This window comes from Desulfobulbus elongatus DSM 2908, assembly GCF_000621145.1.
Classification (GTDB): domain Bacteria; phylum Desulfobacterota; class Desulfobulbia; order Desulfobulbales; family Desulfobulbaceae; genus Desulfobulbus; species Desulfobulbus elongatus.
In genome coordinates this window covers 1-113,819 of sequence record NZ_JHZB01000006.1, presented here as the reverse complement: position 1 = coordinate 113,819, position 113,819 = coordinate 1, and the positions used below count along the sequence as shown (strand labels likewise).

The following is a 113,819-nucleotide window of genomic DNA, read 5'->3' as shown; positions in this document are numbered from 1 at the left end:
GTCATGGGACGCATTCTTCTTGTCACCGGCGGGGCCAGGAGCGGCAAGAGCCGTTTTGCCGAGCAACTGGTTGCCGATCTTGGCAAGGATATCGCCTATATCGCCACTGCCAGGGCCCTGGACGACGAGATGGCCGACAGGATTGCCAGACACAGGCAACAGCGGCCCGCTGCCTGGCGGACCCATGAAGCGCCGGAGCGACCCTCCGCGGTTATCGCCGACGAGGGGCGGCGATGCGATGGCCTGCTGCTCGACTGCCTCACCGTGCTCACCACCAACCGGATCCTCGCCCAACCCGTTGATTGGGAACGCCCGGCCATGGTCCGATTGAACGAGGTCGAGGCCAAAGTGATGACCGAAATCGAGGCGATCGTGACCGCCGTCGCCGGGAGTCGGGCCGACCTGGTCGCGGTGACCAACGAGGTGGGCTACGGCATCGTGCCGGGCTCGGCCATGGCCCGTTTCTTCCGCGACTGCGCCGGGCGGGTCAACCAGCGGATGGCCGCCGCCGCTGCCGAAGTCTATCTGGTTGTTTCCGGTATTCCGGTGCGGATCAAGGGGTAGCAGATCGAGGCATGCAGGCGCTCATTCTCATGATCCAGTTCATGACCCGCTACCCGATCCCGGTGGCGATCGACTTCACCGCCGAGCGCTTTGTCCAGGGCATGAAATGGATGCCCCTGGTCGGACTGCTGGTGGCCTTGCCCGCGGCCGGAGGGTTTGTGCTGGCTGATTGGCTGCTCGGCCGGGAACTGGCGGCCCTAATCGCGGTGATCCTGCTGATCGGCGTCACCGGCGGCCTGCACGTCGACGGCCTGGCCGACACCGCCGACGGCCTGTTCAGCTACCGCTCGCGCGAGCGGATGCTCGAAATCATGCGGGACTCGACCCTGGGCGTCAACGGGGTGATCGCCGTGGTGCTGGCCATTTTGCTGAAATATCTCCTGCTACGCGCCATCCCGGCGGACGGCGCTGTTCCGGCCCTCCTGGCCGCGCCGGTGCTGGGCCGGATGGCCCTGGTCTGGCATTCGGCGGTGGCCCGTTATGCCCGCCAGGAGCGCGGCATCGGCGATTATGTCAATCAGACCGGATTGGTGCAGGCGGTCTTTGCCACCCTGTTTTCCCTGATTCTGGTCGGCGGCATGCTGTTTTTCTGGGGCGTGCGCGCAAACGTGATTCCCTGGCTGACCCTGATCCTCCATCTGCCGCCGGTCGGGCTGGCTGTGGGCTTTGCCGCCTATGTCAAATGGCGATTGGGCGGTATTACCGGCGACACCATCGGCGCCTCCATCGAACTCGCCGAACTGCTCAGCCTTTTTGTCGCTCTTCTTGTCTGGAAATACTGGCTGTCATGAACACGACCAAACTCTATCTCATCCGTCACGGCGAAACCGAACAGAACAAAAGCGGCGTCCTCATGGGCAGCACCGACACCCCCTTGAACGACCACGGCCGTCTCCAGGCCCAAACGCTACGGGAACGGATCAACGCCCTTGAGGTCGATTCCATTTTCTCCAGCCCCCTGTCGCGGGCGGTGGAGACCGCCGCCTTGGTGTTCGGCGACCAGGCGCGGATCGTCACCGATTCCAGCCTGCAGGAATTCCATTTCGGCGAGTGGGAGGGCATGCATTTCTCAACGATCGCCAAAGAGTATCCGGAGATCTGGCAGATGTGGCTCACCGACTGGGAAAAAACCCGCATCCCCGGTGCCGAGGCCTTTGCCGCCTTCAAGTACCGGGTGATCAGCGTGGTCGAGGAGATTGTCCGCACCCATCCCGGCAAGCGGGTGGCAGTGGTCTCGCACGGCGGCTGCATCCGCTCGCTGCTCGCCCATTTCTTCTGCGAATCGGTGGCCAAGGGCTACTGGAAGTTCAAGGTCGACAACGCCACCTTGAGCGAGGTCGAATTCATGGGCGAACTGCCCATCCTCATCCGTTTCAACTACAGATAAACAGATAAATACGCATGCAACTGCTGACCCAAACCCTGGAAGCCATCCGACCCATCGACCGGGCGGCCATGGCCGCCGCCCAGCGCGAGATCGACTACTGCCTCAAACCGCCGGGCAGCCTCGGCAAGCTGGAGGACATCGCCCGCCAGATCGCCGGTATCACCGGCCAGGTGCACAACGAGATCAAACGCAAGGCGATCGTGGTGATGATGGCCGACAACGGCGTCTATGCCGAGGGCATCGCCATGTATCCCCAGGACATCACCCGCATCGGCGCCGATTTCGTCACCTCCGGCCGCATGGGGGTCAATTTCCTCGCCCGGTACGCCAAGGCCGATATCATCGCCGTGGACATCGGCATCCAGGTCGATGTCGATCTGCCCAAGGTGATCAACCGCAAGATCCGCTACGGCACCGCCAATTTCCTCAAGGGACCCGCCATGAGCCGCGAGGAGGCGATCCGGGCGATCGAGGTAGGGATCGAGGTCACCAATGCGGCCATCGACCAGGGCTACGATCTGATCGGCACCGGCGAGATCGGCATCGGCAACACCACGGCCAGCAGCGCCGTGCTCTACGCCTTCACCGGCGCGCCCATCGAGCGGGTGGTCGGCCGGGGCGCCGGCCTGACCGACGAGGCCTTCGAGCGGAAAAAAGCGGTGGTCAAGCAGGCGGTGCAGCACAACCGGCCCGATCCGGACGACCCCCTCGATGTGCTGGCCAAGGTGGGCGGCCTCGACATCGCCGGCCTGACCGGCACCTATCTGGCCTGCGCCGCCCGGCGGGTGCCGGTGGTCACCGACGGCCTGATCTCCAACGTCGCCGCGCTCACGGCCATGCGCCTCAAGCCCGAGGCGGTGGAATACATGATTCCCTCGCACCTCTCCTTTGAACCCGGAGCCATGCTGCTGCGGGAGATCACCGGCCTGGAGCCGATGCTCAACATGGACATGCGGCTGGGCGAGGGCACCGGCTGCGCCCTGATGTTTTCGATCATCGAGGCCTCGCTCCGCATGATCGAGGAAATGGGTACCTTTGCCATTCTCGGGAAATCGCGCGATGAAATTGGGGACCACATCATGGCTTACCGGGGAAAATTTCCTCGATAACGCCCGCCTGGTGGAAGGCCGGGTCGATTTCGTCGAACTCCTGGTCTACACCTGGGACAAGCCGATGCGGACCAAGGTGGCCTCCTGGCTCGACGGCCTGGCCGCATTGGACCTGGAATACACCCTCCACCTGCCCACCGACCGGACGGAACACGCCCTGGCCGCCGCCCAATTTTTCGCGGCCAGCGGCTTTCCCCTGCTCAACATGACCCTCCATCCCCTGCCCGGATGGCAAGAGCAGGACTGGCCCGATCTGGTCGCCCTGGAAAACCTGATCGACCTGGTCGAGTTCCACCCCCGTTTCACCTTCGACCTCACCCACAGCCTCTTGGGCAGACCGCTGCCCGCCCATTATCATCCCCACATCGTCGAGCTGCACCTCTCCGGCACCGACGGCCGCATCGACCACCTCCCCCTGGACGAAGCCACTCTCCAGGCGGCCCGTCCCCATCTGCGCGAGGAACTCTTGGTCTGCTTCGAAATCTTCGATCCGGACGATGCCCTGGCCGCGGTTGACCGGGTGCGGATGCTGCGCCCCTGATCGGGAAACCGCGACTCAGACGGCGAGATGTTCGCGCAGGAAGGCGGTTGCCAGGCGATCGATCAGGCAGCCGGTCCGCCAGGGGAAACGCCCGTCGATGAATCCGACATGGCCGCCGTGCTCCTGGATGGCCAGGCGAATTCCCGGACCCACCTGGTCGGCGCGGGGCACGTTGTGCGGGTACATGAAGGGGTCGTCGGTGCTGTGGAGGATCAGGGTCGGGGTGGTGATGGCGGGCAGGTAGCCCATGGAGCTGCACCGGGCATAGTAGTCGTCGGCCCCGGCAAAACCGTTGAGCGGCGCGGTGATGCGCTCGTCGTACTCCCGGAGGGTGCGGATCCGGTCGAGATCAACCCGCAAGGGCGAGGCAACGGCCTGGCATTTCCACCTGTAGGATCGTTTCATCCGGTCGAGCAGGTACTGCTGATAAAGGCGGGAGCTGCCCTGTTCCAGGCGCCGGGCCGCATCGGCCAGGACAAAGGGCACGGAGACGGCCATTGCCGCCCGCAGTTGGGATGCATCCCCGGCCACGCCCAGATAGCGGAGCAGGAGATTGCCACCCAGGGAAAAGCCGATGGCCGCCGCCGCCGGCCGGCCGCTGGCCCGCAGCAGCGCCAGCACTTCGGCCAGATCCTCGATTGCGCCGCTGTGGTAGGTACGGGGCAGCCGGTTGGGCTCGCCGCTGCACCCGCGCAGATGCATGAACACCGGCTGCAGGCCGGCATGGAGCAACACGGCCATCACCGGCAGGGCATAGTGCGAGCGGAGATCGCCTTCCAGGCCGTGAAGCATCAGCACCACCGGACCGCCCGCCGGCGCGGTCCAGGCCAGATCGATGAAGTCGGCATCCGCCAGTTCCAGGCGCTCCCGGCGCAGGGACAGGACTGGCCGGCGGCGGAACAGTTTGGGCCACAGGGTTTGCAGGTGGGGATTGCGCAACCACGAGGGCGGCTGGAACGTGTCGGTCGGCATGGGCAGCTCCGAAGGTCGGGTGCAGGAAAAAACCGGGGTGGAACATTGAACAGAGATCAAAAGATATCAGATAGAGAGACAACAGAAGCCTGTCTCCTCCCGTTCACCATCGAAATCCGGCGCAGCCAGGACGGCCTTTGATCGATCAAAGACGACCATCGTCGGTTCTTCCGGCCGCATGCGGCGCACATTGTCGTTCATGGTCCAGGCCGCCTTTTTCATTTCGATGGCCTGGACGAATTCATCGACCGCGGGACGGGGCGTCCCTCCTTACGGCCGCAATGTATCGTGTTCGGCAAGGAATTTGAACCCGGAAACCGATCCGGATGCGGGAGGCGCTCCCCGGTGTGAGCGCGGGCAAGCCCGCCGAAGCCGTGCAGGGATGCATCTGCCATCGATAAAGGGTGGTTGGAAGGCGGTTCCGGTCACTTTCTTTTCTTTTGCGGCCAAATTAATGACGGCAATGAGTTTTTCTGATTTGTCAACAAAGCGTCGCTCAAGTATTATTGCGTATTTTATCGAAAGCCACCTGACCCAACAGCGTACCCGCCTTCCGGCATCGACCGGCTTGTCAATGAAAGTGAAGCAGAGCCGACCGGCGACGGAACAATCATCTATCATCGTGAATCTGCGTGCAGCCCTTGTCTGGGTTGCCATACAGGTTCCATTCTCAGGGAATGCCCATGGATACCCAATACAACGCAACCCTTGAAACCTTGGAACGATTGCGGGCGGAGTCCATTGACGCCGGCGGGGAGGAGAAAAAGCTCGATCAGCACCGCAAGGGCAAGCTGACGGCGCGCGAGCGGCTCGATCTGTTGCTGGACGGCGGCTCCTTCGAGGAGTTCGACGTGCTCAAGCTGGGCCGGGGCGGCAGCCTGGGCGAGGAGAAGAGCTATCTCGGCGACGGCGTCATCACCGGCCATGGTTCCATCGACGGTCGCGAGGTCTTCGTGTTCAGCCAGGATTTCACCGTACTCGGCGGCTCGCTGGGCGAGGCCCACGCCCAGAAGATCTGCAAGGTCATGGACCTGGCGGTCAAGGTGGGCGCACCGATCATCGGCCTCAACGATTCCGGCGGCGCTCGCATCCAGGAGGGCGTCGACGCCCTCGCCGCCTACGGCGAGATCTTTCACCGCAACGTCCGGGCCAGCGGGGTGGTGCCGCAGATCTCCTGCATCATGGGTCCCTGCGCCGGCGGCGCGGTTTACAGCCCCTCGATCACCGATTTCGTCTTCATGGTCGAGGATTCCTCCTACATGTTCGTCACCGGGCCGAGCGTGGTCAAGACCGTCACCCACCAGGACATCACCTCCGAGGCCCTGGGCGGCGCCAAGGTGCATGCCGGCAAGAGCGGCGTGGCCCATTTCACCGTGCCCAACGACGTGCTCGCCCTGCGCGAGGTGCGGCGGCTGATCAGCTACCTGCCCTCCAACAACCGCCTGCGCGCGCCGATTCTCGACCTCAGCGACGCCGCCGACCGGACCGATCCGGCCCTGGACTTCCTCATCCCGAGCAACTCCAACCAGACCTACGACATGAACGTGCTGATCCACTCAATCCTGGACGGCGCGGAGTTCATGGAGGTCCACGCCGGATTCGCCCGCAACATCATCTGCGGCTTCGGCCGGCTCGGCGGCCAGACCGTGGGCCTGGTGGCCAACCAGCCGGCAGTGCTGGCCGGCGTCCTCGACAACGACGCCTCGTTCAAGGCCGGCCGTTTCGTCCGTTTCTGCGACGCCTTCAACATCCCGCTGATCTCCCTGGTCGACGTGCCCGGCTTCATGCCCGGCCCGGACCAGGAACACGGCGGCATCATCCGCCACGGCGCCAAGCTGCTCTACGCCTTCACCGAGGCCACGGTGCCGCGCATCTCGGTGATCATCCGCAAGGCCTACGGCGGCGCCTATCTGGTGATGAACTCCAAGCACATCCACTGCGACGTCAACTATGCCTGGCCGACCGCCGAAATCGCGGTCATGGGGCCCAAGGGCGCGGCCGAGGTCATCCACCGCAAGGAGATCTATTCGGCCGGAGACCCGGAGGCCGTGCTCAACGAAAAGATGGAGGAATACCGCCGCACCTTCGCCAACCCCTTCCTTGCCGCGCAGCGGGGCTACATCGACGACGTCATCTTCCCGCGCGACACCCGCTCGCATCTCATCCGCACTCTGCAGATGCTCGACAGCAAGGACACCAAGGGACCGAATCGCAAACACGGAAACATCCCCCTGTGAGGCACGCCATGTTCGATAAAATTCTGATCGCCAACCGCGGCGAGATCGCCGTCCGCATCATCCGCACCTGCAACCGCCTGGGCATCAACACCGTGGCGGTCTACTCCGACGCCGACAGCCGCAGCCTGCACCGGCACCTAGCGGACGAGGCGGTGCACATCGGCGAGTCGCCGTCGCAGAAATCCTACCTCGACATCGACAAGATCATCAAGGCGGCCCAGGCCACCGGCGCCCGGGCCATCCACCCCGGCTACGGCTTTCTTTCCGAGAAGGCCGACTTCGCCAGGGCGGTCCAGGAGGCCGGACTGGTGCTCATCGGCCCACCGGTCGAGGCCATCGACCTCATGGGCGACAAGATCACCTCCAAGGAACTGGCCAAGAACGCCGGCGTGCCGGTCATCCCCGGCACCATCGAGGCGATCAGGGACGAGGAGGAAGCCATCGCCATCGCGGACGAAATCGGCTATCCGGTGCTGCTCAAACCGGCGGCCGGCGGCGGCGGCAAGGGCATGCGCATCGTCCGCAGAGCCGGGGACATGAAGGAGGCCCTGGCGGCCAGCCGCAAGGAAACCCTCAAGGCCTTCAACGACACCCGGGTGTTCGTCGAGCGCTACATCGAGCAGCCCCGCCACATCGAGATCCAGGTCCTGGCCGACAGCCAGGGCCATGTGGTCCATCTGGGCGAACGCGAATGCTCCATCCAGCGGCGCTACCAGAAGGTGATCGAGGAGTCGCCCTCGCCGGCCGTTTCCGCCGACCTGCGCGAGCGCATGGGCCGCGCCGCCTGCGACCTGGCCCGCCAGGCCAAATACGTCAATGCCGGCACGGTCGAGTTCGTCATGGACGCCCAGCACAATTTCTATTTCCTGGAGATGAACACCCGCCTCCAGGTGGAGCACCCGGTCACCGAAATGGTCACCGGCCTCGACCTGGTGGAACTGCAACTGCGCATCGCCGCCGGCGAGCCGCTGCCCTTCGACCAGAGCGGCGTCGCCTTCAACGGCTGGGCCATCGAGGCCCGCATCTGCGCCGAAGACCCGACCCGCGGCTTCATCCCCTCCACCGGCATGATCACCCGCTACGCCTCCCCGCGCGGCAAGGGCATCCGGGTGGATTCCGGCGTCAACATCGGCGGCAAAATCGACGTCTACTACGACTCCATGCTGGGCAAGCTGATCTGCCACGGCAAGACCAGGGAAGATGCCCGCCGCATGCTCATCGAGGCCCTGAACGGCTACCACATCGAGGGTGTGTTCACCAATATCGACTTCGTCACCAGCGTGCTCTGCCTGCCCGAGTTCGCCGAAGGCGCCCTGAGCACCGGCTTCATCGACCAGCACTTCGACGGCGGCATCTCGAAACGGTCCCCCTCGCTCCAGTATCTGCAACTGGCGGCCCTCGCGGCGACGCTGATCTACCACACCCGCACGGTGGCGGTCCGCGAATCCCTGCTCCACATGGTTTCCGACATCGGCGGCAAACGCGACCTGGGCCGCATGCATCAGTACAAGGTCCGCTGCCAGGACGATCTGTTCGAGGTGGCCCTGGAAGGCACGCCGATCAGCGGCGAGACCTGCACCATCCGGGTGGACGGCACCACCCACCGGGTCGAGATCCCCACCTTCGAATTCTTCCGCCGCCGCCTGAAGCTGAACATCAACGGCCAGCCCTACCGGTTCCGCATCCGCTTCGAGGAATCGTTCGTCTTCATGAGCTTCAACGGCATCTCCCGGCTGTTCGAGGTCTATACCCCGCAAGAATGGGAGATGATGAAGTTCATGCCCGAAAAGGCCGACGCCTCGCTCAACAACATCCTCCTCTGCCCGATGCCCGGCCTGGTGGTGGATGTGCTGGCCCAGAAGGGCGAGCGCGTCTTCCGCGGCCAGAACCTGGTGATCCTGGAGTCGATGAAGATGGAGAGCGGCGTCGCCTCGCCAGTGGACGGCGTCATTGCCGAGGTCCTGGTGAACAAGGGGCAGGCGGTGGAGTCCGACCAGACCTTGATCACCTTCGAGGTGGAGGAAAAAGTCGCTTAGCGCCGGGTGGCGTCAGGGCGACAGGTGCGGCACCTTCCGTTTCCGGGAAAGCCGGCCTCATACACCAGGCCGGCCGTTTCGCCGACGATCGTGGATCGCGGCGGCACGGCCGGCGGATTTCCGTTGCCGGCGTCACCGTGCGTTGGCCTGCTTGTTCCCTCCCGCCATGATTAAACTGACCAGGCTCAACAATTCGGCATTCTATCTCAACCCCGACCTGATCAAGAGTATCGAGGAAACGCCGGATACGATCATCGAACTGATCAACGCCGATCATATCCTTGTCCGGGAAAAGGCCGAGGACGTCATCGACAGAATCGTTGCCTACCGCGTTCGGATCATCCGCCTGTCGCGCCAGGACCCCGGTGCCGACGCGACCGCTGCCGGGACGCCGGCATGATCGCCGCCCTGATCGGGACAGACCGGCATATCCGCATCCCCGCCGTCGTGCCGGCGGGAGAGACGAACCCGCCGGCTTTCCCCCTTGTTCGTTTTTTTCTTTTGAATCCCCGTTCCTTCCCATACAATAATATGTCATAGTCTTTCCGAGGCATTCGGGCCGAAACGGACGTCCGCCCCTTCAATCAGCAGCAGAAACACTATGGATATCGCAACCATCATCGGATTAGTCATGGGCTTTGGCGCCATCGTCGGTGGCGCCGCCCTGGAGGGACTGCACCTCACCGCCCTCCTGCAACCCACCGCCGCCCTGATCGTGCTGGGCGGCACCTTTGGCGCGGCCTTCGTCAGTTTCCCCCTTGAAGTCGCCATCGGCGCCGTCAAGGATGTCAAGAAGCTGCTCAGCACCTCTCCGAAAAATGACGATCTCATCACCGAGATCTGCGGCTATGCGGCCAAGGCGAGAAAAAACGGCATCATCGCCCTGGAGCAGGACGCCCAGACGCACAAGGACCGGTTCATGAAAAAGGCCATTTCGCTGTCGGTCGACGGGGTCGAGCCCAAGGATATCAGGGAGCTGATGGAAATCGACCTGGCCGCGTCCGAGGAACACGCCAAGATGAGCGCCGAATTTTTCGAGGCGGCCGGCGGCTATGCGCCGACCATCGGCATCATCGGCGCGGTGCTCGGCCTGATCCACGTCATGAGCAACCTGGAGGACACCTCCAAGCTGGGCGCCGGTATCGCGGTCGCCTTCGTGGCCACCATTTACGGCCTGGTCACCGCCAATATCATCTGCCTGCCCGCGGCCACCAAGATCAAGCTCCGGATCAAGGACGACTCGGTGCGCAAGGAAATCATCATCGCCGGCATCGTCGCCATCCAGAACGGCGAGAATCCCCGGTTCATCGAGGAGCGCCTGAAGTCGTATCTGGGCGGTCATGGCGGCAAGGGCTCCGCCGCCGACGAGGAAGGAGGCAAGAGATAAGATGGCACGGAAAAAAGAGCCGGAAAAGGCGCCCAACCACGAGCGGTGGCTGGTTTCCTACGGTGACTTCATCACCCTGCTGTTCGCGGTGTTCGTCACCCTCTACGCCATGTCCCAGACCGACCGGAAGAAGGTGGAGCAGGTGGCCGCTTCCTACCGGACCGCGTTCGGCGTCACCACCGGCACCACCTCGGGCAAGCCGCAGATAATGAACAAGACCGACATAATGCCCATTCCGTCGATGCGGGCGCAACCGAAGAACGTCGAGAAGCCGAAGTCCAAGAGCGACGGACCGAACAAGGTGCAGGCGACCAAGAAGGATTTCAAGGAGATCCTGGTCGCCCTGGAAAAATTCCTGATCGAGAAGCAGGCGCAGGACAAGGTGCATATCGAGATCACCAAGCGAGGGTTGGTGATCAGCATGAAGGAAGCCGGATTTTTCGACTCGGGCAGCGCCACCATCAACCCGGCATCCTACGAATTGCTGGCCAAGATGGCCGAGACCCTGCTGCCCTACGGCAACGAGATCAGCTTCGAAGGGCACACCGACACCATCCCGATCCGGTCGCCGGCATTCCAGTCAAACTGGGAATTGTCGACCGCCCGGGCCACCAGCCTCGCCCGGTTTTTCATGGACCGGCACGGCTTGAGCCCGGAAAAGATATCGGTCACCGGCTACGGCGAATACCGTCCGGTCGCCGATAACAGCACCGAGGAGGGGCGGAAGCAGAACCGGCGGGTGGATCTCGTCCTGCTCGGCGCCACCACCGGCGAGATCGAGGAGCAGGAACCAGCCCCGCCGCCGCCCCGGGTCCTCAAGGTGCCCTTCTGACCGGTCCGGTGCAGCGGCGAACCGGGCACCGGACCGGAGGCCAATTCCCTGTGGGGTTGGCCTTCTTTTTTTCCGGCCAGCCGACCCTTCTCCGCTTCCTGCGGAAAAATAGGGCGAAAAAACGCTCTACTCCTTCGGCACCCGGCTGCTCCGGCATTGATAACGGAATCATGAAATAATGGAGCACTATGAGCACATCGCTGCACGAGATCTACAACAGATTCGCCGACACCTACGAATCCAACAGAGGCGCCTTCGATATTTCGTCGATTCTACGCATGTTTTACGATGCCTTGGGTAAGAACGAAGGAGAACTGCTCGATTTGGGCTGCGGCGCGGGCGAACCGGTCGCCCGTTATTTCATCGGCAAGGGATGGCGGGTGACCGGCGTCGACTTTTCCGGGCGGATGCTCGAACTGGCCGCGAAATATGCACCGGAAATGAACACCACCGAAAGCGACATGCGGGAAATTCGATTCGCTCCCAACCAGTTCGACGCCATCACGGCCACGTACAGCATTTTCCACATTCCCGTTGTAGATCACTTCGATCTGTTCCGCAACATCCACCGGTGGCTCAAGCCCGAAGGCCGGGTCCTGTTCACCTACGCGACCAAGGAATACACCGGCAGCGACAGGTTCAGCGGCTACAAGCGGTTTATCGACACCGATCTCTTCTACAGCCATGCCACGCCGGACGAACTGTTCCGCGACCTGGAGGCAATCGGTTTCGCCATCGACTCCAGGGACTATCACACCATCGGCGGCGAGACCTTTCTCTGGGTAACGACGAAGAAATTGACGGACTGAGGCAAACTTGGTGACAATCTGAGCTTCTTGCAAAATGACAATTACACCGTGTATTCTGATCGTTTCTCGTGAAGATGAGGTAATGTATATCGTCATTTTGAACAATAGCGAGAAATCCCGGTCTGTATGACGATGAGATCCAACCTATTAGAAAATTTAACTGCACCAGGCATTCATTGGGTATTTTATATCCATTTTTACATTCCGAACCTATTATCCCCTCGACCAATCTTCAATCCAAGGGATGGGTATCTGCATCTCGAACCTCGCTAAAAGGTTTTCACCCGTAGTGCCCGCCCATCCTTGAGGGTCAGACAGACGCCTGTATCCAAAGCTGCAAAGTTCACCTTGCCCTTAAACATATTTTGAATAACTGCCGTCGCGACGGCGTTGGTTTTGAAGCAAATAGGTAATCCGATATTTTCCAAGTAATCGTCTCCAGCGCCCTTATAGTCATCCGGAGACTGAGAGGCCAGTAGTACCACCAGACCCTTGGAGCGATGGAGGCGAATGTTGTCTGAAAGCCCCTGATGTCGAGATGCGAGCAGGTTCTTCGCTTCATCCACAGCCAGAATCAGGCGAATGGCACGGTGACCTTCGCTATCACGGGAGGCCTCTTGCAGATTTTTCAAAAAGACATTTAAGGCATCCAGCAACAGGTAGGCTGCCAGATTTTTCACTGTATCGCGAGCCTGACCGAAGGTGATGATCCACGAACGGGAGAAAAAATCCGCTGGTGCGATTTCTGGGCGGAATATGGTGCGCTCGGTCAGGTCGTTGATAGCGGAGATCACCGAATCGATATTAATTTCATTTTCTTCGTAATAGTTTTTGAGGCAGTCGCGCACGCCTTCCATAGAAATCCGTACATTACGGGAAAACAGCGGTTTAAGCGCCTCCCGGATATGGTCGAGCTGTTTGCCTCCTGGACGACTTTGCATCACTTTAGTCAGGGAATCGCGAAAACCCAGCACCGTATCCGAAGCGATATCTTCCGAAGCGCAGGAGCCGTGAAACATGTCCAGCCCGATGGGGTTTTGCGGTACTCGCAGCACTTCCGCCCCTAACTCCCGCGCCAATTCAGCATTATCGGCAAGTTCTCCCTTGCCAAGATCAAGTAACAGTACCGGCGCTTGAGTCTGTCGGTGCATCTGGAGAATAGCCTCCAACATGGTGCGAGTCTTACCAGAACCAACTTGTCCCATAATAGCGATATGTGGTGAATAGCCGACCCCGTTGACTGTCCAAGCAAAAGGTTCGCCATTTCCCTCTTCTTTACCAATCTTGATGTTGACCGCTCCAGAGGAAACGGTTTCTGCTATCGGAGTGGCGTTACCTCCCAAGCGATCTGGAAGCACTGCTCGACGGGTAATGAGCATCTCGACAAATTTTTTGTAGCCCCCTTCCGCTTCGTTCCAATCGTCCATGAGTAGACTTATGCCACGATGCCAATGACAAGCAACAAGAGCTTGAACATTGGCCGAGGTCACATCCTTTTGAGGAAAACAGGTTCGCAAATTGGTAACCAGCAGAGCCATCCACAGTGGAAATTCATCTACACCAAACAGGGTATCACCCTTAATCCCTTTTCCTCTTGTGTCCGGTGGTTTGGGAGGAGGGGCTGTTTCACCAAGCGAACGACCAATGGACATACGAGCGATGGGTGCTCTTGCTGAAAATCCAAGAAACTTACGAAGTTCTTCGGTCTGCTTATATGCCTCTCCAGATGTGGCGTAACTAGCTAACAAAGCTGTCTCGATTGTCAATCCATCCATTATTTACCTTTCTCGATTGTAAAATATCGGTCTTCTTTCGCTACGGTTTTGCCTATACCACGACCTAATTCGCTGTGTTCGAGCAACCAAGTCTTGCAAACAGAATCGCGAAAAGTCGAAAACATCTCGGCATCGATTTCCTCGTCTTGGGAAAGCAGAATGACCTGACGATCTTTCCGTCCAATCCAAAATTTGAGGATATTATGGCGATGAGCACTATCTAAACGGGCAAGAGGTGTATCGACAACCAGAGGCGCGCCCTGTCCCGATACTTCGGCGAGTCCGGCCAAAAGCGCGGTGGCAAACAACTGATTCTCTCCGGCGGAACGATCAAGCCTGATTTCTTCGCCGTCACCGGCAAGCAGGTGACTAGCCCCGCTATCGTCGATTTCGATACGGGCAATCTGGGTCTTGTGGGCAAGGCTTTTATAGGCTCTGGTCATTGCCTCTCCGAGTTGCCGCGTTTTGAGACTGTACAGACAAGGAACCAGTTCCTCGATAAGCTTATGCACGCGCTCTGCCTTTACAATATTAGATTTTGCAGGACTAGCCTTGATAATCAATTCGCGCATGTGATTATAAGTGGCTCTGTCCTGATCAATGCTCGCCTGGAGCGCCCTGATTTGCCGTTCAAGATCACCTCGACTCCGTTCCTGCTGATCGATTGTGGCATTAAGCGCTATCAAGTCTTTGTTGAGTTCGGCAAGAGTACCATCGCGATCAATGCCTTCGATTTTCGTTAGACGCTTGTTGAGTTCATTCAACTGATGTTCAAGAGATTCCTTCCGTGCGATAAGAGTACGAATATCTTCTGATCCAATTATCAGATCGGCCATCATTTGCAAAAGAGTCTCACGCTTTTCATCGGCCAAGTAATCATGCAGAATTATAGAGGCACAGTCCGGAGGCATAGGATAAAAAAGACTTTCCCAGGCTGCATCGATACGTGTCCGTACCGCACCTTCCTGAGCATTTTCCAGGGGTGGATTGATAGGTGGCTCTATCGTATTAAAAAAGGCGATTACAAAACGTTCTTTATCCGGGGCCATGCTTTCCTTGCGAGCATCCCAGCGTCGTCGTGCAATCTCTTGATTGAGTTGTTTTTTAAGGCTAATGGTAAAGTTCTTGTGAACAAGATGGAAAGGCAATTTATCTGCCAAAACCTCTTCCATCCCTTTTTCGCACTCGCCAATTTCAACTTTCAATCTCCCTTGTTCCTCAATGATCTCTTTGGCGCTGGCAATGTCACCACCACCGCCGCCAAGAGCCAAAATGCGACCGGTCAGGTCTTGGCGGCGGGTTTTATCGCCCTCAAGGTCATGGTCAAGATCTTCTTTTTTGGCTTTCAATCCACTCAACTCACGCTCATCTCGTTCCAGCTTCCTGGCAAGTTCCTGGTATTTTTGCTCATCAACACCGATCACTTGGTTCCGCTGGCGAATACTATTTTGATACCGCTCCAGCCGTTTTTGAACCCCGCGCAGCAAAACAACACCCAGCAACCCTTCCATGCCCATTTTGATCTGTTCAATTCGGTTTTGGTCAGCGAGTTTTTTAACCTCCTCGCCATCAAAGAAAAAGAAGGGGGCGATATGGGCGGGGACAAAATGGTTATCAAGGATTTCAGGAAGTCTCTCTTCACCCATCGTTTGCCCGTAACTGCCGGGGCTGATTCTTATCAAGCGAGTGTCTTCCTCTCCATTCCAGTTGCCTTGTTTGTCAAAAAACCATCGGCGGCTAATCGAAAATCCTTCTTTAGAGCCCGAAAGAATTCCCACCTTAACGCTCATGTTGTCGCGACGCATTTCAAGGGCGCGGCCATTGAGCGCCCGTTCGAGAAAACTGGGATACCCTCTACCTTTTTTGGTGAAATCAAGACCAGCGCGTGCCAGATGTGGCATGGCGTCCTTACCATACAGGCAAAGATACAAAGCTTCCAGCAAGGTAGTTTTGCCATACCCATTCATCCCACCGATCAAAATTAGGTTTTTTCCTTCTGTCGGTTTGGGAAAAGTGAATTTCTGAGAAATGTAGCTTTTGAAATTGGTCAATTCGATTTCCGCTATCCACATGGCTGTTATTCCATCCGGTCAAGAATCTCGCTTATCGCCTCATTCACCCCATGTGCCCGTTCTTGGTGCTGTCGGTCACGCTGCAAGGTTACAAGGTCTTCCAAAACATCCACGGGCATATTATTTTTTGCACACAGTTCTTCCAAAATTTTCCTCGCCTCTGTGTCTTTCCAAAGAGGTAGATCACCTAAAAAATCATCCATGTCTGTTTCCTTTTCTTAAGAGTTCATCAGCCCATAAGCGCTTGATAAGATCAACTTCCCGCTTTGAAATCAGTTCTACGCCAAAGGCTTCCTGAGTTTGGAGAAGTCTCGCTAAAATCTTATGCCTAGCCTCGATGGTAAAGGGACCGGGAATATGTTTGCCCGTGAGACTGTATTGAATCTTGCCATTACGCCGCTCCACACTACGCCATTGAGGATCGTTGCGGATCTCTTTCAGCCAATCACGAAATTCGATTAAGGGGCTATATCGCTGTTCTCCTGCATCGACAACATTTTGCAAACTCTTGTCTTTTGTTACGACCGTACAGGCCCAGCAACCAAAACGGCTGGAAGTGGTGCCGCAGCCCGGTGCATCCTCAGGACTGGTGACAAAGGGGCATTCACCACCTTGGGAATCCTTGTACAATTTAATCAATCCCTCGTGCGAACCGCCCCAAGGCGGCGGGAAGCACCAGATAATCTCCCAAATCTGGTCAGTGGTCAGATGAACAATAGGTCGGTAAATGAACGCACCCGGCAAATTAGTGTGAGGGGTGAGATTTGATTGTACGAGGTTTTCATGTTTGAGGATACTGGCCCGACGGCTGTTCGATTCATCCAACCGAACGCCGAGAATCACAATGGCCGCGCCATCTTTGTTGACGCAAGCACGAATATATTGACTGGTCGGCGCGATTTTCAGCCGATCAGTACACCAGCGCATTTTCTGGTTTGGGCTAGGATAGCCCCTGCCTATCAGCAAAACCCAAAAGGTCTGTTCAGGGGCTGGTGTGGTGGTGACAACTGTGACGGGAAGCCGCCAATTGGTAGCAGCCTCGCGGATTGCAGCTTGTGAACGCACAAGGTGGGCAACGACCAATGGACTTTCCACCAAAGTATCGTTGGAAACGATATGGATGGCGCGGGTGCGGCGTGAAGGAGCGATGGAGAGCAATGCCTCAAATACTGCCTGAGCCAGCACCGTGGAATCCTTGCCACCAGAAAAACCGATGATCCAGGGATAGGATTGCGTCTCGGAAAGATATTCCTCCCGAATACTCTCAACAACACTTTCCCACAGCGAACCAATATCTCCGCCGGCAGGGGCTATCGCTTCTTTCATGGCCACCACCTTTGCCGCACATGCTGATCTAGCTCTACGAGAAAGTACAAAAAAATCCCCACATTCCAAAGGAGAAGCGAGGTAAACAGGGCTGGAGGCAAAGATTGGTCAGCGGTAGGGAAAATCTCCCGCCAACAAACAATGTTCCTCTGACCATCAAGAAAAAATGTGAGTAAATTCAAACTTCGTTCCATATTTATGAGCAGCAATACCGTCGTATTCTTGGACGGCATCCTTGGAAGCATCTCCCGTCGATTCAAATGCAATTGGGCCGAGTGTCCAAATCCTGGCGGCAAGCCTTGAAAAGGTTGCCTGATTCCGTCATCGGACCGAGCAAGCCACACTTGTGTTTTATGGCGTTTTGATTACCCTCCAATGGGAATCGCCGCAAGCATGGCTCAAGATAATGCCGAAGGCATTTTATCATCAAAGCGTAATTCCCCTCTCTCGGCAAGAAGAAGATGTCGCAATACAGCGAAGCCACCGTATCCGGTTTTGTCTGAAACGATATTGTTCTGAGGATTGGGGGAGCCGCGCCTCGCTTCCTGAATGGTTAAGCGTTTAACGCGGCAATCCGCCAAAAGAGACGGTTACATATCAAAGGAAACTGAAATGATCGATCCGTGTATTGCCGGCAGGGTTGTGATGATCACCGGGGCCAATCACGGCATCGGCGCAGCGACGGCCAGGGCCTTTGCCGCCCAGGGTGCGAAGGTGTATCTAAGCTGTTTTCGGGAGCCCTGCGAGTACAGCGCGGCCCAGCTCAGGGCCGCGCAGGAGGCCGGGGAGGGCGGCGCTCTCCTCTATCGGGCCAGCCAGCAACAGAGGGCGGACGCCATTGTCGCGGAAATCCGGGAAGCTGGCGGCACGACAGCGGCATGCGAACTCGATCTCGGAATTGCGGCGAACATTCCCGTCCTCTTCGACCGGTGCGAAGCCGAACTCGGCCCGGTCGACATCCTGGTCAACAACCATTGCTACTGCGCTCCCGACACCTTCGATCCGGCCGCAATGACCAGCGAAGGGTTCGGCGTCGAGGCGGTGTCGGCGCGGGACATCGACAGGAACAGCGCCGTCAACACCCGCTCCTACGCCCTGACCATAGCCGAATACATCCGCCGCTTCGTGCAGCGAAAGGCCCGCTGGGGCCGGATCGTCAATGTCAGCACCGATGCGGCCCATGCCCACGAGGCCAACGTCAGCTATGCGGCCAGCAAACACGCCATCGAATCCTACAGCCGCTCGGCCGCCCTGGAAGTGGACCAATATGGCATTACCGTGAATATCGTCGCGCCCGGTCCCACGCAGATCGGGTATCTGACACCGGAGGAGGAACGCGCCATCACGGCGCAACTCCCCCTGCGGCGGATCGGCAGGCCCGAAGACGCGGCCGAGGTGATCCTTTTTCTCGCCTCCGAGCAGGCCCGCTGGCTGACCGGCCAACTGCTCTATGCCGGCGGCGGCTGGCGGATGCATCAATAAGCACGCCCTGGCCCGCGCCGCTGGCGACTCACTCCTGGGTCGGCGGCGGCGCCAGGGCCTCTTCGGCCGAGGCGGCGCGATCGCGCCGGTGATCCTTGGCCACCAGCATGTAAATCGACGGAATCACGAACAGGGTGAACAGCGAGCCAATGGCCATACCACCCACCAGCACCAGACCGATCGAGTTGCGGGCCGCGGCGCCCGCACCGGTGACTAGGGTCAAGGGAAAATGGCCGGCAATGGTGGCGCCTGTGGTCATCAGGATCGGCCGCAGGCGGGTCATGGCCGCCTCCAGCACCGCCGCGTGCTTGCTCAAGCCCTGCTCCTGGAGCTTGTTGGCGAACTCGACGATCAAAATGCCGTTCTTCGACACCAGCCCCACCAGGGTCACCAGGCCCACCTGGGAATAGATGTTGAGCGAGGTGGTCCAACCCCTGGTCCAGAACGGGACGTTGGGATCGGGCATCTTGAGGAAGGTGAAGATCAGGGCGCCGAACATGGCCAGGGGCACGGAGCCGGCCAGGATGACGAAGGGATCGCGGAAGCTGTTGAACTGGGCGGCGAGCACCAGGAAAATCAGGACGATGGCCAGGCCGAAGGCCAGGACAAAGGTATTGCCCTCCACCCGCAGCTGGCGGGACTCGCCGGTGTAGTCGAGCGAGTAGCCCTGGGGCAGGATCTTGGCCGCCTCGTCCTCGAGAAAGCGGAGCGCCTCGTCCAGGGGCCGCATCGGATAGGCGCTGATGGTGACCGCGTTCAGCTGCTGAAAGCGGTTCAGGGACCGGGCCTCGGTGGTATCCTTGATGGTGGCCACGGTGGCGAGCGGCACCAGCGTCCCATCCGGGCCGGTCACATGGATGTTGCCCAACTGATCTGGATTGAGCCGGTCGGTCCGCATGATCTGGGGCACCACCTTGTAGCTGCGGCCGGCGATATTGAAGCGGTTGACGTAATTGCCGCCCATCATGGTGCCGAGATCGGCGCCCATCTGCTGGAGGTTGAGGCCGAGCGCCGCCACCTTGTCGCGGTCGATGACGATCTCCGACTGGGGCTGATCGATCTTGACGTCGAGCAGCGGCGGGAAGGCGAACATCCTGCTCTCGGTGGCCGCCACCTGGATCTTCTTGGCGAATTCGAGGATCTGGTCGAGTTCGGCGGTGGAGGCGATGACGAATTCCACCGGGAACTGGCCGCCGCCGGGCAGGGCCGGGGGCGTCACCGGCAGGACGCGGATGCCGCTGATGCCGTGCAGCTTCTGCGCCACCTCGGGCATGATCTCGAAAATGGTCCGCTCGCGGTCCTGCCAGGGCTTGGTCACCATGCCCGCGAAACCGGAGCTGGGCTCGGTGATCTGAAAGACGAAATCGGTTTCGGCAACGCTCTGGAAGACGCCATTGACCGCCTTCGTATACTGTTGATTCTGGTCCAGGGTGGAGTTGGCCGCCGATTCGATAATGCCGAAGATGACGCCCTGATCCTCGGTCGGCGCCAGTTCCTTGGCCGACATCTGAAACATCGGCACCGACAGCAGGCCGAGGACGATCCAAACCAGATACACCGCCGGCCGGTGCCGGAGCGTGAGGCCGAGCCAGCGGCCGTAGGCGGCGCGGAGCCGCTTGAAATCGCGTTCGATCTTGCCGGCCAGGCCATGTTCGGTCATGCCGGCCCTGAGCAGCTTGGAGGACATCATCGGCGACAGGGTCAGGGCCACCACCCCTGAGATGACCACCGCCCCGGCGAGGGTGAAGGCGAATTCGCGGAAGAGCGCGCCGGTCAGGCCGCCCTGGAGGCCGATGGGCGCGTACACCGCGGCCAGGGTGACGGTCATCGAAATCAGCGGGCTGACCAGTTCGCGGCCGCTGAGCAGGGCCGCATCCATCGGCGTCTTGCCCTCGCCGAGATGGCGTTCGACGTTTTCGACCACCACGATGGCGTCGTCGACCACCAGACCCACGGACAGCACGATGGCCAGCAGGGTCAGCAGGTTGATGGTGAACCCGAAGACCTGCATGAGAAACATCGCCCCGATCAGGGACAAGGGGATGGTGACCACCGGAATGATGGCCGCGCGCAGCGAGCCCAGGAAGAGGAAGATGATGACGATGACGATCAACAGCGTCTCGCTCAGGGTCTCGACCACTTCCCGGATGGCGTTCTCGATGTAGTCGGTGCCGTCGTAGGCGATGCGGGCGGAAAGGCCGTTGGGCAGTTGCCGGTCGATCTCGCCCATCTCGGCGCGCACCCGCTTGATCACGTCGAGCGAGTTGGCGTTGGGCAGCGGCCAGATGCCCATGAACACGGCGGCCTGCCCGGAAAACCGCACCTCGGTGTCGTAATCCTCGGCGCCGAGCACCACCTGGCCGATATCCTCGATGCGGACAATGGCTCCCTGATCCTCGCGGATCACCAGCCGCTTGAAATCCTCCACGGTGCGCATGTCGGTGTTGGTGGTCAGGTTGACCTGCACCAGCGAGCCTTTGGTCGTGCCCACCGCGGCCAGGAAGTTGTTGTTGGCCAGGGCCTGGCGCACCTGCACCGGGCTGACGTTGAAGGCCGCCATCCGGGCCGGGTCGAGCCAGATCCGCATGGCAAAGGTCCGCGCCCCCAGGATATCGGCCCGCTGCACGCCGGCCAGCGCCGAGAGCCGGGGCTGGACCACCCGCATCAGATAATCGGTGATCTCGTTCTGCTGGAGCACCTCCGAAGTGAAGCTCAGATAGGCCGAGGCGAACTGGGAATCCGCCGAGGTGACGTCGATGATCGGGATTTCGGCCTCCGGCGGCAGATCGCGGCGGACCTGATCGACCTTGGAGCCGATCTCGGACAGGGCCTTGATCGGGTCGTAGTTGAGCCGCAGGCGGGCGTTGATGACCGATTTCCCCTGGCTGGACTGGGATTGAAGATAGTCGATGCCGTCGGCCCCGGCGATGGCCCGTTCCAGCGGCGTGGTGATGAAGCCGCGCACCAGATCGGCGTTGGCGCCGGTGTAGATGGTGGTCACCGTGACCACGGCATTGTCGCTGCGCGGGTACTGGCGGACGTTGAGCGAGCCGATGGCCTGCAGGCCGGCGATGATGATCAGCAGGCTGGTGACGATCGCCAGGACCGGCCGCCGGACGAAAAGATCGGTGAAGTTCATGGGTCAATCGTCCTTGGGCCGCGGCGCCAGCTTGAATTCCGGCAGCAGGCTGTTGTCGACCGCCACGGCTTGGCCGTTGCGCAGCTTGAACACCCCGGTGGCCACCACGGTCTGCTCCGGGGTAAGCCCCGAGGTCACGGCCACGAAATCGCCGCGCTTCTCACCGAGGCGGACGAACTGCTGCCGCGCCACCAAGCCGTTCGCGCCGCCTTCGTCGGCCTTGGCCGGCTCGACCACGAACACCGAATCCGAGTAGGGCGCGTAGAGCACGGCCGTGGCCGGAATGGCCAGGACCGGGCTGGACTGGGGCTGGATCACGGCGACGTTGACGAACATGCCTGGCCTGAGGAGCTCCCCCTGATTGGCCACCGTGGCCTGGACCCGGAGATTGCGGCTGGCGGTGTCGACCTCGGGATTGACCGCGGTGATCGCCCCGGTGACCACCTGGCCCGCCGGCAGGCCGTCGGAGGTGATCCGCACCGGATAGCCGGGCTGTACCTGCGCCAGTTGCTGCTGGGGCACGAGAAAATTGACGAAGATCGGATCGAGTGATTGCAGGGAAACGATCGGCGTCCCCTCCTTGATGATCTCGCCGAGATGGACCTGGCGGATGCCCAGCCTGCCGTCGAAGGCGGCGCGGATGGTCTTTTTGGCGATGGTCGCCCGGATGGTGTCGGCCTGGGCCAGGGCCTGCTTGAGCTGGGCCTCGGCATTGTCGTAATTGGCCTCGGCCACCACCTTGGTTTCCAGCATCTTCTTCGCCCGCTCGAAGGTCACCTTGGCCAGGGCGATGGCCGCCTCCGCCGCCCGCAACTGGGCGGTTTCGGCGGAAATGTCCTGCTGGACCAAGAGATCGCCCGCCTTGACCAGGGAACCCGGCTCAAAGGCGATGGCCACCACCTTGCCGGTCAACTCGGCCGCGACGGTCACACCCTGGACCGCCTCCAGGGAGCCGACCGCCGTCACCAGCGACTCCCAGGTCTGCGGCCGGGCCTGGACCGTGGCCACCACCTCGGGCGGAATCCTGGCCGCCTTGCTCGTCTTGATGAGGGTGCCGATCTGCAGGACCTTGGCGCCGGCCAGCACGCCGACCAGCACCACGACTCCGCCGATGCCGAGCAGCAGGGATTTGATCTTCATCGCCGTCTCTCCACAAAAGAAAGGCGGTTCGGAAAACAACCGGAACCGCCATCATACGCTGGATTACGATACCATCCCGGCCCAAGCCGGTCAACAGGTTGTGCCACCGGCGCCCGGCTTGGGCCGGAGGCCGGGGCGGCGGAAAAAGACAGGTGCTACTCGACGACACTAAAGCCCTTGGCGGCAATAGCCTGGCGCACCGCCTCGCCATCGAGCGCGCCCTCGTAGCGGGCCTCGCCCTTGGCAAGGTCGACGACCACGCCGGTGGCGCCCAGATCTTCCAGTGTCTTTTTGGCGGCGGCAACGCAATGCTGGCACTTCATGCCCTGAATTCGGAGAGTTGTCATTGTTGGTCCTCTTTGGTTGTGGTTCACGGATGATTGTCGCAACGGTCAGGATGCGGATCTGATCCGGTCGATCAGTTCGGTGGTCGAGCGGTCGTGTTCGAAGGGAATCCGCACCACCCGGCCGCCGGCGGCCTTGACCTCGGCGGCGCCGACGATCTCTTCCTCCCGGTAATCCGCACCCTTGACCAGAACGTCGGGCGAAAGCGCGGTGATCAGCCGCAGCGGGGTGGGCTCGGCAAAGGGCACGACAAAATCGACGCAGCCCAAGGCCGCCAGGACCCGGGCCCGGTCGGCCTCGCTGTTCACCGGCCGGCACGGCCCCTTCAGCCCACGCACCGAGTCGTCGGTGTTCAGCCCCACCACCAGGCAGTCGGCGGTGCGGCGCGCGGCCTCCAGGTAGCTGACATGACCGGCGTGCAGGATGTCGAAGCAGCCGTTGGTGAAGGCGATGCGGCTGTTTTGACATCCTGCACGCCGGATCAGGGCCAGGACGGGGTGCAACTCCTCCAGGGTGCGGATCTTGTCCCGGTCGGCGGTGCCCCAGGACCGGTCGCCGGCCGGATAGAAACGGCGCCGCTGTTCGTCGACCAAAGCGTCGTCGAGCGGACAACCGATCACCGTCGCTTCGACGCCGGCCGCCCGCACCACCGTGCCGTCCGGGGCCACGATCATCGAGTGGCCCGCCATTGCCATGGCGCCGGTCAGGCCGCAGCCGTTGGCCGCAGCCACATAGACCTGATTCTCGATGGCCCGGGCCCGCACCAGGGTCTGCCAGTGATCGAGCCGGCTCGCCGGCCACTGGGCCGACACCGCCAGCAGGCGGCCGCCGGCGAAGATCTGTTGCCGGGCGACCTCGGGAAAGCGGAGATCGTAGCACACCAGTCCGGCCAGCGGGCCGTTCGGGGTTCGGATCAGGGAGGACGCCGCCCCGCCCCGGTAATAGTCGTCCTCGTGCCAGTGAGTGAACAGGTGCTGCTTGGCCAGTCGGCCAAGCACGCCTTGCGGCCCGACCACGAACAGGGTGTTGGTCGGCAGGCCGCCATCGGCGGGCAGGTCGGTCAGGGTGCCGGCCAGCACGGCCCGATGCCGGGCGGCGATCCGCTGCATGGCCTCCAGAATCTCCGGGGTTCGCCGTCCGAGTTCCGTCGTCCGGTCGTAGTCGAAGCCGGTGGCCCACATCTCGGGCAGCACGAGCAGGGTGTCCGGGGCCGGAGCGAACTCATCGATCAGGCGCTCCGCCTCATCGATGTTGCGTTCCACCGCACCAATGGCGATGGTGAACTGCACGCAGGCAACGGCCGGAAACAGGGTCGACTCGCTCATTCGCTCATCTGCTCCAGGGCTGATTGCGCCAGGGCGCCGACCGTGGTTGCCCGGAACTGGCCGTCCCAGTACAGGGTCAGCGGGGCCGGATCGTCCACCCTTGCCCGGAGCGCCGCTTCGGTGGCGTTCAGATGGAGGTTGCCCGCCGCCAGGGCGGCCAGGCCGCGGACGGTCGCGTCCTTGGCGTGCAGGTAGGGCGGGATGTCGGCCCCGGCGCCCTTGTCGATCAGGAGGCGGGGCCGGCAGCCGCTCAAGCGGGCCACGCCCCAGAGCAGCCCGCGCTGCAGCAGGGGATGCTCGATGTAGTTGCCGTCCTGGCAGATCTCCGGACCGTCCTCGCGCATGTAGGACAGCAGCATGTGGATGTATTCCCCGGCCAAGCCGTCATGGCGGCACATGGCCTCGGCCATGGACTCCGGCGCCCCCCAGCCGATGCCGCCGGACTCGTCGTTGAGGCTCCAGAGAAAGCGACGCATCACGACCCGCGCCTCCTCCATAGCCTCCGCCGCCAGCCGGGCCACGGCATCGCCCATGCAACTGACCGCGTACCACCGCAGGTGCGGCTCCTCCCGGCAGATCGCCGAAAACAGGACATTGACCGCAGCCTTGGCCGGATAGCGCCGCATCGACGCCATGACGGCGGCGAGGTCCGGGCCCCGCAGTAGCGCCAGGACCTCGTGCTTGATGGTACGGCCGCTCACGTCGCCGGGCTCTCCTTACTCGGCCGCGGGTGCCGGCATGGTGAAGACGCGGGTGCCCAGTTCGGCGTCGATCATGAACAGACCCGAGGTATTGTCCTTGATCAGCTTGAGCTTTTCGATGATCTCGCTGGCGCTGGCCTCCTCTTCCACCTGCTCGGAGACGAACCACTGGAGGAAATTGTTGCTGGCATGGTCTTTTTCGCTGATGGCCAGGTCGACCAGGTCGTTGATCAGGCCGGTGACGTGCTCCTCGTGCTTGAGCACCGCCTCGAAGACGGCCAGCGGCGTGTTCCAGGCGGTTTCCGGTTTGGCGATGGCCTCCAGGGTCACCTTGCCGCCGCGCTCGATGACGAAATCATAGAATTTCATGGCGTGCATCAGTTCTTCCTGCGCCTGCGTCCGCATCCAGTTGGCGCAGCCCTTGAGGCTGATCGATTGAAAATAGGCCTCCATGGCCAGGTACAGGTAGGAGGAATACATTTCCGCATTGATCTGGTCGTTGAACGCCTTGAGCATCTTCTTTTTCAGCATGGTGGCCTCCCTTGGCTGCCGGTTGGACGAATGATGGACGGTGTTCCCCAGGGGAACGATGCTTCCAACTATAAGCACAACCATGAGGCATTCCAGACTTTTCTGGAAAGATGTTGTTTTTTGCAGGCAAACCTGTTTCCCTATGCCTTCCGAATAAATTGCAAAAAATGGAGTACAGCATGCAGAAAACCGTTTGTATCACCGGCGCCACCTCCGGTTTCGGCAGGGCCTGCGCCGAACGTTTCGCCGCCGAGGGCTGGCGGCTCGTGGTCACCGGCCGGCGGGCGGACCGACTCAAGGAACTGCGCGATCATTGCAGCGCCACCCCGATCCATACCGTGGAACTCGACGTCCGCGACCTGGACGCGGTCAAGGCCATGGTCCGCGACCTGCCCGAGGGGTTTGGCGACATCGACGTCCTGGTCAACAACGCCGGCCTGGCGCTCGGCCTGGAAGGCGCCCACGAGGCCAATCTGGACGACTGGGAAACCATGATCGACACCAACATCAAAGGGCTGTGCTTCCTCACCCGCTGCCTACTGCCGGGCATGGTGGCCCGCAACCGGGGCCACATCATCAACATGGGCTCCATCGCCGGCACCTACCCCTATCCGGGCGGCAACGTCTACGGCGCCACCAAGGCGTTCGTCAAGCAGTTCTCCCGCAACCTGCTCACCGACCTGATCCACACCAAGATCCGCGTGACCAACATTGAGCCGGGTCTTTCGGAGAGCGAGTTTTCCATCGTCCGCTTCCACGGCGACAAAAGCAAGGCCGACGCGGTCTATAAGGGCACCCAGCCGTTGCGGCCGGTGGACATCGCCGACATCGTCCACTGGGTGACCACCGTGCCGCCGCACGTCAACATCTGCACGGTCGAGGTCATGCCGGTCTGCCAGAGCTGCGGTCCCCTGGCCATCCACCGGGAACCCTGAGCGCGGAGAACGGCATGCGACGAGTTGTGATCACCGGCATGGGCATTGTCTCGCCCTTGGGCGACTCCACCGCCGAGGTCCTGGCCTCGCTGCGGGAGGGCCGTTCGGGCATCCGCTTTCATTCGCCTTACCGTGACATGGGGCTGCGCGCCCAGATCGGCGGCTTCACCCGGGTGGACCTGAAGGAACAGATCGACAAGAAAAACCTGCGCTTCATGGGCAATGCCGCCGCCTACGCCTCCATCGCCCTGCAGCAGGCGATCGCCGATGCCGGCCTGGCCGATGAGGAGGTTTCCCATCCCCGCACCGGCCTGATCATCGGCTCCGGCGGCACCTCGGCCGAAAACGTGGTCGCCACCGCCGACATCATGCGGGAGAAGGGATTGAAGCGGCTCTCCCCCTTCATGGTGCCGCGCACCATGAGCAGCACGGTCTCCGCCTGCCTGACCAGCACCCACCGCATCAAGGGGTTGTGCTACTCGATCTCCTCGGCCTGCGCCACCGGCTCGCACTGCATCGGCGCGGCCATGGAGCAAATTCAACTGGGCAAGCAGGATGTGGTCTTTGCCGGCGGCGCCGACGAGGAACATTGGACCCAGACCGCCATGTTCGACGCCATGGGCGCCCTGTCCACCCGGTTCAACGACGCGCCGGAGCGGGCCTCTCGGCCCTACGACCGCGACCGCGACGGCTTCGTCGTCGCCAACGGCGCCGGTCTGGTGGTGGTGGAAGAATACGAGCGGGCGAAAAAACGGGGGGCGACCATCTACGCCGAGGTGATCGGCTACGGCGCCACCGCCGACGGCTCGGAAATGGTGCAGCCCTCGGGCGAGGGCGCGGTGCGCTGCATCCGCCTGGCCCTGGCCGCGACTGCCGGCCCCATCGACTACATCAACGCCCACGGCACCTCCACCCCCATCGGCGACCTGGTGGAACTGCGGGCCATCCGCGAGGTGTTCGGCGCGGATAACCCGCCGATCAGTTCGACCAAGTCCCTCTCCGGCCACAGCCTGGGCGCGGCCGGGGTGCACGAGACCATCTACAGCCTGCTGATGCTGAACCACGGCTTCATCTGCGGCTCGGCCAATATCGACACCATGGACCCGGAGGCAGCGGGGCACAATATCGTCGAGGCCAACCGCGACGCCCGCCTCACCACGGTGATGAGCAACAGCTACGGCTTCGGCGGCACCAACGCCTGTCTGATTTTCAGGAAGGTGTGACCGGAGGCTGAACAACCGACGCGGCCTTGGGGGGATGTCGAACCCGGGGCCGCGGCCGTCCCTCTCGCGCTTCAGCCTGGCCAAATTCTCCCTGACTCACATGCGCGATTCAACCAGCATCTCCACCGATCCCTGCCAGGTGCAGGCCCCGCAGGAGATGTCATGCAGATCGATCGGCACCGCATCCGCCGGTTGCTGTTCCGGACGGACAACAACCGGCTGCCGTTCGGCATTCACCTGAAAGACGATCCGGGCGCCCGACCTGGTCGACACGAACAACTCCGAGCCGCATTGGGGACAGGCCAACAGTTCCATGGGCTGATCTCCTCCTTCCGAGTCGCACTGATTTTCCAGACAACAAAAAGGGCAACGGAATCCCGTTGCCCTTTTCATCGAGCTTTACTGCAAAAACGCCACTTCCCCGTCAGGCGTCCTTCTGCTGGCGCTGGGCGTTGTCGTAGAGGGCGATGAAGTTGATCGGCTCCATCAAAAACGGCATGAAGCCGCCGTCCACCGCGACCTGGCAAACGATCTGGCGGGTAAAGGGGAAGAGCATCAGGGGACAGTCAACCGCCAGCACCCGCTCGTGGTGCTCCTCGGGAATGTTCTTCATCAGGAAGACGGCGGCGTGCTCGATCTCGACGATAAACATCACCGCATCTTCGTTGTTCTTGTCCAGGACCTTGGCGGTGATGGCGATGGAGACCTCGGTATGGTCGTCGTCGAGCTTCTGGTTCTTCAGCTGGAGGTTGAAATCCACCTTGGGGTCCTGATTGCGCACCAGAAATACCTTGGGGGCATTGGGGCTCTCGAAGGAAAAATCCTTGATGTACATCTTCTGCATGCGGAAAATCGGGATTTCCTGCTGTTCGGGGGTCTGCTCTGCCATGGTCGGTCCTTGTGGTGGAAGTCATGAAAAACCGGTGATTCAAGACACCGGCAGTTTGTGCAATCGGCGGGCATCCTACCAGGGGATGGTCCGGAAAGACAATGAAAAAACCGTTCAATCACCGTTAAGAAACTGCTTCAAAAACATGCCGGTGTAGGAGCCGGAGGTGCGGGCGATGGTCTCGGGGCTGCCGGTGGCGATCACCCGGCCGCCGCCGCTGCCGCCCTCGGGGCCGATGTCGATCACGTAGTCGGCGGTCTTGATCACGTCGAGGTTGTGCTCGATCACCACCACGGTGTTACCGCCGTCGACCAGCCGCCCCAGGACCCGGAGCAGGTGCTGGATGTCGGCCGGATGGAGACCGGTGGTGGGCTCGTCGAGGATGTAGAGGGTCTGGCCGGTGGAGCGGCGGCTCAGTTCCTTGGCCAGCTTGACCCGCTGGGCCTCGCCGCCGGAGAGCGTCACCGAGCTTTGCCCCAGGGAGAGGTAACCCAGGCCGACATCGACGATGGTCTGCAGGCGGCCGGCGATCGGCGGCACGTTCTGGAAAAAGGCCAGGGCCTCCTCCACGGTCATTTGCAGGATCTCGGCGATGTTTTTCCCCTTATAGCTAATGTCCAGGGTCTCCTGGTTGTAGCGCCTGCCCTGGCAGCGCTCGCAGGTGACGTAGATGTCGGGCAGAAAATGCATGGCGATACGGATGAGGCCGTCGCCCTCGCAGGTCTCGCAGCGGCCGCCCTTGATGTTGAAGCTGAATCGGCCCGGCTGGTAGCCGCGGGCGCGCGATTCCGGCAGGCGGGCGAGCAGTTCGCGGATGGGCGTCATCACCCCGGTGTAGGTGGCCGGGTTGGAGCGCGGCGTGCGGCCGATGGGGCTCTGGTCGATGTCGATCACCTTGTCGAGTTGCTCCATGCCGTGGAGCAGGTGCGGCCCGCGCAGATAGCCCCGTTTGTCAGTGAAATACCGTTCGGCCTCGCGGAACAGGGTCTCGATCACCAGCGAACTCTTGCCTGAGCCGGAAACGCCGGTGACGCAGGTCATCACCCCCAGGGGAAAGCGGACCGACAGATTCTGCAGATTGTTGACGACCGCGCCCCGCACCTCGACGGCCCGGTCGGTGACGGGCCGGCGCTGGTCCGGCACCTCGATTCTGAGCCGGCCGGAGAGATAGCCGCCGGTCTGGGAGGCCTCGCAGTCGAGCAGGCCGGGCACCGGCCCGGAATAGAGGATCTCGCCACCGTGCACGCCCGCGCCCGGCCCGATGTCGAGCACATGGTCGGCGTTGGCGATGGTGTCCGAATCGTGTTCGACCACGATCACGGTGTTGCCCAGGTCGCGGAGGTTGATCAGGGTCTTGATCAGCTTGTTGTTGTCGCGCTGGTGCAGGCCGATGCTCGGTTCGTCGAGAATGTACAGCACCCCGGCCAGGCCGGAGCCGATCTGCGAGGCCAGGCGGATGCGCTGGGCCTCGCCGCCGGAGAGCGTGCCCGCCTTGCGGTCGAGCGACAGGTAGCCGAGCCCCACGCCCTGGAGGAAGAAAAGCCGCTCGCGGATCTCCTTGAGGATGGGTTTGGCGATGATCGCCTGGCGCGACTCGAAATCGAGCGTTTCCAGTTCCTGGATCAACTGCTCGATGGCCATCCGGCACAAGTCGATGATCGACCAGCGGCCGACCCGCACCGCCAGGGCCTCGGGCTTGAGCCGGGCCCCCTGGCAGGCCGGGCAGCCCTGCTCGTTCATGAACCCCTCCACCTCCTCGCGCAGGCGGGCCGAGGTGGTTTCGCGGAACAGCCGGTTGAGGCGGGGCACGATGCCCTCGAAGACGAGTTGCGACACCAGGGTGCGGCGGCCGCGGCTGTGCACGAATTCGAGCTTTTCCCGGCCGGTGCCGTGCAGGAGCCCTTTTCTGGCCTTGTCCGGCAGGTCGGCAAAGGGCGTGTTCGGGTCGAACTGATAGTGGCGGGCAAAGGCCTCGATCCACTGGTCGGCCTGGGTGGACAGCCGCCGTCGGGTCCAGGGCACGATGGCGCCGTCCGGGAGCGAGAGCGATTCGTCGGGCACGATCAGGCGCTCGTCGATGAACTGGTTGACGCCCAAGCCGCTGCACACCGGGCAGGCGCCCTGGGGATTGTTGAAGGAAAACAACTGGGTGGAGAGTTCGGGCACCGAGATGCCGCACTGGTGGCAGGCGGCCGATTCACTGAACAGCACCTCCTCGCCGGTGTCGGGAAAGTGGGCCAGCATGGCGCCGCCGCCCAGGGCCACGGCGGTGCTCACCGATTCGTCCAGCCGCCGCCGGATCGAGGCCTTGATCACCAACCGGTCGACCACCGCCTCAATGGTGTGGCGCTTGTTCTTGTCGAGGACGATCTCCTCGCCGAGCTGGCGCACCTCGCCGTTCACCCGCACCCGGACAAAGCCCTCCTTGCGCAGCCGCTGGAAGACCTGTTCGTGCTGACCCTTTTTCCGCGTCACCAGCGGCGCCAGCAGGAGCACCTTCTCGCCTTCCTGGCGGGCCAGCAGGGATTCGAGCATGTCGTGCACCGACTGGGAGCGGATCGCCTGGCCGCACTGGGGGCAGTGCGGCTGCCCGGCCCGGGCGAAGAGCAGGCGGAGGTGATCGTAGATCTCGGTGACCGTGCCCACGGTGGAGCGCGGATTTTTGCTGGTGGTCTTCTGTTCGATGGAAACCGCCGGCGACAGGCCCTCGAGCAGGTCGACATCGGGCTTGTCCATCTGTCCGAGAAACTGGCGGGCGTAGGTGGAAAGCGATTCGACGTAGCGGCGCTGGCCCTCGGCATAGAGCGTGTCGAAGGCCAGGGTCGACTTGCCGCTGCCGGACAGGCCGGTGAAGACGATCAACTTGTTGCGCGGCAGATCGACGGAGATGTTTTTCAGGTTGTGCATCCGCGCGCCGCGGATGCGGAGAAATTGGGGTTCCATTGCGCACTGCTCTTGCTCGGGGACAAGGCCGCTGCGGGCCCCGGAGGCCGGGGCGGCGGCCGACAATTTCGTTTACCGTGGCCCTGTCCTGTGGTAGATTGCCGCATACTTGTAGCCACGATCCCGCAACAATCAATACTGGAAAGATTCTGCCATGTACTTTCAGGACATCATCGCCACCTTGAACAGCTACTGGGCATCCGCGGGCTGTGTCGTCATGCAGCCCTACGACATGGAAGTGGGAGCCGGCACCTTCCATCCCGCCACCCTGCTCCGCGCCCTGGGACCCGAGCCGTGGAAGGCGGCCTATGTCCAGCCGTCGCGGCGCCCGACCGACGGCCGCTACGGCGAGAATCCGAACCGGTTGCAGCACTATTACCAGTATCAGGTGGTGATCAAGCCCTCGCCCGCGGACGTGCAGGCCATGTACCTGGAAAGTCTGAAGCGATTCGGCCTCAACCTGCTGGAACACGACATCCGCTTCGTCGAGGACGACTGGGAGTCACCCACCCTGGGGGCCTGGGGACTCGGCTGGGAGGTGTGGCTGGACGGCATGGAAATCACCCAATTCACCTACTTCCAACAGGCCGGCTCCATCGATCTCAAGCCGGTGACCGCCGAGATCACCTACGGCCTGGAGCGAATCGCCATGTATCTGCAGAAGGTGGATTCGGTTTACGACATCGCCTGGAACGAAGAGGTAACCTACGGCGAGATCTTCCACCAGGCCGAGCGGGAATTCTCCGCCTTCAACTTCGAGGAGGCCAACGTCGCCGAGCTGTTCCACGCCTTCGACACCTACGAGCGCGAAGCCCTGAAGCTGGTGGAGAAGAACCTGATCCTGCCCGGTTACGACTACTGCCTCAAGTGCTCGCACACCTTCAACCTGCTCGATGCCCGCAAGGCCATCAGCGTGGCCGAGCGCACCCGGTACATCGGCCGGATCCGGCACATCGCCCGCCAAGTGGCCCAACGCTACGTCGAACAGCGGCAAGCCATGGGCTTTCCCCTCCTCAAGCAAATGGCGACAATCTGATTTGCTCCGCGCAGACCAACAGGCGGAAAAACCGGGACAAACAAAAAAACATCTGGCATTTCAAGGGAGTTTACGGTAGATAACCCTCGAAATGCTCATACGTGCAATGCATTCTATTCCTCGTCCAGGCAGAACAGTTCGAATACCTGTGGCCCATCGCATTCATCTCCCGTCCTTGTCGGTTCCACCTCCTGTCGAACATCCTCTTTTTGCCTGCTGCACCGATACTTCCCTGCAATTCTCCACTGAATGAACATCATTTTCATCTGTCTTCCCGTGCCCGATGCCCCAAAGCGGCCGCCCTTGCCGGCCTGTCGCGCGTCGCGTTGCCGGTGCCAGAGGGAAGGCAGTGAGGATACACACGAACGGAAACCGATGGTGGAGGGGAACAATACGATTTTCCAAGGGTTGCACCGTACGGATACTTTGCAGGACGCTCTTTCGGCGGCACTTCAACTATCTGTCGTATGAACCCGCTTTTCAAAGATGACCTGCACCCAGGTCAGAGTAAGGTCGTTGACACAAGGAGGAACGGCAATGGCAGAGGGAACGGTAAAATGGTTCAATGATTCCAAGGGATTCGGTTTTATCCAGCAGGATGGCGGCAAGGATGTCTTTGTCCACTATTCCGCGATCCAGGGCCAAGGGTTCAAATCCCTGAAGGAGGGAGACCGGGTCAAATTCGAGGTCGTCAGCGGCGCCAAGGGCCCGGCGGCCGAAAACGTGGTCAAGCTGTAGTCAACACCTGCTATCGTCCACGCACGAGCCCCGCTTCGCGGTCGTGCGTGGCACGCTCATCCTTCGGCCGGGACCTCCCACTTTCTTTCGTCCCTTCCCGGGGCGGCTGTTCCTGTTCGCCCGCCTGCACGAACCGCAGGTAGGCGGTAAACACCTCGGGCGCCAAGTTCTGCAACTCCCTCCGTGCGGCCATCATGGCCGCGTGGTCCCGGCGACGCCGGGCCCGTTCCGACCGGCGCAGAAGTCCGTAGATCCGGACCGCCTCGGTCGCGGATGATTCTTCCAACTCCACCAAGGGCAGGATGCCCTCCAGAAACCCGTGGACAGGGGCCATGGCCGCGCCGTAGGCGGCGATGACCGCCGCCAGCCGGGCATTGCAGGGAACGTGGGCAGACAAGCGCTCGGGATCGCGCAGCAGGCCAATGGTATAGACGCCGTTGGCGATCTCCCGCCGGCCCTGACGCCAGAGGGCATCGCCGAGATACCCGTACAGCAGGCCCTCGCCGGGAACGGTTTCGATCAGAGTGCGCAACTGGCTTTCGGCGGCGATGGCGTCGCCCAGTTGCAGCGAGAGATAGCCCAGGCACAGATCCGGCGGCAGGTAGTCGATCCCTTCCTCCGCCATCATCTGCTGCAGCCGCGCCAGCAGACTGGCCCGCAGCTCCCGGTCGACCTCGCCGCTCCCGAAGGAGAAGGCCTGCAACCGCTTCCAGAACAGGGCGACCGCGCGTTCCCCTTGCAGTGCTGCCACCGCCCGGAAGGCCTGCTCCCAGTACCGGACCGCCTGCAAGCCGGCCGTAGCGGCCGGATGGGCCGGCCGCGCCTCCAGGACCCGGGCGAAGCGTGACCGCGCCTCCGCAAGGTCCAGTTGGGCCAGGCAGGCGTACCCCTTGCCGGTTTCAAGCAGATCCCACTGGAACAGGTCGAGTTGCATGGGCTTCATCAAGGAAGACGGAGACCGGCCAGCCGGTCCCCGTCGGGAATCGTGCGCCGCGGCGTGGGCCGGCGCCGGACCGCTCAGATGTCGAGCAGCCGGACCGCGCCCCGGTCGGCGGAGGCGGCGAAACGGGCGTACACCTGTAGGGCCTTGGAGACCGTGCGGTCGCGCCTGGGCGTGAAGGCCAGGGCGCCGCGCGTCTCTTCCTCGCGGCGGCGGGCGGCCAGTTCCTCGTCGGTGATCAGCAGCGAAATCGTCCGCTTCGGGATGTCGATGTCGATGCGGTCGCCTTCGCGCACCAGCCCGATGGCGCCGCCGCTGGCCGCCTCGGGGGAAACGTGGCCGATGGACAGCCCGGAGGTGCCGCCGGAAAAGCGGCCGTCGGTCACCAGGGCGCAGGCCGCGCCCAGATGCCGCGATTTGAGATAGGAGGTGGGATAGAGCATCTCCTGCATCCCCGGCCCGCCCTTGGGCCCCTCGTAGAGGATGAAGACCACGTCGCCGGCCTGGACCGTACCGTCGAGGATGGCGTCGCAGGCCTCTTCCTGGGAATGGTAGACCCTGGCCGTGCCGGTGAAATGGAGGATCGAGGCATCGACCCCGGCGGTCTTGACGATGCAGCCCTGCTCGGCGATGTTGCCGTACAGAACCGCCAGGCCGCCGTCCCTGGAGTAGGCGTGGGCGATGTCGCGGATGCAGCCCGCGGTCCGGTCGGTATCCAGTTTGGGAAAAAGCGTCTGCTGCGAGCCCATGACCAGATTGCGCACGCCTGCCGGCGCGCTGCGATACAGGGTCCGCGCCGCCTCGGTTGCTTCCGGCCGCATGATGTCGAACTGCGCCAGGGCCTGGCCCAGGGTGAGGCCGTCCACCCGGTGGACGGAGGTGTCCAGCAGCCCGCCGCGCTCCAGTTCGGCGAGGATGCCGAGGATACCGCCGGCCCGGTTGACATCCTCCACATGGTAGGGGGAGCTGGGTGCCACCTTGCACAGGTTGGGCACCCGCCGCGAGAGGGCGTCGATGTCGCGCATGGTGAAATCGACCTCGGCCTCGTGAGCGATGGCCAGGATGTGGAGCACGGTGTTGGTCGAACCGCCCATGGCGATGTCGAGGGCCATGGCGTTGTCGAAGGCGGCCCGGGTGGCGATGGACCGGGGCAGGACCGAGGCGTCGCCCCGGCCGTACCAGGCCTCGCACATGGCGACGATGCGCGCCGCCGCCCGGTCGAACAGGGCCAGGCGCGCCGCATGGGTGGCGACCACCGTGCCGTTGCCCGGCAGGGCCAGCCCCAGGGCCTCGTTGAGGCAGTTCATCGAGTTGGCGGTGAACATGCCCGAGCAGGAGCCGCAGGTGGGGCAGGCGGAACGCTCGACCTCGGCCACCTCGGCGTCGCTCACCGCCTGATCGCCAGCCATGATCATGGCGTCGATCAGGTCCAGCGCCCTGTTGCCCGCCCGGCCGGCCTCCATCGGCCCGCCGGAGACGAAGATCGCCGGAATGTTGAGCCGCATCGCCGCCATCAGCATGCCGGGGGTGATCTTGTCGCAGTTGGAGATGCAGACCATGGCGTCGGCCTTGTGGGCGTTGCACATGTACTCCACCGAATCGGCGATCAGCTCGCGGGAGGGCAGCGAATAGAGCATGCCGTCGTGGCCCATGGCGATGCCGTCGTCGATGGCGATGGTGTTGAACTCGGCGGCGAAGCAGCCCAACTCCTCGATCCCGGCCTTGACCCGCTGGCCGATCTCGTGCAGGTGGACGTGGCCGGGCACGAACTGGGTGAACGAGTTGACCACCGCGATCACCGGCCGGCCGATCTGTTCCTCCCGCATGCCGTTGGCCCGCCAGAGGGCACGGGCCCCCGCCATTCTTCTTCCTTCCGTTGTCACCGCGCTCCGCAGGGAGTTGGTCATGTCGCACCTCGATGCACTCAAAATTTTTTCTTGTCTTTTCTCGCCCGGAAGCGATAGAACCTTAAAAGATACCTCCGCCAATACTATCTCGGGACGCCGCATGAAACAACAGGAGATTAACTATTGGATCACCGCCATGCTCCACAGGCACGAGCGGGTTTCCGATCTCAACATCACCGTGGGCAAGAACCTGCAGGTGGAGAGCGACGGCGTGCTGGTGCCGGTCGAGGTCAGCCCGCCGGTCACCGAACTGACCCCCTTCCAGGCCGAGGTCTTCGCCCTCAACCTGATTGGCGGCAACCGCCGCCTGCTGCGCGACCTGGTCACCAAGGGCTCCTGCGACCTCTCCTATTCCCTCGACGACAAACATCGTTTCCGGGTCAACATCTTCTCCCAGAAGGGCTACTATTCGACCGTCCTGCGGAAACTGGAGACCAAGATCCCCTCGATCCAGGGGTACCATTTCCCCGACGCCTTCGGCAAGATGGCCCGCGAGGTCAACGGCCTGATCCTGTTCACCGGCGCCACCGGCACCGGCAAGACCACCTCCATGGCCGCGATCCTCAACAGGATCAACGAGGAACGCCCGGTGCACATCGTCACCCTGGAGGACCCGATCGAATACGTCCATCCCCACAAGAAGGCCACCTTCAACCAGCGGGAGATGGGCGACGACTTCGACACCTTTGCCAACGGTCTCCGGGCCGCCCTCCGCCAGGCGCCCAAGGTCATCCTGGTCGGCGAGATCCGCGACCGGGAGACCCTGGAAATCGCCCTGACCGCCGCCGAAACCGGCCACGTGGTCTTCTCCACCCTGCACACCATCGACACCGGCCAGACCATCAACCGCATCCTCGGCATGTTCGAGCAGGACGAACAGCCCCAGATCCGCAACCGCCTGGCCGACACCATCCGCTGGGTCGTCAGCCAGCGCCTGCTGCCCCGGATCGGCGGCGGCCGCATCGCCGCCCTGGAGATCCTCTGCACCAGTTTGCGGGTCCGCGACCTGATCATCAACGGCGAAACCGAGGAAAAGACCTTCTACAACGTGGTCCGCGACGGCTCGGCGCGCGACATGCGGACCTTCGACCAGCACCTGCTCGAACTCTACGAAGCCGGCCTGATCACCGAGGAATCGGCGATCCTCTCCGCCTCCCACCGCAGCGAGATCAAGCGGGGTATGGACACCATCAAGGCCGCCCGGGGCGAACGGACCTCCAGCATCGACGGCCTGCGCATGGAGCAGCAGGAAGAGGACGATCCCTACAAGCGGTGGTGACCAATGGTCCGCCCGAACCTCCAGCGTCAGATCCACAAGACGAGCAGCACGCATCCGTTCCCATCATCCGAGGCCCCCTCATCATGTTGACCCACTGCCCTTTCTGCACCAAGCCGATCCCGCTCTCCGCCGATCAGACCGCCCGCCTGGAGCAGGCCCTGGCGCAACTGGCGCCCGACAAGCTCCTGACCATCAAATGCCCCCTGTGCCGCAGCGCCATTGCCCTGGACAAAACCGGGATGCCCCCGCGCAAGTCGGAGCAACCGCCGTCCCGCGCCGTGCAACCGCCGCCCCCACCGAAACTGGACTGGCTGGAACTGGGGCTTTTCCAGAACGCGGACAAGGTGGAAGACGTGCCCATGGCACTGGTGCTCCACCAGGAGAACGAACAGCGCAAAACCATCGGCGAGGCCCTGGAGTCGGTAGGATACCAGGTGGTCATGGCCGACACGGTGGCCGACGCCATGGAAGGCATGCGGTTCGTCGATTTTTCCTGCATCGTCTTCCACACCGGCCTGGAAGGGACGCTGGACCGGTCCCTTTTTCATGCCCACATGCGCAACCTGGCCATGGAGCGGCGGCGCTACATCTTCTACATCCTCATCGGCGAGCAGTTTCACACCCTGTACAATCTCGAGGCCCTGGCGCACAGCGCCAACCTCACCGTCAACAGCAGCGATCTGCACCATCTCGACATCGTGCTGCGCAAGGCCATTCCGGCCTACGAGGAACTGTTCGGCCCCATGCTCGAGGAGTTGGGCGCCTACGGCAAACGCTGAACGCGGCAGCGACGAATCTCCCCGAACGTCCACCCCTCCAGGGCAATCCGGCCAAGAAATACCTTTTTTCAACAGGAAACAGTTGTTTTTCAAAAAAAACTCTGGTAAATAATCTGCTTTCACACACCAGCGGGCGAAGGCTTTCTTTTCCCTATCATCAACCACTTAGCAAAGACCGCCAGCGGTCACCACAGGTAATTCCATGACAAAAAACGGAACTCAACCCGCTTTTGCGGCAGATGACACCAGCTTTGAGGAAATGAGCTTTGCGGAACTGTTCGAGCAGGAAGACAACAACACGGTCATCAATGTCGGCGAGGTCGCCATCGGCACCGTCGTCGGCCTGAGCAGCGATGCTGTCCTGATCGATGTCGGCGACAAGGCGGAAAGTTACATCCCGCTCGCCGAATTCCGCCATGAAGACCCGGACCGGGTCATCAAGATCGGCGATCAATTCGAAGTGTTCATTGAAAAACGCAAGGATGAAGGCGGCCTGCTGCTTTCCCGCGAAAAGGCCATCGCCATCAAAGTCTGGGAACAGATTGCCAAAATCCAGGAAGAAGACGGGACCATCGAGGGCCGTATCGATAACCGGGTCAAGGGCGGCATGTCCGTCGATATCGGCGTGCCCGCCTTCCTGCCCTACTCGCAGATCGACCTGCGTCCGGTCAAGGACCTGGACGCCCTCATCGGCCAGACCTTCGAGTTCAAGATCCTCAAATTCAACCGCAAACGCAACAACGTGGTCATCAGCCGGCGGGCCATCCTGGAGCACCAGCGGACCGCCCTGCGCGAACAGATGCGCACCACCCTCGAGGAGGGCCAGATCATCCGCGGCGCCATCACCAATATCACCGACTACGGTCTGTTCATCGATCTGGGCGGCATGGACGGCCTCTGCCACATCACCGACCTCTCCTGGGGCCGGGTTTCGCATCCGTCCAAGCTGTACACCGTCGGCGAGGAGATCGAGGTCAAGATCCTCAAATACGACAAGAATTCCGACCGGGTCTCCCTGGGCGTCAAGCAGCTCAAGACCGATCCCTGGGAGCGGGTTCCCACCCAGTATCCTCCCGGTTCCAGGGTCAAGGGCAAGGTGGTGTCGATCACCGATTACGGCGTATTCGTCGAATTGGAGGAGGGTGTCGAGGGCCTGGTCCACATCTCCGAGATGAGCTGGTCGAAAAAACCGCGGCATCCGTCCAAGATCGTCGGCGTCGGCGAGGAGATCGAGGTGCAGGTGCTCAAGGTCGAGGCCGAGACCAAGCGCATCTCCCTGGGCATGAAGCAGTTGCAGCCCAATCCCTGGGATGTGGTCGAGGAGAGCTATCCGGTGGGCTCGGTCATCGAGGGCAAGATCAAGAACATCACCGACTTCGGCATCTTCATCGGCATCGAGGAGGGCATCGACGGCCTGATTCACGTGTCCGACCTGTCCTGGACCGAGCGGATCAAGCATCCGTCCGAGAAGTACTCCAAGGGCGAGACCATTCAGGCGGTGGTGCTCAAGATCGACAAGGAAAACGAGCGGTTCTCCCTGGGCGTCAAGCAACTGGAACCCGATCCGTGGCAGGCCGCATCCAGCAACTACCCGATCGGCTCCACTGTTGAGGGCACCATCACCAACGTCACCGATTTCGGCGTCTTCGTCCAATTGGAAGAGGGCATCGAGGGTCTGGTGCACGTGTCTGAAATCTCGAAAGACAAGGTCAAGACACCGGTCGGCATGTTCAACGTCAACGACACTCTGAAGGCCATGGTCATCAACGTGTCCGCGGACGACCGCAAGATCGGCCTGTCGGTGAAGGCCCTGCAGGAGAAGGAAGAAAACAACGGCGCCATCCCCGAGGAATACCTCCAGAAGGCACAGAGCGCGGCCCCCTCCACCTTCGGCGACCTGTTGAAGGCGGCGGCCGGCGAGGATAACAACAAGTAAGCGCCGAGGCGCTTCGTTGTACCCATATCGGGTGTCGGCCTGACCGTTCCTTCGGCACGGGCGCGGCCGACACCCCCTTATTATTTTTCCGCGTGCAGTCGGCCGGAGTCAGGCCAGGCGCGGTCGGTCAATAAAGGATACAAGGATACGGATCATGCTCAAGCGTGAATTGATCAATCAAGTTTCCGAGCAACTTGGCGACTATTATAAGCAGGACATAGCACAGGCCGTTGATATCATTCTCGAAGAGATATCACAGGCCCTGGCGGAAGAACGACGGGTGGAGATCAGGGGCTTCGGCAGCTTTTCCGTGCGCACCCGCAGGCCGCGGACCACGAAGAACCCGAAGACCGGCAAGATGATGAACATCCCGGCGCGCAAAACGCTCCACTTCACCATGAGCAAGTCGCTCAAGGAAGTGTTGATCGACGAAGAAGCGGAATAACCACCGTTCCGCCCACAGGGACAAGACCGGACCGCGTTACGGGGTTCGGTCTTTTTTTATTCCCGTGTGTCGCGTGGCGGGCCGCGCGGCTAAACGAACGGGCCGATGTCCCCCTTGCCGACGCGGAGGACTTCCGGTGGTTCGGTCAACAGCGAAATGACCGTGGATGGCGCCGGCACGATCTCGCCGCCGTCGATGATCAGATCCACCTGCCTGCCGAACAGCCGATCGACGTCGTGGCAGGTGCAAACGGGTTCCTCGTCCTCCTCCAGGGAGGCCGAGGTGTTGAGCAGGGGATTGGCCAAGGCTTCGAGCAGGGCCAGGCAGATCGGATGGGCCGGCACCCGGATGCCCACGGTTTTCTGCTTGGTCAGCATGATTCTGGGGACCAGCTTGGTCCCGGAGAGGACAAAGGTGTAGGGACCGGGAAGGTTCTTCCGCATCAGCCGGTAAGCGGTATTGCCGACATGGCCGTACTGGCTGATGTTGGTCAGGGAGGCGCACATGAAGCTGAAGGGCTTGTCCTTGGGCCGCCTCTTGATCTGGTAGACCCGCTTGACCGCCTTTTGATTGAAGATATCGCAGCCGATGCCGTACATGGTGTCGGTGGGATAACAGATGACGCCGCCGTGCAGGAGCACTTCCACGGCCTGCCCGATCAGCCGGGCCTGCGGATTGGCAGGATTGATCGCAACGATTTTCGCCATACGGAAACAAGCCGTTGAAGGACGGGGCACAGGAGTGCGCCGGTTGCTGCGCGGCGCGGACCGACCCGGCACGACGCCGCCGGGAAAAACGTATCAGTTAAGCAGGAACACCGGGAAAAATCCAGCAATTTCTCCGGGTCCTCTTCCCGGAGGAAGGCGCAGGCCGGCGGCGTGCTCCCAAGCTTGCCGGCCGGGGCTGCGTCGCCATCCCGTCGGGTCGCCTGTTTTCTTTTTGGCAAGAACATGCTACCTTATGCCGGCTGTGGATGGAGTACGGCAACCACATACAATTCCGCGAAAATCACCAGGAGCAGCGCCGATGACCGCGGGCCGCGCAAGCCCGCCCATCCCTGCTCCGAACCGCACGACAGCACGCACGAACCGCAACGGCACGGCCGGGGACACCAGGCCGCCCGTTTTCACTCCAGTCAACAAGGAGACCCTATGTTTCAGCAAGACATCCCCCTGGCCCTCACCTTTGACGATGTCCTCCTGGTGCCGGGCGCTTCCGAGGTCCTGCCGTCGGAGGTATCGCTCACCACCCGGCTCACCGACACCATCGAGTTGCAGTCCCCGCTGCTCAGCGCCGCCATGGACACGGTCACCGAGCATCAGACCGCCATCGCCATGGCCCGGGAAGGCGGCATCGGCATCATCCACAAGAACATGAGCATCGAGCGGCAGGCCAAGGAGGTGGAACGGGTGAAAAAATCGGAGTCCGGCATGATCGCCGACCCGATCACCGTCTCCCCCTACCAGAGCGTGGCCGAGGTGCAGCAGATCATGCGCACCTACCGCATTTCCGGCCTGCCGGTAATCGACGGCGACAAGCTGGTGGGCATCGTCACCAACCGCGACCTGCGCTTCGTCTCCGACGACGGCCTCCGGGTCAACGACGTCATGACCAGCAAGAACCTGGTGACCGCGCCGGTGGGCATCGACCTGCCCCATTGCAAAGCGCTCCTGCACGAGCACCGCATCGAAAAGCTGCTGATCGTCGACGACAGCGGCCGGCTCAAGGGGCTGATCACCATCAAGGATATCGAGAAAATCAAGCAGTACCCCAACGCGGCCAAGGATTCCATGGGCCGGCTGCTGGCCGGCGCCGCCCTCGGGGTCGGCCCCGATCTCCTGCCGCGCACCGAGGCCCTGGTCAAGGCCAAGGTCGACGTGGTGGTGCTCGACTCGGCCCACGGCCATTCCGCCGGCATCCTGCACGCCCTCGAGGAGGTCAGGGCCCACTTTCCCGACCTGCCGATCATCGCCGGCAACGTGGCCACCGGCGAGGCCACCGCAGCCCTGATCAAGGCCGGCGTCAACGGCGTCAAGGTCGGCGTCGGGCCGGGCTCGATCTGCACCACCCGCATCGTGGCCGGGGTCGGTGTACCGCAGCTGACCGCGCTGCGCAACTGCGTCGAAACCGCCTCCAAGCACGGCATCCCGGTGATCGCCGACGGCGGCATCAAGTTCTCCGGCGACATCTGCAAGGCCATCGGCATCGGCGCCCACTCGGTGATGATCGGCTCGCTCTTTGCCGGAACCGACGAGACGCCGGGCGACACCTTCCTCTACCAGGGCCGCAAATACAAGGGCTACCGGGGCATGGGCTCCATCGGCGCCATGAAGGACGGCTCCGGCGACCGGTATTTCCAGGACAGCCAGAGCAGCAAGCTGGTGCCCGAGGGCATCGAGGGCAAGGTGCCCTACCGCGGCCCGATCTCGGAGATGATCTACCAGCTGCTCGGCGGCCTGCGCTCGGGCATGGGCTACACCGGCGCCGCCACCATCGAGGAACTGCACCAGAAGGCCCGTTTCGTCCAGATCTCCTCGGCAGGCCTGCGCGAGTCGCACGTCCACGACGTCATCATCACCAAAGAGGCCCCGAACTACCGCACGGAAGGGCTGTAATCGCCCCGGCCGTCACCCGTTTCCCAACCCGAGAAAGGCAGCCTATGTCCACGCATACCCAGAAGATCGTCATCCTCGATTTCGGCTCGCAGACCACCCAGCTGATCGCCCGCCGCATCCGCGAGCAGAAAGTCTACAGCGAGATCCATCCCTACAGCCTGCCCCTCGACCAGCTGGCGGCCATGCGGCCCACCGGCATCGTGCTTTCGGGCGGGCCGGCCAGCGTCTACGACGACGACGCCCCGATCAGCGCCCCCGGCCTCTACGATCTGGGCGTGCCGGTGCTGGGCATCTGCTACGGCGCCCAGTTGATGACCACCCAGTTGGGCGGCCGGGTGGAGCGGGCCGAGAAGCGGGAATTCGGCAAGGCCCAGCTCCGCATCGAATACACCGGCGGCCTGTTCGCCGGCATGGAGCTGGACCCGGCCCACTACCAGGTGTGGATGAGCCACGGCGACCGCATCGAGGCACTGGCACCGGGCTTCGCGGTCACCGCCACCAGCGCGCATTCGCCCTACGCGGCCATCCGCCATGCCGACAAACCCTTTGTCGGCGTGCAGTTCCATCCCGAGGTCGCCCACACCCTGATCGGCACCGACATCCTGCGCAACTTCATCTTCGGCCTCTGCGGCTGCCGGCCCGACTGGACCATGCATTCCTTCATCGACGCGACCGTGGCCGAGGTCAGGGCCAAGGTCGGCGCCGACCGGGTGATCTGCGCCCTGTCCGGCGGGGTGGACTCCTCGGTGGTCGCGGCCCTGGTCCACCGGGCCATCGGCGACCAGCTGACCTGCATCCATGTCAACAACGGCCTGATGCGCACCGGCGAATCGGCGAGCGTGCTCCGTTTCTTTCGCGAGAAGACCAGGCTCAACGTCGTCGATGTCGATGCCTCCGAGTATTTCCTCACCGCTCTGGCCGGGGTCAAGGACCCGGAGGAGAAACGCAAGCGGATCGGCTACGGCTTCATCGAGATCTTCGAGGCCGAAGCCCGGAAACTGGGACAGGTCCGCTATCTGGCCCAGGGGACCCTGTATCCGGACGTGATCGAGTCGGTGGTGTTCCGCGGCAAGGCGCCGATCAAGTCGCACCACAACGTCGGCGGCCTGCCTGAACGGATGCAGCTCGATCTCATCGAGCCCCTGCGCGAGCTGTTCAAAGACGAGGTCCGCGAACTGGGCCTGGAACTGGGCCTGCCCGAGGAGGCCATCTACCGGCAGCCCTTCCCCGGCCCCGGCCTGGGCATCCGGATCATGGGCGAGGTCACCGCCGAGCGGCTGCGCGTCCTCCGCCAGGCCGACGTGATCGTGCTGGAGGAGATGAAGGACGCCGGCTGGTACCGCAAGGTCTGGCAGTCTTTCGCCGTGCTCCTGCCCATCCAGACCGTGGGCGTCATGGGCGACGGCCGCACCTACGAGCACGTCATCGCCCTGCGCTGCGTGGACAGCAGGGACGCCATGACCGCCGACTGGTCGCACCTGCCCTACGAACTGCTGGGCCGCATCTCCAACCGGATCATCAACGAGGTGCGCGGCGTCAACCGGGTGGTCTACGACATCTCCTCCAAGCCGCCGTCGACCATCGAGTGGGAGTAAACGATCGTCAAGGTGGAGCATTACCGGCTGAAGGCCGATTCCGTCAAACATCCCGTTGAACTGCGTGAAGAGCAGGTTCTCTATCGATCTGGGAAAGGAGAAGAGCCAACATGCTGACCCGCATCCATATTCAAGGCTATAAATCTCTCAAAAAAGTCGAAGTTCATTTGTCTGATCTGTCAGTGTTGTTCGGACCGAATGCGGCGGGAAAGAGCAACTTTCTCGACTGTCTGCAACTGCTCTCCAAGCTTGCTACCTCTCGGACGATCAAAGAGGCGTTTGAGCCGCCTTACCGGGGTAAGCCTCTTGAATCCTTTACTTTTGGCGAGCGGGGAATCAAGGGTTCGCTAGCAAAGGAGCGACTTTCCTTTTCCATCGAAGTCGACGTACGGATCTCCGATGCGATAGCTAATGCGGTCAATCGACAAGTTAATGAGATGCGCCGCTCAGGCAGTCAGGAAAGTGGGGCAGGTAGGGAAATGAAACCCGGCAATGCCGTGCGCGAGAGGAATCTGCGCTACCGCATCAAGGTAGAGATGCTGCCCAAGTCCGGTATTCTTCGAGTGGCGGACGAATATCTCGCGGCGCTCAACGAAAAAGGCCAACCAACAGGAAAGCGCAAGCCATTTCTCTCCCGTGAGGGCAACCGCCTGCACCTGCGCTTGGAAGGTCAGGCGCATCCTAGTTACTACGAATGCTACCTCGACCACAGCATTCTTTCACTGCCGCACTATCCACCGCATTATCCGCATCTGGTGGCTATGCGGAAAGAGCTGGAGAACTGGCTGTTCTACTATTTCGAGCCACGTGAGCGGATGCGCACGGCCAACCCTGTCAAGGAAGTGCGACATATCGGGCTTATGGGTGAGGAACTGGCCTCATTCCTCAACACGTTAAAAGCCCTTGACCCTAAGCAATTCAATGCGGTCGAAAAAGCATTGCGCCTGATCATGCCTAATGTGCACGGCATTGGGGTGGAAGTTAGCAATCTCGGTGAAGTTGAACTCACTCTCCAAGAGAGCGGTATCCCGGTACCAGCCCGCATCCTCTCGGAAGGTACCCTGCGCATCCTAGGGCTGCTGTCCCTGGCTGGGGCTAAGGAGCAACCTTCGTTGATCGGTTTTGAGGAGCCAGAGAACGGTATTCATCCCCGCCGCATCCAGCTCGTCGCCGAACTTCTGAAAACGCGCGCCTCCTCGGGTGAAACCCAATATATCGTGACCACCCATTCACCGATCCTACCCGATCTGGTATCGGAAGACTCATTGTTCGTTTGCAAGCGGGTCGACAATGAGACGAGCATCGAGCCGTTCAAGGAATGGGGGCCGCTATGGAAAAAGGGCGAAGTGGATCAAGCGCTAATGGAAGCGGAGGACCTCACCGTCTCAGAGCGGATGCAGCGAGGTGATTTCGATGCGTGAGATAGCTCTCTTCGTAGAGGACTTTGCTCACAAAGAGTTCCTCGCGGCGTTACTGCAGCGCCTCGCGGCAGAATATGGCGTTGATATCCAATTGCACTGGCGGAATGCCCGTCGCGGCCACGGTATGGTCGTCAATGAACTCAAGCAATTTCTTCGTGATCTGCAACGAGGGTGGGATGCGCTGCCGGATCTCGTCGTCGTGGCCACCGATGCCAACTGCAAGGGACTGTCAGAACGCCTGAGGCAACTCAGTGAGATCACGAGCAAGATCAACTTGCCCACAGTCTGCGCCGTCCCCGAACCCCATATAGAGCGCTGGCTGCTGGTGGACTCCGCTGCGTTCAAATCAGTCTTCGGACGGGGATGCAACGCGCCTGACCAGAAATGCGAAAGGGCGCGCTACAAAAAAATACTGATCGAAGCCATAAGAGCGTCCGGTGTGGCGCCCAGCCTAGGCGGCATCGAATTCTCTGAGGATATCGTCATGGCGATGGATCTTGATCGTGCCGCAGCGGCTGATGGGTCGTTGAGGAAATTGATCGAAGAGCTACGTAGGATATTTCAGGCATGGCAACCTGCTCAGGCCCGGTGATAATAGACATATGGTTTCTTGAAGATTCGATGCAATGCTTGCGGGATTATTGCATCGAATCTTCAAGAAACCATATAAAAAAAAATGTACTATTGACTACCGAATGAGTAACCCCGGAACGTTCACCCCTTGGAATCACTTCAGCGCCCCCATTGTTCCATGCTCAAGACAGCGATTTACGTTGATGCCGAAAACATCAAGATGAGCGGCGGCTACGGCATGCGCTACGACGTGCTCGTCGGCCTGGCCAACAGCCCCAACTCGGTGATGCTGCGGGCCAACTGCTACCTGGCCGAGGATCACGAGCGCACCCAGCGCGACCCGGAGTACCGCCAGAAGGTCTACGCCTACCACAACATCCTGCGCAACTGCGGCTTCAAGATCATCAAGAAGTATGTCCGCCGCTTCAAGGACGAAGACGGCAACATCACCACCAAGGCCAACGCCGACATGGACCTGGCCATCGACGCGCTGCTCCAGGCCCGCAACCTCGACCGCATCATCCTGCTCACCGGCGACGGCGACTTCCTCCGCCTGATCATCGCCCTGCAGAACACGGGCTGCCGGGTGGAGGTGATCGGGTTCCACAATGTCAGCAAGGAGCTGCGCGAAGTGGCCGATTCCTACATCTCCGGCTTCCTGGTGCCGGGCCTGCTGCCGATCGCCGGCGGCCACGGCGACAACGGCGAGCGCTGGCAGCGGGGCACGGTGGCCAATTTCAACCAGGACCGGGGCTTCGGCTTCTTCCGCTACTACCGGCTGCAGGAGGGGGTGCTCCAGTCGGAAACGGTCTTCTTCCATCTGTCGAAATCGACCCTCCCTTCGGACCATTTCTTCCTGGAACCGCACCGGATCTTCGAATTCAGGATCGTGGACAATCCGGCCAACAGCAACCGGCCCGAAGCCTGGGACATCCGGCTGCTCAAGGAGGGGTGAGGACGATGACAACTGCGCGCGGCCTGCTCCTTGCCGGCGATCTCGGCGCCACCAAGACCAGCCTGGCGCTGCACCGGGCCGATGCCTGGCCCGGACCGCCGCTGCGGCAGCAGACCTTCCGCAACAGGGACTTCGCCGCATTCGACAACCTGCTCACCGCCTTTCTGGGTGACGATCGGCCGGCGGCCCTCTGCCTGGGCGTGGCCGGGCCGATCATCGACAACGCGGCCCGCATGACCAACCTCGCCTGGTCGATCGAGGCCGCGGCCCTGCAGGCCCGTTTCGGTTTTACCCGGGCCCTGCTGATCAACGACCTGGTGGCCACCGCCGCCGGCATTCCCTGGCTCGCGCCGCAGGACCTGCACCCGCTCAACCCGGCCGGCCACGCGGCCGCAGGCGCGGTCATGGCGGTGCTGGCGCCGGGCAGCGGCCTGGGCGAGGCCTTTCTCGTGCCCCACGGCGGCACCTTTCTCCCCTGCCCCTCGGAAGGCGGCCATGCCAGCTTCGCCCCCCGGACCGCCGAGCAGATCGAGCTGCTGACCTTCATGGCCGCACGTTGCGATCACGTCTCGGTGGAACGGGTCTGCTCCGGCCTGGCCATGCCCGAACTGTTCGCCTTTGCCGCCGCCGGCCGGCCGGTGCCGGACTGGCTGGCGACCGAATTGACGCAGTCCGCCGACCAGACGCCGGTGATCGTCCGGGCCGCCGTCGACGCCGCGTGCGGGGGCCGGCCCTGCGAGCCGGCGGTGCATACCCTGCGCCTCTTCCTCGACATCCTGGCCGACGAGGCCGCCAACCTCGCCCTCAAGACCCTGGCCCTGGGCGGGGTTTTCATCGGCGGCGGCCTGGCGGCCCGGCTCCTGCCGCTGATCGAGGCGCCGCGGTTCATGACCGTCTTTGCCCGGGGCATCTACCGGGAGATGCTCGCCCGCGTCCCGATCCACGTGATCGTCAACCCGCAGACCGCCCTGCTCGGCGCCGCGGCCACGGGCATGGCAGCCCTGCGCCGCGACCCGGCGACCGCCGCTTCCGCCTGATCGTCGCTGCCGCACCCTCAGGCGCGTTCCCAGGCTGCCCCATGTCCCTGTTCGCGGTTTCCCAGATCCTGGTCGTCGTCGCCATCGGCTTTGATCTGCTCTCCTTCCAGTTCAAGGAACGGCGGCGGATCATCGCCTGCATGGCCATCTCCTGCCTGCTGATCGCCGTCCATTTCGCGCTGCTGGGGCACTGGACCGCCACCGGGCTGGCAGGGCTCGCCGGCCTGCGTCTCGTCGTCAGCTACCGCACCACCTCGAAGCGGGTGATGGCGATCTTCATCGCCGCCTCGTTGGTCATCGCCGCCGCGACCTTCCACGGCATCCTCAGCGTGCTCAGCTGCCTGGGCTCGATCTTCGGTACCGTCGGCTCGTTCAGCGCGGACGACAAACGGCTGCGGCAGATACTCATGGTGGGCACCAGCCTCTGGCTGCTCCACAACATCCTGGCCGGCACCCCCACCGCCGTGCTCATGGAGGCCCTGTTTCTCGGCAGCAATTTCGTGGGCTATTACCGCTACTATGTGCGGGGGACGGGGAAAACCGGGATGCCGCCGCCGACCCTCGGGCCGGGCCGGCAATGACAGGCCTGTCAGGCGCCGGCCGGCACCGGCGGCAGGGCGAGCAGGCGATGGTAGATCTCGCGGCCGATCCAGGCATCGGTGGCGGCATAGCGGATCTGCTGCGCGGTGAGTTCGGGATTGGCCCAGTTGGTGGTCCGCGCCGACTTGGAGATGCGCAGTCCGCAGACCGCGGCGGCCAGTCCGCGCAGGCCGTGGTGGCGCAGGCCCCGGCTCCGGGCCAGCCGTGCCAGGTCGACGAAGCCGGCCGGCCGGAAGGGATGCAGTTCCCGCAGGCTCTTCAGATCGAAATCCGGCGCCACCCCGGCCTTGACGATGGCCGGATTCTCGAGCAGGGCCAGGAGCGGGGCCGACAGACCGGTGTGCCGCAACTGCACGAGCACCACCTCGTCCTCGGCGGCCAGTTGCAGAAGGCTGGGCTGAAATTTCTGCCCCTTGCGGAAGGCAGGCCGGGTTTCGGTATCGAAGCCGAGCAGGTTGGCGCGCGCAAGGCGCATCGCCGCCGCTTCCGCTTCCGCCGCGGTGCGGACACAGCACACCATCCCCTGCCAGCACGCCAGGGGCAGGGCGTTGATGGCCTCCTTGCTCAGCCGGATCTCCCCCGCTGCATTCATGTCCCGGTTCCTCCCCCGTTCATGGTCGTGCCAACGCCTCCCGGATGGCCTGACCCAGCTTGGCGATGGTGTAGGGCTTTTTGATATAACGTCCGACCCCGAGCCGCTGGGCCTCGATCACCCGTTCGTTCTCGGAAAAACCGCTGGCGATGATCGCCCGCTGGTCCGGCACGATGCCGATCCAGCGGCGGTAGGTCGCGAGCCCGTCCATGCCATCGCCGAGGATCATGTCGAGCAGCAGGAGGTCGAAACGCTCCCTCGCAGCCAGCAGCAGGGCCTCCTCGCCGCTGGCCGCGACGGTGACCCGATAGCCCAGTTCCTCCAGGATGGCGGCGGCGATCATCCGTTGCTCCTCGACATCGTCGACCACCAGAATGCGCTCGCCGTTGCCCCGGTACTCCTCCGGGGGCACCGTTCGCAGATGCTGCTGCACGGCCACCGAGGTCACGGGGAAATAGAGGGTGAAGGTGGTGCCGACGCCGACGGTGCTCTCACAGTGAATGAAGCCCTGGTGATCCTTGACCGTGCCCCAGACCACGGCCATGCCCAGGCCGGTGCCGCTTCTTCCCATCTTCTTGCTGGAATAGAACGGCTCGAAGATCTTGCCGATATCCTCGGCCCGAATCCCGCTGCCCTGGTCCGACACCTCCAGCACCACGTATTCGCCCTGGCCGATGCGCTCGTCGAGCTGGAGCGAATTGTCGACATACCGGTTTTCCGTGCGCAAACGGATCGTCCCGCCCCGTTCCATCGATTCCGCCGCATTGGTCACCAGATTCATGATCGTCTTGACGAGATGGACCGGCGAGCCCAGCAGCGGCATGAGATCGGGCGCGTACTCGGTCACGATCTCGACGCCGGGATGGCGGAGCCGCAACAGGCCGCATTCGGGACTCGCGAGGTAGACGTCGACCAGGGCATCGAGCCTGATCGGCTCCTTGACCGCCACGCCGCGCCGCGCCAGGGTGAGCAGGTCCTGCACGATGTCCGCGGCCTTTTGTCCCGAATCCCTGATGGTCTGCAGCGGCCTGTACATCGGGTCGCTTTCGGGCAGTTTCATCAGGAGCAGGTCGGGGTAACTGACGATGCCCGAGAGGATGTTGTTGAGATCGTGGGCCACGCCACCGGCCAGGGTGCCGATCATTTCCAGCTTTTCCGCCCGGATTAGCCGTTCCTCAGCCCGCTGCCGCTCAAGCACCTCCTTCTTCAGCTCCGCCGACCGTTGCTCGATGATGTGCTCCAGATTCTCCTGATGGTGGGCGAGCGCCGTCTCGGTGTCGCGGCGGACCCGGATTTCCTCCTTGAGGTCGGCCAGGGTCCGCTCCAACTGCCCGATCATGGCGTTGAACGAATCGGTCAGCTCGGTAACCTCATCCGGAGGGTCCGGATGCGGGGGCAGGCGCTGGCTCAGGTCGCCGGCGCCGACAAGGCCGATGACCCGCAGCATGGCCCGGAGTCTGGCCACGACCACCCGGTGGACGAGGGCCGTCAGCGCCAGGGAGATCAGCGCCAGCACCGCCAGGGCGCCGACGCTGCTGAACTGCACGATGCGGTACAGCGGCCGCAGGGTGCGGTCCAGCGATTGGTTGATGTTGAACGACCAGTCGACCCGGTGCAGGTGCTGGAAAACGGTCAGGGTCTCGACCGTTCCCATCCGGTGGACAAAGGTTCCTTGCTGCTGCCCGGCGATGCGCCGGAGAAAGTCCGCCGACACCATGGCCGCGAGTTCCGCCTCGTTGTTCCCGGAACTGGCCAGCACCTGCCGGCTGCCGTCGGTCAGGAAGGCGTAGCCGTATTGCTTCTGTCCGAAGCTCCTGAGAAACAACTCCTTGAACGCGGCAAAATCCACCGCGCCGCCGATGACGCCGACAACGCCGTCGTTCTTCAGGACCGGCGCCGTGACGACAAACACGGGCCGGCCGCTCCACCGGCTTTGCACCACCGGCGAGATCACCGCCTGCCCCTGGAGGGTCGCCCGGATGTAGGGACGGTCGCCCAGGGTGATCGCCGTGTCGTCGTTCGCCCTGGCGGCCGCATGCACCAGGATGGCGCCCTGCCGGTCGGCGAGGAAAATGCTCTCGTAAAAGGGATAGCCGTGGTGCAGGCTGGCCAGCAACTGCTGCGCCCCCTTCCGGGCGCTACGGCCATAGTACCCATCCTCGGCCAGCGCATCGACAAAGACCTCCTGGCGGGCCCACAGGGCGATGTCGCCGCTCCGGGCCTGGAGCCAGTTGTCCAGCAGACTGGCCGTGAGCTGCGCCTCCCGCTGCAGCCGCCTGCTCAGTTCCTGCTCGACCACGGTGCGGGCATTGAAATGGAAAATGCACAGCACCAGGACCAGGCCGAGGGCGATCACCAGCACGGCGGGAAGGAGTATCTTCCGGCTGAGCCCCGGGCGCAGAATGCGCTTCACCGGATGACCACCTCGGCCCGCTTGATGACGGTGTAGGGAATCTGGATGCCCAGCCGCTCGGCTGTCCGCAGATTCAACTGAATGCGGCCGCGATCGGTCGGAGCGATCGGGAAATCGGCGGGCGTTCCGCCGGCGAGCAGGGCCCGGGCAATCTGTCCCGTTGCCCGTCCCTGTTCCCGCATGGACACGCTCAGCCCGCACAGAACGCCGGATTCGGCGGCGCTGTCATACAGTCCCACCGTGGGCAGGGCCAAGCCGTCGTTGAGCAGGCGGACCAGTTCCCGCTCGGGGACCTTGGTCGGGTCGGCGGCGCTGCGGACGATGGTGCGGATCACGTAGAGGAGAACGGCGTCCACCCGGCCGCGATGCCGTTCGATGGCGGCCTGCCAGTCTTCCAGGGTCAGGGGTTGTTCGTAGGCCACCACCGCCACCGGCAGGGTCAGGGTCTTGCAGAAGGCGATCAGGGGGTCGGTGGTCTCCGACTTGTCGGCCATGACCAGCAGCCTGCTCGCCCCCGGCCGGATCCTCAGCAGCAACTCGATGCTCTCCGACACGTTGGGCCGCTCCAGCACGCCGGTGACATTGGCCGCCGGGAAACCGTACCGGGCCGGATCGGCGTTGACCCCGCCGAACACGAACCAGGGCGGACCGGCGGCGCCGGCATAGTGCCTGGCGAAATACTGCTGGGCGTTGTCGTCCATGGCGATCACCACCCGGGGCCGTTCCTCGGCGACGATTCGCCTGGCCTGCTCTCCGGCGGCCTGCTTCCATGCCTCGGAGGTCTGCCGCTTGGTGTCCATGTAGAAGAACCGGCGCCGGCAGTCGACCCCGACCAGGGCCTCCTCGATGCCCTTGTCCATTTCCGCCACATGTTCCCGCTGGTCCCGGTGGTAGCTGTGCACGACCAGCACCGTCGCGGGTCCGGTCGAAGCGGGCGGCCCCACCGCCATCAGAAGCGGCAGGAAAAAAACGAAACAGATGCGCCAAGAACCGGCACGATGCATGATTTCTCTCCGTCGAGACGGGGTCCGGCGGGACAAAGGCGCCGGGCCCCCATGGCTCATTGGGAGTATGGTCGCACAAAAAGCCGGCGATTGCAATTTTTCCGGTTATTTTTCGCGCCGCGGCCGTGACGGCCGTTGTGCCCTGCGTGCGGACAATTCGGGATTTTCTCCGCCGGATGGATGAAAAGCCTTTCCTTGTCCCCTCTTTTCTTCTATTTTAAAATCTAGTAACTATTCCCATAAGTTTCCGCCTTGTCAGCCCAGGAGCGCCGTCCGTGAAACCGACAGATATCGAGGACCCGGAATATTTCCACAAGGTGATCGACTGCCAGTTCGCCTGCCCCGCCCACACCCCGGTGCCGGAATACATCCGCCTGATCAGCGAGAAACGGTACACCGACGCCTACATGGTCAACTGGGTGTCCAACGTCTTTCCCGGCGTTCTGGGCCGGGTCTGCGACCGGCCCTGCGAACCGGCCTGCCGCCGGGGCCGGGTGGAAAAGGAGCCGGTGGCCATCTGCCGCCTGAAACGGCTCTGCGCCGACAACCGCGACCTCGGCGTCACCGCCCGCTTTCCCGCCATTCCGCACGAGAAAAACGGCAAGCGGATCGCCCTCATCGGCGGCGGCCCGGCCTCGCTGACCGTGGCCCGCGACCTGATGCCGCTGGGCTACAGCATCGATCTGTACGACGAGCAGGACAAGGGCGGCGGCTTCATGCGCAGCCAGTTGCCCTCCTTCCGCCTGCCCGAGGCGGTGCTGGCCACCGAGGTCAACTACATCCTCGACATGGGGGTGACCACTTATTTCAATCACCGGGTGGAGAGCATGCGGGCCATGCTGGCCAAGGGCTACGACGCCCTCTTCGTCGGCACCGGCGCGCCGCGCGGCCGCGATCTGCCCGACCTGCCGGGCCGCCAAGAGGGCGATGCCTGGATTCACGTCGGCCTCAATTGGCTGGCCGGGGTGATCTTCGGCCACGTCACCTCGATCGGCAAGCGGGTGCTGGTGATCGGCGGCGGCAACACCGCCATGGACTGCTGCCGCACCGCCCGCCGCCTGGGCGGCACCGATGTGCGGGTGATGGTGCGCAGCCCGCGGGCCGAGATGAAGGCCTCGCCCTGGGAAATCGAGGATGCCCTGGGCGAGGATATCCCGATTGTCGACAATCACTCCCCCCTCGACTTCGTCATCGAGGATGGCCGACTGGTGGGCATGCGCTTTGAGAAAATGCGCTCCGGGCCGGATGCCGTCGGCCGTCTGCGGACCGAGCCCACCGGCGAGGAGCCGGTGTTCTTCCCCTGCGACGCGGTCCTGCTGGCGGTCGGCCAGATGAACGCCTTTCCCTGGATCGAGGCGGACGCGGGCATCGAGTTCGACAAGTACGGCCTGCCGGTGCTCGATCCGCTCACCCTGCAATCCTCCCTGCCCCAGGTCTTCTTCGGCGGCGACGCCGCCTTCGGCCCGCGCAACATCATCACCGCCGTGGCCCACGGCCATCAGGCGGCCATCTCCATCGACCTCTTCTGCCGGGGCGAGTCGCTCCGCAACCGGCCCGCGCCCCAGGTCAACCTGGCCGGCCAGCAGATGGGCGTGCACGACTGGCTCTACCACAATCAGGTGACGACCACCGAGCGCCAGGCCGTGCCCATGCTCGCCAAGGCCAAGTCGTTGAAGGACCGGCTTCTGGAGGTGGAACTCGGTTTCGACCGGCAGGTCGGCCAGGCCGAAGCGCTGCGCTGCCTCAACTGCGACGTGCAGACCGTGTTCCGGGCCGATCTCTGCATCGAATGCGACGCCTGCGTCGACGTCTGCCCGGAGAGCTGCATCAACTTCATCGACAACGGCCCGGAGGAAGAACTCCGCACCCGGCTCAAGGCGCCGGCCGCCAATCCGGAGCAAAGCCTGTATGTTTCCGTGCCCGTGGCCAGCGGCAAGGTGATGGTCAAGGACGAGAACGTCTGCCTGCACTGCTCGCTCTGCGCCGAGCGGTGCCCGACCTCGGCCTGGGAGATGCAGAAGTTCCTCTACCTTTCAGCGCAGGCGGGACAACCATGAAGCAACTGGAAAGCGTCAACGATTTCGTCGTCCGTTTCGCCACGGTCAACGGCTCCGGCTCAGCCAGCGCCAACAACCTGTTCGCCAAGGCGGTGTTCCGCATGGGCGTGCCGGTCAGCCCGAAGAACATCTTCCCCTCCAACATCCAGGGACTGCCCACCTGGTACGAGGTGCGGGTCAACGAGCGCGGCCATGTCGGCCGGCGGGGCGATGTCGATATGGTGGTGGCGATCAACGGCCAGACCATGCGGCAGGATTACGACGGCCTGGTCCCCGGCGGCTATTTCGTCTACGATTCGTCCCGGCCGCTGCCCGAGGATTTCCGGCGCGACGACGTCACGGCCATCGGCGTCCCCCTGACCACGATCTGCAACGAGGCCTTCGACAACGTCAGGATGCGGCCCCTGCTCAAGAACATCATCTATGTCGGCGCGCTGGCGGCCCTGCTCGACATGGAGTTCGAGGTGCTCGCCGATTCCCTGCGCAAGCAGTTCCGCAAGAATCCCGCCCTGGCCGAGCCCAACATCCGGGCCCTGGAACTGGGGTTCTCCTACGCCCGCGACCATCACGCCGGCGCCTGCAAGCTCACGGTGCGCCGGAGCGACCGGGTGGGCGACGCCGTCATGATGGACGGCAACAGCGCCACCGCCCTGGGGGCGATCTTTGCCGGCGCCACCGTGGTGGGCTGGTATCCGATCACCCCGTCCACCTCGATCATCGAGGCCTTCGGCCGCTTCGCCGAACAGTTCCGGACCGAGGACAACACCGGCCGCCTCAAGGCGGCCATCGTCCAGGCCGAGGACGAACTGGCCGCCATCGGCATCGTCATCGGCGCCTCCTGGAACGGGGCCCGCGCCTTCACCGCCACCTCCGGCCCCGGCATCTCGCTGATGAGCGAATTCCTCGGCCTGGCCTACTTCGCCGAGATCCCGGCGGTGCTCATCGACGTGCAGCGGGCCGGCCCCTCCACCGGCATGCCCACCCGCACCCAGCAGTCCGACCTGCTCACCTGCGCCTATGCCTCCCACGGCGACACCAAGCATCCGCTCCTTTTTCCCTGCGATCCCAGGGAATGCTTCGAGATGACCGCCGATGCCTTCGACCTGGCCGAGCGGCTGCAGACGCCGGTGATCGTGATGAGCGACCTCGACCTGGGCATGAACGACCACTACGGCCCGCCGCTCGCCTGGGACGAAAATCGGCAATACGACCGGGGCAAGGTGCTGAACGCCGCCCAGCTCGACGCCCTCGCCGCCAGATGGGGCCGGTACCGCGACACCGACGGCGACGGCATCTGCTCCCGCACCTATCCCGGCACCCATCCCGACAAGGGCGTCTATTTCACCAGGGGCACCTCGCGGGACGAATACTCAGCCTATTCCGAGGACGGCGACACCTATGTCCGCAACATGGAACGGCTGCGGCTGAAATGGGAGACCGTCAAGCGGCTGCTGCCCCTGGCCCGGATCAAGATGACCAACGCCGAGGCCCGGCTGGGCGTGGTCTTCTACGGCAGCACCACCCCGGCGGCCTACGAGGCCATCGAGCTCCTGCACCGCCGGGGCATCGCGGTCAACAGCATGCGCATCCGCGCCTTCCCCTTCCAGCAGGAGGTGCTCGATTTCGTCCTCGCCCACGAACTGGTGTTCGTCATCGAGCAGAACCGGGACGGCCAGATGCGGACCCTGCTGATCAACGAGGGCAGCCTGCCCGCGGCCAGGCTGGTGCCCATCGCCAGCTACGACGGCCTGCCCGTGGCCAGCCGCTTTCTCACCCGCGCCCTGGAGGAGGCCCTGGCCGAACGCGGCGTCATCCTCCCCAAAACCGCTCCCGACCAAGGAGGCACCCGATGACCTTTTTCCGCCCCGCCTTCCGTCATCCCGAACTGCCGCCCAATGCCGCCGGCTACCTCCGCCAGGACTACGAGGGCGGCATCTCCACCTTATGCGCCGGCTGCGGCCACGATTCCATCTGCAACGCCATCGTCCAGGCCTGCTTCGAGCTGGCCCTGCCGCCGCACCGCATCGTCAAGATGTCCGGCATCGGCTGCTCCTCCAAAAGCCCGGCCTATTTCCTCGGCAAATCGCACGGCTTCAACTCGGTGCACGGCCGCATGCCCTCCATCGCCACCGGCGCCAACATGGCCAACCGCGACCTGATCTACCTGGGCGTTTCCGGCGACGGCGACACCGCCTCCATCGGCATGGGCCAGTTCATCCATGCGGTCCGCCGCAACCTCGACATGCTCTACATCGTGATGAACAACGGCTGCTACGGCCTGACCAAGGGCCAGTACTCGGCCACCGCCGACAAGGGGTCGAAGGGCAAGAAGGGCGGGGTCAACGAGCTGGAGTCCATCGACCTGTGCGAGCTGGCCATCCAGTTGGGGGCCGGTTTCGTGGCCCGCAGCTTTTCCGGCGACAAGCAGCAGCTGGTGCCGCTGATCAAGGCCGGCCTGTCGCACCGGGGCATGTCGTTCATCGACGTGATCTCGCCCTGCGTCACCTTCAACAACAACCCGGAATCGACCAAGAGCTACCACTGGGTTCGCGAGCACAGCGAGGCCACCAACACCTTCGACCTGGTGCCCTTCCGCCGGCCCATCACCGCCGAATACGCCGACGAGACCGTGCAGGAGGTGGTCCTGCACGACAACTCGGTGATCCACCTGCACAAGCACCGCGACGCCCCGGACATCACCGACCGCCGCCAGGCCATCGACAACCTGGAGGACCACAAGGCCCAGGGGGTGATTCTCACCGGCGTGCTCTACGCCAACCCGGATTCGGCCGACACCCACGACATCCTCCACACCTGCGAAAGGCCGCTCAACAGCCTGACCGAGGCCGATCTCTGCCCCGGCAGCCCGGTCCTGGAGGCGATCAACGCCGCCCATCGGTGAGCGCGGCGCGCCCATGCACGAGTACGCCGCCCTGCTGGCGGGCATCGTCTGCGCCGGGGTCGGCGGCGAGCTGTTCGTCCGCGGCACGGTCGGCCTGGCCCATTGGCTGCGGATTTCGCCGGGGATCATCGGCGCGGTGGTGGCCGCCTTCGCCACCTCGAGCCCCGAGCTGTCCGTGGCGATCAACGCCGCCCTGGCGGGCAATCCCCAGATCGCCCTCGGCGACGTCCTGGGCAGCAACATCGTCAATGTGGCCCTGATCCTGGCCCTGGCCCTGGTCATTTCCGGCATCCAAAGTCCGCGCGACAGCATCAGGCGCGACTTTCCCGTTGCCCTGCTGGTCCCTCCCTGCACCGGCCTGCTCGTTCTCGACGGCCAACTTTCCCGCTTTGACGGTCTGCTGCTCTTCGGCCTGTTCCTGGCGTGGCTGGTCCTCGCCATGATCGAGGCGCGCAGGCAGCGCAGCGCCACGGAGGCCGTGCTCGGGGAACACCGGCGGGGACGGATCGTCTGCTCCTGCCTTGGCGGCCTGGCCCTGCTCGTTCTCGCCGGCAACCTGATCGTGGCGGGCGCCGAGGGCATCGCCCTGTCCCTGGGCATGGACTATTTCACGGTCGGCCTCACGGTGGTGGCCATCGGCACATCCACGCCCGAGCTGGCGACGGCGATCATCGCCAAGCTGCGCGGCCACGACGAAGTCGGCCTGGGAACCATCCTGGGCAGCAACATCTTCAACGGCCTGCTGATCGTGCCGGTGGCGGCCATCATCGCCCCCATCGCCGTTGTCGACCGCGGCGGGGTCATGCTGTCCCTGTTCTTCGGCTTCCTGGCCCTGGCACTCACCTATCCGACACGCAGCGGCGCCATCCACCGCAACCGGGGCGTGCTGCTGCTCCTGCTCTACGGCTTCTCCCTGTACACGGTGCTGGCCTTTCGGCCCTGATCGCGTCTATTCCTCTTCCCCAACGAAGAGATTTCCTTTATTTTTATCGGCATCGTCGCCCCAAGCGGCGCACTCCCCCACTTTGAACCTCTTCGCTTCGGAATCGCCCCGCCATGGACACGCCCCTGCACCGCCATTCCCTATCGCCCGCTCCCCGTACGCAACGGCCGTCCCCGCCGTCGTCCCGCTCGTGCAAACCGGGCCGGACCCTGGTGGCGACCTGCGCCATGCTGCTGCTCCTCGGCTGTGCCGGATGCGCGGAGCAGCCGCCGCCGGGCCGGTTGGCGCCGCAAGTCGCCATCAGGCCCGAAGCACGGGTGGCACCGGACCGGACCATGGCCCGCCGTTGCGTCGGCGCCTATCACGCCCGCCAGCTCACCGGCGATTTCGCCGGCTACGCCGGCCTGCACCAGTTCGTCGACCGGATGGTGGAGCAGCACGGTTTCGAGCGGGAATACCTGCTGGGCTTGTTTTCCCAGGCCCGGCGTAAGAACTGGACCCTCGACTACCTCACCAAGTCGGATCAGGAACTGAAAGGTCCCCCGGCCGTCGGCGGCTGGACCCGCTACCGGGCCAAATTCCTCGACGAGCGCCATATCGGCGCCGGTGTCGACTTCGCCCGCCGCCATCAAGGCACCCTGCAGCGCGCCACCCGGCAGTACGGCGTGCCGGCGGAATATATCCTGGGCATCCTGGCGGTGGAGACCACCTTCGGCAGCTATGTCGGCAAGGACCGGGTACTCGACGCCCTGACCACGCTGGGCTTCGATTATGCCCGGCGCGGCGACTATTTTCGCGGCGAACTGGAGAACTTCCTGGTGATGGCCAGGGACGAGGGCATCGACCCGGCCCGGCCGCTGGGCTCCTATGCCGGGGCCATGGGGCTGGGGCAGTTCATGCCCGGCAGCTTTCTGCGCTGGGCCGTGGATTTCAACGGCGACGGCCGCCGGGACCTGTGGGACGCGGAAGACGCCATCGGCAGCGTGGCCAACTACTTTGCCCAGCACGGCTGGCGGGCCGGCCATCCGATCGTCACGCCCCTCCAGGCCAACGGCCGGGTCGGTCTGGAACCGGGGCTCTCGCCCCAATACAGCCTCGCCGACCTCCGCCATGCCGGGTTGCAGCCGGCGCGGCCGTGCAGCGACGACGGCCCCCTGCGGCTGCTGCTCCTCCGCCATGCCGGCTACGATCAGTACCTGATCGGGCATCCCAACTTCTACACCATCACCCGCTACAACAACAGCACCTACTACGCCATGGCGGTGCATGAACTGGCCCAGACGTTCAGGCGGAGACTCTAGGCCGGGACGCGGCGGCCGGTCGCACGGAACTACGCACAGCCAAGCGACGATACCCGTCATTCCGTCTGGCCGCTCGCCTGGCGAGGCCGGCATCAGGGGGGCGCCCAGATACGGCCCAACCGCGGCGGTCCCGCTGCTCCGCTATGGCTGCACGAATGCCGGTCTCGAATGTGCCCTCAAATCGGGAATCCGCTTCAACTTTCCGATCTTATGAAGAAAAGCAGCGGTGGTATTCAAGCTGTCGATGGTTTGGTCATCCAGTCGAACCCGCCATTCCATCTTGCGGAACATGTCGGCCTCCAGGGCGGCCGGCGCCCCCGTGACCGCAGCCGTTGCGGCTCCGGCGGCGTCCGGCTCGGCATTGATCCAGTCGACGGCCTTGCGCGTTCCGGCCACAACGACCCGGATGGCGTCGGGATGGGCGTCGGCGAAGGCCCTGGTTGCCACCAGGAGCAGTGGATAATCGTTGCCCAGGCCCGAAAGGGTGGCGACCTCGTGTGCACCGGGGGCCTTTTGCAGGGCAAGGGTCGGTGTCGGTTCGGATGCGGCGAGGGCGTCGATGGAGCCGCTGAGCAGCCCTTCGATGAGATCCTTTTGCGGCATGTTGACCAGTGTCACCGCCGCCGGCTCGACGCCATTGCGCTCCAGGTAGAGGTACACCGCTCCATGGGTGCTGGAACCGAACTGGACGCCGAGGCGCTTGCCGGCGAGGTCGGTGGCCTGGACGATGCCTGCCTTCCCGGCGGCGATGATCGAATGCATCTTTTCGCCGCCCCCGTAGGCCGCTATGAGCACGCAGTCCCGATTGCCGGCCAGGGCGATCAGGGCCGGGACATCCCCCATGACCGCCACGTCGGCGCTGTCGCTGACCAAAGCCTCGGCCCCGGCGATGCCGGCGCTCATCCCCAGGGGAACGTCCTGCACGGTCACCCCGGTGGCCTCGAACCAGCCGTTGCGCGAGGCCAAAAATTGTGGCGCATAATAGCCCTTGGCCGTATAGGCGAGCCGGCAGACAGTTTTTTCATCCTGTTGTGGTGGAGCGTTTTCGCACCCTGCGAGGAACAGGAGGAGCAAGGCGGGCAGCATCTGCAGCATGACGATGCGTGTTCTTTGCCGCTCACGCATAATATCTCTCCTCCTGTCTTTGTCTTTGACCGGCTTGCGTCTCGCCGTTGAACGTGTCCAGAGAGCCGCCCATCCTGGCCCTCAATTCCTCCGTTTGTTCCGCGAGCCGTGCATCCAGGCGGTTTCTCGGCCGTGGCAGCCCGATGCGCTCAATGGCGCGCAGTCCCGACGGCGGCCGGTCGAGGACGACGACCCGGTCCGCCAGGTACACGGCTTCCGTCAGGATGTGCGTGACGAAGAGCACGGTCCAGCCGAACTGTCGCCAAAGCCCGGTCAGCTCGTCCTGCAGCCGGGAACGCATGACGGCGTCGAGGGAGGCGAAGGGTTCGTCCAGCAGCAGGATGTCGGGACGAAGGACAAGCGCGCGGGCCAGGGCCACGCGCTGCCGCATGCCACCGGACAGCGCCGCCGGATAGGCATGGGCGAAGTCCTGCAGGCCGACCTGGCAGAGCGCTTCCCGGGCGCGTTCCCTGGCCCGCCGGCGTCGCATTCCCTGGCGGCGCAGCCCATAGGCGACGTTGTCCAGGGCGGTGTACCAGGGAAAAACGGCGTGATCCTGGAAGACCACGACCCGGTCGGGTCCGGGCGCGCGGACCGGTTTCCCCTTGACGGTCACCGTGCCGGAGGTGGGCTGCGTGAAGCCGGCAACGAGGTCGACAAGGGTCGATTTTCCGCTGCCGCTGGCCCCGACGATGGCCACGAATTCCCCGGCGTTCAGGATCAAATCCAGCCCATCGAGGGCGACGACGGCCTCTTGCCGCCCCTGTTCGGGGAACACCTTGCGCACCTGCCTGAGTTCGAGGATGGGGTCATTGGTCATGGCTCATCCCCCAGTGTTCCACGGTCCGCCGTTCGAGCGGCAACAGCAGCACTCGTTCCATCCCCAAACCAAGCGCGGCGATGATGGCGATGCAGGCAAAAGCCGACGCGTAATCCATGGTCCAGCGCGACTGGATGATGGCATAGCCGAGACCGTCGCCGGAGCCGACGATCATCTCCGCCGCCACCAGGACCCGCCAGGCGGCGCCAAGCGCGATGCGCAGTCCGCTGAGCAGATGCGGCAGCGCGCCGGGCAGGAAGACCGTGGCGAGGAGCGCGCAGGGGCCGGCTCCACACATGCGGCCGGCACGCACATAATGCGAGTCCACGCTCCGCACCCCCATGACTCCCGCAATGGCCAGTGCCGGGAAGGTGGTGAGCGCGATGATCGCCACGGTCGCCGTCTGATTGAGCCCGAACAGCAGGATGGCCACCGGAATCCAGGCCAACCCCGGAATGACCTGCAACACTTCGACGGTCGGCATGGTCACTCGGCGAACCGGAACCCACCCGCCGGCGAGGAGCGCGTAGGCGAGCCCGGTTGCCAGGCCGATGCCGAAGCCCTCGGCCCACCGCGCCAGACTGACCAGGGTATGATGGTAAATGGTGTACTCCAGGAAGACGGTGCCGTGAGCCATTTCCCACACAACCGTCACGCATTCCCAGGGCGTCGGGAAAGGAACGCCGCGTGCGGCGGTGACGGTCCAGGCCACCGCCTGCCACAGGCCGATGCCGAAAATCCATGCGCCCAGGGAATATCCTATCAGCCGGCTCCTGTTTTCCTTCTTCCCTGCCGGACTCAATGCGATTCCCTGGCGGGGCGGACAGCGAACCCCGCCGCCTGGAGCGTGGCCCGTGCCGTGGGCAGGTCGAATCCGCGCCAGGGACCGGTGCTCGACTTGGTGTCGCGGGGATTGGCGGCCTGTTCGACGATGATGGTATTGCTGCCGCAGCGAAGGACACTGGGCGTGGGGGGGTGCACGCACAGGTGCACTCCTCCGTCCGGGTATTCCAGCCGGGCCACGGCCGCGACCCGCCGCAGATAGGCTTCCGACACCTGGCCCAGATGCGCCAGCGGGGTGCCCATGACGGAGACCCGGGCCATGACGCCGGTTCCGGAAGCGCCGATGGACCTGGCGCGCCGCGCCTCGGTCAGGATTTCCGCGGGCGAATGCTCCGGCCCCAGCGGTTCGATGAGATACTGCACTTCCAGGCCGCCGGCCAGGGCGGTTTCAATGGTGCGCAGACGCATCTCCACGGTATGGCCGGTGTCGATGCCTTCGCGCAGGCGCACGACGTGATAGACCATGGAGAAACCGGCATCCTTGAGCGCCCTGACCGTATCGGCATCCATTTCGCCGGTATTGACGACCAGGTGCATGTCGTCGCCGATCCGGTCCCGGACGCGTCTCCCCAGCATGAGCAACCGGTTCAGGTCGTAGAATTGCGTCGTGCGCAAAACGACAAAGTCGGACCCGCCGTCCGCCAACGCACCCGCCCTGGCGACAATCGCCTCGGCAGAAAGCGGCGGGGAGTCCTGATAGGCGTCCCACTTGGTGGCATGGCTGCAAAAGGAACAGCCCATCCCGCAGGGGGTGCTGTCGATGCCGATGGCTGTCCAGATATAGCCCCGGCTGCCGGAAAGTTCGCGCGTCATGGCATCGGCGCGGGCCAGGAGAGGGTTGATCCGCTTGTCGCTGATGCGCGTATCAAGAAGCGCTTCGGATTCGTTCTCGGGTACCCTGTCGGCACCCATGGGGGCATCGTGCATACAAACTCCTTCTTTTCCGCTTGATACGCCCACCTGCCCGGAACCCTACCGGCAACACGACGTCGATGCGTCCCCGGCCATGGGCAAGGCGCCCCGGTGCAGGAGGCCCTGCGCCTGATCAAAAAAGGCCTCGATCAGCTGCGCCTGCATGTTCAAGGTTTTAAGCCAGCGCTGCAGGCAGGCCTTGCCATCTTCGGTCAAGACATACCGTCGCTTAGCCGGCCCGCTCGACTCCGTATCCCATTGCGAAACCAGCATGCCGCGCTTTTCCAGCATATTCAGATGCCGGTAGAGACCGGTCATGTTGATATGCATCCCTGCCGCCTCGATGTGCGCGCGGATGATGCGGGTCAGCTCGTACCCGTGCAGGGCGGGTTGCCGGTACAGGGTCAGCAGCACCCAGGGCGCCGCCAGGTTGCTCATGTTTTTGCCGCTGCAGGGGCAATTATCGAGAGAATCAGCCATAACAGATACCCGACCTTGTTTTGTATTCGACATTGTATAATAAAAAATCAAGACAGGTGTCAATCTCCTTTCCCTGTCCGCCAGGAGGTCCGCCGGAAAAAATCACATTTTTTTACGGAAATATGGGACGATACCCAAGGAACCCCGGAGGCTATCCCTTTTTTCTCCGGACTGTGCTGTGCAAAGCAGCAAGGGGCGAGGCCTCCCGCGGGCGCAAGAGGAGATTCCACTGGTCGCCGCTTGGCATCAAGAACAGCACGTCTCCTCCCCGCGCTGCCCGCCCTTCTTCTTGCGGTGCGCAATCAGCAAGCGCCCATAAACCAGGCCCACAATGCCGGCCATGACCGTGCCAAGCAGGATGCCCACCTTGGATGCGTTCAGCAATTCCTGGTCGGTAAAGGCCAGGTTGGCAATAAACATCGACATGGTGAAGCCGATACCCGCCAACAACCCCACCAGCACACCCCAACTCCAGGTCATGCCCGCAGGCAGGCTGCACCAGCCCATCCGCACCGAGAGCCAGCTCAGCGCAAAGACACCAATGGGTTTGCCAAAGACCAGACCAAGGCTTACGCCGAGAAAAACCGTCACCGGACCGCCTCCGCTCAGGTGCACATCGCCGAAGCTGACCCCGGCATTGGCAAAGGCGAACAGGGGCATGACCATAAAAGCGACCCAGGGATGCAGAATCATTTGGATGCGGACCACCGGCGGCAGAAGTTCCCGCTGGGCATAGCGCAGACGCTTGACCGGGCGCATCAAGACGGCCAGATCATGGGAGCCGTTTTTTTTCTCGACATAGTCAATGATCGCCTCTGAGGCCAGCTCCGGGGGAGGGGCCGATTTTCTGACTTGTCGCGTCGGCGTGATCAGACCAAGGACAACGCCCGCCAGGGTCGGGTGGGCGCCGGTCTTCAGCAGTCCGTACCAGAGCAGGACACCGGGCAGAATATAGGCCCAGGCCGAGCCCACCCCGATCCACTGCAGAAAAAACACCGCCAGAATGCCGCCGCCGGCGATGAAAAAGCCCGAGACATCCAAGCCGCCCGAGTAAAACAAGGCAATGATCAGGACCGCGACAATATCATCAATAATGGCCAGGGTCAGCAGGAAGATCCGCGCCGAAGACGGCACCGCCTTGCCCAGGAGCGTGAGGATGCCCACGGCAAAGGCGATGTCCGTGGCGGTCGGCACGGCCCAGCCATGCCGCACCGTGGCATCCGTGTTCAATGCGAGATACATCAGGGCCGGCAGGATCACACCACCGGCGGCGCCGACGAAGGGCAGGGAGGCTGACCTGACATCCGCCAAGGCGCCGTCATGCATCTCCTTGCGGATCTCCATGCCAACGACCAGGAAGAAAATCGTCATCAGAACGTCGTTGATCCAGAAGTGCAGGGAGTGTGAGAAGACGTAGTCCCCCAGTCCGATGGTCAGGGGCAGATGCCAGAACTGCTCAAAATCAGCGGCAAGGGGTGAATTTGCCAGGGCCAGGGCAGCGATGGTGGTCACCAGCAGCACAATGCCGCTCATGGCTTCGACATGGATGAATCGCTCAAAAGCCAGAAAGGCCTTATCGGCAAGGCGTTGGACAGGGGGCAAAAAAGTCTTGGCAGGGGTGACTTTCATGGAAGTGTTTGTGCAGTTGCAAAAATTGATATCAGCGCCCAGACAGCAAAAAAGGACGGCCGCATGCGTATTGTGGCGCAGGAGCGGACGCCGCGCCGCATCAGGTGGCGCCGGGCGTTCGTCCTTGCCGTTTTTTGAACTGTTTTTTCCTGAATCGATGCATAGAGGCACACTGCGGACGGTGGCGAGGGGCCAACGACGGGGTCGCGGCGCAACCGGAAAGGCATCCGCTCCGAGCTGCGCATGATGCGCGGAAAGAAGCCGGGGCGGTGGTCAGCCGCCCGCCCGTTTGACGGTGTAGCCGAGCCCTTGCAACGTGGTTATCAGCAGGTCGCGGTGGTCGCCCTGGATCTCGATGGCGCCATCCTTGACGGCGCCGCCGGCGCCGCACTGCTTTTTCAGGCGACCGGCCAGTTCGCGGAGCTGCTCCGGGTTCAGGGCAAGGCCGGTGATCACCGTGACGCCGCTGCCCTTGCGTCCCTTGGTCGCCCGCCCCACCCGGACGATACCGTCGCCCCTGGGGGCGGCCGCCTTCGTCTTGCAGGAACACGAGGCCATCGGTTGGCCGCATCCGGGGCAGAGCCTGCCCTGCCCGGTGGAATAGACCGGGACGGCGGATCGTGCGGTTTTGGTTACCATCTTCCCTGCCCCCTTTCAATCGAAACCGGACCGGCCATATCGTTTTCCAACTTCCAACCAAGTGTTTTACCGGCAAGAAACGGACAAACCCTTGCATAGTGCTCCGGCACTCGCCAGGGAAGCCGCGCCAGCCGCACCCCCTTCGCCGGCAGCTCGATCCGGTACAGGCGGCGGGCATTGGCCGAGACAAAGGCCGGCAGATGCTCCAGGCATCCGGCCTGCTCGAACAGCTCCACCAGGGCCGGCAGGGCCACCGGGGCGGAGAAGACCCCGGCGGCGCAGCCGAGGCATTCTTTTTTATGGCGGGGATGGGGGGCGGAATCGGAACCGAACAGCAGGCGGGGATGGCCGCCCAGCACGGCCTGCCGCAGGGCGGCGCGGTCGCGCGGCGTCTTGGCGATGGGCTTGCAGAACAGATCCGGCCGCAACAGGCTGCCGGCCACGTCGTCCAGGGTGATCAGCAGGTGGTGCAGGGTGACCGTGGCCGCCACCGTCTCGAAGCGGTCGAGGAATTCGATTGCCGCGGCGGTGGTGATGTGTTCCATCACCAGGCGCAGCCGGGGAAAGGTTTCGGCCAGCCACCGGTACACCGCCAGGAACTCCTCTTCCCGGTCCATGACGAAACCGGTGGTTTCGCCGTGCACCAGCAACGGGATGTCCAACTCCTCCAGCAGGGCCACGGTGGGGCCGATCCGGTCGAAATCGCGCACGCCGGCCTCGCTCTGGGTGGTGATCCCGGCCGGATAGAGCTTGACGCCGATGATCTCCTCTTTGGCTGCGACCAGTTCCTCGCGGCTGTAGTCGCGGAAGAACAGGGTCATATAGGGGACAAAGGGCTCGGCGCCGCAGGCCGCAGCAATGGCGGCCCGGTAGGCGCGGACCCGCTCCAGGCTGTCCACCGGCTGCACCAGGTTGGGCATGACCACCCCGCCGGCGAACTGGGCGGCGCTGAACGGGGCAACCAGGCGGAGCATGTCGCCCTCGCGCAGGTGGAGGTGCATGTCGAGCGGGGTGTCGAGGGTCAGTTCCATGATCGCGCTCCGTTACGTGCGTTTTCGCGGCCTGGCCGGCAGCAGGTCGGTGCTCGAACCGCAGGCGGCCTCGGCGGCGCCGGCAAAGGTTTCGGCCAGGGTGGGATGGGCGTGCACGGTCCGGGCGATGGTCTCGGCCGTGGCGCCGGTCTCCAGGGCGAGCGTTGCCTCGTGGATCAGCTCGCCGGCGTTGCTCCCGCAGATGCCGGCCCCGAGCAGGCGGCCGCTGGCGGCGTCGAACAGGGCCTTGCTCACTCCGATGCCGGCCCCGGCGGTGAGCGCCCGGCCGCTGGCGCCCCAAGGAAACTTGCCTTTGACGCAGGCCAGGCCCCGCTGTTCCGCCTCCCGCTCGGTCAGCCCCACCCAGGCGACCTCCGGGCTGGTGTAGGCCACCGAGGGGATGGCCGCGGGCGCAAAGACCGAGGACCGGCCGGCAATCGCCTCGGCGGCCACCTTGCCCTGGTGCACGGCCTTGTGGGCCAGCATCGGCTCGCCGGTGACGTCGCCGATGGAGAAGATGTGGGGTACTGCCGTGCGCAGTTGCCCATCGACCGCAAGAAAGCCGCGCCCGTCGGCCGCCAGGCCCAGCGCTTCCAGGCCGAGGCCGCCGGTGTTGGGCCGGCGGCCCACCGCCACCAGCACGGCGTCGAACACCTCGGTGGCCTCGGTCGCGCCGGTCAGCCCTACCTCGATGCCCTCGGCCAGGGCCGTCATCGCCGCCACCCTGGTCCCGGTCCGGATCTGGTATCTGTTTTTGACGTGCAGGAAAAGCGGCTGCACCACGTCGCGGTCGGCGGCCGGGATGATCTGCGGCTCGCTTTCGACGATGGTGATGGCGGCGCCCAGGGCGTGGTAGACTTGGGCCATCTCCAGGCCGATGATGCCGCCGCCCACGATCAGCAGCCGCGGCGGCACCAAAGGCAGGGCCAGGGCCTCGGTGGAGTCCCAGATGCGGGGATCGCGCGGCGCAGCGGTCAGAGGAGCCGGCCGCGAGCCGGTGGCGATCACCGCCTGGTTGAACCGGACCCTGGTCGTCCCCGCCGGACCGTCGACCACCAGGGTCCGGCCGTCGGCAAAACGGCCGCGGCCGGTGAGCCGGGTGATCTTGCGGGCCTTGGCCAGGCCGTCCAGGCCGCCGGCCAGTTGTCCCACGATCTTGGCCTTGTGGGCCCGCAGGGCCTCGATGTCGATGGCGAGCCCGTCGAACCGCAGGCCGAAGGCGGCCGCGGCCCGCGCCTCCTCGATGGCCGCAACCGCATGGAGCAGGGTTTTCGACGGGATGCAGCCCACATTGAGGCAGACCCCGCCCAGCCGGCCGCCCTGTTCGATCAGGCAGACATCGAGCCCCAGGTCGGCGGCGCGGAAGGCCGCCGTATAGCCGCCCGGCCCGCCGCCGAGGATGGCGACGCCGGTTTCGATTGCATGTTCCATGGACAACTCTCGCTTCGGAAAATCAGGAGGACAAGCCGGCAAAACAGTGCGTTGCAGGCCTCAAAACAGGTGTTCGGCCAGTTCGGCCACGGTGCGCACCGGCACGAGCCGCAGGACTTCTTTCTTCTTGCCCCGCAACTGGCGGGCCGAGGATTCGGGCATGAAAAAGGTGGTGAAGCCCAGGCGACCGGCCTCGCGCAACCGCATCTCCATCTGGCCCACGGCCCGGACCTCACCGGCCAGGCCGACCTCGCCGCAGACCACCGTGGCCGGATCGATGGGTTTTTCGAAAAAACTGGACAGCAGCGCCGCCACCACCCCCAGGTCGAGGGCCGGCTCGATGATCCTGATGCCGCCGGCGACGTTGAGGAAGATGTCGTGGTCGAACAGGGTCACCCCCAGCTTCTTCTCCAGCACCGCGGTGAGCAGGGCCAGCCGCTGGGGATCGGCGCCGATGGCGGTCCGCCGGGCCGTGCCCAGGCTGGAGCGGCTGACCAGGGCCTGGACCTCGACCAGGATCGGCCGGGTGCCCTCGACGCTGGGCAGGACCACCGAGCCCGGCACATTGACCGGCCGCTCGGCCAGGAAAAGCGCCGAGGGGTTGTCGACCCCGGCCAGCCCGCTCTCCTGCATCTCGAACACGCCGATTTCGTTGGTGGAGCCGAAACGGTTCTTCACCGTGCGCAGGATGCGGAACACCTGGCCGCGGTCGCCCTCGAAGTAGAGCACGGTATCGACCATGTGCTCCAGGACCCGCGGGCCGGCGATGGCGCCGTCCTTGGTGACGTGGCCGACCAGCAGGACCGGCAGGTGGCTCGACTTGGCCAGGGCCAGCAGCCGCGCCGTGGCCTCGCGCACCTGGGTGACCGAACCCGGCGCCGAGCCGACCTCCTCGCTGTACACGGTCTGGATCGAATCCACTGCCAGCAGGGCCGGCCGCATGGTGGCGGCCAGGTCGATCATGGCCTCGACGCAGTTCTCGGTCGAGAGGAAGATGGCCTCGTCCTTGATGCTGAGCCGGTTGGCGCGCATGCGGATCTGGCGCATGGACTCCTCGCCGGTGACGTAGAGCACCTGCAGCCCCTTGGCCGCCAGCGAGGCGAGCAGTTGTAGGATCAGGGTGGACTTGCCGATTCCCGGATCGCCGCCGATCAGCACCAGGGAACCGGGCACGATGCCTCCGCCGAGCACCCGGTCCATCTCGGCGATGCCGGTCACCAGGCGGAGGCACTCCTCCTCGCCGGCCGTGGCCAGGGGCTGGGCCGTGGCCGGCGTCCGGCCCGGCCGCGCCGCAGTCGACCGGCGCTGTTCGGTCAGGCTGTCCCAGGCGCCGCAGTCGGGACAGCGGCCGAGCCACTTGCGGCTGGCAAAACCGCACTGGCCGCAGACAAAAAGCGGGGCCGCGTCTTTTTTCGGTGGCTGCATGGGCGATCCTGGGTCAAAAAGTTCGAAGAAACGGCTGCGGAGGACGGCCGGGCCGCGTCTTTTCCCGTGGCATTCCGGCGCTGAACTCGTATGATAGCTTATACAATGCGCCATGGCCGAACGCAACCTGTTCGCCAACGGCCGCCGCCCACCTTCACCGACTGGAGCATCCCATGTATTACGTCGCCACCAAAATCTGCCGCACCAGCGAAATCGGCCTCAACGGCAACCTCTTCGGCGGCACCATGCTGTCCTGGCTGGACGAGGCCGGGGCGGCCTTTGCCGGCTATCTCTGCCGCGCCCCGGCCATGGTCACCCTGAAAATGGAGGAGGTTTTGTTTCGGCGGCCGGTCAAGATCAGCCACCACGTGCGCATCTACGCCAGCGTGCAGAGGGTCGGCACCACCTCCATGACCATCGACGTCGAGGCGCGGCGGTTCGATTTCGACCAGGATCTGGAGGAACTGGTCTGCTCGACCCGGATGGTCTACGTCAAGATCGATGCCGAGGGCAATCCGGCGCCCATCGACAGCCGGCTGCGCGATTCCCTGGACCAGTCCCTGGCGGAATTCGCCCGGCACTGACCGGCCCGTGGCGAGGCCGGCGTCCTGCTCGCCATTTTGTTTGCCGCGACGTGCGCGCGGTGGTATGAACTGCTCCAGATCGGGCCGACCGCAACCGACCGGATTGAGGCGATTCGTCGGTCCGATCTCAACGAAAAGACAGGGGGAAGCACGAAAGGCCGCCCGTTCGGGCCGCCGGGATGAATACGACCGGTCCGGGCGCGGAGGGCGGCTCCATTGCCGGTCGCTTGCGCGGCGGCAGGGCATAGATCATACCGTCTCTGACTGAACAGACATCTCCCCGCAGTCGCGGCGTGCAACCGGGGCGCGGTACGGCCGGACCCGCGCGGGAGAGGAGGAACATCGATGGACATGAAAACCGTCCGGGAAAACGCCCGGCACAAACTGAAAGGCTTCTGCCGGGTCTGCCCGGTCTGCGACGGCCGGGCCTGCGCCGGCGAGGTGCCCGGCATGGGCGGCCTGGGCACCGCCTCGTCGTTTAAGGCCAATGTCGAGGCCCTGGCGCGGGTGCGCCTGCAGATGCGGACCATCCACCCGGTGAAGGAGCCCACGCTTTCCCTCGCCCTGTGGGGCACAACCCTGGCCATGCCCATTCTGGTGGCGCCGATGACCGGTTCCACCTACAATATGGGCGGCGCCATGACCGAGGAGGCGTTCGTGGCCGAACTCGCGGCCGGCGCCCTCCAGGCCGGCACCATCGCCATGACCGGCGACGGCGCCGACCCGACCATGTACGGCAGCGGGCTGGCGGCCGGCAAGGCGCACCCGGCGAGCACCATCGCCATCATCAAGCCGCGGGCCCAGGAGGTGGTTGTGCAATACCTCCGCGAGGCGGAAGAGGCCGGCGTGCTGGCCACGGGCATGGATGTCGACGGCGCCGGCCTGGTGACCATGGCCATGAAGGGCCAGCCGGTGGGCCCCAAGACCTTCGAGGAGCTGCAGGAAGTGATCGGCGCCACCAAACTGCCCTTCATCGTCAAGGGGATCATGACCGTTGACGAGGCCGAGGCGGCGGTGCGGGCCGGAGCGGCGGCGATCGTGGTTTCCAACCACGGCGGCCGGGTGCTCGATTTCGCCCCCGGCGCGGCCGAGGTCCTGGCCGAAATCGCCGACCGGGTCAAGGGCAGGACGATCATCTTCGCCGACGGTGGCGTGCGCAGCGGCGCCGACGTGCTCAAGCTGCTGGCCCTGGGCGCGGACGCCGTGCTCGTCGGCCGGCCGCTGGTCGTGGCCGCCTTCGGCGGCGGCCGGGAGGGCGTGGCCCTGATGCTCAACCAGTTCAAAAACGAACTGCTCCAGGCCATGCTGCTCACCGGCACGGCGGATGTGAGCCAGGTGTCGCGCGCCATCCTCTTTCGCTGAATTTTCCCGCCGTCCCGCGCCCCGTCGCGCGGGCGGCGGCCCTGCCGGGCAGGCCCGGCCATTCATTCACCATCACTCACGCCATGGATGATCGTATGGACAACGCCCTCGCCCTGCCCCTCTGCAAAACCAAACTGGTCTGCACCATCGGCCCGGCCTCGGATGCCCCGGCCATGCTGGAGCAGATGCTGGCAGCCGGGATGACCGTCGCCCGGCTCAACTTCTCCCATGGCGATTTCCGGGTGCACGGCGACACCATCCGCCGTATCCGCGAGGCCGCCGCCGCGGTGGGCCGGCCGGTGGCCATCATGGCCGATCTGCCGGGCCCCAAAATCCGCATCGGCACCCTGGCCGAGGAACCGGTCGAGCTGACCATCGGCAGCCGCTTCACCCTGACCACCGAGGAGGTCAGCGGCACCGGCGAACGGGTCTCGGTGACGCTGAAGGAACTGCCGCGGGCCGTGTCGCCCGGCGACATCCTCTTCATCAACGACGGCCTGATCCAGGTGCAGGTGGAGTCCATCGAAGGCAGCGAGGTCCATTGCCGGGTGCTGGTCGGCGGCAAGCTGCGCTCGCGGAAGGGGCTCAACCTGCCGGGCATCGATCTGGGCATTTCCGCCTTCACCGAGCACGACCGCGCCTGCATGCAGTTCGCCCTGGAGCACGGCGTGGACGCCATCAGCCAGTCCTTTGTCAACAGCGCCGCCGACATCCAGGCGGTGCGACGGGCCGCGACGGAGATGGGCTTTGCGCCGTTCATCATCGCCAAGATCGAGCGGGCCTCCATCCTGACCAGAATCGACGAGATCATGGAGGCCACCGACGGGGTGATGGTGGCGCGTGGCGACCTCGGGGTGGAAATCCCCATCGAGGAGATCGCCATCATGCAGAAGATGATCACCGCCAAGGCCAATCTCTTCGGCAAGCCGGTGATCACCGCCACCCAGATGCTCGAATCGATGACCAACAACCGGCGGCCGACCCGGGCCGAGGCGACCGACGTGGCCAACGCCATCCTCGACGGCACCGATTGCGTGATGCTCTCCGAGGAATCGGCCATGGGCCACTACCCGCTGGAGTCGGTCCGCATGTTGGCCCAGATCGCCATGGCCACCGAACCCCACCGCATGCGTCACAGCTACCGCAAAACCCCGGAACACCCGATTTTCACCGAGATCCGCGAGGTGGACTACATCGCCGCCAGCGTCAACAGCATCGTCAGCCAGACGGACACCGTGGCCGCCATCCTCGCGCCCACCGACAGCGGCCTCACCGCCCGGCGGCTGTCGCGCTACCGCCTGCCCACCTGGATCATGGCGGTCAGCTCCAACAAAAAGACCTGCCGGGAGCTGCTCTTCTCCTACGGCGTCTTTCCCATCTACGAACCCAACCACCCGGCGGACTGGACCGACTACGCCCGCGATTACGCCCTGAAGTACCGGCTGCTCGGCAGCTGCATCATCCAGACCGAGGGCCCCTCCCCGGAAAACCCGGACCGCAACCACAAGATGGAGATCATCGACCTGCGGGAGATTCTCTAAGGCGGCCGGGGACGCGGCCTGCCGGGGACGGATCTTCAGGCCGTGCCGCCTCCTTCCGCCAGCAGGCTCGCGGCGGCGCGGTCGGCCAGCCACAGCAGACCGCCGCCGGCCGGCCGGATCAGGTGGACCGGCAGCCGCGGCTGTTCTCCGGTCAGGGCCGCGCGCAGGACGGCGGCCTTGCCTTGGCCGCTCACCAGAAACACCACCAGCCGGGCCTGGTTGAGCAGCGGCGCGGTCAGGGTAACGCGCGCAAACGGCTCCTCCGGCCGTTTGGTGACCGCAGTCCAGCGCTGTTGCTCGGCCAGGGCGGCGGCATCGGGCAGAAGCGAGGCCGTATGGCCGTCGTCCCCCAGGCCGAGGATCGCCAGATCGAATCGGGGCGGCCGGCCGGCGAAGAAGCAGTGCAGTTGGTCGGCATAGAATTCCGCCACCTGTTCCGGGGCGCCGGCGCAGTCGATGGCGTGCACCTGCTCCGGCGGAACCGGCACCCGGTCGAGCAGGGCCAGGCGGGCCATGGTCTCGTTGCGGCGCGCATCGCCCGCCGGCAGGCAGCGTTCGTCGCCCCAGAAGACATGCACCTGATGCCAGGGAATGTTCTGCGCCAGCGGTTCCCCGGCCAGCAGCTCGTAGGCACGGCGCGGGGTAGCGCCGCCGGCCAGGAGCACGCCGCACCGGCCGCGGGCAGCCACCGCGGCTTGCATTGTTTCGGCGCACAGCTCCGCCGCCGCCTGGGCGAGCGCTTCCGCATCGGCATACACCCGCAACTCGCCCCTGCCGGTCATTCCGGAGCCACCGAAGGTTGCAGCCAACTGTGCCGCTGCCGGGCCACCATCAGGTCGGCCGACTCCGGCCCCCAGGTGCCGGCGGCGTATTCGGAAAAACCGGCGGCCGGCACCGAATCCCAGGCCTCCAGGATCGGGGTCACCACCTGCCAGGCGCACTCGATCTGGTCGGACCGCATGAACAGGGTGGCGTCGCCGCGAATCACGTCGAGCAGCAGGGTTTCGTAGGCCTCGGGCGCCGGGGTGCGGAAGGCTTCGTGGTAGCGGAACCGCATCTCCGCCGTGCCGAGCAGCATGCGCGTGCCCGGCTGCTTGACCTGGATGCGGGTGCCGATCCCCTCTTCCGGCTGGATGCGGATGACGATCCGGTTCGGCTGCCAACTCTCCACCGCGGCCGAGGGGAAAAACTGGTGCGGCGGCTCGTGGAAGAGCACGTTGATCTCCGACACCTTGGCCGGCAACCGCTTGCCGGTACGCAGATAAAAGGGCACGCCCTGCCAGCGCCAGTTGTCGATGTGGAAGGTGAAGGCGGCAAAGGTCTCGGTGGTCGAATCCGGGGCGACCTTGGCCTCCTCGCGGTAGCCCCGCACATCCCGGCCGAGCACGGTGCCCCGCCGGTACTGGCCCCGGACCGCCACCCGGTGGATGGCGTCCGGATGGAACGGCCGGATGGCCCGGAGCACGTCCACCTTCTTGTTGCGGATGTCGTCGGCATCGAAGGAAATCGGCGGCTCCATGGCCACCAGGCAGAGCAGCTGGAGGAGATGGTTCTGGACCATGTCGCGCAGGGCGCCGGCCCGGTCGTAATAGTCGCCGCGCTCCTCCACGCCCACGGTCTCGGCCACGGTGATCTGCACCTGATCGATGTAGCGCCGGTTCCAGATGGGCTCGAACAGCGAGTTGGCGAAGCGGAAGGCCAGGATGTTCTGCACCGTTTCCTTGCCCAGGTAGTGGTCGATCCGGTAAATCTGCGATTCGACGAACAGTTCGCCGAGGAAGCGGTTCAGGGCCCGGGCCGACTCCAGGTCGCGGCCGAAGGGCTTTTCCACCACCAGCCGGTCGTGGGCGCAGTCGCGGCAGACCCCCAGCCGCTGGAGCATGGCCGCGGACGGCTCCATCATCTGCGGCGGCACGGCCAGATAGTGGATGCGGTTGGCGCGCACGCCCCAGTCTTTTTCGATGGCGGCCAGGCGGCTGCTGAGCGCCAGGCCGGAGGCCGGGCTGAGCACATCCTCGGACAGATAGGACACCCCTTCGGCAAATGTCCGCCAGACCGCCTCGTCGGCGATGCCGCGCCGGGAAAAGCTGGCCACGCCCTCGCGCAGGCTCTGGCGGAAGGCGTCGTCCTCCAGCGGCCGGCGGGCCACGCCGATAATGGCGAACCGGTCGGGCAGCTGTCGGTCCAGATGGAGGTTGTAGAGGGCGGGGATCAGTTTGCGCCGGGTCAGGTCGCCGGCCGCGCCGACGATGACCAGGATGGTCGGAGGCAGGGATGCGGTGTGCGCCATGATCAGCCCTCCGCCGGCCGTTCGCCGTGGCCGCCAAACTGCGCCCGCAGGGCCGAGAGCAGTTGGGCGGCGAAATCGCCGTGACCGCGCGAGCCGAAGCGCTGGAACAGGGCGGCGCTCAGCACCGGCGCGGGCACGCCGGCCTCGACGGCGGCATTGATGGTCCAGCGGCCTTCACCAGAATCGGATACCCGGCCGGCGAACCCGGCCAGGGTCGGCTGCTCGGCCAGGGCCCTGGCGCTCAGGTCGAGCAGCCAGGAGGGAATCACCGAGCCGCGCCGCCACAGTTCGGCGATGTCGGCCAGGTTGAAGTCGTAGCGGAAATGCTCGGGATGCGCAAGCGGCGCGGTCTCAGCGTCGCTGGCCTGCCCGCCGCTGCCGATGTTGGCGTGGCGGAGGATGTTGAACCCTTCGGCGTAGGCGGCCATCAGGCCGTATTCGATGCCGTTGTGGATCATCTTGACGAAATGGCCGGCCCCGCTCGGGCCGCAGTGGAAATAGCCCTGCTCGGCGGTCGAGCCCGCCGGCCGGCCGGGTGTGGGCGCCACCTGGCCGACGCCGGGCGCCAGGTCGCGGAAAACGGGATCGAGCCGCCGCACGGCCTCGTCCTCGCCGCCGATCATCAGGCAGTAGCCCCGATCAAGCCCCCAGACGCCGCCGCTGGTGCCGACGTCGAGATAGCGGATGCCACGAGCGCGCAGGACCTCGCTGCGGCGGAGATCGTCCTGGTAGTGCGAGTTGCCGCCGTCCACCAAGATGTCGCCCGGCGCCAGCAGCGGCGCCAGTTCGGCAATCACCCCGTCGACCGCGGCGGCGGGCACCATCAGCCAGACCACGCGCGGCGCGGCCAGGCGGGCGACCAGCTCGCCGTAGGCGGCCACCGCCACGGCGCCCTCCGCCACCAGTGTGTCCGCCGCCCCGGCCCGGCGGGCGTAGACCACGCACGCATGCCCCCGGCGCAGCAGCCGCCGCACCATGTCGCCCCCCATCCTGCCGATCCCGATCATTCCCAGCTGCATGCTTGCCTCCCGAACATGTTCTTGTTTGCGACAGATCCCGCTATTTCCGACTGTCCTTGATGTACATCACCGAATTGTTCTTGCGCATCTCGACCTGGAACAGATCGGTCATCCGGACGAGATCGCTCAGTTTTTTATAGCCGTAGTTGACGGGCGAAAAGGACGTGGTGTTCGAGATGTACTGGCCGACCCGGCCCAGGTGCGACCAGCCGTCCTCTTCGGCGGTCTGCTCGGCGGCATTGCGGAGCAGCTTGACCAGCCAGGTGTCGCCGCGCAGCTCGCCCCGCGATTTCTTCAGATCGCGGGGCGCATCCACCGGCACCTCGCCGCTTTCGGTTTCGGCCGCGGCCAGCAGATGTTCCGTGTAGATGAACTGGGAGCAGGCATTGACAAAGGGCAGCGGCGTCTTCTGCTCGCCGAAGCCGTACACCGTGAGGCCGTTGGTCAGGATGCGCATGACCAGCGGGGTGAAATCGCTGTCGCTGGTCATGAGGGCGAAGGCGTCCAGTTGCTGGGTGTACAGCAGGTCCATGGCGTCGATGATCATGGCGGCGTCGGTGGCGTTCTTGCCCTGGGTGTAGGCGAACTGCTGGATGGGCTGGATGGCGTAGGGGTGCAGCTGCTCCTCCCATCCCTTGAGATGGGGCGTTTTCCAGTTGCCGTAGGCCCGCCTGATGTTGGTGACCCCGTACTTGGCCAGTTCGTTGAGCACGCCGTCCACCGCCTGATGGCTGGCATTGTCGCAATCGATCAGCAGGGCGATCTTGCGGTCTCTTTCCATGCATCCCTCCTCTCGTGAACGGGCTGCGATGACCGGCCGCCCTCAGCCGAGGGCGACATCGAGGATCATCATGGTGGCGAATCCGGCCAAAGTGGCCATGGTCACGAAGTCGATGTTGGCCTGTTTGCGCTGGGATTCGGGAATCAGTTCCTCGACCACCACGAAAATCATGGCCCCGGCGGCGAAACAGAGGGCATAGGGCAGGATGTGCTGCATCTTGAGGACAAAACAGGCGCCGAGCACGCCGGCGATCGGCTCGACCACGCCGGAGGCCTGGCCCAGGAAAAAGCTCTTCCGCCGGCTCAGGCCCTCGCGCCGCAGCGGCATGGCCACCGCCGTCCCCTCGGGAAAATTCTGCAGGCCGATACCGATGGCTAGGGCGATGGCCCCGCCGAGGGAGGCCGAGGGCAGGTCCGCGGCCACCGCGCCGAAGGCCACGCCCACCGCCAGCCCCTCGGGGATGTTGTGCAGGGTGATGGCCAGCACCAGCAGGGTGGAGCGCTGCCAGGAGGTCTTGATGCCCTCGCTGTCCGCCAGGGCCAGGCCCGGATGGAGGTGGGGCAGGAACCTGTCGGTGAGCCGCATGAAGACACCGCCGCCCATGAAGCCGATGGTGGCGGTCAGCCAGGGGATGTGGCCCAGGTGCCCGGCCATCTCGATCCCCGGCGCCAGGAGCGACCAGAAGCTGGCCGCGATCATCACCCCGGCGGCGAAACCGAGCATGCCGTCCAGCAGCTTGGGGTTGATCTCCCGCTGGAGAAAGACGAGCCCGGCCCCGGCCGCGGTCACGGCCCAGGTGAACAGGGTCGCCAGCAACGCCTGCACAATCGGATTGAACTGTGCGATGAACTCAACCATATCCGCCTCTCATGCCAATGCGTGCCTCGGTTCCGCCCCGGTGCGTTCCGGTCGGAGCGGGTCGAGACGGGTCGGGGACTCAGTCGCCCTTTTTGGGTTTGTCCAGATAATCGATCCCCGTCTCGTGCAGCTCCTTCAGCTTGTCCTCAATGCGGTCGCACAGCGTCTTCAGGATCTTGATGCGGGCGAAATACTTGTCGTTGGCCTCAACCAGCGTCCACGGGGCCATCAGGGTGCTGGTCCGGTCCACCATGTCGCAGACCGCCTGTTCGTACAGCTCCCATTTTTCCCGGTTGCGCCAGTCCTCCTCGGTGATCTTGAAATTCTTGAAGCCGGTCTTCTCCCGGTCCTTGAACCGGCGCAACTGTTCGTCCTTGGTGATGGCCAGCCAGAATTTGACCACCATCAGGCGGTGGCGGACCATCTGCGCCTCGAAGTCGTTGATTTCGCCGTAGGCCCGCATCCAGTCGGCCTCCGAGCAGAAGCCCTCGACCCGCTCCACCAGCACCCGGCCGTACCAGGAGCGGTCGAAGACGGTCACCCGGCCCTTGCGCGGCAGATGCCGCCAGAACCGCCACAGATAGGGCTGGACTCGTTCCTCCTCGGTGGGGGCCGCGATGGGAATCACCTGGTAATAGCGGGCGTCCAGAGCCCCGGTGATGCGGCGGATGCTGCCGCCCTTGCCGGCGGCGTCGTTGCCCTCGAAGACCACGATCACCGACATGTAGCGGAACTTGGGATCGCGGGTCAGCTCGTTGAGCCGGCCCTGCAGTTTCTCCAGCTTGACCTTGTAGCTCTTTTTTTCGACCGCCTGGGTCATGTCCAGGGTCTTGAGCAGGTGCAGGTTGTCGATGGGCGGCAACAGGGGCGGCGCCAGGATGCGGGGCTGCGGCGAGGCCTCCAGTTGCAGCCGGCCCTGGATGGCCTTGAGGATCACCTTGCCCACGGTCAGGTTGCGGTACTGCGCATCCTCGCCCTCGATGACCAGCCAGGGGGCCTCGGCCGTGCTGGTGTGCCGGATGACCTTTTCGTGCACGGCCCGGAACTTGTCGTACTGTTTGTAATGCTTCCAGTCGCGCTTGGTCACCTTCCAGCGGGTCAGGGGATTCTTCTCCAGCTCCTTGAACCGCTTTTCCTGCTTCTCCTTGGACAGATGCAGCCAGAGCTTGATCACCAGCGCGCCCTCATCCACCAGCATTTTTTCCAGCCGGGCGGCCCGTTCCAGGCTCTGGTCGAGATCGGCGTCCTCGGTGCGGCCATTGACCCGGTTCAGGATCGGCCAGGTGTACCAGGAGCCGAGGAAAACGCCGATCTTGCCCTTGGGCGGCAGGGATCGCCAGAAGCGCCACATCATCGGCCGGTCGAGTTCCTCGTCCGAGGGTTCGCCCATGCCGTGGGTCTGGATGTGGCGCGGGTCCATCCACTCGTTGAGCAGGTTGACGGTGGCGCCGCGGCCGGAGCCGTCCAGGCCGCCCACCAGGATGATCACCTGGAAGGCCGCCGATTTCGCCAGCTCGAACTGGGCGTCGAGGAGCGCCTCCCGCAGGGCCGGCACCTCCTTTTCGTAGACCGATTTCTTGATTTTGTGCCCCAACTCCGCTGATTCAAACATCTGCCCGCTCCTCCTTGACCATGCGCCGCCGGTCGCGGCGGCACGCTTAGCGCACGAATTCACCTTTGTTCGATTCTGGCATCAATCGGCAACATTTGCAAACCGCCGGCAAAATATCCGTCGATGATCCGCCGGTCCGCCTCGAAGGCATAGTCGATGCCCGCATGCGCGTGCCGGTCGATCCACTTGAGGGCCGTCAGGTCGTCGCCGGGCTCGGGGCTGCCCGCCACCATCTCCCCGAGCAGCACGATCACCAGGGTGTGGTGGCAATCGTCGAGATGGTTGGACACCACATTGACGATGCCGTCGATCCGCACCTCCAGCCCGGTCTCCTCCCGGACCTCGCGGCGGGCGGTGTCGATGAACGATTCCTCGTACTCGATGTAGCCGCCGGGCAGGCACCACCTGTTGCCGTAGCGGGCTGTTGCCCGGCGCCTGCCGATGAGGATCTCGCCTGCGGCCGACCGGACGAGCATGGTGATGCCGGGGGCGGGATTGAGATGATGGACAGCGGCGCACCGCTCGCAGCGCTGCCGCTCGAACCGGGCCAGCACCCGTTCGGCGAAGCGGGCGCCGCACTGCGGGCAATGCCGCAGCCGCCGGTTGTTGCCGGCCAGCGGTCCGGAATGGCTGAACACCTGATACAGATGCACCCTGCACCTCTCGTCCATGCTCCCCGCCCGGTGCGGCGGTTGTCTTCCCCTGCCGGTCACCTTTGTGTGTTGCGCCGATTTTTGCAACGACAATTTGCAGACCACCCCATCCCCGTCTTCCGCGAGGCGGTCCCATGCGCCCGGACCGCAGACCAAGGGCACCGCCAAGAAATACGTTGTCGGGACCGGTTTTGATGGGATAGTCTGGCGGACACGGAACGATGGCGCGTGCCGGCGGCCTGGCACTCTTTTCCCGGAAACCATGGAATGAGACGAACACTGCACCTTCGGATGTTCATGCCCCTGCTGGCCCTGGCCCTGTTCGGCGGGGCGCTGTGGCTTCTGCACCGGACCCTGAGCGAGTTCCACTACCACGACATCCTCCGCCAGCTGCATGCGCTCCATTCCGGCCAGATCGCCGCGGCCCTGGGCCTGACCGTCCTGAGCTATACGGTCATGACCGGCTACGACTGGTTGGCGATCCGGTATGTGCAGCACCCGCTGGCAACCCACAAGGTGGCCCTGACCTCCTTCATCAGCTACGCCTTCAGCAACAATATCGGCCTGTCGCTCCTGGCCGCCGGCTCGATCCGCTACCGGCTCTATTCCGCCTGGGGACTGTCGACCGAGGAGATCGCCAGGGTGCTCTCCTTCACGGTTGCCACCTTCTGGCTGGGCGTCTGCGCGGCGGGCGGCATGACCTTTGTCATGGAACCGCTCAGGCTTCCGGGCACGCTGCACCTGCCCTTCCTGTCCGTCCGCCTGCTGGGCCTGGTCCTGCTCGTCCTGGTCGGGGCCTATCTGGCGACCGTGCACCTGCGTTCCCGCCCGTTCGCGGTGGGCGGCTGGCAGTGGTCCCTGCCCCGGCCCGGACTGGCCTGGGCCCAGATGCTGATCGGCGCCGCCGACTGGGTGCTGGCCGGCAGCGTGCTGTATGTGCTGCTGCCCGCATCCGTCCACCTGTCGCTCCCGCATCTGTTGGGGATCTTCCTCCTGGCCCAGGTGGTGGCCCTGATCAGCCATGTCCCCGGTGGGCTCGGCGTGTTCGAATCGCTGATCCTGCTCAGTCTGCCGCATGCGCCCCTGGATGCCCTGGCCGGCAGCCTCATGGTGTACCGGGCCGTGTACTATCTGCTGCCGCTGGCCTGCGCCAGCCTGCTGCTGGGCGGCATCGAATTTTTCCGGCAGCGGGCCCTGGCCGGGCGGATCGTCAAGGGCTTCGCCCGGCTGGGCACCAGCCTGGTGCCGCAACTCATGGCGGCCTCCACCCTGGCCGGCGGGGCGGTGCTGCTGGTTTCCGGCGCAACCCCCGGACATCCGGGACGGCTGCATTGGCTGCACAACATGCTGCCCCTGCCGGTGGTGGAATTCTCGCACTTTCTCGGCAGCCTCACCGGGGCCGGCCTGCTGCTGGTGGCCTGGGGGCTGCTGCGCCGTCTTGATGCGGCCTATCTCCTGGCCGTCATCCTGCTGGCCGGCGGTTCGCTCTTTTCCCTGCTCAAGGGGGCGGACTACGAAGAGGCTATCGTGCTGGGCCTGATGCTCCTGGCCCTGCTGCCCTGCCGCCAGGCCTTCTATCGCCGTTCGTCCCTGCTCAACGAACCGCTGGGCAGAAGATGGACCCTGCTGATTCTGCTGGTCATGGGGTGTTCGATCTGGCTCGGCTTCTTCTCCTACAAGCATGTGGAGTATTCCCACGATCTCTGGTGGCGTTTCGCCATCAGCGGCGATGCGCCGCGCTTTCTCCGGGCCATGGTCGGTGCCTTGAGCCTGTTGCTCCTGTACGCCGCCGCCCACCTGCTGCGGCCGGCCCGCCTCGTGACCCCGTTGGCCCAGGCCGCCGGATTGGACCGGGCCAGGGTCGTTATCGCGGCCAGCCCGCAGACGCGAGCCAACCTGGCCCTGCTCGGCGACAAATCCCTTCTATTCAACGAGAGCACGACCGCGTTCATCATGTATGCCGTCGAGGGGAGGAGCTGGATCGCCCTCGGCGATCCCATCGGTCCTCCGGCCGAGCATCAGGAACTGGTCTGGCGGTTCCGCGAACTCAGCGAGCGGGCCGAAGGCTGGCCGGTCTTCTACGAGGTCGGCCACGACACCCTCTATCTCTACCTCGACCTCGGCCTGACCCTGCTCAAGCTCGGCGAGGAGGCCAGGGTGCCGCTGGCCCGGTTTTCCCTGGAGGGCAAGGCGCGAAGCGGCCTGCGCTACTCGCATCGCCGGGCGGAAAAGGAAGGATGTACCTTCGAACTGGTCGATACCCCGGCCGTTGCCGCCCTGCTGCCGGAATTGCGGCGGATTTCCGATACCTGGCTGGCCGGCAAGAAAACCAAGGAAAAAGGATTCTCCCTGGGTTTTTTCCAGCCGGAATATCTACGGGCCGCTCCCGTGGCCCTGGTGCGGCACGACGGGCACATCGTCGCCTTTGCCAATCTATGGCTGGGAGCGGAGCGGGAAGAGATGTCCATCGACCTGATGCGCTTTCTCCCCGAGGCGCCGCCCGGCACCATGGACTATCTGTTCATCAGCCTGATCCTCTGGGGCCGGCAGCAGGGCTATGCCTGGTTCAACCTCGGCATGGCGCCCCTGGCCGGTCTGGCCAACCGCCCGCATGCCCCCCTGTGGCACCGGGCCGGTTCACTGCTCTATCAGCACGGGGAACATTTCTATAACTTCAAGGGGTTACGGGCGTACAAGGAAAAATTCGATCCCATATGGGAACCGCGCTACCTGGCCTCGCCGGGCGGCCTGGCCCTGCCCCGGATCATGACCAATCTGGCCACCCTGATCTCCGGCGGGGCCAAGGGGATGGTGGGCAAGTAAACCGGGACGGGGCGGCAGCGGTTCCCCGGCAGGAGGAGGAGGGAGATGCGGACCATGAACGGAGGCGGCGGAAAGCGGTCACGCCGCCATGGCGGCACGGGCCGATGGGGCCGGTTGGCGCACCGGTTTCTGGCGGCGGCCTGCGCCTGGGGCGCGCTGGCAGCGCCGGCTGGGGTTCATGCCGGGCCGGCACCCGAACAGGAGGCCATCGCCGCCCTGCCCCTCATTGAGCTGCCCGCCGCCTCCCAGAGCGATATCCTGGCCATCATCCTCTCGGGCGACGGCGGATGGGCCGATCTGGACAAAACCTTCGGCGAGGCCTTTCAGCAGCGGGGCATCGCCACCGTCGGCTTCGACTGCCTCAAATATTTCTGGAAGGAACGCAACCCCGCCGAGATGTCGCAGGCGCTGGACACGGTCATCCGGCACTATCTGCACACCTGGCAGAAAAAACGGGTCCTCCTGGTCGGTTTCTCGTTCGGGGCCTGCTGGCTGCCCTTTCTCGCCAACCGCCTGCCCGGCGACCTCCTGGCCCAGGTCCAGCTCTGCGTCCTGCTCGGACCGGGGGCCTTCGTCAATGTCGAGATCCATGTCATGGACTGGATGAAAGACGAGCGGCGGGACGGGGCCCTGGAGGTGCTCCCCGAGGCGGCGCGCCTCACCGGGCCGGTGCTGTGCGTGTACGGCACGGAAGAGGACGGCGCCATCTGCCCGGCCCTGAAAGGGAGCAATGTCACGATCCTGCCCATGCCGGGCGACCATCATTACAACTACCGCTACGACCCGGTCATCGAGGCCATCTTCAGGGAGATGGATGCTGTGCGGAAACGGGCGCCGCTTGCCCGGTAACCGCTCCGGCCGCCGCCTTACTGTCGGTGTCTGCTCTGGCGCCGGGTGCGGGAGTCGCCGAGGCTGCGGCGCCCGTCGGGCAGGCGGCTGACGTGCGCCATCACCGCCGGCGGCAGCACCCTGCCCCTGATCCCCAGGATGTCGGCGGCGAGGGCGTTGGCCACATCGGCCTTGTCCCTGCCCTGTTCTTCAGTGAGATAGGCGAACAGCAGTTCGGCAAGCCGCGGCAGGCCGATCTGCCAGGTGGCGCGGGTCTGTCCGTACAGCCAGCGGCTGAAGGCGCGGAAGCCGCGGAAGACGTCGCCATCCGGCCAGAGCAGCGGCGCGGTGCGGGTGCAGTTGCCGCTGTTGTACACCAGGTCCCAGAACCGGGCCAGCCGCTTCATCTCCTGCATCTCGCCGAAGGAGATCAGATCGTTGCACAGGATTTCGTAGGGCGGATCGGCGGAATAGACCATGCCGTGCGCCCGGTCGTGCCGGCCGATGGCGGTACCGGAGAGTTTCTTGAGGATGCCGATCTGGATCTCGCCGGAGGTGAGCGCCACCAGGGCGTTGAGGTGCGCACCGAACCGGTCGAGGGATTCGCCGGGCAGGCCGACGATCAGGTCGACGTGGAGGTGGGCGCCGGTCTGTTCTTCCAGGAAGGCCAGGTTGGCGCGGATGCGGTCCATGTCGAGTCGCCGGCTGATGGCGGCCGCGGTCTGCGCGTCCAGGGTCTGGATGCCGACCTCCAGTTGCAGGGTGCCCGGCAGGAAGCGGGCGAGCCGATCCTTGAGACTGTCCGGGAAATGGTCGGGGATGACCTCGAAATGGGCGTGAAAAGGCGGCGTTCTGGCGAGGAAGAAATCGAGGATGCGGGCCGCGGCGGCCGGATTGGCGTTGAAGGTGCGGTCCACGAACTTGAAGGTCCGCGCCCCGCGCTGCCACAACGCCTCCAGTTCGGCCACAAAGCCGTCGAGCGGAAAAGGCCGCACCCGCCGGTCGATGGACGAGAGGCAGAACTCGCAGGCAAAGGGACAGCCGCGGGAGACCTCGACATAGACCAGGCGATGGGCCAGATCCTCGTCGGTGTAGAACCGGTAGGGCGGGACCAGGGTATCGACCTCCACCGGCGCGGCGGGAATGATCCGCTCCGTGGGCGGATTGCCGGCGAGCAGGGCCCGGCAGAGTTCGCGGAAGCTGTGCTCCCCTTCCCCCCGGATCAGGTAATCGGCCTCGCTCAGGTCCACCCGCAGGGGCAGGTGGCTGACCTCCGGCCCGCCGAGCACGACGGTCGTTTTCGGGGCCACCCGCTTGAGCACGCCCACCAGGCGCCGCACCTCGGCCGCGTTCCAGATGTAGACACCGATACCGACGATGGCCGGCCCGCCGGCCAGGATGGCCTCGGCGATGTCGCCCGGCCGGTCGGTGAGGCAGTATTCCCGCACGACGGCCTGGGGCTGCAAGTCGGCCAGGTTGGCGTACAGCCAGCGCAGTCCCAGGCTGGCATGGATGTAGCGGGCGTTGATGGTGGCGAGAACGATGGCGGGCATAGAACAACCGCTGGCATGCCGCGGTTCGTTACCGGCCGTCACGCCCACTGCCAGATTGTCGATTGCCGCTCCTCATCCCGCGAGCCGCTGCCTGAGCACCTTGTGCAGGATGCCGCCCTGGCGGTAGTAGTCGATTTCCATGGCATTGTCGAGCCGCAGCCGGACCGGGACGATGTCGCTGCGGCCGTCGGCGCGGTCGATGCGCAGCGACAGCTGCTGGCCCGGCACCAGCTCGCCGCCGATGCCGGTCAGGCTGACGGTTTCACTGCCGTCCAATCCCAGGCTGGCGGCATCCGTGCCCTCCGCAAACTGGAGCGGCAGCACACCCATGCCCACCAGGTTGGAGCGGTGGATGCGCTCAAACGACACGGCCACCACCGCCCTGACGCCGAGGAGCAAGGTGCCCTTGGCGGCCCAGTCGCGCGAGGAGCCGGTGCCGTAATCCCTGCCGGCAAAGACCACCAGCGGCGTGCCCTTCTCTCGATAGCGCATGGCGGCCTCGTAGATCGGCATCTCCTCGCCCTCGGGCCAGTGCCTGGTCCAGCCGCCTTCCCGCTCCACCATCTGGTTGCGGATGCGGATGTTGGCGAAAGTGCCACGCATCATCACCTCGTGGTTGCCGCGCCGCGAGCCGTAGCTGTTGAAATCCTCCGGCCGGATGCCCAGGCCCTGGAGGTAGAGGCCCGCCGGGGTTTGCGGACCGATCGCGCCGGCCGGGCTGATGTGGTCGGTGGTGATCGAATCGCCGAACAGGGCCAGGATGCGGGCCCCATTGATATCGGCGACGGGCCGGGGGTCCGGGCTCAGTTCCTGGAAGAACGGCGGTTCGCGGATGTAGGAGGAATCCGCATCCCACTGATAGAGGTCGCCGCTGCCGCCGTGCAGCTCGTTCCACTGGGCATCGCCGGCAAAGACCGAGCCGTAGCTGACCGTGAACAGGTCCGGTTTCAGGCTCTGGCGCACCGCCGCCCGGATTTCCTCGGCATCGGGCCAAATCTCGCGGAGATAGACCGGCCGCCCCTCGGCGTCGACCCCCAGCGGTTCGCGGTCCAGGTCGATCAGCACCGTGCCGGCCAGGGCGTAGGCCACCACCAGCGGCGGCGAGGCGAGGTAGTTGGCCCGGACCTGGGGATGGATGCGGGCCTCGAAGTTGCGGTTGCCGCTGAGCACCGCGGCCACCACCAGGTTGCGCTCCCTGACCTCGGCGCTGACCGGTTCGTCCAGCGGCCCGGAGTTGCCGATGCAGGTGGTGCAGCCGTAGCCGACCACATTGAACCCCAGGGCCTCGAGGTCGGCCAACAGCCCGCTCTGTTCCAGATAGCGGGTGACCACCCGTGAACCGGGGGCCAGGCTGGTCTTGACCCAGGGCTTGCTGGTCAGGCCGCGCGCCCTCGCCTTGCGGGCCAGGAGGCCGGCGCCGATCATCACGTCCGGGTTGGAGGTGTTGGTGCAGCTGGTGATGGCGGCGATCACCACCGAGCCGTTGGTCGGGCCGGCGGCTGCCGGCGGCGTCGAGGCGGCGAGTTGCGGGGCGAACTGCTGTTCGAAATCCGCCCGCACCCCGGCCAGCGGCAGCAGGTCCTGGGGCCGTTTGGGGCCGGCCAGGCTGGGCACCACCGCATCGAGCCCGATGTCGTACACCACCGAATACGAGGGTTCGGCGCTGTCCGGCGCGTAGAAAAATCCCTGCTGCCGGCAGTAGCGCTCCACCAGCTCGACCTGCGCCGGCGTGCGGCCGCTGGCCCGCAGATACCGCAGGGTCTCGTCGTCTACCGGGAAGAAGCCCATGGTGGCGCCGTATTCCGGGGCCATGTTGGCGATGGTCGCCCGGTCGGGCAGGCTCAGATGTTGAAGGCCGGGACCGAAGAACTCGACGAAGCGGCCGACCACGCCCTTGGCGCGGAGGAAACGGGTGATGGTCAGCACCAGGTCGGTGGCGGTGGTGCCGGGCCGCAGAGCGCCGGCAAGGCGTACGCCCACCACCTCGGGAATCTGGAGGGAATAGGGCTGGCCGAGCAGGACCGCCTCGGCCTCGATGCCGCCTACGCCCCAGCCCATGACGCCCAGGCCGTTGATCATGGTGGTGTGGGAATCGGTGCCGAGCACGCTGTCCGGATAGAGCACGGTCTCGCCGTCCTGCTCGCCGCTCGTCACCACCGAGGCCAAGTATTCCAGGTTGACCTGGTGGACGATGCCGGTGCCGGGCGGCACCACCCGGAAATTGCGGAAGGCCTGCTGGCCCCAGTGGAGCATGGTGTAGCGCTCGCGGTTGCGGGTCATTTCCAGGCCGACGTTGACCGCCAGGGCCTCGGAACTGCCGCAGCGGTCCACCTGAACGCTGTGGTCGATGACCAGGTCCACCGGGATGAAGGGGTTCATGCTGGCCGGGTCGCCGCCGTGGCGGGCCAGGGCGGAACGCATCGCCGCCAGGTCGACCAGGGCGGGCACGCCGGTGAAATCCTGGAGAATGACGCGGGCGGGCATGAAGGGAACCGCCGCATCCGGGACCGCGTCGGGCCGCCAGGAGGCCAGAAGGTCGATGTCGGTTTCGGCCGCCAGCCCCTGGGGTGCGTGGCGGAGCAGGTTTTCCAGCAGGATGCGCAGGGAATACGGCAGACGCTCGATCGGACCGTAGCCGAGTTGTTCCAGGGCCTGCACCGAAAAGACGGTGTAGGTCGTGCTGCCGGCCTGCAGGGTTGTCCGGGGGTTGAAGCGGGAGAAATCCTTGGTCGCGGTCATGGCGCATGCCTCCTGGAAAGATAATGGGGAACGCTTTTCCTTACACGATTCGACCGGCTCAGCACAAGCAGGAAGGCGGCCGGCGGCGCCGCGAAAGGCGCGGGGGCTTTTTCGCCGCACCCCGTCGCGGTTTCTTGCTGTTTTGCTTTATTCATCCTATAGTAAGCACCTTCCGGCGAATCTAAAGAGCCCTTCTGTGCGAGAATGCCCCATGACCAAGACGTACGCGGAAATCAACGAGAAAATAGCCTCCGGCAAGGCCGTGGTCCTGACCGCCGAAGAGGTGATCGACTATGTCGACAAGCGGGGCCTGGAGGCCGCGGCCAAGGAGGTGGACGTGGTCACCACCGCCACCTTCGGGCCGATGTGCTCCTCGGGCTGCTTCCTCAACTTCGGCCACAGCAAGCCCAAGATGCGCATCTCCGAGGCCTGGATCAACGACGTGGCAGCCTACTGCGGCATTGCGGCGGTGGACGTCTACCTCGGCGCCACCCAGCTGCGCCACAACGATCCGGCCAACATGTACCACCCCGGCGAGTTCCGCTACGGCGGCGGCCATGTGATCGAGGACCTGGTGGCCGGCAAGAAGCTCCAGCTCTTCGGCCTCTCCTACGGCACCGACGACTATCCCCGCCGCGAGGTCCGCACCCTGTTCGACATCAACGACCTCAACCAGGCGATCATGGTCAACCCGCGCAACTGCTACCAGAACTACAACGTCGCGGTCAACGTCTCGGACAAGCGCATCTACACCTATCTGGGCATTCTCCGGGCCAAGATGCGCAACATGACCTACTGCTCGGCCGGGCAGCTGGCGCCGCTTTTAAACGATCCCCTCTACGAGACCATCGGCGTCGGCACCAGCGTGTGGCTGGCCGGGGCGCGGGGCCACGTCTACGCCGAGGGCACCCAGCACTGCTCGCTGGTCGAACGCGGCGGCAACGACGTGCCGGTGGAGGGCGCCGGCACGCTCGCCCTCACCGGCAACATGAAGGAGATGCTGCCCGAGTTCGTCCGCGGCGCCAGCTTCAAGGGCTACGGCGTGTCGCTGGCGCTCGGCGTGGGCATTCCCATCCCCATCCTCAACCCGCAGATTCTCCGGCGGACCACGGTACGCGACCGCGACATTTCCGCCTGCGTCGTCGACTATTCCGCGGATTATCCGGAGAAGACCGGCAATATCCTCGGCCGGTTCACCTACGAGGAGCTGCGCGCGGGCCAAGTGGAGCTGATGGGCAAGAAGATCCCGGTAACCTCGCTCTCCTCCTACAACAAGGCGCTCAAGATCTGCAACCTGCTCAAGAGCGAGATCCAGGACGGCAGATTTCTGCTCTCCGAGCCCAGTCAGCGCCTGCCGCTCAGCCAGGGCATGAAATCCATGAACATCACGGGGCCGGTCAGATGATCACCAAGAAAATCTATCTCTATTTCCCCAAAAGCGAGACCGAGAAGCCGATCGTCTACCAGCTGGTCAAGGATTACGATCTGATCGTCAACATTTTCCGGGCCAAGGTGACCCCGGAGGAGGAAGGCTATCTGAGCCTGGAGGTGACCGGCACCCAGGAGAACATCAACCGGGCCTTCGCCTTTCTCACCACCTTCGACGTGCTCATCCACGCCGGCAACAAGGGGGTGCACTGGGATGAGGGCCGGTGCGTCCACTGCTGCGCCTGCGTGGTCCACTGCCCGACCGCGGCCCTGGCCATCATCGACCGGCCCACCCGGACAGTGGCCTTCAACGAGGACAGCTGCATCGAGTGCCTGGCCTGCATCGCCGCCTGTCCGTTCGGCGCCTGCTCGTCGGCGTTCTGAGGGGGAACCCGGCGGTTTTGCCCCGTTGCCGATGCGCGTCTACCGTTCTTTTTCCTGGAAGGAAACCAACCTGCGGGTGGCCTGCGAGGCCTTTGACCTGGTGACTGGGACCGTGGTCGAGGAGCGGCGCCGGCTGGAGCGCTATATCGGCCGCCACCCGGAATTTCTCACCTCGCTGGTGCCGGTCGCCCTGCTGGACGATCCGCCCGAGGCGGCCATCCGCATGGCCGCCGCCGCCGAGTTGACCGGGCTCGGTCCCATGGCCGCCGTGGCCGGCACCTTGGCGCAGATGGGGGCGGAGGCGGCCATGGCCGCCGGCTGCCGCGAGGCCATCGTCGAAAACGGCGGCGATATCTTCATCCATTCCGGCCGCGAGGTCACCATCGGCCTGTACGCCGGCGACAACGCCATCGGCTCCAGGCTGGCTCTGCGCATCGACCCGGCGGACCTGCCCATGGCCCTGTGCTCCTCCTCCTCGAAAATGGGCCACTCGCTGAGTCTCGGCCAGTGCGATCTGGGCACGGTGGTGGCCAAGGACGGGGCGCTCGCCGATGCCGCCGTCACCCTGGTCTGCAACTTGATCAAGCACGAACGCGATCTCACCCCGGCGCTGGACCGGGTCGGCGCCATTCCCGGCATCGACGGCATCCTGGCGGTCAAGAACGGCAAGATCGGCCTCTGGGGCCGCCTGCCGGAGCTGGTCCGCAACCAGGACACCGGCGCCCGCAGCAAGATCACCCGCGACCTCCGTTCCGACTTCCAGGGATAACCCCGCCTAGCGCAGGGCGAACCGCACCGGTACCAACACCTGCATGGTCACCGGCAGGCCGCCCCGCTTCCCCGGCTCGAACAGCCAGCCCCGCACCGCCCTCAGGGCGGCGTCGTCAAGCAGTTGATGGCCGCTGGAGGCGTGCACGGCCAGATCGTCGACCGTGCCGCCGCCATCGACCAGGGCCGCCAGCACCACCGTGCCCTCCAGGCGGAGCCGCCGGGCGCGCTCGGGATAGGTCGGCGGCGGATTGTCGCGATAGCGCGGCCGGGCCGGCACCTCGGCCGGTTCGAGACCGGATGCGGTTGCCGCTGATTCGGCTTGGCCGGGAGCACCTGCGGATTGCGCCGGAGTCGGCGCCGTGGCCGCCGCTTCGGACGCGGACGGAGACGATGCAGCCGCAGTCTGGGCGGGCGCGGGCGACGCCGCTGACCGCGCCGGTTGTGCCGGTTTTATCGAAGGAGGTGTCGGCGCAGCCTGCCGTTCGCGGCGGGCCGCCACCACCGGACGCGGGGCGGTTTCCGGCTGCGCCGGCGGCTGGACCGCTGCCGGCGCGGAAACAGGCGCCTCAGCGTGCAGCGAAACCGTCACCACCTCGGGCTCCGGTCCCCACGCACGTCGCCCTTCATCCGGCGCAACCTGCAAAAGCGCGAGCAGGCCGGCATGGACCAGCATGGCCCCGACCAGGGACAGCCGCCAGGTCGGCCGCCGTTGGCCAGTCGGCGTCCGCATCGCCTCTTCCCTGCTCCCCATGCTCATCAGGGTTCCCTGATCCGTCAGGATGTGCTCCATGTCGCCCTCCGTTCCAGTGCGATCCCCGGCCAGGTCCGCCGCGGCCGTCCCCCTACCAGGCGTAGGCCAGGGAGACGAACAGGCTCCGGCCGGCGCCCGGATAGGGTTGCTGGGTGTAGGCGCCGGTGGCCTGGTCGGAGAAGCCGGCGAGATAGGTGTCGTAGTCCTCGTCCAGCAGGTTGGCCGCCAGCAGAGTGACGGTCCAGTGGGTGGCCAGGACCTGTTGCAGCTTCACGTCCACGGTCCAGTAGGAATCCAGCTCGATGGCCGCGTTCCCGTCGGTGTCGCTTTCGTAATAGCCGGGCCGGGAGCTCGTGTAGCGGGCCGTCACCGCCGAGGTCAGCCCGAAGTCGCTGACATGGCTCAGCTGGGCCTTGATCTGGGTGTCCGGGGTGTATCGGGCCGGCCTGACGGCCCCGTGGTGCATCTGTTCCTCGGCGTCGAGCAGGGTCAGGGCGAAATCGGCCTGCACCCCGTACAAGGGGCCGATCCTGGCGCTCAGCTCCCAGCCGTCGGCCTGGTAGGTATCGACGTTGGCCGGCGTCCAGTAGTTGCCCCAAATGGGGCTGGGCTGGTTCGGGTCCTCGGCCCAGCTGATCTTGTCGTCGATGTCCCACTGGAACCAGGAGGCCGAGACGAACAGCTTGCCGCCCAAAAGCCCGCCCTGCTCCAGGGTCACATCGGTGTGCCAGCCGGTTTCCGGCTTGAGGTCCAGGTTGCCCTTGGTGAACAGGTCGTCGGGCCAGAACAGGTCGTTCATGGTCGGGGCCTTGAAATGCTGGCCGCGGTTGAATTTGATGGCCGTGTCCGCCAGCGGGGTCAGCACTAGGCCGTAACGGGCGACATCCTCGTGGCCGAACAGGGAATGGGTTTCGTAGCGGTAGCCGCCCACCAGCTTCACCAGGTCCACGGGCTTGAGGCTCAGCTCGGCGAAGGTGCCGTTGGTGAACACCCGGTGCGACTCGGCCTGGCGGCTGCCGGCGACCGGCCGGCCGGCGGCGTCCAGGGCCTGCTGCTCGTGGTCGTAGTCGAAATTGCGGTACTCGCTGCCCACCAGCAGGCCCACCCGGCGGGAGAAGGCGTGGAGGTCGAGGTTGCCCTCCAGCCCCTTGACGGTGTTGGTGACATCGGTGTCGCTGCCGGCGCCGCTGTAGCGGCTGACGGTGGTGGCGTCCAGGTTGGCCCAGTCGCCCTTGACCCGCCAGTCCCACCACTCGGTCCCCTGCCCCTTGAAGGTCAAGGCGGCGTGGCTGTTCTCGTCCTCGCCCCGATCGAGCAACATGGCGGAATCACCGTTGTAAAAAGGCAGAAACGGGATGATTCCCGACGGCGGCTGCGGGCCGGGCAGGCCAAACTCGCGGTCGACGATGCCCGCGTCCAGGCTGCCCTGGAACTGCTTGCCCTTGTCGAGCAGCAGCTTGACCGTGGCGTCGTTGTGGGTCAGATCGCTGTTGTCGCGGAAGCCGTCGGTTTCCCTGCGGTTGAGGGTGAGGTAGTAGCCGAAGTCGCCCAGGACGAAGCCGCCGTTTTCCGCCGCCAGATGGGAGGTGTGTTCGGTGCCGTAGCCGGCCTCGGCCCTGGCGACGAAGCCCTCCCGCTTGGGCTGCTTGCCGATGACGTTCACCGTGCCGCCCATGGCGCCGGAGCCGTACAGCAGGGAGCCCGGTCCCTTGACCACCTCCACCCGCTCGATGCTGTTCAGGGGGATCTGGCTCACATCCGCCGAACCGAGGGAGGGCGAATTGAGCACCACCCCATCCATCACCACCAAGGTGCCGTCGCCGCCCATGCCGCGCAGGTGGATCTCTTCGGCGGCGCCGCCGTAATTGCCCCGGGTGCGCCAGTCGATGCCCGGCTCGTTGGCCAGGAGCGCGCCGAGGGAGGTCGCCGGCGCCTCCTCGATATCGTAGGCGTCCTTGAGCACCACGCTGTTGACGATCGCCCTGCGGGTCTCCTCGGTTTTGGTCGCCGTGACCACCACCTCGTCCATGACCGTCGGCTCGATATCCGTGGCCCCGGCCAGCGCCGCATGCAGCGCCGCCAGGGACAACGGCGCCAGAAGAAAACGTCGGGTGTATCTCATTGTCCTCATTGCAACCTCCAGATGGATGGAACTGTGCGTCCGAGGCGCGAACACTCCCCGGACCGATGATAATCGATCTGGAGATTCCCTGTTTCTCCACGCGACCCGTGGCCGTTCCGTTGTCCGCGGAATGCCGTGACATCTCCATCAGGCAGGTCTTCTGACTCCCGGATCGTCCCGCTGACCGCGCCTTCCCGCCCCGTGGGGCAGTGGTTTCATGCGGTCGCGGTCCCCGGTCACAGCGGCGGGCCCGTCCCCGATTCGCACGGGGTTCCCTTTTCAGCTCGTTGCCGAGCACCTGATGCGCTTGTGTGCTTCCGGGAGAAGGCCTCCAGCCAAAAAAGGTTTCGTCCGTCCTTTTCCCGGATGGTTTCCCCCAAAAAAAATCCCGGATCGACGAATCGATCCGGGATAGCCCTTTTTTATCCACAGACAGGAAAAACAGAAAGCGCGGCCATCCTCGCGGCCGTCTCCCGTTCGTTCAGGCAGGTCTTCTGACTTCCGGTTCGTCCTACCGGCTGCGTCTTCCCGACCCGAAGGTCAGTGACATGGTGCAGCGTTCGTCCCCGGTTACAGCGGCGGGCCCGTCTCCGATTTGCACGGAGTTCCCTTTTCAGTTCACGATGAACACCCGAACGTGCTTCCTAGAACCGATGTCGCAGTTCACGTCAAGAGAAAAATGACGGCGCGGCCGCCGGCGCCATGGCCCTTGACTTTGGGGCCTTCCCTGGTATCCTGGCCTGAACCGTGGGTCGTGCCGGCGGGATCGAAAAAAAACAAGAGAATCAATCTATTGTCTGGAGGCACTGTGACACGGCTCCGCCGATGGCAGTACGCTGTCCGGCTCGCCCGGATCCCCTGGCTCTTGGCGAGCCTGATCCTGGCGGCCGGCGTCCTGATCAGCCTCAACATGGGGCGGCTGGACCGGGAACGACGCCTGAGCGACATCCGCAGCCAGGTTATCCTGGAACTCGCCACCATCCGCGCCCGCCTGGAAGGGGCGGTCAATACCGTCTTCAGCGCCACGTCCGGCCTCACCGAGGTGATCGCCTACCAGGGCGGCATCAGCCCCGAACTGTTCAACGCCCTGGCCCGGCAGGCCATCGCCAGCTCGCCCTCCATCCGCAATATCGCCGCCGCCCCGGACAATACCATCACCCTGATCTATCCCCTGGAAGGCAACCGGCAGGCGCTCGGCCTGCGCTATGCCGCCGTTCCCGAACAGGAGGCCGCCGTTCTTCAGGCGATGCGGGCGGGCAGGCCGATCTTCTCCGGGCCCCATGACCTGGTCCAGGGCGGCAAGGGCCTGATCGCCCGGGTGCCGGTGTTCATCGCCGCGGAAAGCGGGAGGGAAACCGATGCGCGCTACTGGGGGGTGGTCTCGGTGGTGACCCGGTTCGAGGCCCTGCTCGACGCCGGTGAGGTACGGTCGGCCACAACCCTGGAAATCGGCCTGCGTACCATGGACGACCGGGAGCGGGCCGGTGCCCTGCTGTGGGGCGAGGCGTCCCTGTTCGCCCGCGAGCCGGTCTGCCTGCCGGTGTCGGTGCCCGGCGGCGCGTGGCAGTTGGCCGCGATCCCCAAGGGAGGCTGGCCCGAGATCGTTGCCGCCGATTCGCCGCTTTTTTTCATCGGCCTGGGCAACAGTTGCCTGGCGGCGGCCTTTGTCTGGTGGCTGGCGGCACAACCCGCCCGGGAACGGCGGCGCAACGAGGCGCTGCGCCGGGAGATGGCCGAACGGCGGCGGGCCGAGGAAGAATACCGGCTTTCCGAACAGAAATACGCCTCCTTTTTCCATCTGATGCCGGACATGGCCGGCATCACCCGCTTGGAGGACGGACGCATTCTTGAAGTCAACACGGGATTCTCCCGGATCTCGGGATGGACCGGCGAGGAGGCGGTCGGCCGGACCTCCCTGGAACTGGGACTGTGGACAGCGGCGACCAGGACCGAAGCCACGGCCATCGTCCGCAGGCAGGGGCGGCTGGAGAACTACGCCTTCGCCCTGACAACCAAATCCGGCGCGCGGCGGGATGTCCAACTGTTCCTGACCCCGGTCAGGGTCAGGGGCGAGGAATGCCTCTTCTTCATGGCCCGCGACATCACCGAGCTGAAACAGGTGCAACGAACCCTGGAGCGGGAGCAGGCCAGGCTGCGGCAGCTGCTGCAAACCATTCCCGCCATGATCTGGATGAAGGATCCCGACGGGGCCTACCTGTTCTGCAACGCCCGTTTCGAACGGGTGTTCGATACCAGGGAGGAGCAGCTCATCGGCAAGACCGATTATGACTTTTCCCCGCCGGAAGTGGCCGATTTTTACCGGAGCTACGACCGCAGGGCCATTGCCACCGGAGGCCCGAGCACCAACGAGGAATGGGTCGTCTTCGCCGACGCCGGGCACCGCAAACTGTTCGAAACCATCAAGACGCCGGTGTACGACGGTGAGGGCCAGCTCATGGGTGTGCTCGGCGTGGCCTGGGACATCACCGAGAAGAAACTGATCGAAAAGGAACTCCGCCAGGAGCGGGCCCGTTTCGTCAATCTGGTCGATTCCGTGGACGGCATTGTCTGGGAGGCGGATGCCGCGACCCTGGCCTTCACCTACGTCAGCAAGCAGGCGGTGCGGTTGCTCGGGTATCCGGTGCAGGAATGGTACGGCGAGGGGTTCTGGCTCCGGCACCTCCACCCCGAGGATCGGGAACGCATCCATGCCCTGACCCTGGCCGGCACCGCCAAGGGGGAGGATCACGCCCTGGAGTACCGTTTCCTGGCCAGGGACAGCCGGATCCTGTGGGTCCGGGACCTGGTCACCGTGGTGTCGGACCAGGGCCGACCGCGCTGGCGGCGGGGCATCATGGTCGACATCACCGGGAAAAAAGAGGAAGAAAAGGAAAAGGGCAGGCTCGAGGACCAGTTGCGCCAGGCCCAGAAACTCGAGGCCATCGGCCGTCTGGCCGGCGGCGTGGCCCACGACTTCAACAACAAGCTGCTGGTCATCCTCGGCTATGCCGAACTCATGCAGAACACCGCCATTGCTCCCGAGAAGATGCGCGCCTACCTCTCCCAGATCACCAAGGCGGCCAGCCAGTCGCGGGACATCACCCAGCAGCTGCTCGCCTTTTCCCGCAAGGAGACGATCCTGCCGCAGGTGCTCGATTTGAACGATCTGGTCAGGAGCGCGCACAAGGGACTGGGCCGGCTGATCCGCGAGGACATCCGCTTCGAAATCGATCTGGCCGAACACCTGTGGCCGGTCCACATGGATCCCGGCCAGGCCGACCAGGTGATCATGAACCTGATCGTCAATGCCCGCGACGCCATGGAAAACGGCGGCCGCTTGCTGGTGGCCACCGCGAATGTCCGCCTGGACGAGGCATTCGTCAGCAGGTATCCGGACATGACGACCGGCGAGTATGTGCAGCTCACCGTGAGCGACACCGGCTGCGGCATGAGCCCCGAAACCAGGCAGCACATTTTCGAGCCGTTTTACACCACCAAGGAAACGGGCAAGGGCACCGGTCTCGGCCTGGCGACGGTCTACGGCATCGTCACCCAGAACAGGGGACTGGTGCTGGTCGAGAGCGAACTGGGCTCTGGCGCGACCTTCCGGGTCGTGCTGCCGCGCTGCCGGGAGGAAGATCCCGGGGCGGCATCGGAACGGATCGAACCGCCGCCGGCGACCCGGACCGCGGTCATCCTCCTGGTCGAGGACGAAGCCACGGTCCGCCAACTGATCGCCAACATGCTGGCGGCAAGCGGCTATATTCCACTGGCGGCCGCAACCCCGGAGGAGGCGCTGGCCATTGCCGCCGACCGCGACCAGCGGATCGACCTGCTCCTCACCGATGTCGTCCTGCCGGGCATGCACGGCAGGGAACTCAGCCGGCGGATTGTGGCCAACCGTCCGGGAATCAACATGATGTTCATGTCCGGATATGCCGCCGATATCCTTTCCGGAGAAGGCGGCCCTCCCATCCCCCTGCTCAAGAAACCCTTCAGCATGGCAACGCTGCTGCACGAAATCGAGCGCTGCTTGCAGGGGGCATCCTCCTGAGCATGGACGTCATGCCGCCGCCCCGGCAACAAAAAAGCCGGCATGGAATCCCATGCCGGCTTTTCTTCGTGGTACGGCTCCGATGCGGCCGCGGACCTACTTGACCTGCAGGACCACGTATTGGCTCCGCTCGCCCGAACGGACCCGCAGGAGCACCTGCTTGGCGCTGCCGGCCTTTTTCAGGGCCTGCTGCAACTCCTTGAGATTGCGGACCCTGGCGCGGTTGACCTCCTCGATCAGCATGCCGGATTGCAAGCCCAGTTCGGCGGCCGGGCTGTCGGCCTCGACATCGGCGATCAGCACGCCCTGATCCTTGGCATAGCCGAACTGTTCGGCGACCTCCTTGGTCAGATCCTGGAGGGTGAGGCCGAGTTCGCTCAGGGTGGAGCCGGTCATCTTCTTGGCGATCGAGGCCATGTCGGCCGGTTGCTCGCCGACGGTCACCACCAGGTCCTTTTCGGCGCCGTCGCGCAGAATGCGCAGTTTCAGGTCGGTGTTCGGCGGCGTCATGGCGATCTTGTTGCGCAAATCGGCCACATCCATCACCTGCTCGCCGTTGATGGCGGTGACGATATCCCCCTGGAGCAGCCCGCTCTTCTTGGCCGGCGAATCGTCGCTCACCTCGGTGACCAGGGCGCCGCCCGCCTTGCCGCCGAACGATTTGCCGAGGTCCTCGTTGACATCCTGGATCATGATCCCCAGCCAGCCCCTGGTGACCTTGCCGCCCTTGCGCAGCTGCTGTTCGATCGACTTGGCCATGTTGATCGGAATGGCGAACCCGATGCCCATGTAGCCGCCGCTCCGAGAAAAGATGGCGGTGTTCATGCCCACGGCCTCGCCGCGGATATTGAGCAGCGGCCCGCCCGAGTTGCCGGGGTTGATGGCGGCGTCGGTCTGGATGAAGTTTTCATAGTCGGTGATGCCCATGCGGTTGCGGCCCTTGGCGCTGACCACCCCGACGGTGACGGTCTGGCTCAGTTCGAAGGGGCTGCCGATGGCGATCACCCATTCGCCCACCTCCAGGTTGTCCGAATTGCCGAGCGGCAGGACCGGCAGGTCGTTGGCCTCGATCTTGATGACCGCCACGTCGGACTGGGGATCGGTGCCCACCACCTTGGCGGGAAATTCACGCTTGTCGGCCAGGCGCACGGTGATCTTGCCGGCATCCTCGACTACATGGTTGTTGGTCAGGATATAGCCGTCGCTGGCGATGACGAAGCCGGAACCGGCGGCCTGCTGCTTGAAGGTCCGCTTGTCCTGCTGCTTGGGATTGGTGCGGGGATGGCGGAACTGCGGGCCGAAAAACCGCTCGAAAAAGGGATCGTTGAACAGGTCGGGGAATTGGGCCATGCCCTTGGCCGCGGTTTCCTTTTCCACCCCGACATAGACCACCGCCGGGCCGGCTTTCTTGACCACGGAAGAAAAGGCCTTGGCGGAACGGTCGAGCAGGGCCAGGTCGTCGTCGCTCTGGGCAAAGGCGGGATGATGGCCGCCGGCCAGCAACATCAGGCAGAGCAGGCAGGAGGCGAGAACGGAATGGCGATTGAATCCGGTTGGTTTGTCCATGTGGTTGCTCCATTCGATCATGGCAAAAGAGGGCGTCCTGCGGCATGAACGGTTCGTTGACGGCATGCGGCAGGTCCAGGCAATGCTGGCAAGAACATTATACCGGGCCCTTGGTTCGTCAAGAGGAACGGCGGCGGAAAGGGGCGATCCCTCCGGCAAAAGCGGCGCAATGGCCGTCCGCCCCACCGGGGATTCTTTGCCCGGACGCTAGTTGTCGAGCCTGCGCTTGCGGGCGGACAGCCGGGTGCGGAGGAACCAGCCGAGACCGATCACGGCCGCCACCACGATGACGATGTCGACCTGGTGGGAATACTTCTGCACCACGGTCCAGTGTTCGCGCAGCCGCATGCCCAGGAAAAGAAGAAAGCCGTTCCACAGGGTGGCGCCGATGGTCGACACCAGCATGAACGGCACCAGCGGCATCCTGCCCATGCCGGCGGGGATGGAAATAAAGTGGCGGATCACCGGAATGAAGCGGGCCAGGAACACGGTGTACAGCCCCTGCCGCCGTTGGAAATAGCGCTCGGTCCGTTCCAGGTCGTGGCGGTTGAGCAACAGATACCTGCCGACCTCGAGCACCAGCGGCTTGCCGCCGTAATAGCCCATCCAGTAGGAGGCGAGCGAGCCGGCCAACGAGCCCAGGCTGGTGGCCAGCACGGCCAGCCAGAGGTCCCACTTGCCGTCGGCAACCAGAAAGCCGACAAAGGGCATCACCGCCTCGCTGGGGACCGGGGCGATCATGCTTTCCAGGGCCATGAGGAAAAAGGCGCCGGCATAGGCGGTGGTCTCGAGAATCCAGACCGCCACGTTCGTGATGAATTCGGTGATCATGGCGCAACTCAGCGGAGGAAATAGAACAGGGCCAGGGCACCGAACACGACCCGGTACCAGGCGAAGATGGTGAAGTCGTGGTGCGCGACGTAGCGGATCAATCCCTTGATGGCCACCAGGGCGCTGAGAAAGGCGGTGACGAAGCCCACGGCGAAGAAGGGCAGGTCCTGCTGGGCCAGCGCATGCCAGGATTTGTAGACGTCGTAGCCGGTGGCCAGGAACATGGTGGGGATGGCGAGAAAAAAGGAAAATTCCGTCGCCGCCTTGCGGGAGAGGCCGAACAGCATGCCGCCGATGATCGTCGCCCCCGAGCGGGAGGTGCCGGGAATCAGGGAGAACACCTGGGCGAAACCGACCTTGAGGGCGTCGCTTGCGCGCATCTGCTCGACCTCGGCGATACGGGGCTTGCGTTCGCGCCGCTCGACCAGGAAAATGACCAGGCCGCCGACAATCATCGCCAGGGCCACCACCACCGGGTTGAACAGGTGCTCCTTGATCATCGTGTGCAGCAGCAGGCCGAAGACAGCCGACGGCAGGACGCCGATGACCAGGTTGAGCGCGAATTGCCGGGCGCCGGCCTCGCGGGTCAGTCCGGCTACCACCCGCAGCAGCCGCTGCCGGTAGAGCCAGCAGACCGCGAGGATCGCGCCCAACTGGATGCAGATCTCGAAGGTCTTGGCCTGCTCGCCCGTATAGGCGAGCAGATCGCCGGCGATGATCAGGTGGCCGGTGGAGGAAATGGGCAGGAACTCCGTGAGGCCCTCGACCAGGCCGAGAACGATGCTTTGGATCAGCGCGAAAAACTCCATTGAGTACTCCGTCATCAAGGAAAGAGAGGGACAGGCGTCCGGAAAAACGGGCGCCCCTCCCTGCCTGCTCACGGCACCGCTGTCCGGAGCCGGCGCACGTCGGGCGTTCCGCGGGATGCCGGCCAGAATCCACGGCCCGGCAAGGCCCTCTGCCTGTTACCTGATCGTCCAGGCCCTGTCAAGGGGATACGGTGAACGGGAAGACCGGTGTCAGGGGTGCCACTCGTTCGTGTCGGCGGGCGCATCGTGGCGCCCGCTTGCCCCCCTGCGATCGAAGTAGGGCTGATATTCGAGGAGATACATATCGACAAGGGTAAAGAAGGCGGTGAGGGCCAGCGGGCCGTAGATGATCCCCATCACCCCGGACAGGTTCATGCCGCCGAGGATGGACAGCAGGACGAGCAGCGGCGGCAGATTCGCCCGATTGCCCACGAATTTGGGCTTGAACAGGTAGTCGACGACAAAGGTGAGCAGCAGATAGAACAGCACTGTGGCCAGGGCCTGCCAACCGCTGCCCTTGAGAACGAGGATCAGGGCGGTCGGCAGCAGGACCAGACCGATGCCGACGATCGGCATGAAGGCCACCACCGCCATCACCGATCCCCAGAGCACCGGCGAGATCAGCCCCATCGCGGCGAAGTAGATGCCGCCGCACACCCCTTGAATGAGGCCGCTTACGCTGTTGCCGACGAGGACGGCGCCGGAGATGGCCGAAAATCGATCGATGAGGAACCGGTTCTGCGACTCGGGCAGCGGCGAGAGCCGGAGAAGAAAGTCGGTCAGCCGGTCGAATTCGATCAGAAGGAAAAAGACGCCGACGATCACGAGCAGAAACTGAAGCACGAACCGGACGATGTTGGCGGCCCATCCCGAAACCTGATTGTACACGAAGACGCCGACCGTGGTGGAAAGATCGGAGATCAGGCCGAGAAGACGCTCAAAATCCATGTGGATGCCGAAACCGGCGAGCAGGTCGTCAATCCGGTGCACCAGGCTGCTGCTTTGCAGGTTCTGCTGGAGCAGGAGGAGCACGTCATTTTCCTTGATCAGGTTGATCACGCCGGGAATCTCGGCGGAGAGCGCGCCGATGCAGAACAGGAGCGGCAGAAAGACGCAGAGGGTGATCAGCAGGCAGGTGAGACAGGCGGCGGCCCAGGGAGCGCGAATGCGGGCGCAAAGCCGGATGTAGGGCGTCCGGAAAACGCTGGCCAGGAGAAAGGCGAGAAAGAGCTGCGTCCAGAACGGCCAGAGGACCATGCCGAGCATCAGCGCGGAGACCAGACTGATGAGGAGAAAAGTGATGCGCTGGATCAGGGAAGGGGGGGCGGCCATGGGGGCTCCGGGGAAGGGCTGCTCGTCGATGCTGCTGGCCGGCTCGATCCGGCAGCAGCTCATTCCGGTTCAATTGTAAGAAGAACCGGGGAATTGCGCCAGCCGAATGTGGCTGCTTGCGTTCGGCAGGGCGGCATGGGCCAGCAGGAACGCCAGGTGCCGCCGCACGATGCATGGGTCGGGATTACCGCTCTTTTTCCCTGTCTGTTTCCGGGAAAAGGCTTGCATGCGCAGGATGGATGGTGTAGTAAATTTGTCCCTCCGTATGGACTGCCATCACTGTCGGGGCGTAGCGCAGCCTGGTTAGCGCGCCTGCCTTGGGAGCAGGAGGTCGAGTGTTCGAATCACTCCGCCCCGACCAGCAATATCAAAGGGTTAGCTTTTCGAAGCTAACCCTTTTTTGTTAAATAAATGCAAGCAAAACAGGACATGCCGGTAACAGGGGGCTCACACGCAAGGGGCAATGGACCGGTGTGGCGTTCACGGGGATTATCACAAGCGAGTTGAGATAAAGAGTACAATGTAGAACCAATCCTTACGTACGGAGCGTTACCCGAAAAGACCTGTCGGTTTTTTGCCGTCCCGGTTACAGGGCGCGGATGGCAGCGGCCAAGCCGCGGTCACCGAGGTTACGGATGATGGATTCGGCGGCGGCAAAGCGCATATCTCGACCGCCCTCGGTGAGCACCGCCTTTTGATAAAGGCGTCGGCTCCAAGGGGCATCCGCGCAAAACCGGGCTATGGATTCAGCCAGCAACAGGAGATCATCGGGCTTGCACAGGGACTCCTCGGCACGTTCATGGAGAAGACGCATCAAGTCGAGCGAGCACAGCCGGCTGGTGGCGACCGCCTTCGCCAGGGCGACAAACTCAAGGCCCGTACGGCACAGCCCCATCACGCGTTCATAGAGGGATTCCACCCAGACGCGATCCTGCAGGCGCTCCTCAATGGAGCGGGCCAGAAACACCAGCTCGGCCGGGGTGACGGCAGCCTGTTCGGCGGCGCGGTACAGTTCCCGGCTGCGCTCCTTGTCACCGAGCAGGTCCAGGACACTGACCGCCAGGCGTATAAAGCAACCCGAGTTTTCGCATTCAGCTTCCTTGGCCCGGTAGAGGGCATGGGCGCGATTGCGGCCATCGGGGAGGAACGCCACCATCTGCGCAACCACCGCGTTGATGCTGACCAGATCATTGCGGCGCTGGAGCAGGCGCTGATGAATATCGCTTATCCAGTCGTTGTCGCCGACATGACGGGCAACCCCTTCGGCCACCGCCAGCACATCCTCAAAGAAGGTGGCCCGCTGCTGGGCCTTGACATAGAGGCGGCGGCAGTAGTCCACGTCGCCGCTCAGTTGATGGACATCGCGGGCGAGGTTGCGCAAGCAGGCACAGGTGAGGCATTCCTGCTCTCGTTTCATGAAGGCGGCGTACTCTTCCTTGAACTGTTCCCGCTTCGCCAGTTGACGCTCAACAGCAGCGCGCCAGGCGCCATCATCCGTCATGGCGAGAATGGCCTGGGCCACGGCGGCAAAGGCGGTCATGGTCGTGGCCATTCCCTCGGCCTTGCGCAGGTAGACACAGGCCGTGTCGCGGTTGTTCACTTTTTCGGCCATGGCTGTGGCGGCGGCAATCAACTGCTCGGCGTTGTCGGCGGCATCACCCGCCTGCTGGTACCAGAGATCGGCCATGTCCTGTTCGCCGGTCACCGTCAGGACCGATTGCGCCAATCGCATCAGTGCGGCATGACCAGCAAGTCGCTGGGCCGCCTGGCGATAGATTTCCAGGCTCAGTTCCCGGTCGTTGACCTTGGCCATCACCGTTTCCGCCAGCTTGATCAATTCATCGCCGGAGTTCGAGCGTTCGGCCGCTGCCCGGTACAGCCGGACGGCCGTGGCCTGATCCTGCAACGAATCGGCACTGAAATCGGCCAGGGCAGACAGATCCGCGCTCTTTTCCAGGCTTTGGGCCGCCTCGCCGATCAGACCCAGAGCCAGGGGCCGATCCTCCAGCAGACTGCTGACGGTGCCGGCCAAGGTCTGGAAATCGGCCACCGAAGCGCAGACCTGGCGTGCTGACGCAAGCAGGTCCTTGACCTGATCCCGATCCCCGCCCGCCTTCAGCACTGCCTCGGCCAGCTCGGTGAAATCGCTGCATTTTGTGCATCGGGTGGTGGCCACGGCGGCAATCTCGGCGGCCAGTTCGCTGTTCTCCGGCCGCTCCCCAACGGTACGGGCCAAAGAAAAGATTTCCACCGGAGTGGCGCATTTCTCCGCCGCCGCCAGGTAGAGCTCCCGGGCAGTCTGCGAATCACCGGCAGCCGCGGCAGTATCCGCCAGCTTGCTCAACTCCGCCGGGGTGCGGCACATCTCCCTCGCCCGGGTCATAAACCGGGTCCCCAACTCGGGGTCGTTCAGTACACGCAGGGCACAGTCGGCGAATGGAAGCATTTCATCGGCGGTCGCCGCCCACTCGGCACCGCTTTCCAACACCTCGGCGGCCCACTGGCGATCATCCAAATCGCTGACGATGTCCGTGGCCACCTGCACATACTCATCGCTTGACTGGCAATCATCGACCCGTTCTTCCAATTCCTCTCGTGTACTCATCTTCAAGTCCCCTTGTTTAATAGGTGCAGCCAAGCAGGCGATGGCAAGACGATAGAACCCGCGACCATCGCGTTAGATTATTTTTAATTTATTAGAACTGGCTAAATCTCTTGTCAAGATAAAACAGGGAGAACATGGTGCGATCAGGTGTCATCGTTCCTCTTGGGCAGGGAGGGCATTTCTTGCGTCCGGACGACAGCGAAACCCCGGCCATTCCCGCAGCCTTCAATCTGCTCCGGGGAGGTGTGCACATGGAGAAATCGATATGCCGACAATCTTCGGACGAATGCAGAAAGGAGGTCGGAAACTGATCATGGATCAGGGAGGGAAGATTTCCGGAGCGGCCCGGAATCCCGGCATTCATTCCGGCCGAATGACGACGTACGACTGGAACGGGCAGCGCAGCCCTGTTGCCTGGGAATACTTCAGTTCTGCCTGGTCATCGACTGCATTCCCTTTGTCTCTATTTGGTACTGGAACGGATAGGGCGCCTGTTCTTCCCGTGCGACCGGCAACGCGGCCGAATGCGTCTCCTGCAGATCGGTGAAGTCGCTCAGCAACGATTCGGCGTCGCGGAGCGATTTCCTGATGCTCACCGGACCGGCCCACAACACATACTGTTCGTTGTATTCCGACTCCGCGCTTGCCGACTGCGGCGGCATCAGCAGGTCGCCGGTCCAGTGGTCCACCGCCAGGACCTCGAGCACGGTCTTGGCGCGAAGGATCTCGTTGTTGGCCAGCAACCAGTCGATCCGGGTGTAGACGGTCCCGAAGACATCAACGGTGATATACACATCGACCTCCGCCTCGGAAGGAGGAACGATGGACACACCCTTCAGGAAAAGATAGGTCTGCATCAGGGCCGAAAGGTACTGCAGGTCATCTGAAGTGATCTCCTCCGAGTTGTGATACGCTCCCATGCCCTTATACTCCACCCCCGCCTGCACGGTCGTCGCCCCGCCCTCCTGCCGGGTTTGCGTGGAGACCGGGGAGGCGAGCAGGGTTTCCGTCGTTTGCGTGGCGCTGGTGCCCCCTGTTGCCGAAGAGGTGGAGGAGGTGGTGGCGTACCTGGGATACACCGATGTTTCGGTGACGGGCGCGGTTTGGATATAATCCCCACGCAATTGCGAGACGATCGAGAACCGGCCGCCGACGAGATTGCCCGCGCCGGTATCGCCGATGGCATTGACGAACAGGTTGACCTTCCTGCCCCGAATCGCTCCGAGGTCGATTTTCTTGACTGCCGCCCGTGTGGCGGCGGCGACCAGTTCCTGCTCGATGGCAAACCGTTTGCCGCCACCATGGCCGGGAATGCCGGTCGAGGCGCCGCAGCCGGTCAACAGGGACAAACCGGCCAGCATCGGCACAAGCAGGCGCGCTGTGCCGGCGATTGTGGAGAAAAGGATATCCATTGGCTCGATCATCCGAAGGGTGAGGGGGGATCAGGGCTCGCGCAGGCTTTCGTCCAGGGCGCGGATAACCGGATAGAGAAAATAGGAGATGACGGAACGGTGCCCGACCTTGATTTCGGCCCGGACCTTCATGCCCGGAATGAGCCGGAATCCGTCGGGCACGTTGCGGAGTTGGGTTGCAAGCAGGGCGACCCTGGTGCGGTAGAAGGCCTCGACCGGTTCCTGGTCCGGTTCGGGATGCATCATCGCCTGGGGATCGCCCCGCTGAAAGGCATTCTCGCTGATCACCCGCACCGTGCCGGGCAGGGTGTCGTGCCGCTGGAAGGGAAAGGCGTCGAACTTGATCCGCACCGTATCGCCGGTGCGGATTCTGCCGATATCCTTGGATTCGACCCTGACCTCGGCCTCGAGCAGGCTCCCGTACGGCACCAGGATGATGAACGGTTCGGCCTGCTGGAGGATGGAGCCCACCGAGCGTTCGGCCATCTTGAGGACAATGCCCTTTTCCGGCGCCCGCAGGGAGATCAGCTCATGCATCCGCGTCGCCTTGTGCAACTCTTCCAGCACCTTTTCCAGGTCGTTGCGCAAGGCGACCTCCTGTTCCATCAGCTCGCCGTTGCGCTCCTCGACAAACCGCTGCCAGTCGGATTGGGCCTGCCTGAGTTCGTTGCGGGTCACCTCTTCCTCGGCCCGGAGGCTGTCGATGGCATTGGCCGCCTGAAACCGGGCCTTCTGGGCGTCGAGCAGCCTGAGGCGATATTCCTCGTCCTGCTGCGGCCGCTTGGCGGCGGTTCCCTCGACATCGCGCAGCAGCTTGTGTTGCTGCTCATGGCCCTGGCGCTGGACGGCGTTGAGCGCCAACTTGGACCGCAGGGCGGCGATCTTGTCGTCGGTCATCCGTTTGTTCTTCTCCAGGATCAGGCGCCGCTGCCGCAAGATCTGCTCCTGCAGCGTGCCGTCCTCGCCCTCCTCGGGCAGGGGAGTGAACGCGGCGCCGGCCAGCTCGGCCCTGATCCGCCGGATCTGCACGCCAAGGGTCAGCTTCTGTTTTCTCAACTGGCTCAGGTCGGCGGTGGCGAAGGTCGGGTCCAGGGTGGCCAGCACCTGGTCCTTCTCGATCACATCGCCCACCTGGACGTCGATCGTGCGGATCACGGCGGTATTCAACGATTGCACGACAATGGTCGGCGTGTTGGTGATCAATTCCCCCTGGGCGACCACGATCCGGTCCACCTTGAACACAATGGCGCCGACCACGGTCAGGACCATGGCCGCCAGGATGAGATAGAGCACCCAGCGGACCCTGCCCGGCACGGGGCGCTCCTCGATCTCGACCGCATCGGGCTGGTATTCGAGAATGTCTTGTGCGTGTTTCGGCTCTTGCATCACAGTTCCATCTGCTGCTGCCAGAGCTTTTTGTACAACCGGCATGCCTGCAGCAGGTCCCTGTGGGTGCCATGGCCGACCACGACGCCCCGTTGCAGCACGACGATACTGTCGGCATCCTTGAGCATGGACAACCGATGGGAGACGATGAGCACGGTCCGGTTCCTGGCGATCTGCACCAGGTTTTCCCGGATGATCCGTTCGCTCTCCGGATCGAGCGCGCTGGTCGCCTCGTCGAGGATGAGGATTTCCGGCGAGGTCAGCAGGGCGCGGGCGATGGCCAGGCGCTGGCGCTGCCCGCCGGAGAGATTCTTGGCTCCTTCCTCCAGCATGGTGTCGTACCCTTGCGGCATGGTGACGATGAATTCGTCGGCACCGGCGAGCAGCGCCGCCTGGATGATCTGTTCGCGGGAGGCGGCGGATTGGCCGGCACGGATGTTTTCCGCAATCGTGGCGTGGAACAGGAAATTTTCCTGGAGCACCACCCCCATGTGCCGCCGCAGGTGGGCGGTGTCGATCTCGTTGAGATAACAGTCGTTGATCCTGATCGTGCCGGTCGAGGGAAAACAAACCTTCTGCAGCATGCGGGTCAGCGTGGTCTTGCCGGAACCGCTGGGGCCGACGATGCCCAGGGTGGAACCGGCGGGGACGGTCAGGGAGATCTCCTGGAGGGCATTGGGGAGATCGGGGGCATAGCGGAAGCTGACCCGGTCGAAAACGATGTCGCCCTGCAGCGAGGGCCGGGCGCCGTGGCGGTCCGCACCCCATTCCTGCCTGGCGTTCATGACCAGTCCCAGTTTTTCCACGGAGAGTGCGGCTTCCTGGTATTGATGGATCAGGCCGACCAGTCGGACCAGAGGCGAGGTCACCCGGCCGGCCAGCATCTGAAAGGCGATCAGGGCGCCCACGGTCATGGTGGCGTCGAAGACGAGACTGGCGCCCACCCAGATGAGGATCACGGTCATCATCCGCTCCAGGAACTGGGTGAGCGATTTGGCGGTGATGGAAATCTTGCCGACCCGGAACTGCATGCTGACCGCGCGGGCCACCTTGGTTTCCCATTGCTGGCGGAGCAGGGGTTCGATCGCCATGGCCTTGACCGTGGCCATGCCGTTAATGGTCTCCACCAGCATCGCCTGCCGGTTGGCTTCGGCTTCGTACAGGGCGTTCAACCGCCGCCGGAACGGCACGATCAGCACGCCGATCACCCCTGCGATCAGCGCGGTGAACACCAGGACGATGCCGGTCAGCGACAGGCTGTAGAAAAAGAGAAACGGCAGGAAGACGAAGAGCGAGGTCGCCTCCAGCATGGTGAGGAAGACGTTGCCGGTCAGGAAATTGCGGATCTTGGCGGTTTGCTGCATGTGCTGGGTGAGCACGCCGGCGGCGACATGTTCGAAGAAGTCCAGGGGCAGGTGGAGCAGGTGGCGGAAGGTCCGGCCGGTGATGCGCAGGTCGATCTTGTTGGTGGCGTGGAGCAGGAGGTAATCGCGGAGAAAATCGAGCCCGGCATTGACCGTCAGGGCGCCGGCCATGCCGATCCCCAGGGCGTGCAGGGTGGTGAAGGCCTGGTTGACCAGGACCTTGTCGATGACGATCTGGAAGAAGATCGGGGTGACCAGGGCGATGACGTTGATGAACAGCACCGCCAGGGCGATGTCGAAGAAGGTCAGCTTCTGCCGCAGAATCTCGGGGATGAACCAGCGCAGGCTGAAGGGCTGGGATTCGTCGGTGAGTTTGTAGACCCGCTTGAGCACATACAGGTGACCGGACCAGAGGGCCGTGAACTCCTCCCGGCGCAACCGCAGATACCCTCCGCCCGCGCCGGCCAGGGGATCGTAGCAGGCAAGGAGCGGTTCCTCCTCTTCCCGGCCGCCGCGCTGCATGCCGGCCAGCACCACATGGCGGCCGTTGTTGAGGATCGCGATCGCCGGATAGGCCTTGTTCAGTTCCAGCAGGCCCTGCCAGTCCAGGCGCAACACCCTGGCCTTGAGCCCGAGTTCCTTGGCCATGCGCAGCAAGGTATCCCGCGGGATCTCGTCCCTGGACAGGCCGTATTCGTGCACCAGGCGATCCTGGGTCAACTCGATCTTGTGTTCCCGGGCGACGATCGAAAAGCAGACCAGGGCGGTGTTGATTTGGTCGAAAAAGAGCAGGCCGCCGGCCCAGGCCTGTTGGAACCGTTGGAACGAAACGTGTTCGGTCCGGGGCGGGCCATCGGTCTGGGGAATGAGCAGGGTGAATGTTTCCGGAACGTCTGTCGTGGCGCAGTCAAGGTGACTGAGAATGGCATACCGGCCATCGCGCAGTTCCGCCACCGCTGGCAGGCGGGGCGCCAGGGAGGTCCATTGCTTGGCGTCCGGCCGCAGGATAACGGTCTGCAAGCCTGCGTGACGCGCCTGCAGGATGACCTGGTCGAGGGTTGTCTTCCGTCCCTCGGCGCCCGGATGTTCCGTGAGCGATGCGAGTTGTTCGGCGAAGGCCTCCCTGCCCGTCTGCCGGGCCAGAAACCGACAGCAGGCCAGGAGGCCGGGCTGGTGGCCGGTTGACTCTCCCGTCTTCCTCTCCGGCATGTTCCTCTCTCCAATTCGTTTTCAGTGCATGGGCCGGGCACAAACGCACGGCAAGGGCGCCTTGCTCCCGTGCGGAGAGGCGCCCCTGCCGGCTTCGTATCGGAGAGCGATCAGGCGGCCACCAGGAAATCGTTGGCCGTGATTTTCGGTTTGGTGGTCAGGGTGGCGAACTGCACCGCCACACCCTCGCCACTGCCGTCGGCGTCGTAGAACAAGGCGCCGGAGGAGGTGTTGTAGAGGAAATAGTCGTTGTCATCCGCGGCTGTGCCGGCGGCACTGGCCAGGAAAGAGTCCGCGGCAAGCGCGCCCTCGTCCGTCAGCACGGTAAAGATGTCCTTGTCGAGTTGGATCTTGTCCTGGCCGACGACAAAATCTGTCACGCTGTCTTTGTTGGTCGTCGCGTTCAGGGCGGTGTCGAACACAAAGATGTCGTTGCCCAAGCCGCCGGTCAAGGTGTCGTTGCCCAAGCCGCCAACAAGCGTGTCATTGCCCGTGCCACCGGACAGGGTATCGTTGCGCACCGCCGTCGAGCCGGTTCGCTGCGGCATTGCCCATCAGCGTGTTGTTCAATGCGTTGCCGGTGCCGTCGATCGCCGCTGTGCCGGTCAGGATCAGGTTCTCGACATGCGCGCCCAGAGCATAGGTCACCGACGCCTGGACCGTATCCCCGCCAGTCAGGGTGTCGTCATACTTGCCGCCGTAAAGAGTATCTTCACCAGCTTCGCCATAAAGCTTCAGCCCTCGACCAACAGCTTGGCCGTCTAAAGTGTCAAGTGTCGCTGCCGGCGCCGCCCCGGTATCCCTCCGGGCCTTCATTTGCTTCTAAGGCATTGACAGTGTCGTCACCGCCCCCCCATGGCGACCTTGTCTATATTTTTTATCGTGACATTGCTCAGGTCGAGGTTGTCTGCTTCTTCCGTACCTAGAATGATGTCGCTGCCTTCGCCACAGTCGATGATGCATCCAGAGGACAACCCATTAAGCGTTTTCGTACTCAGATGAATGGTGTCATCCGTCCATAATGTTTCGATTCGCTGAATATTTTTCAATTCTGTTTTGCTGAGGTCCAAAGTGTCTGCCAACGCTGTACCGCCCAAAATGTTGTTTCCACCACCACCATCGATAATTTCGACGGTATTCTCTCCTTGAGAATCATGAATCCGGATAGTGCCGTCCTTTGTTCCACCTAAAATAATATCGGCGCCCCCTTCTCCACCTCTATAGATGTCGTCTGCTAGGTTTTCACCGCTGACGGCAAAAATATCATTGCCTGCCCCGCTGACAAGAGCATTTTTTTCGAGGCTATCAAAGCTGAAAATGGGTCAGTCTTATCGGTTGAGATGGTCTTTCGTGGATTCAGGGTCACATTTTACTTTCATTCCGCCGTGTTTCTGTCTTAAGAGTGAACTGCGAGGCAGGGGATCATCCTGGAAGAATACATGGAAACAGGGAGGTGTCATTTTGTCGACAATGAAAAGAGGAGTGGATTGCTGCGACAATCAAAAGAGACTGCCGAACATACTGGAACAATATCAGGTATATTCATTGAAAAAGGAGCATCTGCCATGCTTGGCCGACGGAGGGAATGCCGTCTCCCTGAGCGGGTTGTATAAATTTGCTCTGTCAATAGGTGTTTTTGCCTTTTCGCATCTATCTCCCCATTGCACCAACGCATTTGCTGGTTCCGTCAATTGGGTGGGCTCGTTTGATTCTAGTTGGCACACGAACGAAAACTGGGTGTGGGATGGTCATACTCCGACAAGCTCGGATGACGCCCGAATTGACGCCTCGCCGACAGCGGTAATTTCCGCTTCGCCCGGCGCTGTCGCCAACCTGTTCGTTGGCGTGGTTGATACTGGCGGGCTATCTATCGAAAACCATTTGACATCAACAACTGTAACATTGGGCTATAACCTGGTTCAGTGAAAAAACATCTACAAAATCAACGCAAAGTTAAAATCAACATATTGAAATTTCAGTAAAAATATTGCAATATCCGCCTGTCCTAAAAACTCACTTGGCAGGTGAAATTATGAAGCGGTTTATCCT

97 protein-coding genes, 1 tRNA gene and 2 riboswitches are annotated in these 113,819 nt (G+C 64.0%); of the genes, 45 read left to right on the top strand and 53 right to left on the bottom strand.

All coding sequences use genetic code 11. The features are described from left to right. The first annotated feature begins 3 nt into the window (after window positions 1-3). Genes cobU through Q362_RS0105095 form a run of 5 tightly spaced genes read left to right on the top strand, consistent with a single transcriptional unit; the run spans window position 4 to window position 3,601 of the window. Entirely contained in the window at window positions 4-564 is a 561-nt protein-coding gene (gene cobU, locus Q362_RS0105115; RefSeq protein WP_028317811.1) for a bifunctional adenosylcobinamide kinase/adenosylcobinamide-phosphate guanylyltransferase, read from the top strand. An 11-nt stretch (window positions 565-575) separates the two neighbouring features. Further along, window positions 576-1,355: an adenosylcobinamide-GDP ribazoletransferase gene (gene cobS / locus Q362_RS19215; protein WP_051553694.1), complete on the top strand. Its 780-nt coding sequence runs from the start codon at window positions 576-578 to the stop codon at window positions 1,353-1,355. Further along, window positions 1,352-1,951 (top strand): alpha-ribazole phosphatase, encoded by a 600-nt coding sequence (gene cobC / locus Q362_RS0105105; protein ID WP_028317810.1) that lies wholly within the window; start codon window positions 1,352-1,354, stop codon window positions 1,949-1,951. The genes cobS and cobC overlap by 4 nt, the downstream gene beginning before the upstream one ends. A gap of 14 nt (window positions 1,952-1,965) precedes the next feature. Next, complete coding sequence (gene cobT / locus Q362_RS0105100; protein ID WP_028317809.1) at window positions 1,966-3,060, top strand: nicotinate-nucleotide--dimethylbenzimidazole phosphoribosyltransferase; 1,095 nt, start codon at window positions 1,966-1,968, stop codon at window positions 3,058-3,060. Next, window positions 3,011-3,601, top strand: a complete 591-nt coding sequence (locus Q362_RS0105095) for a hypothetical protein (protein WP_157469892.1) — start codon at window positions 3,011-3,013, stop codon at window positions 3,599-3,601. Before cobT ends, Q362_RS0105095 begins: the two co-directional genes overlap by 50 nt. 15 nt (window positions 3,602-3,616) lie before the next feature. Here Q362_RS0105095 and Q362_RS0105090 read toward each other — a convergent pair whose 3' ends face one another. Both Q362_RS0105090 and Q362_RS24720 read right to left on the bottom strand, forming a co-directional pair. Continuing rightward, window positions 3,617-4,573: a hydrolase gene (locus Q362_RS0105090; RefSeq protein WP_035215728.1), complete on the bottom strand. Its 957-nt coding sequence runs from the start codon at window positions 4,571-4,573 to the stop codon at window positions 3,617-3,619. Window positions 4,574-4,639: 66 nt separating this feature from the next. Then, entirely contained in the window at window positions 4,640-4,774 is a 135-nt protein-coding gene (locus Q362_RS24720; protein WP_281172871.1) for a hypothetical protein, read from the bottom strand. Between the two features lie 181 nt (window positions 4,775-4,955). On the opposite strand from Q362_RS24720, the gene Q362_RS23445 reads away from it, so the two are divergent. The 7 genes from Q362_RS23445 to Q362_RS19200 all read left to right on the top strand — a co-directional run bounded on the left by Q362_RS23445 (window position 4,956) and on the right by Q362_RS19200 (window position 11,874). Then, window positions 4,956-5,285 (top strand): hypothetical protein, encoded by a 330-nt coding sequence (locus tag Q362_RS23445; protein WP_157469890.1) that lies wholly within the window; start codon window positions 4,956-4,958, stop codon window positions 5,283-5,285. Then, window positions 5,257-6,810 (top strand): acyl-CoA carboxylase subunit beta, encoded by a 1,554-nt coding sequence (locus Q362_RS0105080; RefSeq protein WP_028317806.1) that lies wholly within the window; start codon window positions 5,257-5,259, stop codon window positions 6,808-6,810. Before Q362_RS23445 ends, Q362_RS0105080 begins: the two co-directional genes overlap by 29 nt. Window positions 6,811-6,818: 8 nt before the next feature. Beyond that, complete coding sequence (locus Q362_RS0105075) at window positions 6,819-8,846, top strand: acetyl-CoA carboxylase biotin carboxylase subunit (protein ID WP_028317805.1); 2,028 nt, start codon at window positions 6,819-6,821, stop codon at window positions 8,844-8,846. A gap of 166 nt (window positions 8,847-9,012) precedes the next feature. Further along, a complete protein-coding gene (locus Q362_RS19210; protein ID WP_051553692.1) occupies window positions 9,013-9,246 on the top strand; it encodes a flagellar FlbD family protein in 234 nt (77 codons plus the stop codon). 201 nt (window positions 9,247-9,447) lie between these two features. After that, the gene (locus Q362_RS0105065; protein ID WP_028317804.1) at window positions 9,448-10,233 is read left to right on the top strand and encodes a flagellar motor protein; all 786 of its coding nucleotides are present in this window, start codon (window positions 9,448-9,450) and stop codon (window positions 10,231-10,233) included. 1 nt (window position 10,234) lies between these two features. After that, window positions 10,235-11,065, top strand: coding sequence for a flagellar motor protein MotB (locus Q362_RS19205; RefSeq protein ID WP_051553690.1), 831 nt, complete (start codon window positions 10,235-10,237; stop codon window positions 11,063-11,065). A gap of 188 nt (window positions 11,066-11,253) precedes the next feature. Continuing rightward, on the top strand, window positions 11,254-11,874 hold the full coding sequence (locus Q362_RS19200) for a class I SAM-dependent methyltransferase (RefSeq protein ID WP_035215659.1): 621 nt from the start codon (window positions 11,254-11,256) through the stop codon (window positions 11,872-11,874). Between the two features lie 269 nt (window positions 11,875-12,143). On the opposite strand, the gene Q362_RS0105050 is transcribed toward Q362_RS19200, so the two are convergent. Genes Q362_RS0105050 through dndC form a run of 4 tightly spaced genes read right to left on the bottom strand, consistent with a single transcriptional unit; the run spans window position 12,144 to window position 17,047 of the window. Further along, entirely contained in the window at window positions 12,144-13,649 is a 1,506-nt protein-coding gene (locus Q362_RS0105050) for an ATP-binding protein (protein WP_157469888.1), read from the bottom strand. After that, window positions 13,649-15,721 (bottom strand): DNA sulfur modification protein DndD, encoded by a 2,073-nt coding sequence (gene dndD / locus Q362_RS22730; protein ID WP_084312306.1) that lies wholly within the window; start codon window positions 15,719-15,721, stop codon window positions 13,649-13,651. The genes Q362_RS0105050 and dndD overlap by 1 nt, the downstream gene beginning before the upstream one ends. A 5-nt stretch (window positions 15,722-15,726) precedes the next feature. Beyond that, entirely contained in the window at window positions 15,727-15,924 is a 198-nt protein-coding gene (locus Q362_RS0105035) for a DNA modification system-associated small protein (RefSeq protein ID WP_028317800.1), read from the bottom strand. Beyond that, on the bottom strand, window positions 15,917-17,047 hold the full coding sequence (gene dndC, locus Q362_RS22725) for a DNA phosphorothioation system sulfurtransferase DndC (RefSeq protein WP_084312304.1): 1,131 nt from the start codon (window positions 17,045-17,047) through the stop codon (window positions 15,917-15,919). The genes Q362_RS0105035 and dndC overlap by 8 nt, the downstream gene beginning before the upstream one ends. 612 nt (window positions 17,048-17,659) lie before the next feature. Here dndC and Q362_RS0105030 point away from each other — a divergent pair. Beyond that, window positions 17,660-18,529, top strand: a complete 870-nt coding sequence (locus Q362_RS0105030; protein WP_028317799.1) for an SDR family NAD(P)-dependent oxidoreductase — start codon at window positions 17,660-17,662, stop codon at window positions 18,527-18,529. A gap of 28 nt (window positions 18,530-18,557) precedes the next feature. On the opposite strand, the gene Q362_RS0105025 is transcribed toward Q362_RS0105030, so the two are convergent. The 6 genes from Q362_RS0105025 to Q362_RS0104995 all read right to left on the bottom strand — a co-directional run bounded on the left by Q362_RS0105025 (window position 18,558) and on the right by Q362_RS0104995 (window position 25,710). Next, window positions 18,558-21,668: an efflux RND transporter permease subunit gene (locus Q362_RS0105025; protein ID WP_028317798.1), complete on the bottom strand. Its 3,111-nt coding sequence runs from the start codon at window positions 21,666-21,668 to the stop codon at window positions 18,558-18,560. Window positions 21,669-21,671: 3 nt separating this feature from the next. After that, window positions 21,672-22,808: an efflux RND transporter periplasmic adaptor subunit gene (locus Q362_RS0105020; protein WP_028317797.1), complete on the bottom strand. Its 1,137-nt coding sequence runs from the start codon at window positions 22,806-22,808 to the stop codon at window positions 21,672-21,674. Between the two features lie 155 nt (window positions 22,809-22,963). Next, a complete protein-coding gene (locus Q362_RS22720; protein ID WP_028317796.1) occupies window positions 22,964-23,155 on the bottom strand; it encodes a heavy-metal-associated domain-containing protein in 192 nt (63 codons plus the stop codon). Between the two features lie 45 nt (window positions 23,156-23,200). Continuing rightward, window positions 23,201-24,478 (bottom strand): D-glycero-beta-D-manno-heptose 1-phosphate adenylyltransferase, encoded by a 1,278-nt coding sequence (gene rfaE2, locus Q362_RS24485; protein WP_084312300.1) that lies wholly within the window; start codon window positions 24,476-24,478, stop codon window positions 23,201-23,203. Further along, on the bottom strand, window positions 24,475-25,179 hold the full coding sequence (locus Q362_RS0105000; RefSeq protein ID WP_028317795.1) for a DVU0298 family protein: 705 nt from the start codon (window positions 25,177-25,179) through the stop codon (window positions 24,475-24,477). The genes rfaE2 and Q362_RS0105000 overlap by 4 nt, the downstream gene beginning before the upstream one ends. A gap of 15 nt (window positions 25,180-25,194) precedes the next feature. Further along, the gene (locus tag Q362_RS0104995; protein ID WP_028317794.1) at window positions 25,195-25,710 is read right to left on the bottom strand and encodes a ferritin-like domain-containing protein; all 516 of its coding nucleotides are present in this window, start codon (window positions 25,708-25,710) and stop codon (window positions 25,195-25,197) included. Between the two features lie 179 nt (window positions 25,711-25,889). Between Q362_RS0104995 and Q362_RS0104990 the strand changes: the two genes are divergently transcribed. Together Q362_RS0104990 and fabB are read left to right on the top strand one after the other, a co-directional pair. Then, a complete protein-coding gene (locus Q362_RS0104990) occupies window positions 25,890-26,645 on the top strand; it encodes an SDR family oxidoreductase (RefSeq protein WP_028317793.1) in 756 nt (251 codons plus the stop codon). Between the two features lie 14 nt (window positions 26,646-26,659). Further along, window positions 26,660-27,868, top strand: coding sequence for a beta-ketoacyl-ACP synthase I (fabB, locus tag Q362_RS0104985; protein ID WP_028317792.1), 1,209 nt, complete (start codon window positions 26,660-26,662; stop codon window positions 27,866-27,868). 96 nt (window positions 27,869-27,964) lie between these two features. On the opposite strand, the gene Q362_RS0104980 is transcribed toward fabB, so the two are convergent. The 3 genes from Q362_RS0104980 to uvrA form a co-directional block, all read right to left on the bottom strand. Beyond that, window positions 27,965-28,183 carry a hypothetical protein gene (locus tag Q362_RS0104980; RefSeq protein ID WP_028317791.1) on the bottom strand — a complete coding sequence of 73 codons (219 nt, stop codon included), beginning with the start codon at window positions 28,181-28,183 and terminating at the stop codon, window positions 27,965-27,967. Between the two features lie 109 nt (window positions 28,184-28,292). Continuing rightward, window positions 28,293-28,757 (bottom strand): protein-export chaperone SecB, encoded by a 465-nt coding sequence (gene secB, locus Q362_RS0104975; RefSeq protein WP_028317790.1) that lies wholly within the window; start codon window positions 28,755-28,757, stop codon window positions 28,293-28,295. Between the two features lie 114 nt (window positions 28,758-28,871). Further along, window positions 28,872-31,700, bottom strand: a complete 2,829-nt coding sequence (uvrA, locus tag Q362_RS0104970) for an excinuclease ABC subunit UvrA (protein WP_028317789.1) — start codon at window positions 31,698-31,700, stop codon at window positions 28,872-28,874. Between the two features lie 154 nt (window positions 31,701-31,854). Here uvrA and glyQ point away from each other — a divergent pair, with 154 nt between their 5' ends. Next, entirely contained in the window at window positions 31,855-32,736 is an 882-nt protein-coding gene (gene glyQ, locus Q362_RS0104965; protein ID WP_028317788.1) for a glycine--tRNA ligase subunit alpha, read from the top strand. A 537-nt stretch (window positions 32,737-33,273) separates the two neighbouring features. After that, on the top strand, window positions 33,274-33,474 hold the full coding sequence (locus Q362_RS0104955) for a cold-shock protein (protein ID WP_028317787.1): 201 nt from the start codon (window positions 33,274-33,276) through the stop codon (window positions 33,472-33,474). Window positions 33,475-33,484: 10 nt separating this feature from the next. On the opposite strand, the gene Q362_RS0104950 is transcribed toward Q362_RS0104955, so the two are convergent. Then, complete coding sequence (locus Q362_RS0104950) at window positions 33,485-34,408, bottom strand: tetratricopeptide repeat protein (RefSeq protein ID WP_028317786.1); 924 nt, start codon at window positions 34,406-34,408, stop codon at window positions 33,485-33,487. Between the two features lie 83 nt (window positions 34,409-34,491). Further along, window positions 34,492-36,321: a dihydroxy-acid dehydratase gene (ilvD, locus tag Q362_RS0104945; RefSeq protein ID WP_028317785.1), complete on the bottom strand. Its 1,830-nt coding sequence runs from the start codon at window positions 36,319-36,321 to the stop codon at window positions 34,492-34,494. A 100-nt stretch (window positions 36,322-36,421) separates the two neighbouring features. Here ilvD and Q362_RS0104940 point away from each other — a divergent pair, with 100 nt between their 5' ends. From Q362_RS0104940 to Q362_RS0104925, 4 genes are all read left to right on the top strand, one after another. Beyond that, window positions 36,422-37,600, top strand: a complete 1,179-nt coding sequence (locus Q362_RS0104940) for a type IV pilus twitching motility protein PilT (protein WP_028317784.1) — start codon at window positions 36,422-36,424, stop codon at window positions 37,598-37,600. 83 nt (window positions 37,601-37,683) lie between these two features. Further along, window positions 37,684-38,379 (top strand): hypothetical protein, encoded by a 696-nt coding sequence (locus Q362_RS0104935; protein ID WP_028317783.1) that lies wholly within the window; start codon window positions 37,684-37,686, stop codon window positions 38,377-38,379. Between the two features lie 202 nt (window positions 38,380-38,581). Further along, window positions 38,582-40,315 carry a 30S ribosomal protein S1 gene (locus Q362_RS0104930; RefSeq protein WP_028317782.1) on the top strand — a complete coding sequence of 578 codons (1,734 nt, stop codon included), beginning with the start codon at window positions 38,582-38,584 and terminating at the stop codon, window positions 40,313-40,315. Between the two features lie 154 nt (window positions 40,316-40,469). Next, window positions 40,470-40,760, top strand: coding sequence for an HU family DNA-binding protein (locus tag Q362_RS0104925; protein WP_028317781.1), 291 nt, complete (start codon window positions 40,470-40,472; stop codon window positions 40,758-40,760). 89 nt (window positions 40,761-40,849) lie between these two features. On the opposite strand, the gene Q362_RS0104920 is transcribed toward Q362_RS0104925, so the two are convergent. Beyond that, window positions 40,850-41,467, bottom strand: a complete 618-nt coding sequence (locus Q362_RS0104920; RefSeq protein ID WP_028317780.1) for an L-threonylcarbamoyladenylate synthase — start codon at window positions 41,465-41,467, stop codon at window positions 40,850-40,852. A 444-nt stretch (window positions 41,468-41,911) separates the two neighbouring features. On the opposite strand from Q362_RS0104920, the gene guaB reads away from it, so the two are divergent. The 7 genes from guaB to Q362_RS19190 all read left to right on the top strand — a co-directional run bounded on the left by guaB (window position 41,912) and on the right by Q362_RS19190 (window position 49,537). Further along, window positions 41,912-43,375 (top strand): IMP dehydrogenase, encoded by a 1,464-nt coding sequence (gene guaB / locus Q362_RS0104915; protein ID WP_028317779.1) that lies wholly within the window; start codon window positions 41,912-41,914, stop codon window positions 43,373-43,375. A gap of 44 nt (window positions 43,376-43,419) precedes the next feature. Continuing rightward, window positions 43,420-44,970: a glutamine-hydrolyzing GMP synthase gene (guaA, locus tag Q362_RS0104910; protein WP_028317778.1), complete on the top strand. Its 1,551-nt coding sequence runs from the start codon at window positions 43,420-43,422 to the stop codon at window positions 44,968-44,970. A gap of 110 nt (window positions 44,971-45,080) precedes the next feature. After that, a complete protein-coding gene (locus Q362_RS0104905) occupies window positions 45,081-46,391 on the top strand; it encodes an AAA family ATPase (RefSeq protein WP_028317777.1) in 1,311 nt (436 codons plus the stop codon). After that, entirely contained in the window at window positions 46,384-46,983 is a 600-nt protein-coding gene (locus Q362_RS0104900; protein WP_028317776.1) for a DUF4276 family protein, read from the top strand. The genes Q362_RS0104905 and Q362_RS0104900 overlap by 8 nt, the downstream gene beginning before the upstream one ends. A 129-nt stretch (window positions 46,984-47,112) precedes the next feature. Continuing rightward, window positions 47,113-47,919: a LabA-like NYN domain-containing protein gene (locus tag Q362_RS0104895; protein ID WP_245590160.1), complete on the top strand. Its 807-nt coding sequence runs from the start codon at window positions 47,113-47,115 to the stop codon at window positions 47,917-47,919. A gap of 5 nt (window positions 47,920-47,924) precedes the next feature. Then, window positions 47,925-48,956, top strand: coding sequence for a glucokinase (locus Q362_RS0104890; RefSeq protein WP_051553688.1), 1,032 nt, complete (start codon window positions 47,925-47,927; stop codon window positions 48,954-48,956). Window positions 48,957-48,997: 41 nt separating this feature from the next. Continuing rightward, window positions 48,998-49,537: a YgjV family protein gene (locus Q362_RS19190; protein WP_051553685.1), complete on the top strand. Its 540-nt coding sequence runs from the start codon at window positions 48,998-49,000 to the stop codon at window positions 49,535-49,537. 8 nt (window positions 49,538-49,545) lie between these two features. Here Q362_RS19190 and Q362_RS0104880 read toward each other — a convergent pair whose 3' ends face one another. From Q362_RS0104880 to Q362_RS0104870, 3 genes are read right to left on the bottom strand one after another with little or no spacing between them, the layout of a single operon-like run. Continuing rightward, complete coding sequence (locus tag Q362_RS0104880) at window positions 49,546-50,148, bottom strand: 3'-5' exonuclease (RefSeq protein WP_028317773.1); 603 nt, start codon at window positions 50,146-50,148, stop codon at window positions 49,546-49,548. 19 nt (window positions 50,149-50,167) lie between these two features. Next, the gene (locus Q362_RS0104875; RefSeq protein ID WP_028317772.1) at window positions 50,168-52,561 is read right to left on the bottom strand and encodes an ATP-binding protein; all 2,394 of its coding nucleotides are present in this window, start codon (window positions 52,559-52,561) and stop codon (window positions 50,168-50,170) included. Beyond that, window positions 52,558-53,565, bottom strand: coding sequence for an ABC transporter substrate-binding protein (locus Q362_RS0104870; RefSeq protein WP_028317771.1), 1,008 nt, complete (start codon window positions 53,563-53,565; stop codon window positions 52,558-52,560). Before Q362_RS0104870 ends, Q362_RS0104875 begins: the two co-directional genes overlap by 4 nt. Window positions 53,566-53,840: 275 nt before the next feature. Between Q362_RS0104870 and Q362_RS0104865 the strand changes: the two genes are divergently transcribed. The 5 genes from Q362_RS0104865 (at window position 53,841) to mltB (ending at window position 60,768) form a co-directional block, all read left to right on the top strand. Then, window positions 53,841-55,622 carry an FAD-dependent oxidoreductase gene (locus Q362_RS0104865; protein ID WP_028317770.1) on the top strand — a complete coding sequence of 594 codons (1,782 nt, stop codon included), beginning with the start codon at window positions 53,841-53,843 and terminating at the stop codon, window positions 55,620-55,622. Beyond that, the gene (locus tag Q362_RS0104860; RefSeq protein WP_028317769.1) at window positions 55,619-57,475 is read left to right on the top strand and encodes a 2-oxoacid:acceptor oxidoreductase subunit alpha; all 1,857 of its coding nucleotides are present in this window, start codon (window positions 55,619-55,621) and stop codon (window positions 57,473-57,475) included. The genes Q362_RS0104865 and Q362_RS0104860 overlap by 4 nt, the downstream gene beginning before the upstream one ends. Then, window positions 57,472-58,524: a 2-oxoacid:ferredoxin oxidoreductase subunit beta gene (locus Q362_RS0104855; protein ID WP_028317768.1), complete on the top strand. Its 1,053-nt coding sequence runs from the start codon at window positions 57,472-57,474 to the stop codon at window positions 58,522-58,524. The genes Q362_RS0104860 and Q362_RS0104855 overlap by 4 nt, the downstream gene beginning before the upstream one ends. A 13-nt stretch (window positions 58,525-58,537) precedes the next feature. Beyond that, complete coding sequence (locus tag Q362_RS0104850) at window positions 58,538-59,467, top strand: calcium/sodium antiporter (RefSeq protein ID WP_028317767.1); 930 nt, start codon at window positions 58,538-58,540, stop codon at window positions 59,465-59,467. A 113-nt stretch (window positions 59,468-59,580) separates the two neighbouring features. Beyond that, complete coding sequence (mltB, locus tag Q362_RS0104845) at window positions 59,581-60,768, top strand: lytic murein transglycosylase B (RefSeq protein WP_211248446.1); 1,188 nt, start codon at window positions 59,581-59,583, stop codon at window positions 60,766-60,768. A 141-nt stretch (window positions 60,769-60,909) separates the two neighbouring features. On the opposite strand, the gene Q362_RS22040 is transcribed toward mltB, so the two are convergent. The 6 genes from Q362_RS22040 to nhaA all read right to left on the bottom strand — a co-directional run bounded on the left by Q362_RS22040 (window position 60,910) and on the right by nhaA (window position 66,577). Further along, window positions 60,910-61,893, bottom strand: coding sequence for an ABC transporter substrate-binding protein (locus Q362_RS22040; protein ID WP_084312296.1), 984 nt, complete (start codon window positions 61,891-61,893; stop codon window positions 60,910-60,912). Then, window positions 61,886-62,713 (bottom strand): ABC transporter ATP-binding protein, encoded by an 828-nt coding sequence (locus Q362_RS0104835; protein WP_028317764.1) that lies wholly within the window; start codon window positions 62,711-62,713, stop codon window positions 61,886-61,888. Before Q362_RS0104835 ends, Q362_RS22040 begins: the two co-directional genes overlap by 8 nt. Beyond that, window positions 62,703-63,515, bottom strand: coding sequence for an ABC transporter permease (locus tag Q362_RS0104830; RefSeq protein ID WP_035215652.1), 813 nt, complete (start codon window positions 63,513-63,515; stop codon window positions 62,703-62,705). The genes Q362_RS0104835 and Q362_RS0104830 overlap by 11 nt, the downstream gene beginning before the upstream one ends. Beyond that, complete coding sequence (locus Q362_RS0104825) at window positions 63,512-64,483, bottom strand: radical SAM protein (RefSeq protein WP_028317762.1); 972 nt, start codon at window positions 64,481-64,483, stop codon at window positions 63,512-63,514. The genes Q362_RS0104830 and Q362_RS0104825 overlap by 4 nt, the downstream gene beginning before the upstream one ends. Window positions 64,484-64,528: 45 nt before the next feature. Further along, window positions 64,529-64,948 carry a PadR family transcriptional regulator gene (locus tag Q362_RS19180; protein WP_169737362.1) on the bottom strand — a complete coding sequence of 140 codons (420 nt, stop codon included), beginning with the start codon at window positions 64,946-64,948 and terminating at the stop codon, window positions 64,529-64,531. 246 nt (window positions 64,949-65,194) lie between these two features. Then, the gene (gene nhaA / locus Q362_RS0104815) at window positions 65,195-66,577 is read right to left on the bottom strand and encodes a Na+/H+ antiporter NhaA (RefSeq protein WP_028317761.1); all 1,383 of its coding nucleotides are present in this window, start codon (window positions 66,575-66,577) and stop codon (window positions 65,195-65,197) included. Here nhaA and Q362_RS24005 point away from each other — a divergent pair. Then, window positions 66,491-66,715, top strand: a complete 225-nt coding sequence (locus Q362_RS24005; protein ID WP_169737361.1) for a hypothetical protein — start codon at window positions 66,491-66,493, stop codon at window positions 66,713-66,715. The two genes, nhaA and Q362_RS24005, sit on opposite strands and share 87 nt — an antisense overlap. A 135-nt stretch (window positions 66,716-66,850) precedes the next feature. Here Q362_RS24005 and Q362_RS0104810 read toward each other — a convergent pair whose 3' ends face one another. Genes Q362_RS0104810 through radA form a run of 4 tightly spaced genes read right to left on the bottom strand, consistent with a single transcriptional unit; the run spans window position 66,851 to window position 71,103 of the window. Beyond that, complete coding sequence (locus Q362_RS0104810; protein WP_028317760.1) at window positions 66,851-67,216, bottom strand: translation initiation factor Sui1; 366 nt, start codon at window positions 67,214-67,216, stop codon at window positions 66,851-66,853. Beyond that, window positions 67,210-68,247: a dihydroorotase gene (gene pyrC / locus Q362_RS19175; protein ID WP_051553681.1), complete on the bottom strand. Its 1,038-nt coding sequence runs from the start codon at window positions 68,245-68,247 to the stop codon at window positions 67,210-67,212. The genes Q362_RS0104810 and pyrC overlap by 7 nt, the downstream gene beginning before the upstream one ends. 12 nt (window positions 68,248-68,259) lie before the next feature. Then, window positions 68,260-69,678 (bottom strand): dihydrolipoyl dehydrogenase, encoded by a 1,419-nt coding sequence (lpdA, locus tag Q362_RS0104800; protein ID WP_028317759.1) that lies wholly within the window; start codon window positions 69,676-69,678, stop codon window positions 68,260-68,262. A 60-nt stretch (window positions 69,679-69,738) separates the two neighbouring features. Beyond that, on the bottom strand, window positions 69,739-71,103 hold the full coding sequence (gene radA, locus Q362_RS0104795; RefSeq protein ID WP_028317758.1) for a DNA repair protein RadA: 1,365 nt from the start codon (window positions 71,101-71,103) through the stop codon (window positions 69,739-69,741). 173 nt (window positions 71,104-71,276) lie between these two features. Here radA and Q362_RS19170 point away from each other — a divergent pair, with 173 nt between their 5' ends. The 3 genes from Q362_RS19170 (at window position 71,277) to pyk (ending at window position 74,590) form a co-directional block, all read left to right on the top strand. Further along, window positions 71,277-71,687 carry an acyl-CoA thioesterase gene (locus Q362_RS19170; protein ID WP_051553679.1) on the top strand — a complete coding sequence of 137 codons (411 nt, stop codon included), beginning with the start codon at window positions 71,277-71,279 and terminating at the stop codon, window positions 71,685-71,687. A gap of 345 nt (window positions 71,688-72,032) precedes the next feature. Next, entirely contained in the window at window positions 72,033-73,049 is a 1,017-nt protein-coding gene (locus Q362_RS0104785; RefSeq protein ID WP_028317757.1) for an alpha-hydroxy-acid oxidizing protein, read from the top strand. A gap of 95 nt (window positions 73,050-73,144) precedes the next feature. Then, window positions 73,145-74,590: a pyruvate kinase gene (gene pyk, locus Q362_RS0104780; RefSeq protein WP_028317756.1), complete on the top strand. Its 1,446-nt coding sequence runs from the start codon at window positions 73,145-73,147 to the stop codon at window positions 74,588-74,590. A 35-nt stretch (window positions 74,591-74,625) separates the two neighbouring features. On the opposite strand, the gene pgl is transcribed toward pyk, so the two are convergent. From pgl to Q362_RS24000, 7 genes are all read right to left on the bottom strand, one after another. Then, window positions 74,626-75,372, bottom strand: coding sequence for a 6-phosphogluconolactonase (gene pgl / locus Q362_RS0104775; RefSeq protein ID WP_028317755.1), 747 nt, complete (start codon window positions 75,370-75,372; stop codon window positions 74,626-74,628). Next, entirely contained in the window at window positions 75,369-76,880 is a 1,512-nt protein-coding gene (gene zwf / locus Q362_RS0104770) for a glucose-6-phosphate dehydrogenase (protein WP_211248444.1), read from the bottom strand. Before zwf ends, pgl begins: the two co-directional genes overlap by 4 nt. A gap of 2 nt (window positions 76,881-76,882) precedes the next feature. After that, window positions 76,883-77,899, bottom strand: coding sequence for a phosphogluconate dehydrogenase (NAD(+)-dependent, decarboxylating) (gene gnd, locus Q362_RS0104765; RefSeq protein WP_028317753.1), 1,017 nt, complete (start codon window positions 77,897-77,899; stop codon window positions 76,883-76,885). 40 nt (window positions 77,900-77,939) lie between these two features. Next, the gene (locus Q362_RS0104760; RefSeq protein ID WP_028317752.1) at window positions 77,940-78,680 is read right to left on the bottom strand and encodes an NYN domain-containing protein; all 741 of its coding nucleotides are present in this window, start codon (window positions 78,678-78,680) and stop codon (window positions 77,940-77,942) included. Between the two features lie 42 nt (window positions 78,681-78,722). Beyond that, window positions 78,723-79,538 carry a ZIP family metal transporter gene (locus Q362_RS0104755; RefSeq protein WP_028317751.1) on the bottom strand — a complete coding sequence of 272 codons (816 nt, stop codon included), beginning with the start codon at window positions 79,536-79,538 and terminating at the stop codon, window positions 78,723-78,725. Between the two features lie 79 nt (window positions 79,539-79,617). Further along, a complete protein-coding gene (pap, locus tag Q362_RS0104750; RefSeq protein ID WP_028317750.1) occupies window positions 79,618-81,150 on the bottom strand; it encodes a polyphosphate:AMP phosphotransferase in 1,533 nt (510 codons plus the stop codon). A gap of 59 nt (window positions 81,151-81,209) precedes the next feature. Continuing rightward, complete coding sequence (locus tag Q362_RS24000; protein ID WP_051553677.1) at window positions 81,210-81,821, bottom strand: nucleotide triphosphate diphosphatase NUDT15; 612 nt, start codon at window positions 81,819-81,821, stop codon at window positions 81,210-81,212. Window positions 81,822-82,070: 249 nt separating this feature from the next. Between Q362_RS24000 and mprF the strand changes: the two genes are divergently transcribed. Next, the gene (mprF, locus tag Q362_RS0104740) at window positions 82,071-84,626 is read left to right on the top strand and encodes a bifunctional lysylphosphatidylglycerol flippase/synthetase MprF (RefSeq protein WP_028317749.1); all 2,556 of its coding nucleotides are present in this window, start codon (window positions 82,071-82,073) and stop codon (window positions 84,624-84,626) included. A gap of 45 nt (window positions 84,627-84,671) precedes the next feature. Then, the gene (locus Q362_RS19160; RefSeq protein ID WP_051553675.1) at window positions 84,672-85,475 is read left to right on the top strand and encodes an AcvB/VirJ family lysyl-phosphatidylglycerol hydrolase; all 804 of its coding nucleotides are present in this window, start codon (window positions 84,672-84,674) and stop codon (window positions 85,473-85,475) included. Window positions 85,476-85,492: 17 nt separating this feature from the next. On the opposite strand, the gene Q362_RS19155 is transcribed toward Q362_RS19160, so the two are convergent. Together Q362_RS19155 and acnA are read right to left on the bottom strand one after the other, a co-directional pair. Next, window positions 85,493-87,007, bottom strand: a complete 1,515-nt coding sequence (locus tag Q362_RS19155) for a B12-binding domain-containing radical SAM protein (protein ID WP_035215647.1) — start codon at window positions 87,005-87,007, stop codon at window positions 85,493-85,495. Between the two features lie 72 nt (window positions 87,008-87,079). Beyond that, window positions 87,080-89,746 carry an aconitate hydratase AcnA gene (acnA, locus tag Q362_RS0104725; protein WP_028317748.1) on the bottom strand — a complete coding sequence of 889 codons (2,667 nt, stop codon included), beginning with the start codon at window positions 89,744-89,746 and terminating at the stop codon, window positions 87,080-87,082. Between the two features lie 211 nt (window positions 89,747-89,957). Between acnA and Q362_RS0104720 the strand changes: the two genes are divergently transcribed. Genes Q362_RS0104720 through Q362_RS0104710 form a run of 3 tightly spaced genes read left to right on the top strand, consistent with a single transcriptional unit; the run spans window position 89,958 to window position 92,327 of the window. Further along, on the top strand, window positions 89,958-91,151 hold the full coding sequence (locus Q362_RS0104720) for a homocysteine biosynthesis protein (protein ID WP_028317747.1): 1,194 nt from the start codon (window positions 89,958-89,960) through the stop codon (window positions 91,149-91,151). Next, entirely contained in the window at window positions 91,148-91,558 is a 411-nt protein-coding gene (locus tag Q362_RS0104715) for an NIL domain-containing protein (protein ID WP_028317746.1), read from the top strand. The genes Q362_RS0104720 and Q362_RS0104715 overlap by 4 nt, the downstream gene beginning before the upstream one ends. 31 nt (window positions 91,559-91,589) lie before the next feature. Further along, complete coding sequence (locus tag Q362_RS0104710; RefSeq protein WP_035215645.1) at window positions 91,590-92,327, top strand: UPF0280 family protein; 738 nt, start codon at window positions 91,590-91,592, stop codon at window positions 92,325-92,327. A gap of 6 nt (window positions 92,328-92,333) precedes the next feature. On the opposite strand, the gene Q362_RS22035 is transcribed toward Q362_RS0104710, so the two are convergent. Both Q362_RS22035 and Q362_RS0104700 read right to left on the bottom strand, forming a co-directional pair. Continuing rightward, entirely contained in the window at window positions 92,334-93,119 is a 786-nt protein-coding gene (locus tag Q362_RS22035; protein ID WP_051553673.1) for an energy transducer TonB, read from the bottom strand. A gap of 52 nt (window positions 93,120-93,171) precedes the next feature. Further along, a complete protein-coding gene (locus Q362_RS0104700) occupies window positions 93,172-95,211 on the bottom strand; it encodes a TonB-dependent receptor plug domain-containing protein (RefSeq protein WP_084312290.1) in 2,040 nt (679 codons plus the stop codon). Window positions 95,212-95,335: 124 nt separating this feature from the next. After that, window positions 95,336-95,519: riboswitch (cobalamin riboswitch) on the bottom strand. A 150-nt stretch (window positions 95,520-95,669) separates the two neighbouring features. Continuing rightward, window positions 95,670-95,852, bottom strand: a riboswitch (cobalamin riboswitch). A gap of 158 nt (window positions 95,853-96,010) precedes the next feature. Between Q362_RS0104700 and Q362_RS22030 the strand changes: the two genes are divergently transcribed. After that, window positions 96,011-99,256 (top strand): PAS domain S-box protein, encoded by a 3,246-nt coding sequence (locus Q362_RS22030; RefSeq protein ID WP_051553671.1) that lies wholly within the window; start codon window positions 96,011-96,013, stop codon window positions 99,254-99,256. Between the two features lie 96 nt (window positions 99,257-99,352). On the opposite strand, the gene Q362_RS0104685 is transcribed toward Q362_RS22030, so the two are convergent. From Q362_RS0104685 to Q362_RS19140, 4 genes are all read right to left on the bottom strand, one after another. Next, the gene (locus tag Q362_RS0104685; RefSeq protein WP_028317743.1) at window positions 99,353-100,822 is read right to left on the bottom strand and encodes a DegQ family serine endoprotease; all 1,470 of its coding nucleotides are present in this window, start codon (window positions 100,820-100,822) and stop codon (window positions 99,353-99,355) included. Window positions 100,823-101,029: 207 nt separating this feature from the next. After that, the gene (locus Q362_RS0104680; protein ID WP_028317742.1) at window positions 101,030-101,653 is read right to left on the bottom strand and encodes a DedA family protein; all 624 of its coding nucleotides are present in this window, start codon (window positions 101,651-101,653) and stop codon (window positions 101,030-101,032) included. Window positions 101,654-101,661: 8 nt separating this feature from the next. Next, window positions 101,662-102,462 (bottom strand): undecaprenyl-diphosphate phosphatase, encoded by an 801-nt coding sequence (locus Q362_RS0104675; RefSeq protein ID WP_028317741.1) that lies wholly within the window; start codon window positions 102,460-102,462, stop codon window positions 101,662-101,664. Between the two features lie 210 nt (window positions 102,463-102,672). Beyond that, the gene (locus tag Q362_RS19140) at window positions 102,673-103,857 is read right to left on the bottom strand and encodes an AI-2E family transporter (protein WP_051553669.1); all 1,185 of its coding nucleotides are present in this window, start codon (window positions 103,855-103,857) and stop codon (window positions 102,673-102,675) included. Between the two features lie 220 nt (window positions 103,858-104,077). Here Q362_RS19140 and Q362_RS0104665 point away from each other — a divergent pair. Then, window positions 104,078-104,155: transfer RNA gene (locus tag Q362_RS0104665), tRNA-Pro, on the top strand. A 225-nt stretch (window positions 104,156-104,380) separates the two neighbouring features. On the opposite strand, the gene Q362_RS0104660 is transcribed toward Q362_RS0104665, so the two are convergent. The 7 genes from Q362_RS0104660 to Q362_RS0104630 all read right to left on the bottom strand — a co-directional run bounded on the left by Q362_RS0104660 (window position 104,381) and on the right by Q362_RS0104630 (window position 112,867). Beyond that, complete coding sequence (locus Q362_RS0104660; protein WP_157469880.1) at window positions 104,381-106,399, bottom strand: hypothetical protein; 2,019 nt, start codon at window positions 106,397-106,399, stop codon at window positions 104,381-104,383. A gap of 425 nt (window positions 106,400-106,824) precedes the next feature. Further along, window positions 106,825-107,811, bottom strand: a complete 987-nt coding sequence (locus Q362_RS19135) for a hypothetical protein (RefSeq protein WP_051553667.1) — start codon at window positions 107,809-107,811, stop codon at window positions 106,825-106,827. Window positions 107,812-107,841: 30 nt separating this feature from the next. Continuing rightward, window positions 107,842-109,197, bottom strand: a complete 1,356-nt coding sequence (locus Q362_RS19130) for an HlyD family type I secretion periplasmic adaptor subunit (protein WP_051553665.1) — start codon at window positions 109,195-109,197, stop codon at window positions 107,842-107,844. Next, window positions 109,197-111,770, bottom strand: a complete 2,574-nt coding sequence (locus Q362_RS0104645; RefSeq protein ID WP_084312284.1) for an ABC transporter transmembrane domain-containing protein — start codon at window positions 111,768-111,770, stop codon at window positions 109,197-109,199. Before Q362_RS0104645 ends, Q362_RS19130 begins: the two co-directional genes overlap by 1 nt. A gap of 110 nt (window positions 111,771-111,880) precedes the next feature. After that, window positions 111,881-112,318 (bottom strand): M10 family metallopeptidase C-terminal domain-containing protein, encoded by a 438-nt coding sequence (locus Q362_RS24205; protein ID WP_211248443.1) that lies wholly within the window; start codon window positions 112,316-112,318, stop codon window positions 111,881-111,883. Then, a complete protein-coding gene (locus Q362_RS24200; RefSeq protein ID WP_028317737.1) occupies window positions 112,254-112,586 on the bottom strand; it encodes a hypothetical protein in 333 nt (110 codons plus the stop codon). The genes Q362_RS24205 and Q362_RS24200 overlap by 65 nt, the downstream gene beginning before the upstream one ends. 26 nt (window positions 112,587-112,612) lie before the next feature. Further along, window positions 112,613-112,867 carry a hypothetical protein gene (locus tag Q362_RS0104630; protein WP_028317736.1) on the bottom strand — a complete coding sequence of 85 codons (255 nt, stop codon included), beginning with the start codon at window positions 112,865-112,867 and terminating at the stop codon, window positions 112,613-112,615. Between the two features lie 364 nt (window positions 112,868-113,231). Between Q362_RS0104630 and Q362_RS23435 the strand changes: the two genes are divergently transcribed. Then, complete coding sequence (locus Q362_RS23435; protein WP_157469878.1) at window positions 113,232-113,696, top strand: hypothetical protein; 465 nt, start codon at window positions 113,232-113,234, stop codon at window positions 113,694-113,696. Window positions 113,697-113,819 lie beyond the last annotated feature (123 nt).

What these genes read in the sequence shown, in the direction of transcription:
- Q362_RS0104870 (WP_028317771.1), bottom strand. Translation starts at nt 53,565, where the DNA reads ATGCATCGTGCCGGTTCTTGGCGCATCTGTTTCGTTTTTTTCCTGCCG.
- Q362_RS19190 (WP_051553685.1), top strand. Translation starts at nt 48,998, where the DNA reads ATGTCCCTGTTCGCGGTTTCCCAGATCCTGGTCGTCGTCGCCATCGGC.
- dndD (WP_084312306.1), bottom strand. Translation starts at nt 15,721, where the DNA reads ATGTGGATAGCGGAAATCGAATTGACCAATTTCAAAAGCTACATTTCT.
- Q362_RS24000 (WP_051553677.1), bottom strand. Translation starts at nt 81,821, where the DNA reads ATGGACGAGAGGTGCAGGGTGCATCTGTATCAGGTGTTCAGCCATTCC.
- Q362_RS0104715 (WP_028317746.1), top strand. Translation starts at nt 91,148, where the DNA reads ATGATCACCAAGAAAATCTATCTCTATTTCCCCAAAAGCGAGACCGAG.
- Q362_RS0105030 (WP_028317799.1), top strand. Translation starts at nt 17,660, where the DNA reads ATGATCGATCCGTGTATTGCCGGCAGGGTTGTGATGATCACCGGGGCC.
- guaA (WP_028317778.1), top strand. Translation starts at nt 43,420, where the DNA reads ATGTCCACGCATACCCAGAAGATCGTCATCCTCGATTTCGGCTCGCAG.
- Q362_RS0104710 (WP_035215645.1), top strand. Translation starts at nt 91,590, where the DNA reads ATGCGCGTCTACCGTTCTTTTTCCTGGAAGGAAACCAACCTGCGGGTG.
- Q362_RS0104935 (WP_028317783.1), top strand. Translation starts at nt 37,684, where the DNA reads ATGTTGACCCACTGCCCTTTCTGCACCAAGCCGATCCCGCTCTCCGCC.
- Q362_RS0104835 (WP_028317764.1), bottom strand. Translation starts at nt 62,713, where the DNA reads ATGACCAATGACCCCATCCTCGAACTCAGGCAGGTGCGCAAGGTGTTC.
- Q362_RS0104720 (WP_028317747.1), top strand. Translation starts at nt 89,958, where the DNA reads ATGACCAAGACGTACGCGGAAATCAACGAGAAAATAGCCTCCGGCAAG.
- Q362_RS0104700 (WP_084312290.1), bottom strand. Translation starts at nt 95,211, where the DNA reads ATGAGGACAATGAGATACACCCGACGTTTTCTTCTGGCGCCGTTGTCC.
- Q362_RS0104920 (WP_028317780.1), bottom strand. Translation starts at nt 41,467, where the DNA reads ATGGCGAAAATCGTTGCGATCAATCCTGCCAATCCGCAGGCCCGGCTG.
- cobC (WP_028317810.1), top strand. Translation starts at nt 1,352, where the DNA reads ATGAACACGACCAAACTCTATCTCATCCGTCACGGCGAAACCGAACAG.
- Q362_RS0104950 (WP_028317786.1), bottom strand. Translation starts at nt 34,408, where the DNA reads ATGCAACTCGACCTGTTCCAGTGGGATCTGCTTGAAACCGGCAAGGGG.
- Q362_RS0105095 (WP_157469892.1), top strand. Translation starts at nt 3,011, where the DNA reads ATGAAATTGGGGACCACATCATGGCTTACCGGGGAAAATTTCCTCGAT.
- pyk (WP_028317756.1), top strand. Translation starts at nt 73,145, where the DNA reads ATGGACAACGCCCTCGCCCTGCCCCTCTGCAAAACCAAACTGGTCTGC.
- Q362_RS0104660 (WP_157469880.1), bottom strand. Translation starts at nt 106,399, where the DNA reads ATGAGTACACGAGAGGAATTGGAAGAACGGGTCGATGATTGCCAGTCA.
- Q362_RS0104940 (WP_028317784.1), top strand. Translation starts at nt 36,422, where the DNA reads ATGAAACAACAGGAGATTAACTATTGGATCACCGCCATGCTCCACAGG.
- Q362_RS0105035 (WP_028317800.1), bottom strand. Translation starts at nt 15,924, where the DNA reads ATGGATGATTTTTTAGGTGATCTACCTCTTTGGAAAGACACAGAGGCG.
- Q362_RS0104905 (WP_028317777.1), top strand. Translation starts at nt 45,081, where the DNA reads ATGCTGACCCGCATCCATATTCAAGGCTATAAATCTCTCAAAAAAGTC.
- Q362_RS0104755 (WP_028317751.1), bottom strand. Translation starts at nt 79,538, where the DNA reads ATGGTTGAGTTCATCGCACAGTTCAATCCGATTGTGCAGGCGTTGCTG.
- glyQ (WP_028317788.1), top strand. Translation starts at nt 31,855, where the DNA reads ATGTACTTTCAGGACATCATCGCCACCTTGAACAGCTACTGGGCATCC.
- zwf (WP_211248444.1), bottom strand. Translation starts at nt 76,880, where the DNA reads ATGGCGCACACCGCATCCCTGCCTCCGACCATCCTGGTCATCGTCGGC.
- Q362_RS19170 (WP_051553679.1), top strand. Translation starts at nt 71,277, where the DNA reads ATGTATTACGTCGCCACCAAAATCTGCCGCACCAGCGAAATCGGCCTC.
- Q362_RS22035 (WP_051553673.1), bottom strand. Translation starts at nt 93,119, where the DNA reads ATGGAGCACATCCTGACGGATCAGGGAACCCTGATGAGCATGGGGAGC.
- secB (WP_028317790.1), bottom strand. Translation starts at nt 28,757, where the DNA reads ATGGCAGAGCAGACCCCCGAACAGCAGGAAATCCCGATTTTCCGCATG.
- Q362_RS23445 (WP_157469890.1), top strand. Translation starts at nt 4,956, where the DNA reads ATGCATCTGCCATCGATAAAGGGTGGTTGGAAGGCGGTTCCGGTCACT.
- pyrC (WP_051553681.1), bottom strand. Translation starts at nt 68,247, where the DNA reads ATGGAACTGACCCTCGACACCCCGCTCGACATGCACCTCCACCTGCGC.
- cobS (WP_051553694.1), top strand. Translation starts at nt 576, where the DNA reads ATGCAGGCGCTCATTCTCATGATCCAGTTCATGACCCGCTACCCGATC.
- Q362_RS19200 (WP_035215659.1), top strand. Translation starts at nt 11,254, where the DNA reads ATGAGCACATCGCTGCACGAGATCTACAACAGATTCGCCGACACCTAC.
- Q362_RS0104990 (WP_028317793.1), top strand. Translation starts at nt 25,890, where the DNA reads ATGCAGAAAACCGTTTGTATCACCGGCGCCACCTCCGGTTTCGGCAGG.
- Q362_RS0104930 (WP_028317782.1), top strand. Translation starts at nt 38,582, where the DNA reads ATGACAAAAAACGGAACTCAACCCGCTTTTGCGGCAGATGACACCAGC.
- gnd (WP_028317753.1), bottom strand. Translation starts at nt 77,899, where the DNA reads ATGCAGCTGGGAATGATCGGGATCGGCAGGATGGGGGGCGACATGGTG.
- dndC (WP_084312304.1), bottom strand. Translation starts at nt 17,047, where the DNA reads ATGAAAGAAGCGATAGCCCCTGCCGGCGGAGATATTGGTTCGCTGTGG.
- Q362_RS0104880 (WP_028317773.1), bottom strand. Translation starts at nt 50,148, where the DNA reads ATGAATGCAGCGGGGGAGATCCGGCTGAGCAAGGAGGCCATCAACGCC.
- Q362_RS24005 (WP_169737361.1), top strand. Translation starts at nt 66,491, where the DNA reads ATGGATGAATCGCTCAAAAGCCAGAAAGGCCTTATCGGCAAGGCGTTG.
- mltB (WP_211248446.1), top strand. Translation starts at nt 59,581, where the DNA reads ATGGACACGCCCCTGCACCGCCATTCCCTATCGCCCGCTCCCCGTACG.
- Q362_RS0104855 (WP_028317768.1), top strand. Translation starts at nt 57,472, where the DNA reads ATGACCTTTTTCCGCCCCGCCTTCCGTCATCCCGAACTGCCGCCCAAT.
- pap (WP_028317750.1), bottom strand. Translation starts at nt 81,150, where the DNA reads ATGTTTGAATCAGCGGAGTTGGGGCACAAAATCAAGAAATCGGTCTAC.
- Q362_RS0104675 (WP_028317741.1), bottom strand. Translation starts at nt 102,462, where the DNA reads ATGGAGTTTTTCGCGCTGATCCAAAGCATCGTTCTCGGCCTGGTCGAG.
- mprF (WP_028317749.1), top strand. Translation starts at nt 82,071, where the DNA reads ATGAGACGAACACTGCACCTTCGGATGTTCATGCCCCTGCTGGCCCTG.
- Q362_RS0104810 (WP_028317760.1), bottom strand. Translation starts at nt 67,216, where the DNA reads ATGGTAACCAAAACCGCACGATCCGCCGTCCCGGTCTATTCCACCGGG.
- Q362_RS0105020 (WP_028317797.1), bottom strand. Translation starts at nt 22,808, where the DNA reads ATGAAGATCAAATCCCTGCTGCTCGGCATCGGCGGAGTCGTGGTGCTG.
- guaB (WP_028317779.1), top strand. Translation starts at nt 41,912, where the DNA reads ATGTTTCAGCAAGACATCCCCCTGGCCCTCACCTTTGACGATGTCCTC.
- Q362_RS19180 (WP_169737362.1), bottom strand. Translation starts at nt 64,948, where the DNA reads ATGGCTGATTCTCTCGATAATTGCCCCTGCAGCGGCAAAAACATGAGC.
- Q362_RS0104860 (WP_028317769.1), top strand. Translation starts at nt 55,619, where the DNA reads ATGAAGCAACTGGAAAGCGTCAACGATTTCGTCGTCCGTTTCGCCACG.
- Q362_RS0105080 (WP_028317806.1), top strand. Translation starts at nt 5,257, where the DNA reads ATGGATACCCAATACAACGCAACCCTTGAAACCTTGGAACGATTGCGG.
- Q362_RS0104645 (WP_084312284.1), bottom strand. Translation starts at nt 111,770, where the DNA reads ATGCCGGAGAGGAAGACGGGAGAGTCAACCGGCCACCAGCCCGGCCTC.
- Q362_RS22040 (WP_084312296.1), bottom strand. Translation starts at nt 61,893, where the DNA reads ATGCGTGAGCGGCAAAGAACACGCATCGTCATGCTGCAGATGCTGCCC.
- Q362_RS0104685 (WP_028317743.1), bottom strand. Translation starts at nt 100,822, where the DNA reads ATGGACAAACCAACCGGATTCAATCGCCATTCCGTTCTCGCCTCCTGC.
- Q362_RS24205 (WP_211248443.1), bottom strand. Translation starts at nt 112,318, where the DNA reads ATGCCGCAGCGAACCGGCTCGACGGCGGTGCGCAACGATACCCTGTCC.
- fabB (WP_028317792.1), top strand. Translation starts at nt 26,660, where the DNA reads ATGCGACGAGTTGTGATCACCGGCATGGGCATTGTCTCGCCCTTGGGC.
- acnA (WP_028317748.1), bottom strand. Translation starts at nt 89,746, where the DNA reads ATGACCGCGACCAAGGATTTCTCCCGCTTCAACCCCCGGACAACCCTG.
- Q362_RS0104995 (WP_028317794.1), bottom strand. Translation starts at nt 25,710, where the DNA reads ATGCTGAAAAAGAAGATGCTCAAGGCGTTCAACGACCAGATCAATGCG.
- Q362_RS19205 (WP_051553690.1), top strand. Translation starts at nt 10,235, where the DNA reads ATGGCACGGAAAAAAGAGCCGGAAAAGGCGCCCAACCACGAGCGGTGG.
- Q362_RS19130 (WP_051553665.1), bottom strand. Translation starts at nt 109,197, where the DNA reads ATGCAAGAGCCGAAACACGCACAAGACATTCTCGAATACCAGCCCGAT.
- uvrA (WP_028317789.1), bottom strand. Translation starts at nt 31,700, where the DNA reads ATGGAACCCCAATTTCTCCGCATCCGCGGCGCGCGGATGCACAACCTG.
- ilvD (WP_028317785.1), bottom strand. Translation starts at nt 36,321, where the DNA reads ATGACCAACTCCCTGCGGAGCGCGGTGACAACGGAAGGAAGAAGAATG.
- Q362_RS0104680 (WP_028317742.1), bottom strand. Translation starts at nt 101,653, where the DNA reads ATGATCACCGAATTCATCACGAACGTGGCGGTCTGGATTCTCGAGACC.
- Q362_RS0104890 (WP_051553688.1), top strand. Translation starts at nt 47,925, where the DNA reads ATGACAACTGCGCGCGGCCTGCTCCTTGCCGGCGATCTCGGCGCCACC.
- lpdA (WP_028317759.1), bottom strand. Translation starts at nt 69,678, where the DNA reads ATGGAACATGCAATCGAAACCGGCGTCGCCATCCTCGGCGGCGGGCCG.
- Q362_RS0104785 (WP_028317757.1), top strand. Translation starts at nt 72,033, where the DNA reads ATGGACATGAAAACCGTCCGGGAAAACGCCCGGCACAAACTGAAAGGC.
- radA (WP_028317758.1), bottom strand. Translation starts at nt 71,103, where the DNA reads ATGCAGCCACCGAAAAAAGACGCGGCCCCGCTTTTTGTCTGCGGCCAG.
- cobT (WP_028317809.1), top strand. Translation starts at nt 1,966, where the DNA reads ATGCAACTGCTGACCCAAACCCTGGAAGCCATCCGACCCATCGACCGG.
- Q362_RS0104760 (WP_028317752.1), bottom strand. Translation starts at nt 78,680, where the DNA reads ATGGAAAGAGACCGCAAGATCGCCCTGCTGATCGATTGCGACAATGCC.
- rfaE2 (WP_084312300.1), bottom strand. Translation starts at nt 24,478, where the DNA reads ATGAGCGAGTCGACCCTGTTTCCGGCCGTTGCCTGCGTGCAGTTCACC.
- Q362_RS24720 (WP_281172871.1), bottom strand. Translation starts at nt 4,774, where the DNA reads ATGAACGACAATGTGCGCCGCATGCGGCCGGAAGAACCGACGATGGTC.
- Q362_RS24200 (WP_028317737.1), bottom strand. Translation starts at nt 112,586, where the DNA reads ATGAAGGCCCGGAGGGATACCGGGGCGGCGCCGGCAGCGACACTTGAC.
- Q362_RS19160 (WP_051553675.1), top strand. Translation starts at nt 84,672, where the DNA reads ATGCGGACCATGAACGGAGGCGGCGGAAAGCGGTCACGCCGCCATGGC.
- cobU (WP_028317811.1), top strand. Translation starts at nt 4, where the DNA reads ATGGGACGCATTCTTCTTGTCACCGGCGGGGCCAGGAGCGGCAAGAGC.
- Q362_RS0104825 (WP_028317762.1), bottom strand. Translation starts at nt 64,483, where the DNA reads ATGCACGATGCCCCCATGGGTGCCGACAGGGTACCCGAGAACGAATCC.
- Q362_RS19155 (WP_035215647.1), bottom strand. Translation starts at nt 87,007, where the DNA reads ATGCCCGCCATCGTTCTCGCCACCATCAACGCCCGCTACATCCATGCC.
- Q362_RS0105090 (WP_035215728.1), bottom strand. Translation starts at nt 4,573, where the DNA reads ATGCCGACCGACACGTTCCAGCCGCCCTCGTGGTTGCGCAATCCCCAC.
- Q362_RS0105050 (WP_157469888.1), bottom strand. Translation starts at nt 13,649, where the DNA reads ATGGATGGATTGACAATCGAGACAGCTTTGTTAGCTAGTTACGCCACA.
- Q362_RS0104980 (WP_028317791.1), bottom strand. Translation starts at nt 28,183, where the DNA reads ATGGAACTGTTGGCCTGTCCCCAATGCGGCTCGGAGTTGTTCGTGTCG.
- Q362_RS0105075 (WP_028317805.1), top strand. Translation starts at nt 6,819, where the DNA reads ATGTTCGATAAAATTCTGATCGCCAACCGCGGCGAGATCGCCGTCCGC.
- Q362_RS19135 (WP_051553667.1), bottom strand. Translation starts at nt 107,811, where the DNA reads ATGGATATCCTTTTCTCCACAATCGCCGGCACAGCGCGCCTGCTTGTG.
- Q362_RS22720 (WP_028317796.1), bottom strand. Translation starts at nt 23,155, where the DNA reads ATGACAACTCTCCGAATTCAGGGCATGAAGTGCCAGCATTGCGTTGCC.
- Q362_RS0104850 (WP_028317767.1), top strand. Translation starts at nt 58,538, where the DNA reads ATGCACGAGTACGCCGCCCTGCTGGCGGGCATCGTCTGCGCCGGGGTC.
- Q362_RS19140 (WP_051553669.1), bottom strand. Translation starts at nt 103,857, where the DNA reads ATGAGCTGCTGCCGGATCGAGCCGGCCAGCAGCATCGACGAGCAGCCC.
- Q362_RS0105025 (WP_028317798.1), bottom strand. Translation starts at nt 21,668, where the DNA reads ATGAACTTCACCGATCTTTTCGTCCGGCGGCCGGTCCTGGCGATCGTC.
- pgl (WP_028317755.1), bottom strand. Translation starts at nt 75,372, where the DNA reads ATGACCGGCAGGGGCGAGTTGCGGGTGTATGCCGATGCGGAAGCGCTC.
- Q362_RS19210 (WP_051553692.1), top strand. Translation starts at nt 9,013, where the DNA reads ATGATTAAACTGACCAGGCTCAACAATTCGGCATTCTATCTCAACCCC.
- Q362_RS0104955 (WP_028317787.1), top strand. Translation starts at nt 33,274, where the DNA reads ATGGCAGAGGGAACGGTAAAATGGTTCAATGATTCCAAGGGATTCGGT.
- nhaA (WP_028317761.1), bottom strand. Translation starts at nt 66,577, where the DNA reads ATGAAAGTCACCCCTGCCAAGACTTTTTTGCCCCCTGTCCAACGCCTT.
- Q362_RS0105065 (WP_028317804.1), top strand. Translation starts at nt 9,448, where the DNA reads ATGGATATCGCAACCATCATCGGATTAGTCATGGGCTTTGGCGCCATC.
- Q362_RS0104900 (WP_028317776.1), top strand. Translation starts at nt 46,384, where the DNA reads ATGCGTGAGATAGCTCTCTTCGTAGAGGACTTTGCTCACAAAGAGTTC.
- Q362_RS0104925 (WP_028317781.1), top strand. Translation starts at nt 40,470, where the DNA reads ATGCTCAAGCGTGAATTGATCAATCAAGTTTCCGAGCAACTTGGCGAC.